The organism is Skermanella aerolata KACC 11604, assembly GCF_000936425.1.
Classification (GTDB): Bacteria; Pseudomonadota; Alphaproteobacteria; order Azospirillales; family Azospirillaceae; genus Skermanella; species Skermanella aerolata.
Map to the genome: position 1 here is coordinate 403701 of NZ_AVFK01000001.1, position 113414 is coordinate 517114.

General features: G+C 63.1%; 110 protein-coding genes and 1 riboswitch (2 of these 111 cut by a window edge). Of the genes, 57 read left to right on the forward strand and 53 right to left on the reverse strand.

The annotated features are described in order from the left end of the window. From N826_RS01780 to mepA, 7 genes are all read right to left on the reverse strand, one after another. Nucleotides 1-376: the start of an ABC transporter permease gene (locus tag N826_RS01780; RefSeq protein ID WP_044425580.1), read on the reverse strand. The gene continues 512 nt to the left of window position 1, outside the view; the window shows 376 of its 888 coding nt (coding positions 1-376); its start codon is at nucleotides 374-376; the stop codon falls past the left edge of the window. Between the two features lie 14 nt (nucleotides 377-390). Next, nucleotides 391-1332 carry an ABC transporter permease gene (locus N826_RS01785; RefSeq protein ID WP_044425581.1) on the reverse strand — a complete coding sequence of 314 codons (942 nt, stop codon included), beginning with the start codon at nucleotides 1330-1332 and terminating at the stop codon, nucleotides 391-393. A gap of 47 nt (nucleotides 1333-1379) precedes the next feature. Then, entirely contained in the window at nucleotides 1380-2897 is a 1518-nt protein-coding gene (locus N826_RS01790; RefSeq protein ID WP_084720410.1) for an ABC transporter substrate-binding protein, read from the reverse strand. A gap of 45 nt (nucleotides 2898-2942) precedes the next feature. Continuing rightward, the gene (locus N826_RS01795; RefSeq protein WP_044425582.1) at nucleotides 2943-4043 is read right to left on the reverse strand and encodes an ABC transporter ATP-binding protein; all 1101 of its coding nucleotides are present in this window, start codon (nucleotides 4041-4043) and stop codon (nucleotides 2943-2945) included. Between the two features lie 16 nt (nucleotides 4044-4059). Then, nucleotides 4060-5106 (reverse strand): ABC transporter ATP-binding protein, encoded by a 1047-nt coding sequence (locus N826_RS01800; protein WP_084720411.1) that lies wholly within the window; start codon nucleotides 5104-5106, stop codon nucleotides 4060-4062. Beyond that, a complete protein-coding gene (locus N826_RS01805) occupies nucleotides 5106-5780 on the reverse strand; it encodes a GntR family transcriptional regulator (protein WP_044425583.1) in 675 nt (224 codons plus the stop codon). The genes N826_RS01800 and N826_RS01805 overlap by 1 nt, the downstream gene beginning before the upstream one ends. Nucleotides 5781-5899: 119 nt before the next feature. Further along, on the reverse strand, nucleotides 5900-6769 hold the full coding sequence (mepA, locus tag N826_RS01810) for a penicillin-insensitive murein endopeptidase (RefSeq protein WP_044425584.1): 870 nt from the start codon (nucleotides 6767-6769) through the stop codon (nucleotides 5900-5902). Nucleotides 6770-6898: 129 nt separating this feature from the next. Between mepA and N826_RS01815 the strand changes: the two genes are divergently transcribed. From N826_RS01815 to N826_RS01840, 6 genes are all read left to right on the forward strand, one after another. Then, nucleotides 6899-7594, forward strand: a complete 696-nt coding sequence (locus N826_RS01815; RefSeq protein ID WP_044425585.1) for a dienelactone hydrolase family protein — start codon at nucleotides 6899-6901, stop codon at nucleotides 7592-7594. Between the two features lie 91 nt (nucleotides 7595-7685). Continuing rightward, nucleotides 7686-8156, forward strand: coding sequence for a peptide-methionine (S)-S-oxide reductase MsrA (gene msrA / locus N826_RS01820; RefSeq protein WP_044425586.1), 471 nt, complete (start codon nucleotides 7686-7688; stop codon nucleotides 8154-8156). Beyond that, a complete protein-coding gene (locus N826_RS01825) occupies nucleotides 8144-8788 on the forward strand; it encodes an rRNA large subunit pseudouridine synthase E (protein ID WP_308518083.1) in 645 nt (214 codons plus the stop codon). The genes msrA and N826_RS01825 overlap by 13 nt, the downstream gene beginning before the upstream one ends. A 92-nt stretch (nucleotides 8789-8880) precedes the next feature. Further along, the gene (locus N826_RS01830; protein ID WP_157599314.1) at nucleotides 8881-9297 is read left to right on the forward strand and encodes a peptidoglycan-binding domain-containing protein; all 417 of its coding nucleotides are present in this window, start codon (nucleotides 8881-8883) and stop codon (nucleotides 9295-9297) included. A gap of 107 nt (nucleotides 9298-9404) precedes the next feature. Then, nucleotides 9405-9950, forward strand: a complete 546-nt coding sequence (locus N826_RS01835; protein WP_044425588.1) for an ankyrin repeat domain-containing protein — start codon at nucleotides 9405-9407, stop codon at nucleotides 9948-9950. 54 nt (nucleotides 9951-10004) lie between these two features. Then, nucleotides 10005-11243, forward strand: coding sequence for a Zn-dependent hydrolase (locus tag N826_RS01840; protein ID WP_044425589.1), 1239 nt, complete (start codon nucleotides 10005-10007; stop codon nucleotides 11241-11243). Nucleotides 11244-11279: 36 nt separating this feature from the next. On the opposite strand, the gene N826_RS01845 is transcribed toward N826_RS01840, so the two are convergent. Beyond that, nucleotides 11280-12698 (reverse strand): SidA/IucD/PvdA family monooxygenase, encoded by a 1419-nt coding sequence (locus N826_RS01845; protein ID WP_244619385.1) that lies wholly within the window; start codon nucleotides 12696-12698, stop codon nucleotides 11280-11282. Nucleotides 12699-12865: 167 nt separating this feature from the next. After that, nucleotides 12866-13792: a glycosyltransferase family 2 protein gene (locus tag N826_RS01850; RefSeq protein ID WP_052830748.1), complete on the reverse strand. Its 927-nt coding sequence runs from the start codon at nucleotides 13790-13792 to the stop codon at nucleotides 12866-12868. Between the two features lie 201 nt (nucleotides 13793-13993). Between N826_RS01850 and N826_RS01855 the strand changes: the two genes are divergently transcribed. Further along, complete coding sequence (locus N826_RS01855) at nucleotides 13994-14425, forward strand: ArsC/Spx/MgsR family protein (RefSeq protein WP_044425591.1); 432 nt, start codon at nucleotides 13994-13996, stop codon at nucleotides 14423-14425. 65 nt (nucleotides 14426-14490) lie between these two features. On the opposite strand, the gene N826_RS01860 is transcribed toward N826_RS01855, so the two are convergent. From N826_RS01860 to glpD, 16 genes are all read right to left on the reverse strand, one after another. Continuing rightward, nucleotides 14491-15417, reverse strand: a complete 927-nt coding sequence (locus N826_RS01860) for a dihydrodipicolinate synthase family protein (RefSeq protein ID WP_044425592.1) — start codon at nucleotides 15415-15417, stop codon at nucleotides 14491-14493. A 66-nt stretch (nucleotides 15418-15483) separates the two neighbouring features. Beyond that, complete coding sequence (locus N826_RS01865; protein WP_044425593.1) at nucleotides 15484-16332, reverse strand: alpha/beta fold hydrolase; 849 nt, start codon at nucleotides 16330-16332, stop codon at nucleotides 15484-15486. Beyond that, nucleotides 16316-16522, reverse strand: a complete 207-nt coding sequence (locus N826_RS01870; protein ID WP_044425594.1) for a hypothetical protein — start codon at nucleotides 16520-16522, stop codon at nucleotides 16316-16318. Before N826_RS01870 ends, N826_RS01865 begins: the two co-directional genes overlap by 17 nt. 68 nt (nucleotides 16523-16590) lie before the next feature. Continuing rightward, complete coding sequence (locus N826_RS01875) at nucleotides 16591-17340, reverse strand: ZIP family metal transporter (protein WP_044425595.1); 750 nt, start codon at nucleotides 17338-17340, stop codon at nucleotides 16591-16593. 10 nt (nucleotides 17341-17350) lie between these two features. Beyond that, nucleotides 17351-20137, reverse strand: a complete 2787-nt coding sequence (locus N826_RS01880) for a sensor histidine kinase (RefSeq protein ID WP_063772179.1) — start codon at nucleotides 20135-20137, stop codon at nucleotides 17351-17353. Beyond that, nucleotides 20137-20376: a hypothetical protein gene (locus tag N826_RS01885; RefSeq protein WP_044425597.1), complete on the reverse strand. Its 240-nt coding sequence runs from the start codon at nucleotides 20374-20376 to the stop codon at nucleotides 20137-20139. The genes N826_RS01880 and N826_RS01885 overlap by 1 nt, the downstream gene beginning before the upstream one ends. After that, a complete protein-coding gene (locus N826_RS01890) occupies nucleotides 20373-22475 on the reverse strand; it encodes a 3'-5' exonuclease (RefSeq protein WP_044425598.1) in 2103 nt (700 codons plus the stop codon). Before N826_RS01890 ends, N826_RS01885 begins: the two co-directional genes overlap by 4 nt. Nucleotides 22476-22499: 24 nt before the next feature. Next, nucleotides 22500-22871, reverse strand: coding sequence for a response regulator transcription factor (locus N826_RS01895; RefSeq protein ID WP_044425599.1), 372 nt, complete (start codon nucleotides 22869-22871; stop codon nucleotides 22500-22502). 133 nt (nucleotides 22872-23004) lie between these two features. After that, nucleotides 23005-24000 (reverse strand): SPOR domain-containing protein, encoded by a 996-nt coding sequence (locus N826_RS41460; protein ID WP_084720414.1) that lies wholly within the window; start codon nucleotides 23998-24000, stop codon nucleotides 23005-23007. Between the two features lie 203 nt (nucleotides 24001-24203). Beyond that, a complete protein-coding gene (gene tatA, locus N826_RS01910) occupies nucleotides 24204-24416 on the reverse strand; it encodes a twin-arginine translocase TatA/TatE family subunit (RefSeq protein ID WP_044425601.1) in 213 nt (70 codons plus the stop codon). Between the two features lie 265 nt (nucleotides 24417-24681). Next, on the reverse strand, nucleotides 24682-24864 hold the full coding sequence (locus tag N826_RS01915) for a hypothetical protein (RefSeq protein ID WP_044425602.1): 183 nt from the start codon (nucleotides 24862-24864) through the stop codon (nucleotides 24682-24684). A 138-nt stretch (nucleotides 24865-25002) separates the two neighbouring features. Beyond that, the gene (locus N826_RS01920) at nucleotides 25003-25797 is read right to left on the reverse strand and encodes an ATP-binding cassette domain-containing protein (RefSeq protein WP_044425603.1); all 795 of its coding nucleotides are present in this window, start codon (nucleotides 25795-25797) and stop codon (nucleotides 25003-25005) included. 123 nt (nucleotides 25798-25920) lie between these two features. Further along, a complete protein-coding gene (locus tag N826_RS01925) occupies nucleotides 25921-27153 on the reverse strand; it encodes a sugar ABC transporter permease (RefSeq protein ID WP_044425604.1) in 1233 nt (410 codons plus the stop codon). Between the two features lie 25 nt (nucleotides 27154-27178). Continuing rightward, a complete protein-coding gene (xylF, locus tag N826_RS01930) occupies nucleotides 27179-28225 on the reverse strand; it encodes a D-xylose ABC transporter substrate-binding protein (protein ID WP_044425605.1) in 1047 nt (348 codons plus the stop codon). 272 nt (nucleotides 28226-28497) lie between these two features. Continuing rightward, complete coding sequence (locus N826_RS01935) at nucleotides 28498-29046, reverse strand: peptidylprolyl isomerase (RefSeq protein WP_084720415.1); 549 nt, start codon at nucleotides 29044-29046, stop codon at nucleotides 28498-28500. Between the two features lie 116 nt (nucleotides 29047-29162). Then, on the reverse strand, nucleotides 29163-30692 hold the full coding sequence (gene glpD / locus N826_RS01940) for a glycerol-3-phosphate dehydrogenase (protein ID WP_044425606.1): 1530 nt from the start codon (nucleotides 30690-30692) through the stop codon (nucleotides 29163-29165). 153 nt (nucleotides 30693-30845) lie between these two features. Here glpD and N826_RS01945 point away from each other — a divergent pair, with 153 nt between their 5' ends. From N826_RS01945 to N826_RS01975, 7 genes are all read left to right on the forward strand, one after another. Beyond that, nucleotides 30846-32690: an intermembrane phospholipid transport YdbH family protein gene (locus N826_RS01945; protein ID WP_044425607.1), complete on the forward strand. Its 1845-nt coding sequence runs from the start codon at nucleotides 30846-30848 to the stop codon at nucleotides 32688-32690. Continuing rightward, a complete protein-coding gene (locus tag N826_RS01950; protein WP_244619384.1) occupies nucleotides 32687-32950 on the forward strand; it encodes a YnbE family lipoprotein in 264 nt (87 codons plus the stop codon). The genes N826_RS01945 and N826_RS01950 overlap by 4 nt, the downstream gene beginning before the upstream one ends. Before the next feature lie 11 nt (nucleotides 32951-32961). After that, nucleotides 32962-33288, forward strand: a complete 327-nt coding sequence (locus tag N826_RS01955) for a YdbL family probable chaperone protein (RefSeq protein ID WP_244619412.1) — start codon at nucleotides 32962-32964, stop codon at nucleotides 33286-33288. A 142-nt stretch (nucleotides 33289-33430) separates the two neighbouring features. Next, nucleotides 33431-34261 (forward strand): hypothetical protein, encoded by an 831-nt coding sequence (locus N826_RS01960; RefSeq protein ID WP_044425609.1) that lies wholly within the window; start codon nucleotides 33431-33433, stop codon nucleotides 34259-34261. A 97-nt stretch (nucleotides 34262-34358) separates the two neighbouring features. Then, on the forward strand, nucleotides 34359-34877 hold the full coding sequence (locus N826_RS01965) for a gamma carbonic anhydrase family protein (protein ID WP_044425610.1): 519 nt from the start codon (nucleotides 34359-34361) through the stop codon (nucleotides 34875-34877). 100 nt (nucleotides 34878-34977) lie between these two features. Then, on the forward strand, nucleotides 34978-36321 hold the full coding sequence (locus tag N826_RS01970) for an efflux RND transporter periplasmic adaptor subunit (protein ID WP_044425611.1): 1344 nt from the start codon (nucleotides 34978-34980) through the stop codon (nucleotides 36319-36321). A gap of 2 nt (nucleotides 36322-36323) precedes the next feature. After that, complete coding sequence (locus N826_RS01975; protein WP_211099187.1) at nucleotides 36324-38513, forward strand: site-2 protease family protein; 2190 nt, start codon at nucleotides 36324-36326, stop codon at nucleotides 38511-38513. Here the strand turns inward: N826_RS01975 and N826_RS39585 are convergent. Next, nucleotides 38510-39352 (reverse strand): SEL1-like repeat protein, encoded by an 843-nt coding sequence (locus tag N826_RS39585; protein ID WP_052830750.1) that lies wholly within the window; start codon nucleotides 39350-39352, stop codon nucleotides 38510-38512. The genes N826_RS01975 and N826_RS39585 overlap by 4 nt on opposite strands. Nucleotides 39353-39518: 166 nt before the next feature. Here N826_RS39585 and N826_RS01985 point away from each other — a divergent pair, with 166 nt between their 5' ends. Both N826_RS01985 and N826_RS01990 read left to right on the forward strand, forming a co-directional pair. Beyond that, a complete protein-coding gene (locus N826_RS01985) occupies nucleotides 39519-39950 on the forward strand; it encodes a PRC-barrel domain-containing protein (protein ID WP_084720417.1) in 432 nt (143 codons plus the stop codon). Nucleotides 39951-40000: 50 nt separating this feature from the next. Continuing rightward, complete coding sequence (locus N826_RS01990; RefSeq protein WP_044425613.1) at nucleotides 40001-40789, forward strand: tellurite resistance TerB family protein; 789 nt, start codon at nucleotides 40001-40003, stop codon at nucleotides 40787-40789. Nucleotides 40790-40828: 39 nt separating this feature from the next. Here the strand turns inward: N826_RS01990 and N826_RS01995 are convergent, their stop codons facing one another. Beyond that, entirely contained in the window at nucleotides 40829-41284 is a 456-nt protein-coding gene (locus tag N826_RS01995; RefSeq protein WP_044425614.1) for a YccF domain-containing protein, read from the reverse strand. Nucleotides 41285-41622: 338 nt separating this feature from the next. Here N826_RS01995 and N826_RS02000 point away from each other — a divergent pair, with 338 nt between their 5' ends. Further along, the gene (locus N826_RS02000) at nucleotides 41623-41841 is read left to right on the forward strand and encodes a hypothetical protein (protein WP_044425615.1); all 219 of its coding nucleotides are present in this window, start codon (nucleotides 41623-41625) and stop codon (nucleotides 41839-41841) included. Between the two features lie 54 nt (nucleotides 41842-41895). Here N826_RS02000 and sugE read toward each other — a convergent pair whose 3' ends face one another. Continuing rightward, a complete protein-coding gene (gene sugE, locus N826_RS02005) occupies nucleotides 41896-42210 on the reverse strand; it encodes a quaternary ammonium compound efflux SMR transporter SugE (protein WP_044425616.1) in 315 nt (104 codons plus the stop codon). A gap of 99 nt (nucleotides 42211-42309) precedes the next feature. Between sugE and mobB the strand changes: the two genes are divergently transcribed. The 3 genes from mobB to N826_RS02020 all read left to right on the forward strand — a co-directional run bounded on the left by mobB (nucleotide 42310) and on the right by N826_RS02020 (nucleotide 45550). Further along, nucleotides 42310-42813 (forward strand): molybdopterin-guanine dinucleotide biosynthesis protein B, encoded by a 504-nt coding sequence (mobB, locus tag N826_RS02010; protein ID WP_044425617.1) that lies wholly within the window; start codon nucleotides 42310-42312, stop codon nucleotides 42811-42813. Nucleotides 42814-42978: 165 nt separating this feature from the next. Further along, a complete protein-coding gene (locus tag N826_RS02015) occupies nucleotides 42979-45135 on the forward strand; it encodes a putative bifunctional diguanylate cyclase/phosphodiesterase (protein WP_044425618.1) in 2157 nt (718 codons plus the stop codon). 19 nt (nucleotides 45136-45154) lie between these two features. Next, the gene (locus N826_RS02020; RefSeq protein ID WP_052830752.1) at nucleotides 45155-45550 is read left to right on the forward strand and encodes a response regulator; all 396 of its coding nucleotides are present in this window, start codon (nucleotides 45155-45157) and stop codon (nucleotides 45548-45550) included. 34 nt (nucleotides 45551-45584) lie between these two features. Here N826_RS02020 and N826_RS02025 read toward each other — a convergent pair whose 3' ends face one another. Together N826_RS02025 and N826_RS02030 are read right to left on the reverse strand one after the other, a co-directional pair. Next, nucleotides 45585-47552, reverse strand: a complete 1968-nt coding sequence (locus N826_RS02025; RefSeq protein WP_044425619.1) for a protein-L-isoaspartate(D-aspartate) O-methyltransferase — start codon at nucleotides 47550-47552, stop codon at nucleotides 45585-45587. Nucleotides 47553-47635: 83 nt separating this feature from the next. Beyond that, on the reverse strand, nucleotides 47636-48370 hold the full coding sequence (locus tag N826_RS02030) for a DUF2161 domain-containing phosphodiesterase (protein ID WP_244619383.1): 735 nt from the start codon (nucleotides 48368-48370) through the stop codon (nucleotides 47636-47638). Nucleotides 48371-48684: 314 nt separating this feature from the next. Between N826_RS02030 and N826_RS02035 the strand changes: the two genes are divergently transcribed. The 10 genes from N826_RS02035 to N826_RS39590 all read left to right on the forward strand — a co-directional run bounded on the left by N826_RS02035 (nucleotide 48685) and on the right by N826_RS39590 (nucleotide 58739). Beyond that, the gene (locus N826_RS02035; RefSeq protein WP_044425621.1) at nucleotides 48685-49476 is read left to right on the forward strand and encodes a response regulator; all 792 of its coding nucleotides are present in this window, start codon (nucleotides 48685-48687) and stop codon (nucleotides 49474-49476) included. Nucleotides 49477-49492: 16 nt separating this feature from the next. Continuing rightward, on the forward strand, nucleotides 49493-50368 hold the full coding sequence (locus N826_RS02040) for an STAS domain-containing protein (RefSeq protein WP_044425622.1): 876 nt from the start codon (nucleotides 49493-49495) through the stop codon (nucleotides 50366-50368). A 15-nt stretch (nucleotides 50369-50383) separates the two neighbouring features. Beyond that, the gene (locus N826_RS02045) at nucleotides 50384-50785 is read left to right on the forward strand and encodes an STAS domain-containing protein (protein ID WP_044425623.1); all 402 of its coding nucleotides are present in this window, start codon (nucleotides 50384-50386) and stop codon (nucleotides 50783-50785) included. After that, a complete protein-coding gene (locus N826_RS02050) occupies nucleotides 50775-51221 on the forward strand; it encodes an ATP-binding protein (protein ID WP_044425874.1) in 447 nt (148 codons plus the stop codon). Before N826_RS02045 ends, N826_RS02050 begins: the two co-directional genes overlap by 11 nt. Continuing rightward, nucleotides 51203-52222 (forward strand): ATP-binding SpoIIE family protein phosphatase, encoded by a 1020-nt coding sequence (locus N826_RS02055; protein ID WP_052830753.1) that lies wholly within the window; start codon nucleotides 51203-51205, stop codon nucleotides 52220-52222. The genes N826_RS02050 and N826_RS02055 overlap by 19 nt, the downstream gene beginning before the upstream one ends. Next, nucleotides 52219-53406 carry a sensor histidine kinase gene (locus N826_RS02060; RefSeq protein WP_052830754.1) on the forward strand — a complete coding sequence of 396 codons (1188 nt, stop codon included), beginning with the start codon at nucleotides 52219-52221 and terminating at the stop codon, nucleotides 53404-53406. The genes N826_RS02055 and N826_RS02060 overlap by 4 nt, the downstream gene beginning before the upstream one ends. Before the next feature lie 108 nt (nucleotides 53407-53514). Continuing rightward, nucleotides 53515-55116, forward strand: a complete 1602-nt coding sequence (locus tag N826_RS02065) for an alkaline phosphatase D family protein (protein ID WP_044425624.1) — start codon at nucleotides 53515-53517, stop codon at nucleotides 55114-55116. Nucleotides 55117-55238: 122 nt separating this feature from the next. Continuing rightward, entirely contained in the window at nucleotides 55239-56885 is a 1647-nt protein-coding gene (locus N826_RS02070) for a putative bifunctional diguanylate cyclase/phosphodiesterase (protein ID WP_147040016.1), read from the forward strand. Nucleotides 56886-56907: 22 nt separating this feature from the next. Continuing rightward, a complete protein-coding gene (locus N826_RS02075) occupies nucleotides 56908-57351 on the forward strand; it encodes a BLUF domain-containing protein (RefSeq protein WP_044425625.1) in 444 nt (147 codons plus the stop codon). 386 nt (nucleotides 57352-57737) lie between these two features. Then, nucleotides 57738-58739 (forward strand): DUF3298 domain-containing protein, encoded by a 1002-nt coding sequence (locus N826_RS39590; protein ID WP_186818054.1) that lies wholly within the window; start codon nucleotides 57738-57740, stop codon nucleotides 58737-58739. A 35-nt stretch (nucleotides 58740-58774) separates the two neighbouring features. On the opposite strand, the gene N826_RS02085 is transcribed toward N826_RS39590, so the two are convergent. Further along, nucleotides 58775-59968 (reverse strand): GNAT family N-acetyltransferase, encoded by a 1194-nt coding sequence (locus N826_RS02085; RefSeq protein WP_084720421.1) that lies wholly within the window; start codon nucleotides 59966-59968, stop codon nucleotides 58775-58777. Between the two features lie 813 nt (nucleotides 59969-60781). Between N826_RS02085 and N826_RS45645 the strand changes: the two genes are divergently transcribed. The 5 genes from N826_RS45645 to N826_RS02110 all read left to right on the forward strand — a co-directional run bounded on the left by N826_RS45645 (nucleotide 60782) and on the right by N826_RS02110 (nucleotide 68268). After that, nucleotides 60782-62269 (forward strand): cellulase family glycosylhydrolase, encoded by a 1488-nt coding sequence (locus tag N826_RS45645; RefSeq protein ID WP_084720422.1) that lies wholly within the window; start codon nucleotides 60782-60784, stop codon nucleotides 62267-62269. A 380-nt stretch (nucleotides 62270-62649) separates the two neighbouring features. Continuing rightward, nucleotides 62650-64107 (forward strand): oligosaccharide flippase family protein, encoded by a 1458-nt coding sequence (locus N826_RS02095; RefSeq protein WP_044425628.1) that lies wholly within the window; start codon nucleotides 62650-62652, stop codon nucleotides 64105-64107. Between the two features lie 381 nt (nucleotides 64108-64488). Continuing rightward, complete coding sequence (locus N826_RS39595; RefSeq protein ID WP_052830757.1) at nucleotides 64489-66144, forward strand: glucosamine inositolphosphorylceramide transferase family protein; 1656 nt, start codon at nucleotides 64489-64491, stop codon at nucleotides 66142-66144. 68 nt (nucleotides 66145-66212) lie between these two features. Further along, on the forward strand, nucleotides 66213-67352 hold the full coding sequence (locus N826_RS02105; protein ID WP_147040013.1) for a glycosyltransferase: 1140 nt from the start codon (nucleotides 66213-66215) through the stop codon (nucleotides 67350-67352). A gap of 202 nt (nucleotides 67353-67554) precedes the next feature. Beyond that, nucleotides 67555-68268, forward strand: coding sequence for a glycosyltransferase family 32 protein (locus N826_RS02110; RefSeq protein ID WP_280178412.1), 714 nt, complete (start codon nucleotides 67555-67557; stop codon nucleotides 68266-68268). Here N826_RS02110 and N826_RS02115 read toward each other — a convergent pair. The 5 genes from N826_RS02115 to N826_RS02135 all read right to left on the reverse strand — a co-directional run bounded on the left by N826_RS02115 (nucleotide 68239) and on the right by N826_RS02135 (nucleotide 75959). Further along, the gene (locus N826_RS02115) at nucleotides 68239-69654 is read right to left on the reverse strand and encodes an O-antigen ligase family protein (RefSeq protein WP_044425631.1); all 1416 of its coding nucleotides are present in this window, start codon (nucleotides 69652-69654) and stop codon (nucleotides 68239-68241) included. The two genes, N826_RS02110 and N826_RS02115, sit on opposite strands and share 30 nt — an antisense overlap. 38 nt (nucleotides 69655-69692) lie before the next feature. Continuing rightward, nucleotides 69693-70490 carry a glycosyltransferase gene (locus N826_RS02120; RefSeq protein WP_044425632.1) on the reverse strand — a complete coding sequence of 266 codons (798 nt, stop codon included), beginning with the start codon at nucleotides 70488-70490 and terminating at the stop codon, nucleotides 69693-69695. 6 nt (nucleotides 70491-70496) lie between these two features. Next, a complete protein-coding gene (locus tag N826_RS02125) occupies nucleotides 70497-72815 on the reverse strand; it encodes a GumC family protein (RefSeq protein WP_044425634.1) in 2319 nt (772 codons plus the stop codon). A gap of 180 nt (nucleotides 72816-72995) precedes the next feature. Further along, the gene (locus tag N826_RS02130) at nucleotides 72996-73703 is read right to left on the reverse strand and encodes a sugar transferase (RefSeq protein WP_052830758.1); all 708 of its coding nucleotides are present in this window, start codon (nucleotides 73701-73703) and stop codon (nucleotides 72996-72998) included. A 630-nt stretch (nucleotides 73704-74333) separates the two neighbouring features. After that, nucleotides 74334-75959, reverse strand: a complete 1626-nt coding sequence (locus tag N826_RS02135; protein ID WP_147040009.1) for a hypothetical protein — start codon at nucleotides 75957-75959, stop codon at nucleotides 74334-74336. Nucleotides 75960-76752: 793 nt separating this feature from the next. On the opposite strand from N826_RS02135, the gene N826_RS45650 reads away from it, so the two are divergent. From N826_RS45650 to N826_RS02150, 3 genes are all read left to right on the forward strand, one after another. Next, nucleotides 76753-78276: a beta-galactosidase gene (locus N826_RS45650; RefSeq protein ID WP_052830759.1), complete on the forward strand. Its 1524-nt coding sequence runs from the start codon at nucleotides 76753-76755 to the stop codon at nucleotides 78274-78276. Nucleotides 78277-78358: 82 nt separating this feature from the next. Beyond that, entirely contained in the window at nucleotides 78359-79276 is a 918-nt protein-coding gene (locus tag N826_RS02145; RefSeq protein ID WP_147040007.1) for a calcium-binding protein, read from the forward strand. A gap of 55 nt (nucleotides 79277-79331) precedes the next feature. Next, nucleotides 79332-80579, forward strand: a complete 1248-nt coding sequence (locus tag N826_RS02150) for a family 1 glycosylhydrolase (RefSeq protein ID WP_044425637.1) — start codon at nucleotides 79332-79334, stop codon at nucleotides 80577-80579. Here N826_RS02150 and N826_RS02155 read toward each other — a convergent pair. Continuing rightward, nucleotides 80557-81099, reverse strand: coding sequence for a TauD/TfdA family dioxygenase (locus N826_RS02155; RefSeq protein ID WP_084720447.1), 543 nt, complete (start codon nucleotides 81097-81099; stop codon nucleotides 80557-80559). The two genes, N826_RS02150 and N826_RS02155, sit on opposite strands and share 23 nt — an antisense overlap. On the opposite strand from N826_RS02155, the gene N826_RS02160 reads away from it, so the two are divergent. The 6 genes from N826_RS02160 to N826_RS02185 all read left to right on the forward strand — a co-directional run bounded on the left by N826_RS02160 (nucleotide 81062) and on the right by N826_RS02185 (nucleotide 86224). Then, complete coding sequence (locus tag N826_RS02160; RefSeq protein ID WP_044425638.1) at nucleotides 81062-82495, forward strand: FAD/NAD(P)-binding protein; 1434 nt, start codon at nucleotides 81062-81064, stop codon at nucleotides 82493-82495. The genes N826_RS02155 and N826_RS02160 overlap by 38 nt on opposite strands. A gap of 132 nt (nucleotides 82496-82627) precedes the next feature. Then, the gene (locus tag N826_RS02165) at nucleotides 82628-83791 is read left to right on the forward strand and encodes a DUF2235 domain-containing protein (RefSeq protein WP_052830761.1); all 1164 of its coding nucleotides are present in this window, start codon (nucleotides 82628-82630) and stop codon (nucleotides 83789-83791) included. Nucleotides 83792-83902: 111 nt separating this feature from the next. Beyond that, nucleotides 83903-84988, forward strand: a complete 1086-nt coding sequence (locus N826_RS02170; RefSeq protein ID WP_044425639.1) for a malate/lactate/ureidoglycolate dehydrogenase — start codon at nucleotides 83903-83905, stop codon at nucleotides 84986-84988. Between the two features lie 157 nt (nucleotides 84989-85145). After that, nucleotides 85146-85424, forward strand: coding sequence for an HU family DNA-binding protein (locus N826_RS02175; RefSeq protein ID WP_044425641.1), 279 nt, complete (start codon nucleotides 85146-85148; stop codon nucleotides 85422-85424). 151 nt (nucleotides 85425-85575) lie between these two features. Further along, the gene (locus N826_RS02180; protein ID WP_044425643.1) at nucleotides 85576-85893 is read left to right on the forward strand and encodes a DUF5335 family protein; all 318 of its coding nucleotides are present in this window, start codon (nucleotides 85576-85578) and stop codon (nucleotides 85891-85893) included. Nucleotides 85894-85963: 70 nt separating this feature from the next. Further along, nucleotides 85964-86224 carry a hypothetical protein gene (locus tag N826_RS02185; protein ID WP_044425644.1) on the forward strand — a complete coding sequence of 87 codons (261 nt, stop codon included), beginning with the start codon at nucleotides 85964-85966 and terminating at the stop codon, nucleotides 86222-86224. 1 nt (nucleotide 86225) lies between these two features. Here N826_RS02185 and N826_RS02190 read toward each other — a convergent pair whose 3' ends face one another. Next, nucleotides 86226-87128 (reverse strand): L,D-transpeptidase family protein, encoded by a 903-nt coding sequence (locus tag N826_RS02190; protein ID WP_052830762.1) that lies wholly within the window; start codon nucleotides 87126-87128, stop codon nucleotides 86226-86228. 12 nt (nucleotides 87129-87140) lie between these two features. Between N826_RS02190 and N826_RS02195 the strand changes: the two genes are divergently transcribed. Continuing rightward, a complete protein-coding gene (locus tag N826_RS02195; RefSeq protein WP_052830763.1) occupies nucleotides 87141-87656 on the forward strand; it encodes a L,D-transpeptidase family protein in 516 nt (171 codons plus the stop codon). Between the two features lie 226 nt (nucleotides 87657-87882). Here N826_RS02195 and N826_RS02200 read toward each other — a convergent pair whose 3' ends face one another. After that, nucleotides 87883-88338 (reverse strand): host attachment protein, encoded by a 456-nt coding sequence (locus tag N826_RS02200; protein WP_052830764.1) that lies wholly within the window; start codon nucleotides 88336-88338, stop codon nucleotides 87883-87885. A gap of 607 nt (nucleotides 88339-88945) precedes the next feature. Between N826_RS02200 and N826_RS02210 the strand changes: the two genes are divergently transcribed. The 4 genes from N826_RS02210 to N826_RS02225 all read left to right on the forward strand — a co-directional run bounded on the left by N826_RS02210 (nucleotide 88946) and on the right by N826_RS02225 (nucleotide 91537). Next, a complete protein-coding gene (locus N826_RS02210) occupies nucleotides 88946-89659 on the forward strand; it encodes a Crp/Fnr family transcriptional regulator (RefSeq protein WP_044425646.1) in 714 nt (237 codons plus the stop codon). A gap of 52 nt (nucleotides 89660-89711) precedes the next feature. Beyond that, the gene (locus tag N826_RS02215) at nucleotides 89712-90050 is read left to right on the forward strand and encodes a cytochrome c family protein (RefSeq protein WP_044425647.1); all 339 of its coding nucleotides are present in this window, start codon (nucleotides 89712-89714) and stop codon (nucleotides 90048-90050) included. Continuing rightward, on the forward strand, nucleotides 90047-90364 hold the full coding sequence (locus tag N826_RS02220) for a c-type cytochrome (RefSeq protein WP_044425648.1): 318 nt from the start codon (nucleotides 90047-90049) through the stop codon (nucleotides 90362-90364). Before N826_RS02215 ends, N826_RS02220 begins: the two co-directional genes overlap by 4 nt. A gap of 108 nt (nucleotides 90365-90472) precedes the next feature. Continuing rightward, on the forward strand, nucleotides 90473-91537 hold the full coding sequence (locus N826_RS02225) for an NAD(P)-dependent alcohol dehydrogenase (RefSeq protein WP_244619382.1): 1065 nt from the start codon (nucleotides 90473-90475) through the stop codon (nucleotides 91535-91537). Between the two features lie 46 nt (nucleotides 91538-91583). Here N826_RS02225 and N826_RS02230 read toward each other — a convergent pair whose 3' ends face one another. Next, on the reverse strand, nucleotides 91584-92402 hold the full coding sequence (locus tag N826_RS02230; RefSeq protein WP_052830765.1) for a universal stress protein: 819 nt from the start codon (nucleotides 92400-92402) through the stop codon (nucleotides 91584-91586). A gap of 234 nt (nucleotides 92403-92636) precedes the next feature. Here N826_RS02230 and rhaS point away from each other — a divergent pair, with 234 nt between their 5' ends. From rhaS to N826_RS02255, 5 genes are read left to right on the forward strand one after another with little or no spacing between them, the layout of a single operon-like run. Beyond that, complete coding sequence (rhaS, locus tag N826_RS02235) at nucleotides 92637-93659, forward strand: rhamnose ABC transporter substrate-binding protein (protein ID WP_044425650.1); 1023 nt, start codon at nucleotides 92637-92639, stop codon at nucleotides 93657-93659. A 3-nt stretch (nucleotides 93660-93662) separates the two neighbouring features. Next, nucleotides 93663-95159, forward strand: coding sequence for a sugar ABC transporter ATP-binding protein (locus N826_RS02240; RefSeq protein WP_044425652.1), 1497 nt, complete (start codon nucleotides 93663-93665; stop codon nucleotides 95157-95159). 4 nt (nucleotides 95160-95163) lie between these two features. Then, nucleotides 95164-96186, forward strand: coding sequence for an ABC transporter permease (locus tag N826_RS02245; protein WP_044425653.1), 1023 nt, complete (start codon nucleotides 95164-95166; stop codon nucleotides 96184-96186). Further along, nucleotides 96183-97169, forward strand: coding sequence for an ABC transporter permease (locus tag N826_RS02250; protein ID WP_044425654.1), 987 nt, complete (start codon nucleotides 96183-96185; stop codon nucleotides 97167-97169). Before N826_RS02245 ends, N826_RS02250 begins: the two co-directional genes overlap by 4 nt. A 27-nt stretch (nucleotides 97170-97196) precedes the next feature. After that, nucleotides 97197-98243, forward strand: coding sequence for an aldo/keto reductase (locus N826_RS02255; RefSeq protein ID WP_044425655.1), 1047 nt, complete (start codon nucleotides 97197-97199; stop codon nucleotides 98241-98243). A gap of 156 nt (nucleotides 98244-98399) precedes the next feature. Here the strand turns inward: N826_RS02255 and N826_RS02260 are convergent, their stop codons facing one another. From N826_RS02260 to N826_RS02285, 6 genes are read right to left on the reverse strand one after another with little or no spacing between them, the layout of a single operon-like run. After that, nucleotides 98400-99143 carry an ABC transporter ATP-binding protein gene (locus N826_RS02260; protein WP_044425656.1) on the reverse strand — a complete coding sequence of 248 codons (744 nt, stop codon included), beginning with the start codon at nucleotides 99141-99143 and terminating at the stop codon, nucleotides 98400-98402. After that, the gene (locus tag N826_RS02265; protein WP_044425657.1) at nucleotides 99140-99964 is read right to left on the reverse strand and encodes an ABC transporter permease; all 825 of its coding nucleotides are present in this window, start codon (nucleotides 99962-99964) and stop codon (nucleotides 99140-99142) included. The genes N826_RS02260 and N826_RS02265 overlap by 4 nt, the downstream gene beginning before the upstream one ends. Nucleotides 99965-99967: 3 nt before the next feature. Further along, the gene (locus tag N826_RS02270) at nucleotides 99968-101041 is read right to left on the reverse strand and encodes a putative urea ABC transporter substrate-binding protein (RefSeq protein ID WP_044425658.1); all 1074 of its coding nucleotides are present in this window, start codon (nucleotides 101039-101041) and stop codon (nucleotides 99968-99970) included. Between the two features lie 48 nt (nucleotides 101042-101089). Next, nucleotides 101090-104701 (reverse strand): urea carboxylase, encoded by a 3612-nt coding sequence (uca, locus tag N826_RS02275; RefSeq protein WP_044425659.1) that lies wholly within the window; start codon nucleotides 104699-104701, stop codon nucleotides 101090-101092. Between the two features lie 14 nt (nucleotides 104702-104715). Further along, nucleotides 104716-105363: an urea amidolyase associated protein UAAP2 gene (locus N826_RS02280; protein ID WP_044425660.1), complete on the reverse strand. Its 648-nt coding sequence runs from the start codon at nucleotides 105361-105363 to the stop codon at nucleotides 104716-104718. 20 nt (nucleotides 105364-105383) lie between these two features. Next, nucleotides 105384-106112 carry an urea amidolyase associated protein UAAP1 gene (locus N826_RS02285; protein WP_044425661.1) on the reverse strand — a complete coding sequence of 243 codons (729 nt, stop codon included), beginning with the start codon at nucleotides 106110-106112 and terminating at the stop codon, nucleotides 105384-105386. A gap of 73 nt (nucleotides 106113-106185) precedes the next feature. Continuing rightward, nucleotides 106186-106310: riboswitch (guanidine-I (ykkC/yxkD leader) on the reverse strand. A gap of 225 nt (nucleotides 106311-106535) precedes the next feature. On the opposite strand from N826_RS02285, the gene N826_RS02290 reads away from it, so the two are divergent. The 3 genes from N826_RS02290 (at nucleotide 106536) to N826_RS02300 (ending at nucleotide 108429) form a co-directional block, all read left to right on the forward strand. Further along, on the forward strand, nucleotides 106536-107210 hold the full coding sequence (locus N826_RS02290) for an energy-coupling factor ABC transporter ATP-binding protein (protein ID WP_044425662.1): 675 nt from the start codon (nucleotides 106536-106538) through the stop codon (nucleotides 107208-107210). Then, nucleotides 107210-107809 carry an energy-coupling factor transporter transmembrane component T family protein gene (locus N826_RS02295; protein WP_044425663.1) on the forward strand — a complete coding sequence of 200 codons (600 nt, stop codon included), beginning with the start codon at nucleotides 107210-107212 and terminating at the stop codon, nucleotides 107807-107809. The genes N826_RS02290 and N826_RS02295 overlap by 1 nt, the downstream gene beginning before the upstream one ends. Nucleotides 107810-107883: 74 nt before the next feature. Then, nucleotides 107884-108429 carry a biotin transporter BioY gene (locus tag N826_RS02300; RefSeq protein ID WP_044425664.1) on the forward strand — a complete coding sequence of 182 codons (546 nt, stop codon included), beginning with the start codon at nucleotides 107884-107886 and terminating at the stop codon, nucleotides 108427-108429. A gap of 6 nt (nucleotides 108430-108435) precedes the next feature. On the opposite strand, the gene N826_RS02305 is transcribed toward N826_RS02300, so the two are convergent. The 7 genes in view from N826_RS02305 to N826_RS02335 are tightly spaced (at most 29 nt apart) and all read right to left on the reverse strand, a layout consistent with a single transcriptional unit that may run on beyond the window. Further along, nucleotides 108436-109047: a DUF1989 domain-containing protein gene (locus N826_RS02305; protein ID WP_044425665.1), complete on the reverse strand. Its 612-nt coding sequence runs from the start codon at nucleotides 109045-109047 to the stop codon at nucleotides 108436-108438. Nucleotides 109048-109052: 5 nt separating this feature from the next. Further along, nucleotides 109053-110015, reverse strand: coding sequence for an agmatinase (speB, locus tag N826_RS02310; protein WP_044425666.1), 963 nt, complete (start codon nucleotides 110013-110015; stop codon nucleotides 109053-109055). Nucleotides 110016-110022: 7 nt separating this feature from the next. Next, complete coding sequence (locus N826_RS02315) at nucleotides 110023-110796, reverse strand: creatininase (protein WP_044425667.1); 774 nt, start codon at nucleotides 110794-110796, stop codon at nucleotides 110023-110025. Between the two features lie 29 nt (nucleotides 110797-110825). After that, nucleotides 110826-111536 (reverse strand): SDR family NAD(P)-dependent oxidoreductase, encoded by a 711-nt coding sequence (locus tag N826_RS02320; RefSeq protein ID WP_044425668.1) that lies wholly within the window; start codon nucleotides 111534-111536, stop codon nucleotides 110826-110828. After that, nucleotides 111530-112291 carry an SDR family NAD(P)-dependent oxidoreductase gene (locus tag N826_RS02325; RefSeq protein ID WP_044425669.1) on the reverse strand — a complete coding sequence of 254 codons (762 nt, stop codon included), beginning with the start codon at nucleotides 112289-112291 and terminating at the stop codon, nucleotides 111530-111532. Before N826_RS02325 ends, N826_RS02320 begins: the two co-directional genes overlap by 7 nt. Continuing rightward, complete coding sequence (locus N826_RS02330) at nucleotides 112288-113064, reverse strand: ABC transporter ATP-binding protein (protein WP_044425670.1); 777 nt, start codon at nucleotides 113062-113064, stop codon at nucleotides 112288-112290. Before N826_RS02330 ends, N826_RS02325 begins: the two co-directional genes overlap by 4 nt. A gap of 10 nt (nucleotides 113065-113074) precedes the next feature. Next, nucleotides 113075-113414, reverse strand: partial view of an ABC transporter permease gene (locus N826_RS02335; RefSeq protein ID WP_044425671.1) — the 3' end only. Its footprint extends 515 nt past the window's final position; only the last 340 of its 855 coding nucleotides appear in the window; its start codon lies off the right edge, out of view; the stop codon is at nucleotides 113075-113077.

Genomic DNA, 113414 nt, shown 5'->3' on the forward strand with positions numbered 1-113414 from the left:
CCAGCCAGCCGCCGTAATATCCGGCCAGGACGCCCAGCGGCACGCCGATCAGCAGGGCGATCGCGACGGAGATGATGCCCGCCGACAGCGAGGCGCGGCTGCCGTGGATCAGACGCGACATGACGTCCCGCCCGACATCGTCGGTGCCCATCCAGTGCGCCGCCGTCGGCGGCTTCCGCACCGTCAGCCAACTGGATACGTTCGGCTCGTACGGCGCCAGCAGCGGCGCCGCGATGGCGATGGCGATGAACAGCAGGACGATCACGCCGCCGGCCAGCGCCGTCGGGTTGCGCCGCAGCCGGCGCCATACCCTCGACTGCGACCAGCCGGTGCGGGCAGGGGCGGGCGCCGTCGCGGCGGCGTTGGATATGCTCATGATGGCATCCTCCCTCAGGCGCGAAGCCGGGGGTTAAGCAGGAAATACAGCATGTCCGCCAGCAGGTTCATCAGGATGAAGGCGGTGCCGGTGAACAGCACGACCCCCTGCACGACGGCGTAGTCGCGGTTGAACACGGCATCGACGATCAGCTTGCCAAAGCCCGGGATCGTGAAGATCTGCTCCGTCAGCACCGCACCGGACAGCAGTTCCCCCAGTTGCAGCGTGCCCAGCGTCACGACGGGGATCAGCGCGTTGCGGAAGGCGTGGCGCAGCACGACGATCCGTTCCGACAGACCCTTGGCCCGCGCCGTCCTGACGTAGTCGGCCTGGAGCGACGACAGCATGGAGCTTCGGGTGTGCCGCATCATGATCGCCGCGATGCCGGTGCCCAGCACGAAGGCGGGCATGATCATGGTCTGGATGTTCCGGACGGGGTCTTCCAGCGGGCTGGTATAGCCAGACGCCGGCAGTAGCCCCCACTGGACCGACACCAGCATGATCAGCATGATGCCGAGCCAGAAGTTCGGGATGGAAATGCCGGACAGCGCCACCACATTGGCCCCGACATCCCAGGCGCTGCCCTTGCGGACCGCCGAGATGATACCGGCCGGAATGCCGATCGCAAGGGCGATGATCATCGCCATGATGCCGAGCTGGAGCGTCACCGGCAGCTTGGTCAGGATCAGCTCCGTCACCGGCATCTGGCTGCGGATGGAGATCCCCATGTCGCCCGACAGGACGCCGGTCAGCCAGTACCAGTACTGGACCACGATCGGGTCGTTCAGATGGTATTTCTCGCGGATGAACGCCAGCATCTCGGGCGTCCGCTCGTCCCCGGCGATGGCGAGCGCCGGGTCGCCGGGAAGCAGGAGCTGAAGCGAGAAGACCAGCAGCGAGATCAGCACCAGGGTCGGGATGCTGACGGCAAGGCGCCTCGCCATAAAGGCCAGCATGGGGGCGGTCCTTCTTCTACGGAGAACGGAGCGTTACCGGGCGGACGTCACTTGGCGACCGACACGCCTTCCAGGCGGATCATGCCGTCCGGATGCGGCTTGAAGCCCGTGACCTTGGACGACAGCGACCAGAACCAGTTCTGATGGTAGAGGTAGATCCGTTCATGGTCGGCCAGGTACAGTTCGGCCGCCTTTTGGTATTCGGCCTTGCGGGCTTCCAGGTCGTTCGTGGTCCGGGCGGCGTTCAGATGGGCGTCCACCTCGGGATTGCAGTACTTGCCGTCGTTCAGCCCGCCCTTGCACGAGATGAAGTTATGGGTGTTGCCGTCAGGGTCGGCCCGGCCGCTCCAACCGATCAGGAACGCCTCGAAGTCGCCTCGGGTCTGGCGGTCCAGTCCGCTGGCGAACTCGGTCGCGTTGACCGAAACGTCGAACCCGGCTTCTCCGGTCAGCGCCTGGATCACCTCGGCGACGCGAAGCTGCTCCGGGTTGTTCGGCGTCATCAGCTCGACCTTGACCCGGCCATGGCCGGCTTCTTCCATCAGCTTTTTGGCCTGCTCCAGGTCGCGCTCCTGCACCGGGACCGTCTTGGCATAGAACGGGTTGTTCGGCGCCACCGGCTGGTTGCCGATGGTGTGCTCGCCCTCGAAACCGACCTGATTGATGATGGTGCGGTCTAGCGCCAGTTCGAAGGCCTGCCGAACCTTGACGTCCTTGGCGAGGACATTGTCCGCACGTGGACCGTTCGCCATGTTGAAGGTGATGCCCTGGTAGCCCAGGCTGGTCGCCTGCTCCAGCTTCAGCGAACTGTCGGAACGCACCGTCGGCAGATCGGCCGGGGCCGTCCGCTCGATGATCTCCAGCCCGCCGGATTGAAGGTTTGCCAGCCGCACCGTCGTATCCGGGATCGGCAGATAGACGACCCGCTGGACCGGGAAGGCGGCGGCATTCCAGTGCTTGTCGAACTTCTCCAGCACGATGCGGTCCTGGGCGATCCGCTCGACGAACTTGTAAGGGCCGGAACAGACGGGAGCGCGGGCGAAGTTGTCCCCGGCGGCCTGGGCGGCCTTGGGCGAGATCATCATGCCGGCCCGGTCGGACAGGGCCGCCAGCAGCGGAGCGGACGGCGCCGACAGGTTCAGGCGTACGGTGTACGGATCGACCACGTCGATCGTCTGAATCGCGACGATCTCGCTGCGCCGGGCGGAGCCGGGCTTGTTGAGCGATCGTTCCAGGTTGAACTTGACCGCCTCGGCGTTGAACGGCTCGCCGTCATGGAAGGTGACGCCCTGGCGCAGCTTCATGGTCAGGGACTTGTTGTCGTCGGACCACGACCATTCGGTGGCGAGCTGCGGAATGATCTTCAGGTCGGGCGCCAGATCGACCAGCTTGTCGCACAGGCCGGTGAAGACGATGCGGCCGACGAAGGCCTTCGCCATCGCAGGATCGAGCATGTCGGGATCTTCCGCCAACCCGATCCGGAGCGTCTGGGCCGAAGCGCCGGTCGCCGCAAGGACCATGATGCCGGCAGCCATCAGGCCGGCCTTCCAAGTTCTGATGCTCATTCGTAAAGCTCCCTGTTTTTCTTCGTGTCCGCAGGCGGGTCGTGCTCAGCCCGCGGCCACCGCGTCATCCTGATTTACGCGCCGCTCCATGTAGAGCGCGCGGCGTCGCTGATAGGCGTCGCTGATCGGCTTGGCCGTGCGGTCGGGTCCCGGCAGCGCCTCGATCTCCCGCCAGAAATGGCAGGCAACACCTGAGTCCAGCAGCGGCTCTTCGGTGCGGCAGCGCTCGCGCACATAGGGGCAGCGGGTGTGGAACCGGCAGCCCGAAGGCGGGTTCAGCGGGCTCGGCACGTCGCCTTCCAGGATCTGCCGGTTGGACCGCGCGGACGGATCGGGCAGGGGAACCGCCGACATCAGCGCCCGTGTATAGGGGTGGCGCGGCGATGCGAACAACTCGGCGGTCGGCGCCAGTTCCACCATCTTGCCCAGATACATCACGCCTACGCGGTCGGACATGTGCCGCACGACGGCGAGGTCGTGGGAGATGATGACCAGCGTCAGCCCCAGCCGGCGCTTCAGGTCTTCCAGCAGGTTGATGACCTGCGCCTGGACCGAGACGTCCAGGGCGGACACCGGCTCGTCCCCGATCACCAGCTCCGGCCCGGCCGCCAGCGCCCGCGCGATGCCGATCCGCTGCCGCTGACCGCCGCTGAACTCGTGCGGGTAGCGGTCAGCGTGTCGGGGCGACAGCCCGACCAGCCCCAGCAGTTCGTTCATCCGCTCGCGCCGCTCCCGGCGGTCGCCCAGCTTATGGACGATCATCGGCTCGGTCAGGATCTCGGCGACGCTCATCCGTGGATTGAGCGAGGCGAAGGGGTCCTGGAAGATCATCTGCATCCGCGCCCGCAACGGGCGCATCTGCCGTTCCGAAAGCTTGGCGATGTCCTGGCCGTGGAACTTGACCGTCCCGTCCGTCAGGTCGGTCAGGCGCAGGATCAGCCGCGCCAGCGTGGACTTGCCGCAGCCGCTCTCTCCAACGATGGCGAGCGTCTCGCCCGTGACCACGGTGAAGCTGACGCCATCGACCGCCTTGACCGTCCGGCCTCCGCCGGGGATCAGCGCCTTCGATGTCGGGAAGTGTTTCTTCAGCCCCTCCACTTCCAGGATGTTGGCTTTCGGGGCATCGATGTTTACGACCTGCGCCATGGCTGGCGTGTCCTTCTCAGGCGGCGTTCTCTTCAAGCGGGGCTTTCCAGCAGGCGACCTTGTGGCCCGTCGCGATCTCGGCCAGCGGCGGTTCCTCCGTTCGGCAGTGATCGTCGGCAAAGGGGCAGCGGGTCGAGAACCTGCATCCCGCCGGCATTTCCGAGGGGGCGGGTACGGAACCGCGGATCGTCGGCAGCGGCCCCAGATCCGCGTCCAGCCGTGGGATCGAGCTGAGAAGTCCCAGCGTGTAGGGGTGCTGCGGGTCGGCGAACAGGTCGGTGACGGCGGCCTGCTCGACGATCCGGCCCGCATACATCACGGCCACGTCGTCGCCGACTTCCGCCACTACGCCAAGGTCGTGGGTAATCAGCAGCACCGCCGTTCCGGTATCGTCCTGAAGCGTGCGGATCAGCTCCAGGATCTGCGCCTGGATCGTCACGTCGAGCGCTGTGGTCGGCTCGTCCGCGATCAACAGGCGAGGATCATTGGCAAGCGCCATCGCGATCATCACCCGCTGCCGCATGCCGCCGGAAAGCTGGTGCGGATAGTCGGTCATGCGTTGCTCGGGCGCCGGGATGCGGACTTTCCGCAGCATTTCGACCGCGCGCTTGTGGGCGTCGGCCCGGCCGACCTGACGGTGGCGCAGGATGCCTTCGGTAATCTGGTCGCCGATCGTGAAGACCGGGTTCAGCGAGGTCATCGGCTCCTGGAAAATCATCGCCATCCGGTCGCCGCGCCGCTCGTTCAGGCCCTTGCGATCCAGCTTCAGGATATCGGTGCCTTCCAGCAGGATTTCGCCGCGTCCTATGTGGGCGGTCGGGGCGAGAAGCCCCATGATCGACAGGGCGGTGACGCTCTTGCCGCAGCCGGATTCTCCGACCAGACACAGGGTGCGCCCGCTCCGCACCGTGAAGGAGACGCCGTCCAGGACATTGAAGCTCCCCTGGTCGGTGCGGAAACCGACCTGGAGGTTCCTGATTTCCGCGACCGCATCAGCCTTGCCGCCGGTTTGCCGGTCGTCCAAATCGTCGATGTCGTTCACTCCGGCCTGTATCGAGGCCATCAGCCCTCCTCGCCGGCAATGCCGGTTTCCAGAACGGTGTTGATGTGATGGGTGATCGCCTGAACAGCCGTGCCGGGATCGCGCGTGCGGAGCGCTTCGATCACGTCCCAGTGGCGGCGGGCTGAAATCAGCAGAGGCCGCGTGCGGCCCGGTTCCGCCAGGGTAACCCGGTGCAGGTGGAGCAGGCAGCGGCTCAGGATCGCATCCAGCGCCGGCAGGCCGGCCTGCCCGAAGATCGCGAGATGGAAATCGCAGTCGAGTTCGGTCAGCGCGTATTCGTCGCTGGCATTCGCCGCCTGCTCCATTTCGACCACGATCCCACTCAGGCGGTCGATCAGGCCGCCATCCATGAAGGCGGCGGCTCGCCCTATGCCCTGGGTCTCCAGGTGCAGGCGGAGGAACTGCATTTCGCGCGCTTCCGCCGGGCTGGTGGTCGAAACTGTCGTGCCGCGATAGCCGCTCCTTACCACCAGACCATCTTCGTGGAGACGCATCAGCGCTTCCCGGACCGTTCCCTGGCTGCACCCGTAATCGCGGGCGACGGTGATCTCCAGCATCGGCTCGCCCGGCTTCAGCGCTCCCTTGACGATCTGGGCACGCAGGTCGTCGTAAAGCACGCTTCCCTTGCGCGCCCTGGTGAACTGCAAGGCCGACTGCTCGCTGAGCCGCGTCATCTTCGCTCCACCCAATATCATTATCGATAATGATATTAAGGGAGAGATCGAAAAATGCGCAAGCTAATTGTTTATGGAAATTTAACGATTACGAATCAGGCGGCGTGCGTTGTTTTTGGTCATCGCATTGCTTGTTGAGGTGGCACGCCGAGGACCGAGAGGCAGGCGAGCGGCATCGCCGGCGGTGACGGCGTGGGTCTCGCGGCCTCCTTGTGCGGCGGACGGGCGGCCGGCGCCGGCTTACTCAGCCATGCATCCAGATCGTCGCCGCAGCCGTCGCCGTGCGGCGGCGGATCCTGTGGTATGCAGGCCGGCTGATCGGCGGGGCAGTTCAACCGGATATGGAAGTGGGCGTCGTGACCGTTCCAAGGCCGGATCAGCCGAAGCCACGACCGGTCGACCCACGGACGCTCGCACAACGCAAGCTTGATCGCCGGATTGACGAAGATGCGCGCGACGCGCGGGTCCAGCGCCGCGAAGCGAAGCAGTTCGGCCTGCTTGTTCGTGAAACGCTTCGGGTCGACCCGGCGCCTCACTGGATCGACCATGCTCGGCAGGTCCAGGTTCTCGCGGGCGATGCGGGGCAGGGGCGGCAGGTCAAGGCGGAACCAGACGTCGGCGTCCAACCCGATCTCGTGGCTGGCATGGCCGAACGCCATCGGCCCACCGCGCGGCTGCGACATGTCGCCGATCAGGGCAATCCCAAGATTGGCGCCCGCGACCCGCCGGCCGAAGTTCAGCAGGTAGTCGACCGTCTCCGGATGACCGAAGTAGCGGTTGCGCGACATGCGCACGACCTGATGCCCCGGACCCTCCGGCGGCAGAGATTGCGCCCCGGCGATGCATCCGTTGGTATATGATCCGAATATCCGAACCGCACCCGGCGCAGGTGCCGCCACCTTGCCCCATTCCGGTTGAGCCCCTGCGGGTGAAGCGGCTGCGCCGGTCAATCCGGCGGCGATCAGCAGCGCCGCCAATCCACGTCTCATCCCAGGGCCACCTTTAGTTGGCTATAGCGTTCGGGAGTCTCCCCACACGCCCCGACGCCATGTACCATCGATATGGTAAACAAGCGGTTTCCCGAATGTACGAGGACCGTAGCTGCTGGGAGAAGACGAATGCCGGATATGGAAGTCGAAGTTCATGACGAGCGGATGCCGGCCTATCTGGCGACGCCCCCCGACCGGCCGCGCGCCGGCGGCGTCGTCCTGATCCACGAGATCTTCGGCCTCAACAAATCCATGCGAACCACTGCCGACCGTTTCGCCGACGCAGGCTTCCTGACGATCTGTCCCAGCCTGACGTGGCGGCTCGGAAAGCTGGAGGAACTGGAACCCGGCACCGACCAGGCGCTGGAGGAGGGCAGGCGCCGAATGGCGCAGTTGAACGATGCCCAGATGCTCGACGACATCAAGGCCACCGTTCTGCACCTGCGCGAGATGGACGGCTGCAACGGACGCGTTGCGACGGTCGGGTTCTGCATGGGGGGACGCCTTGCGTGGCTGATGGGCTGCCGGGGCGACACCCAGGCGAACGTCGCCTACTATGGCACCGGAATCGAACGTCATTTGACCGAATGCGCGATGCTGTCCCGGTCCTTCATGATGCATATCGGTGAGAAGGACCCCTTCATCCCGGCTGAAACGCGTAAACGGATCAAGGAACGTCTCTGCCCCGTTGCGGGCATGTCGATTCACACCTATCCTGAAGTCGGTCACGGCTTCGCTCGGCCCGGTGCTACCGGAGCGGAAGCGCAAGCGGCCGAACTGGCCAATCAGCGTACCGTCGATTTCCTGAACCTCAACCTGCGCTAGCGGCGACAGGGTAAAGCTGGAAAACTCCGTCGGGCCGCGTGACATAACCGGGCAGGCGCGGATAGTGCGCGACGCCCGACGGGAGGTTGATATGGAAAAAGCGACATTCGGAGCCGGCTGTTTCTGGGGTGTCGAAGCGGCGTTCCGCCACGTCGACGGCGTGGCGGATACGGTGGTCGGCTATCTGGGGGGATCGACGGAACGCCCCACCTATGACGATGTCTGTAGCGACGGGACCGGCCACGCCGAGGTCGTCGAAGTGACCTTTGACCCAGCCAAGGTTTCGTTCGCCCAATTGCTCGACGTGTTCTGGCAGATCCACGATCCGACCACTCCCGGCCGGCAGGGGCCGGATGTCGGCAGCCAGTACCGCTCGGCGATATTCACCCATTCCGACGAGCAGGAGGCGACAGCGCGCGCCTCGTTGGCGACCGCTCAGGCATCGGGCCGCTTCAGCCGCCTGATCGTGACGGAGATATCGCCGGCCGCCACGTTCTGGCGCGCGGAGGATTATCACCAGCGATATCTGGAACGCCGGGGCATGGCCTCTTGCCACATCTGAAGTTCGGCAAGAAGCCGCCTACCCGGAAACCGCCCGCTCGGAAGTCGGAGAAACCGCAAGCGGTCGCGTCCGGCCGGCTCATCCTGTTCAACAAGCCCTACGACGTGCTCTCCCAGTTCACCGATCGGGAGCATGGCCGGGCGACGCTGGCCGACTTCATCAAGGTCCCGGACGTCTACGTCGCCGGCCGGCTCGACCGCGACAGCGAGGGGCTGCTCGTGCTGACGGACGACGGCCGGCTGATCTCGCGGATCGCGGATCCGAAGCACAAGCAGCCGAAGACCTATTGGGCACAAGTCGAGGGGATTCCCACCGACGAAGCCCTTGAATCGCTGCGCCGGGGCGTCACCCTCAACGACGGTCCGACGCTGCCCGCAGGCGCCCGGCTGATCGATGGGCCGCCCGGCCTCTGGCCGCGCGACCCGCCGATCCGCTACCGCGCCAGCATCCCGACCTCGTGGGTGGAATTGACGCTGCGGGAGGGCCGGAACCGGCAAGTGCGCCGTATGACCGCCGCCGTCGGATTGCCGACCCTTCGGTTGATCCGCCACGCTGTCGGAGACTGGACGCTGGATGGATTGGAACCGGGCCGGTGGCGCGAGATTCCCTTCAAATCGCCGGCGGGAAGCTGATAAGTTATTATCACTTCCACGTCACCGGCGGCACGGGTGTGCATATGGCAATCGGACTTGCCCGCTTTCATTTTCCTGGGATGGGAAACGGGATGCCTCGTATCGCCATGGCGCCGGCGCTGATCATCGGCCTGCTTACCACCGCGCTGTTCGGCTTGTTCTACATGGCAGCGCTGAACAACCCCATCATCAACCGCCCGCCCCGGCCGGTAGCGTCGGCTCCCGCACCGAAACCGGCTCCCGTCGCCGCTCCAGCTCCCGCACCTGCCGCACCGGTCGTCACGTCCCAGCCTGCCGCCCCGGATCTTTCCCGCGCCCTGACACGTGGCGAGATGCGGGAAGTGCAGACGCTTCTCAAGTCCGCGGGCTACGATCCGGGTCCGGCGGACGGACTGATGGGGCCGAAGACCCGCACCGCTATCATGTCGTTCGGTGAATCGCACGGTGTCGAGTTGACGGCGGAGCCGCAGTTGAGGCTGCTGGAGGCCCTGCGTGCCGCCGCGCGCTGAGCCGCTCTCAAGCCCACTCTCAAGGCCGTCTCAGGATCACCGATAGCCGTGCTGCCGAAGCTCTGTTTGATCTGTTCTTCTCCTCGCAGGCGAAGCGGGAGATTTACATGCAAAATCAGCAACCGAAGATCGACGACGAGACGCTGGCGTTCCTCCAGCAGGTCTTCCAATTGGTACGGGGAGGACAGGCCGAGGAGTTCCGCGAGTATCTGGTCCGAGGACTGCCGGCCAACCTGCGCAACGAGAAAGGCGACAGCCTCCTGATGATCGCCGCCTATAACGGTCACCCCGAAGTCGTTAAGCTGCTGCTGGAATATGGCGCCGATCCCGAGATGGCGAACGACCGCGGCCAGACTCCGCTCGCCGCCGCCGCTTTCAAGGGCGACATCGAGGTCATCGGAATCCTGCTCGACAACGGTGCCGACGTCGATGGCGCGGTCGACGGCGGGCGTACCGCGCTGATGACGGCCGCCATGTTCAACCGGACCGAGATCGTCGATCTGCTGATCGAGCGCGGCGCCGACATCGACAAGCAGGACGCCTCCGGCCACACTGCGCTGATGGCGGCGCGGATCATGAATGCGGCGGATACGCCGGCTCAGCTTGCCCAGGCGTCCGAACGCGGGCATCCGCCGGCTCCGCCGCAGGACTGACCGTTCCGTCGAACCGGTTTTCCATCCTCGACTTCACTTCAAGGCCGACCGACCATGACCACCCTCATTCCCATCGATCAGGGCCGCCTTTGGAAGCGCCACATGGCCATGGCCCAGATCGGCGCCCTGCCGAATGGCGGTGTCAATCGTCCCGCCCTTTCCCAAGGCGACGCGCAGTCGCGCAGCCTTCTGGCGCGCTGGGCGGAGGAACTCGGGTTCTCGGTAGAGACCGATCCCATCGGGAACCTGTTCATCCATCGTCCCGGCACCGACGAGACCCTGCCTCCCGTCATGGCCGGTTCCCATCTGGACACCCAGCCGACCGGCGGCAAGTTCGACGGCGCCTTCGGCGTGCTGGCCGCCTTCGAAGCGCTTCAGGCTATCCACGAGGCCGGCATCGCCACCCGCCACCCGATCGAGGTCGTGTCCTGGACCAACGAGGAAGGCTCGCGCTTCCAGCCCGGATGTTCCGGCTCCTCCGCGTTCACGGGCGCAGTTCCCCTGGAACAGCATCTTGAAGCGGTGGACCGCGACGGCATCACCGCGCGCGATGCGCTGGCGGCCGTCCTGTCGACCGAGCGCGGCATGCCGATGCGCCCCCTGGGCTTCCCGGTCGCCGCTTTCCTCGAATGCCATATCGAGCAGGGGCCGAAACTGGAGGAGGCCGGCGTACCGGTCGGCATCGTGACCGGCATCCAGGGGTCGCGCTGGTTCGCGATCGAAGTACAGGGTGACGAGGCGCATGCCGGGACCACCCCGCGCCGGAATCGCCGCGACGCCCTGTCGGCAGCCATCAGCATGGTCGCGGCACTGGAGCGCCTGATGTTCGACGAAGAAGACCGGGTGCGCTTCACCGTCGGCCGGTTCGAGGTTTCGCCAGGATCGCCCAACACGATCCCCGGCCGGGTCTTCTTCACCATCGATTTCCGCCATCCGGAGGCATCCACCCTGAAGCGGCTGGGTGATCAGGTGGATGCCGTCTGCCGCGCCCATGTCGGACCCTGCTCGGTCACGATAACGGAAACTTTCCATAGCCTGCCCGCCGACTTCGACGCCAATGTCATCGCGGCGATGAGGAAGGCGGCCGATCTGGTCGGTGTCCGCACCCTGGATCTTCCCTCCGGCGCCCTGCACGACGCCAAGTTCCTTCAGGAGGTCTGCCCCAGCGGCATGATATTCGTGCCCTGCGAAAAGGGCATCAGCCATAACGAGGCCGAGAACGCCAAGCCCGAAGACCTGGCGTCCGGTGCCCGCGTGCTGGCGGAAGCGCTGGCCATTCTCGCCAATTCCTGAAGCGCTGGCGCCTCGAGCATTGATGCCCTGGGAGGCTCACGATGCCCAGGGATCGTCCACCAGTTCCCGGACGTCGTAGGCGGCAAGGCTGGCCTGATGGAGGGCCGCGTCGGCGCGGAAAAGGTCGCGTGTGATGCCCTGCACCAGCCGGGGCACACCGAACTTCATCCCACTGATCGAAGCTCCCGACAGCCCCATGGACGGTGTCGCCCCAAACGTGAAGTTATGCAGGTTCTTCAGGAACGGCGCGGTTCCCGGCACCTTCTCGATGAACTGGAAGGCGGAACCCAGATAGGGGTGCGCCGTCAGTTTCGGGTGCGCCAGTTCGGGCGGTGGCGTGTAGCGGTCGCGCCACAACGCTATGTGCTGGCTGAATCCGGCAAGTTCCGGACGGCGCGCCAGATCGACTTCGGTCCCGGTGCAGACGAGCACGAAGTCGAACTCGTGGCGGCCATCCGGAGTCTTCGCCCACACCCGCCCCGCCTCCATTCCCGCCTCGATCCAGGGCGATCCCAGGTGCAGGCGGAAATTGGGGAAGCGGCGAACCCGGTCGAGCGTGTCGCGCGGCGGCGGCTGGTTGAACGAGTAGACCTTGACCATCGCTTCCCAGCGCTGGACGTCGTTGAGGTCGGCAAAGTGATGCAGGAAGCCGCTGAACTCCATCCAGCGGAAAGGATTGATCGCCGGGATCGACTGGCGCCGGGCGAACAGCGAGACCTCGGTCGCCCCATGCTCCAGGGCCGTGGCGGCATTGTCGAAGGCCGACGCGCCGGCTCCCAGCACACCGATCTTCTTGCCTGCCAGGTCGTTGAAATCGAGTGGTTGGGCCGTGTGGGCATAGCGGTCGCGCGGCAGTTTTTCCTCGACCAGCGGCGGGATCGACCAGCGCCCGCTGCCTTCCGTACCGGTCGCAAGCACCACCTTCCGGGCATAGCGGGTTTCTTCGCCACCGCCGTCCGTCGGCATCAGCGTGACCTCGAACAGGTCGTCGACCGGGACGATCCGGGTCAGCCGGATCTCGTTCCGGACCGGCAGTTTGAGCACGCTCCGGTACCACCCGATGTAGTCGTGCCATGTTTCCCGCGGTATCTTGTCCAGCCTGTCCCAGGCTTCGGCGCCGTATTTTGCCTCATACCACGCCCGAGGCGTCAGACTGGGAATCCCAAGATCCGGACCCGTCAGATATTTGGGAGTCCTCAAGGTCATCATGCGGGCGAAGTTGGTCCAGGGACCTTCCTCGCCTTGCTTCCGCTGATCGATCAGCATGATGTTGCCGACACTCTCGCGCAGCAGGTGAAAGGTTACGGCCAGCCCTCCCTGGCCGGCGCCGACGATCAGGACATCGAGTACCGGCTCGTCCCGGTATCGGCGTGCGGGGACCCAGGAGCGGGCCGGATAGTCGGTAATGGACAAGTCACGTGCGATGCGCGTCTCCAGATCGCGAAGGCTGCTCAAAATCAATGCTCCGGCAAATATTATAAATCTTATCGTTCCCCAGCAAAATTATGAGATATCTTACTCCAGTCAATTGGTCGAACCGCCGCACAGAGACCGAACATCCTGGTATATGAACATAGGTTCGGCAGATGCTCTTAAGTGCGCCACGGTGAAAGCCGGCCTGATCAGTTCGATATCATACGGTTCCTGGTCCGGTTCAGGACGTGCAGCGGATTGCAGGCTATCGCCATTCCCGCGGCAATCGTCGCCTTGACGTATCGCCGTTCCGCAAGATGCACGGCGGTGCTCCGGTAGCTGTTTCTGCCGAGTCCGCCAAGGCCCCGCGCAAGACGCCGCAGGACCGGCTGCTCGTTCAGGGATCGCTGGTATTCGTCGATCGTCAGGTCGCGGCCTTGCAGTCGCGCCTGGTTCCGCGCCGAAAGGAAAGCGAATACCCGCTCCTGCAATCCGTATCGGGTCGAGCTGATGCTGCTGCCATGGACCCGGTACAGGGCCAAGTCGTGCGAAATGGTCCGGACGGGACCACGTTCCGCCAAGCCGTTCATCAGCTCGACATCGTCAGCCCCGTCCATGGACGGGCTGTAGCCGCCCAGTTGCAGTGCCAGATCGCGGCGGAACAGGCAGGTCGGGCTGATGACATAGATGACCTTGCCCCTTGCGCGGAAGTCCCGGAACTCCTCCGCCGACTGCGGGCCGCTCTGGATGCGGTGCATCGGACGGCCCCGGCGGTCAATCGTGATCGCCCGGCCTCCCCACAGCAGCACGTCAGGGTTCTCGCGCGCCGCGGCGATGAGCCGGGCTAACCGATCGGGAAGTGAAATGTCGTCGGCGTCCATACGGGCGACCCAAGGGCGAGTCGCTGCCCGCAGGCAGCGGTTGCCGTTCTCCGGTGCACCGACGTTCTCACCGGACAACACGCGGATACGCCCGTCTCGTGCCGCGTAGAAGCGTGCGATCCCCAGGGTGCCGTCGCTCGAACCGTCGTCCGAGATGATAAGCTCGAAATCGGAGAAAGTCTGGCCGAGCACGCTCTCTATGGCGGCAGCGATGAAGTCTTCCGAATTGTAGGCCGGCATTATGACGCTGATCATGGGGAACCTCGATGCATCGGATGTCGATACGCGTTGGTCGTCCCTGTCAGCAATGGCCGTGCCGCACTGAGCTACAGGCGCTTTTTTGTCTCCGTCCCGGCGTTCGCATCGATGGACGAGGTGCGACGCATGGTCCGGGGGCGGACCGGCATCCCGCAGTGCAAAATAATGCGGCGTCATTCACGCCCGGAGATCCGCCCCATGGCCGAAGTTCTGTTCTTTCAAAAGTTCAACGATCCTGCCAACTCGAAGCAGAAGGCCCAGCTCGTAGCCGCAGGCCACACCGTCGTCGCCCGCGACCTGCTATCGGAACCGTGGACGCCGGAAACCCTGCGCCCCTGGTTCGAGGACCGCCCGGTCGAAGACTGGTTCAACCGCTTCGCTCCCGCCGTGCGCGGCAAGACCATCTTCCCGGGCGAACTGGACGAGACGGCGGCCCTGGCCGCCATGATCGCCGATCCCGAACTGATCCGGCGTCCGCTGATCCAGGTCGGGAACAAGCGCGCCGTCGGGTTCGATCCGACCAGCCTGAACTCCTGGATCAACCTCGTTCCGGTTTCCGACGGCCTGTCCTGCGAGGACAAGCACGCCCAGGGCCGGTGCGACCATGGCCACGGCCATCATCACCACTGACGCTTGCGAGCCGGCTCCCGGATCGGCGCTCGCCGGCATGGCGAAGCCGGTCCGGGCCTGTCGCATCAGCGCCGCAGGCGCGCATCCAGGCGAGCCATCAAGCCGTCAAGCTCGACATGGTCGTCGCGGTTCAGCTTCGGCCCCGGTGCCCGCACCGTCGCCGACCCGATGACTCCGCGCCGGCGCAGGATTTCCTTGCGGATCGCGAGACCGATGCCGGCCTGCTGTTCGTGCCGGACGACCGGCAGGTAGACGTCGAACAGGTCTTCCGCTCCCTCGGCATCGCCGTCGAAGAAGCGCCGGCAGACTTCCACCAGCATCTCCGGATAGGCGAAGCCGGTCATGGCGCCGTCGGCGCCGCGACGGAGTTCCTGCGGTAGGTGCAAGCCGCCGTTGCTGACAAGGATGCTGATGCGCCGGCCGCCCTGGTCCGGCCACGCCCGGATCTGGGTCAGCTTCCGAAGGCCCGGCGCCTCTTCGTGCTTCAGCATCACGATCTGCGGGTGGTCGTCGAATACCCGTCGCAGCGTTGGTACCGATACCGGCACCCCGGTAACCTGCGGATAGTCCTGGAACACGACAGGCACGTCGGGGCCGAGAATGCGCAATGTCTCCGCGAAGTAGTTGACGACCTGCTCTTCGGTCTTCAGACCGCCGAGCGGGGCGATCATGACGCCGGCGGCGCCGGCATCCATGGCCGAATGAGCGAAGGCCGCGAGGTTGTTGGTGCCGGGATTGCTGACGCCGACGATGACCGGGATCTTGCCGGCTGTCCTGGCGAACACCCGTTTCATGAAGCTCTGCTGTTCGTCAGGGGTCAGCTTTGGAGCCTCCCCCATGATGCCCAGGATCGTCATGCCGTTGACGCCGGACTCCAGGTAGAAGTCAACCATGCGGTCGGTGCTCGCCAGATCCAGCGCGCCGTCGTCCTCGAACGGCGTCGCGGCGATGATGTAGACGCCGCGGACGTGCTCGTTAAGCTTCTCGGTCATGATTATTCCTCCGGTCCCTCTCGTTTGGGCCGCAGCTTAGGCATCGCCGGGCGGTCGCGAAAGTCCTTAGAGTGGAGAGGATGACAGGAATGCCCGGAGCAGATGGTTGACGTCCTCCGGCTCCTCGTGCTGCAACCAATGGGTGGCATTGGGGAAACGGAACAGCCGACCCTGGTCGCATCTCCGCAGCGCCGCCAGGGCAAGCGGAAATTCCAGCGCCGTGTCGCGCTCTCCCCACAGGATCATCGTCGGCACCCGCACCCGCTCCGACCGCAGCTTGCGGCGTTTTCGCAGCGCCCGGTACCAGTTGATCATGGCGGTCAAGGCACCCGGTCGCGACCACGCCTCCTGGTAATGATCCAGGTCGTGCCTGCTGAAGGCGTCGCCCCGGCTGGTTCCGGTCAGCAGACGCCGCGCCATGCGGTAACCGCCGGCCCGAAGCAGCGCTTCCGGCAAGCCGGGTATCTGGAAGAACAGGATGTACCAGCTCCGCAGCATCTGGGTCGGATGGGTCATGGCATAGCGGGTCATGGTGGCCGGGTGCGGCGCATTGAGGATCGCCAGCCGCTCGATCCGGTCGGGATCGCGCAGCGCCAGCCACCATGCGACGATGCCGCCCCAGTCGTGCCCGACCAGCGAGAAGGTGCGATACCCCGCCGATTCGGCCAGCCGCAGGACGTCGTCGGCCAGCGCGTCGATATCGTAGTTCTCCAGCCCGACGGGCTTGTCGCTCAGGTTGTAGCCGAGCTGGTCCGGCACCAGGACGCGCCAACCGTCATCTGCCAGCGGACCGACCTGGTTACGCCAGGCATATGAGAATTCGGGAAAGCCATGGAGCAGGATGACGAGAGGACCGTCCACCGGTCCTTCATCGATTGCCGCCAGACGGCGGCCGCTGTTACCGCTTCTGATCATCGTCCGACCGGCTGGTGTTGTCGGGCTTGCTGTCGGAAGGCCTGCTATCGGGGGTGCCGCCCTCGCCGGTCCAGTCGTCGGTGATCATGGACTGCGCTTCGCTGATTTCCTCCAACTCCTCGCGGGAAGGCGGACGGGGGATACGCGGCGTCTTCGGGGTGTCGGCAGCCGGGCTGTCATTCTCGGGCATCGGTGTTCCTCCATCTGGTTCACCCAGGAGAAACACCGTTCAGCCCGGATTGTCCCCGGCCTCGTTCCTCAACTCAGCGATACGTCCAGGTACAGCATGATGACGAAACCCAGCATGAGGCCGACACTGGCCGCTTTCTCTAGCCCTGCGCGGTGCGTTTCCGGGATGATCTCGTTGCTGACGACGAAGATCATGGCTCCGGCCGCGAAGGCAAGTCCCCACGGCAGCAGCGGTGCGGCCATCGAAACGGCGATGACGCCGACCAGGGCGCCCAGCGGTTCGACCAGCCCGGTCGCCAGTGCGATGCCCACCGCCTTGGGGCGGCTGTAGCCCACGCCGTACAAAGCCACCGCCACGGCCAGTCCCTCCGGCATGTTCTGGAGTCCGATGCCGAAGGCGAGGGGATAGCCGGTAGCGGTGTCGCCCGTCCCGAACCCGACTCCGACCGCCAGTCCTTCGGGAATGTTGTGCAGCGTGATGGCGATGACGAACAGCCAGATCCGGCGCAGGCTGTCCGCCTGCGGTCCCCGGCGGCCATTTTCGAAATGTTCGTGCGGCATCAGCAGGTCCAGCGCCCATAGGCAGGTAGCACCCAACAGGATGCCGGCTCCGACCACCGCCGGCCCGGCGCCCGTCTCAAGCGCCGGAAGGATCAGGGAAAAGAAGGAGGCGGCCAGCATCACCCCGGCAGCAAAGCCGAGCAGAGCGTTCTGTATGCGTTTGGAAACGCTGCGCACCAGCAGCAGGGGAACGGCACCAAGGCCGGTTGCGGCACCAGCCGCGAGGCTGGCTAAAAAGCCGGTAAGCAGTATCGACACGCGTTATCCGTCATTGGTCGGCGTTGGCCGGGAGGTAAGCACCGTTCGGTGTGGTGGCGGGACTGGATATGGTGCTGTCGGCGGGAATGACGAAGGCGAATGTGGCGCCGTGGCCGATAGAGCTTTCGACCCAGATCCTGCCCCCCAGATGCTCTACGATGCGCTTGCAGATCGCCAGGCCCAGGCCGGTTCCCTGCGGCTTGTCCGTCATCGTGTTGCCGACCTGACGGAACTTGTCGAACACGATCTCCGCATCATTGGGCGTTAGGCCGGGGCCGTTGTCGCTGACTGCTACCTTCACGCCATCGCCTGAATGCTCGACGCTGACGACCACGCGCCCTGATCCGCCAGGGGTGAACTTGGCCGCATTGGATAGAAGGTTCATCGCGACCTGTGTAAGCCTGTCATGATCACCCCGCACTCCTGGCACCGTATCGGGGATATGCGCTTCCAGCGCGATCCCCTTGTCCTTGAACACCTGCGCGGTGGTCGCGGTTGCTTCACGGACGATTTCTCCCAGATCGACCGTTTCGATGTTCCAGTCGATCTCGCCCGCCTCGATCTTCGCCATGTCCAGGACCTGATTGATCAGCCGGGTCAGGCGCTCGCTCTCCTTGATGATTAGGTGAAGGAACTCCCGCGCCTGATCCGGCTCGATATCGGGATTGTCGTGCAGGATTTCCGCGAAAGCGCGGATAGAGGTCAGCGGCGTCCGCAGCTCGTGCGTCACGGTCGACAGGAAGTCGTCCTTCAGCCGGTCCAGCTCCAGTAGCTTCTCGTTGGCCGCGCGCAGCGCGACCGAGGTGCGCTCCAGTTCGGCCGACTTCTGCTCGAGCTGGCGGCTGTATTCGAGTACCTGGCTGGTCTCGTCCAGCATCCTCAGCAGTTCGGGCATGGTGACTTCGCCGCCCCTGACGGCCGAGGCGAGCGCCACCCGCGCCGATGCCGCGCCGATGGCGCCCGCCATCAGCCGCTCGCCGAAGCGTACCAGTTCCGCGCTGGCCTGGCGGTCGCGCCGCAGATCCACCGAGCCGCCGCGCGCCAGCCCGGCAAAGGCCTGTTCCGCCCGCTGAGGCCCCAGGAAACGGCCGACCAGCGCAATAAGCTCACCGACCGTCGTGCTGCCGCGCCATGACGACGAGGCCGCGGTCGCCCGCTCCGTCATCCGAAACACGTCGACGAAGGCATTGGCCTGGACCCGCTCGCCGACGCTGGGGCGGTCGAACAGCGATACCGCGACATAGAGCCCGACATTCAGCGCCATGCTCCAGAACAGCGCGTGCGACAGCGGGTCCAGGCCTTGCAGGCCGAACAGCGCATAGGGTCGCAGCAGCTCCATTCCGCCGGGGCCGTCGGACAGGAAGCCGGGATCGAGCCAGCCGGAGCGGGCGAACGACGGCAGCAGGAGCGTATAGGTCCAGGCCGATATCCCCGCGATCAACCCGGATAGGGCGCCCCGCCGCGTTCCGCCGCTCCAGAAGATGCCGCCGATCAGGGCGGGCGCGAACTGCGCCACGGCGGCGAAGGAGATCAGGCCGATGGCGCCCAGGGCATAGGCGCTGCCGGCGAACCGGAAATAGCCGTAGCCCATCAGCAGGATAGTCAGGATGGCGGTCCGCCGGATCGTCAGCAGGAGCCGGGTCAGGTCGGGGTGGCGGTCCAGCTTCAGCAGGTTGAGACGCAGCAGCGCCGGGATGACCAGATCGTTCGAGACCATCGTGCTCAGCGCAACCGTCTCGACGATGATCATGCTGGTCGCCGCCGAAAGCCCGCCGATGAAGGCGAACAGCGCCAGGGCCTTCCAGCCCTGCGACAGCGGCAACGCCAGGACGAACATATCAGGGTCGACGGAGCCGGCGGGGAAGAGCATCAGGCCAGCGACTGCGACCGGCAGCACGAACAGGTTGATCAGCAGCATGTAGAGCGGAAACAGCCACAGCGCCCGGCGCAGATGCGACTCGCGGACGTTCTCCACTATCATCAGCTGGAACTGGCGGGGCAGGCAGACGATGGCCGCCATCGACAGCAGCGTCACGGTGATCCAGCTTCCGTCGCCCAGCGCCGGTTCGGCCGTCAGCAGTCGGGCGACGGCGGGGTTGGAAGCCGTGCGTTCGAACAGGTCCCCGAAGCCGTCATGGATGCCCCAGACCACCATGACCCCGACCGCCAGGAACGACAGCAGCTTGACGACGCTTTCGAACGCGACGGCGGCAACCATGCCCTGGTGGTGCTCGGCGGCATCGATGCTGCGCGTGCCGAAGACGATGGCGAAGGCCGCCATCAGCAAGGCCACGTAGAACGCCTTATCTCCGAGGATCGCCGCGTGCGGTCCCGTTCCCAGCCCGGTCGGGTCGGTCCCGGCCAGCAGGTCGAAGCTGATGGATACCGCCTTCAACTGAAGCGCTATATAGGGCGTCACGCCGAACACCGCGATCGCGGCGACCATGCCGCCCAGTAGTTGGCTCTTGCCGTAGCGCGCGGCGATGAAGTCGGCGATGGATGTGCTGCGCTGGCGTTTGGCGATCCGCAGGATCTTGGCGATCACGAGATAGCCCAGCGTCATGACCAGCGTCGGTCCGAGATAGACCGGAAGGAAGCCGATCCCCAGCGTCGATGCCCGCCCGACGCTGCCATAGAAGGTCCAGGTGGTGCAGAATACGCCCAGCGACAGCGCATAGACATAGGGTGTCGCGATCACGCTCCGTCCCCGGTCGGCCAGCCGGTCGGCCCCCCAGGCGATGGCGAACAGCAGGAACAGGTAGGCGAAGGACGTGGCGGCGACGAGCGATGCGGGCATCAGCCTTGTCCTTCGTCGGCGGGCCGCTCGTCACCCGGCTGACGCTCGACCGCCAGGGCCAGCAGGGCGATGACGGCCAGCCAGACGCCGAAGATGTAGAGCATCAGCGCCGGCCAGCCGAACAGGAAACCGGGTGCGCCGAAGGCCTGGAGCAGCGGCGGATTGAACAATACCAGGGCAAGCAGGAACAGCGCGATCAGACGGTCGCCGCGAGGCGGTCTGTCGCGCCGCCCGGTCAAAACGCCCGTTCCCGCGCGTGAAGTTCGACAAGGATGTTGGCGCTGCAGATGGCATCGTCCAGCGTGACGAAGCCCTGGTCGCGCAGCATGTCGACGAAGCGCAGGAAGATCGCCGCCGTGAGCAGGCTGTCGCCGAGGGCGGTATGGCGATCGACCACCTGTATGCCAAGCCGCTTCGCGATGCCGTCCAGCGTATGGTCGGCGTTTTCGCCCTGAAGCTGCCGCGACAGCAGCATCGTATCGAGCACCGGGTTGTCGAACTTAACGCCGCTGATCTTCTCCTTCATCTTCAGGAACTTGAGATCGAAAGCCGCATTGTGGGCGACCAGTACAGATCCGGTGACGAAGGAGTGGAACAGCGGCAGCACGACCGATGCCTTGGGCTTGTCCCGCACCATGTCGTCGGTGACGCCGTGGAACTGGATGGACTCCGGCGGTATCGGGCGCCCCGGATCGACGAGCTGGCTGAAGGTCTCGCCCGTCAGGATTCGCCCGTTGACGATCCGGACGCCGGCGATCTGGATGATCTCGTCGCCGTCCGACGGACGCAACCCAGTGGTTTCGGTGTCGAACACGACGAAACTCAGGCGGTCGAGCGGCGTCTGGCCGAGTTCGGCCGTGGCGATCGGCTGGTGCAGCAGGGAAAAGTCGAAGAAGTCAGGGCGCGCCGAAGGAGCGATGTGGTCGGTATGCCCGTGGAGCTGTTCGGAAGGCGGCACCGGCACCCGCATCCGGGCATGGCCCGGCCGGGTCGTCTCGCACCATAGCTCGCTGCGGTGATGCTGGAGCACGTCGCTGACGGTCAGGCCGCCGAGTGCGTCCGGCAAAGGCTGCTCCATCCACTTGTCGATGACGGAAGACGCGACCGGCGAGCCCTCCCAGGAGATATCGACATAGACCCAGGGATCGCTCGCCTCCGCTGACATGTCGAAGCTCCGAACGCCCGTGACTTCGCCCAGGCGCTGTACCAGATGGTCGAGCATCACGACGAGGCTGTAGCTGTCGGCGTGCAGCCACTGCGGCAGCCCGGTCAGGATGACCTTCGGTCCGCCGCTCGTGTTCGTCCTGGTGATAACCAGGTTGATCAGGTTGCCGCTGTGGATATCGTTCATCGGCCACGCGCCGGTGATGATGCTGCGGTAGTCTTCTGTGATCCGTTCGAGCCTTTGGGAAAGACCGCCGCACTCGTTTAGGATCACTTGTTCGAATGCCTGGCGGGAATCATTGTCCAGATCGGGGTTGTCGGTCAGCGTCTCCACGGCGGCGCGGAGGTTGGCGATCGGCTGGCGGAAGCCTTCCGTGGCGGCGCGCAGGACGGCGTCGCGCTTGCCGAGCACGGCCAGTTCCGCCGTTATGTCCTCGAACGTCACGACGTAGCCGTTGATGCCGTCATCCTCCTGCAGGATCAGGTTCATCCGGCCTTCCAGCAGGTAACGGCCGTCGGTCGTAGCACCCACGAACTGGGCAGCCGTGCCGTGCGGGTGGGTGAGGTGCCGGCCTTCCTTGACGCGCAGCGTCAGGCGTTCCAGCGTGTGCAGGACGGGCGCCTTGGTGATCACCTGAAGCAGGCTGCGCCCGATGCCAAGCTCGCCGGTCAGGTGCAGCAGGGTCAGCGCCGCCTGATTGTACAGCAGGATCTGATGATGCTGGTTGCAGACCAGAACACCTTCGTGCAGATCGCGCAACAGCGTCGAAAGACGGCTTTTCTGTTCCTCTACCTCGGCGGTGGAGGATGCGACCGCCCGGGCGATATCCGACTTCGCCAACGCCAGCTTCTCTCCCAGTTCGTTGATGGCCTGGGGCAGGGGAGTCAGTGCGCCATAGCGTTCAATCGGCACCCGCGCTGTCTCGGTGCCGTGCGCGATCACGCGCGTCTCTCCGGCCAGCGCATTCAATCCCCTCAGCAGGGAGCGGTCGACCAGCTGCCATAGGGCGAAGATGGCGGCGGCTACGATCGCCGTCGCCAATACGGCATAGGTCACCAGCGGATTGCCGGCTGTTCCGGCATTGCTCAGCAGCACGGCCAGCGCTGCGACCGCGAGTGCAGCAACGCCGCCAATCGATAGGAAAAGCGAGCCCAGCTTGCGGCGTGCGTCCATCTTGTCTCGTCTCCGCTTCCGGCGTCAGGAAACGGTCAGGTGCTTGCGCACGGTCGCGACCAGATCTCGGGTGGAAAAAGGTTTGGTGACGTAATCGGTGGCGCCGAGCGCCATCCCCTTCTGCCGCTCGACGTCCCGGCTCTTGGCTGTCAGCATGATGATCGGCAGGCTCGTCCAGCGAGGGTCTGCACGGATCGTCTGGCAGACGTCGTAACCGTCGCGGTGCGGCATCATGGCGTCGAGCAGCAGCAGATCCGGGGCGGACTGCTCGACCGCTTGCAACACTTCCTCGCCGTTATGGGCGAGACGAACTTCGAACCCGGCTTTCTGCAATAGGAACTGCAACGATAACAGGATGCTGGGTTCGTCGTCGGCAACCAGAATGGATTGAGTCATGGGGCAGGATTCCTCCGGCGTCCAACCCTCCCGGTAGAGGGTTGTTTATTTTTAGTTGTGCTCTACACCGATGGAATTGAATGTAACTGCCGCCCCATGTCACGATCAACATAAACCACAAGAAAATTATGATTTATCGGACCTTTATGACATTACCGCGAAGATTTGCCGCACTCATCAGTTCGGTCGAAGCAGTCACCGCCTGTGCTTCCGTCTGATAGCGCCCGACGCGGACAACCTTCCAGACTTGTCCGCTGCCGTTGGTCCAGTCGACCACGAAGGCTTCCCAACCCTTGGTCCCGAGACTCCGTTGAAGGCTCGCCGCATTGGCTGGGTCCTGGAAGCTGCCGACCTGGATCGTGAAGTAGGGGCCGGAGACGATCGGTGCCGCTGGCGGAACGGATTCCGCCATCCTGTCGGACGGGAGAGGTGCCGCATCATGCGGAGGCGCAGGGAGCGACGCGGACGGCGCTGGAGCCGAAGGTGCTCGGGTCACCAGGGCGCTGAGCGCGGCAATCCCGGGGTCGATGTCTTCCTCGGCGGGCTTGTCCAATGGAGGGGTCAGTGGAATCGCGGGTACCGCCGGTGCAGGCGGTTCTGGTTCCCGTATCATTTCCGCGACGGGAGCGGCGACGGGGGGCGAAGCTTCCGCCAGGGCCGGAGGAGCCTCCGGTATGGCCGGCAGTGACTCCACCACGGGCGGCGGCGCGGGAGGAGACGGAGGAGGCGCTTCGGAAGCCGGTGGCGGAGTATCGGGCTGCTGCTCGGCCTGTCCCGCCGTCGGCGGCTGTGCCGGTTCCGGTTCCGCCGCAGCTGCCACGGGCGGCTCTGCCGACGGCGGAGAAACGCTTGGTGGCGCTGGCGATGGTGACGGTGGTGTTGCAGCGGGCGGTGTTGCGGCCGGCGTCTGCGGCAGCGGCGGAAGGGGCGGCAGGATGGACTCGGAAGCCGGCAACTCCGGCAGGGTGGTCGCCTGCCGCGTCGATGCAGGCGGCTGCACCTGGGCCGGAGTCTGTGCCGCTTCCCGGATCGGCCTTTGCGGAGGAGCCAGCATGATGGTGCTGAGCCAGGCGCCGGCTGCAAAGGTCAGGACCAGGCCGGTGGCCATGGCTACGGACTTCAGGTTCATTTTTCTTGTCCGGGCTTCAGCGACAGACCTTCCAAGCCGGTTCCGTCTGGCTGGGTATGCCTGATGCAGATAGACACGCAGGTCTTAAGGTTGCGTGAATACAAACAGACTTACCGGGCGGCGCAGGGTGCGCCGCCCGGTGATCCCTGTCGCTTCGATGTCCCGCCAGTCCGCCGCGTGAACGCACGCGGCGGAGTCGAGATTCAGGCGCGGTGAACGGTATCGCGCGGCAGCTCGGCCGGCTTGACCACCGGCGTCGCCTGGACTTCCGGGGTATCCTCCTCCCGCAGGCCGTTGCGGAACTGCTTCATCCCGCGGGCGATGTCGCCCATCGCCTGGGGGATGCGCTTGGTGCCGAACAGCAGAACGACAGCTGCCAGGACGATGATCCAGTGGAAAAGGCTGAACGAACCCATATGCTTGTCTCCAGTCCGTGACGACGTTGGCGCCGGCGCCCGGTTGCGCTTTTGATGATGTGGTAAGCCGCAGCGGATACGGAAAGGGTTGAAGGCTCCACATCGGCAACACGCCGTGTCATGGCCCGACCCCTCATCCCAGACAACCTCCCTCCCGCTGCAAACAGGACTTGCGGCGGGCACTATAAGATGACTCGAGGTTCGGTGATAGGGGTAGGATGGATCGGAGGCTAATGAAATTGTCAGGGGTTGGACCCGGCAGGAACTACTTGGATGGAATGTTCCTTGCCGTCCGATCCGAAACAAGCTGATCCAGCACGTAGGCCATTCCCATCGCCACCGAGAACGTCGGGTCCTCGTAGGTGATCCTCGCGCCGACCTCACGGCAGATGATGCGGCTGTTGTGGACCGCGGTATAGATGCTGGCGGATTGGTTCTTGCCGTTCATTCGTGACTTTCCCCTGGTCGTTCGTTCTTCCATCGCCCGAATGCGGGGCGGCTGGCAAAACGATAGGGGCATAGGACAAGTCATGAAAAGCAAAAAGGATTTGACGAAACGTCAAGGGATCCCTTGACGATCAATCCGTCAATGCATGCTCTCCAGCTCCTGGCGGCTCTGCTCGCCGGGCAGCTTGCCCAGGATGATCATCCCCAGGACCTCGTCCTTGGTGACGTCGGATGTATTGCAGGTGCCGACCAGCTTGCCGTTCTTCATGACGCTGACCCGGTCCGACAGGTCAAAGACGTCGTGCAGGTCGTGGCTGATCAGGAAGATACCGATACCTTCCTTCTTCAACTGCTTGATCAGCTCGGCGACCTGACGGGTTTCCTGCGGTCCCAGCGCCGCAGTCGGCTCGTCCATGATGAGGATCTTCGCGTTGAAGTGCAGGGCGCGGGCGATCGCGACCGACTGCCGCTGGCCGCCCGACAGGTTCTTGACCGGCTCCTTGATCTTGCGGAAGTTGGGGTTGAGCCTGCCCATGACATCGCGGGTCGCGCGCTCCATCGCGTCGTCGTCCAGCGTCCCGTAGGGCGTCATCAACTCCCGGCCAAGGAACAGGTTGCCCGGTGCGTCGATGTTGTCGGCTAGCGCCAGCGTCTGGTAGATGGTCTCGATCCCCAGCGCCTTGGCGTCGCGCGGGCTGCGGATATCCACCTTCTCGCCGTTGATCAGGATGTCGCCGGAATTCGCCTGATAGGCGCCGGACAGGATCTTGATGAGGGTCGATTTGCCGGCGCCGTTGTGTCCGAGCAGTCCGACGACCTCGCCGGGATGAAGATCGATGGTCACGCCGTCCACCGCCTTGACACCGCCGAACTGGATGGAAATGTCCCGCATCTCCACGAGCGGAACGCCCTTGGACGGATTGCTTGCCGACATCGGTCTTCTCCCCGGTAGCTTGTCATATTGGCCTAGCCTGGCTCCAGGGCAGGCCCATAGTGTCCATCGAATTCTTGGAGGTTTCGCCAAGGGCGCTCCGCACTGGAGCGTGGCGTTCCGCCGTCAGCGCCGCCGCCGTTGATAGACGGTATCCAGCCAGACCGCCGATATCAGCACCAGCCCGATCACGACCGGCTGCATCGGGGTCGAGATGTTCAGCAGGATCATGCCGCTTTGCAGGCTCTGCATGATCAGGGCGCCCAGGATGGCGCCGGCGATCGTGCCGACCCCGCCCGACAGCGAAGTTCCGCCGATCACGGCCGCCGCGATGACGGACAGCTCCAGCAGCGACCCGGTGGAGTTGAGGCCCGCGTTCAGCCGAGCGGTCTGGATCGCGCCGGCTATGGCCGACAGCACCCCCATCATCACGAAGATCATCACGGTGACCTTGCGGACATTGATGCCTCCAAGTTCCGCCGCCTCCGGGTTGCCACCGATCGCGAAGACGTATCGGCCGAACTTCGTCACCTTGGTCAGGGCCGACATGCCGACCGCGACGACGATCAGGATCAGCACCGGGATCGGGATTCCCTGCGGGATCTGGGTGCGCGGCCGGTAGTACGAGTTCATCACCTGGACGAAGCCGACGATCACCGCGACCGAGACGACCAAGACCAGCGCCTCCGCCCAAAGCGGACGGACCGGGAAGTTGTAGCGGTTGCGCCGCTGGCGGGTCCGGAACGCCTTGATCACGACGGCGGCGATGAACAGGACCCCGACCACCCAGCTCCAGAACTCGCCGATCGATCCGTCCAGGCCGCCGCCCAGGAGCTGGAAGTTTGGGTCCATCGGAGCGACAGTACGTCCCTCCGTGATCCACCAAGCCAATCCCCGGAAGATCAGCAGCCCGCCCAGCGTCACGATGAAGGCGGGGACCGCCCGATAGGCCACCCACCAGCCCTGGAAAGCTCCGATCGCCGCTCCCAGAACCAGCCCCAGGACCAGCGACAGCAGCCAGTTCCAGGACGTCCCGATCGGCAGGATCTCGACCTGGAGCACGGCCATCGCCATGCCGACGAACCCCAGCACGGAGCCGACCGACAGGTCGATGTGGCGAGCCACGATCACCAGCACCATGCCGGTCGCCATGATGCCGACGACGCTGGTCTGGACCGACAGGTTCCAGAGATTGCGCGCGGTCAGGAAGATGCCGCCGGTCAGCAGGTCCAGCCCGACCCAGATCACCACCAGCGCCGCCGCCATCGCAAGCAGCCGTGTGTCGATCTCGAGCGCGTCGATCAGGCCGCGGGCGCCCTGCGGTCGCGCGGCGCCCGGCGTTTCAACGGCAGTCGTCATTCTCGCGACTCCTTCGGCGAGCTTTCTACTGGCAGGCCTTGGGGGCCTTGGCCTTGTCGACGCCCTGGCAGACCACGTCCTTCTTCACCCAGCCGGCATCGACGACGAGGTTCAGGTTGTCCTGCGTGATCGGGACTGGCGTCAGGAAGATGGCGTCGAGCGGGACGCGCTTGGCGCCTTCGGACCACTTGGTCGCGCCCTTGATCTTGGCCGGCTCCGTTCCCTTGGCCATCTCCACGGCGATTTCCGCCGCGTTCTTGCCCAGTTCCCGCGCGTCCTTCCAGACGCTGACGGTTTGAAGTCCGCGCGCCACCCGGTTGAGCGCGGCTTGGTCGGCGTCCTGGCCGGAAACTGGAATGCCCTGAAGTCCTTGTGCGGAAAGCGCCGCGATGGCGCCGCCGGCGGTGCCGTCGTTGGAGGCGACGACCGCATCGACCTTGTTGTTGTTGGCGGTCAGGATCTGTTCCATGTTCCGCTGGGCGTTCTCGGGCAGCCAGCCGTCGGTGTACTGCTCGCCTACCACCTTGATGTCGCCCTTGTCGATCGAGGGCTTCAGCACTTCGACCTGTCCGGCATGGAGGAAATCGGCGTTGGGGTCGGCGGCGCTCCCCTTGATGAAGACGTAGTTGCCCTTGGGCTGGACCTTGAGGATCTGGCGGGCCTGGATGCGGCCGACTTCCTTGTTGTCGAAGGTCAGGTAGAAGACGCCGGGCGCTTCGATCAGGCGGTCGTAGCCGACGACCGGGATGCCCTCGGCGGTCGCCTTGGCGATGGCCGGCATGATCGCGTTGTTGTCCTGCGCCAGCACGATCAGCGCCGTCGCCCCGCGTGAGATCAGGCTTTCCACGTCGGCAAGCTGCTTGGACGGCGAGCTTTGGGCATCGGCGCTGATGTAGTCGGCGCCCAATTCGGTCAAGCGCGCTTTGATCGCGGCCTCGTCGGTCTTCCAGCGCTCTTCCTGGAAATTGGACCAGCTTACTCCGACGACGGTTTTCTGTGCCATGGCGCTGGTCGCGACAGTCATGGCCAGCACGGCGCCCAGGCCTGCCAGGGCATGCTTGATGGGAATCATTGAGTTCCGCCTCCCCAAAGGTTCATTCTTGTTGGCCCGGCTTGTGCCTGGGCATGTTTCCTGAAGCGCCTTGAGACTTCGCCCGGGCCTCCAGACGATGCGGCAAACCAGCATTGCTTCGAATTGCCGCAGCGGAACGATGCCACGGCCCATCGGCCAAATCAATTGAGCTGACCGGAGTGTTTGGCCTTAATTTGACATTCTAACGAAAAACGCCCTCTCCCGCGGTAACGGGAGAGGGCGTGCCGGCCGGAAAGAACCGGGTCGGGGCCTTACTTGGCGTCCGCGGCGACCTGCATCTTGATGATGCGGTCGGGCTCTGTTACCGAACCGTTGCGGGACGGCGATCCCTTCTTGATCATGTCGACGAAGTCCATGCCTTCGACGACCTGACCCCAGACGGTGTACTGACGGTCGAGGTGCGGCGCCGGGGCGAACATGATGTAGAACTGGCTGTCGGCGCTGTTCGGGTCCTGCGCGCGCGCCATCGAGGTGGTGCCCCGGACGTGCTTGTAGTTGGAGAACTCGGCCTTCAGCTTCTGGCCGGAGCCGCCCATGCCGGTACCCTGCGGGTCGCCGGTCTGGGCCATGAAGCCGTCGATCACGCGGTGGAACACGAGACCATCGTAGAAGCCCTGACGGGTCAGTTCCTTGATCCGCGCCACGTGGTTGGGGGCCAGATCGGGCTTCAGCTCGATCACGACTCGACCGTCTTTCAGGTCGAGATACAGGGTGTTTTCAAGATCCAAGGCAGAAGCCTCCCCACTCCAGAGAAAAGCGCCCATCAGGGTCGCCATGATCAAAGTCTTCAACCAACGCATCGTTGCTTCCATACAGCAGGTCGGTGAAGCGGCGACCATAGTGGATGCGGTGCCGGGTTTAAAGCGCGGGCGAACGGGCGGGCATTATCTTTCCGGTGGAACCGCACGTCGAAAGGTCAGCTTGCCCGCGCCAGCGTGCGGGATCCGGCCAGCCATTCCGCCAGTTTCGATGCCCCCTCCGGCGGTACGTGAAGACCGAGCTTGGTCCGGCGCCACAGGATATCGTCGGCGGTGTTCGCCCATTCCTCGCGGACCAGCCAGTCGACTTCCCGTTCGTAAAGCCCGCCGCCGAAATCGATGCCCATGTCGGAAAGCTTGGTGGATGGCCCCACGATCCGCTCCGCCAGGGTTCCGTAGAGCCGGCATAGCCGCTGGGCGACGTCTTCGGGCAGCCATGGGTGGCGCGCCTTGAAGGCGGCGGCGAAGGGCTCGAACCGGTGGCTCGCCATGTCGCCGCCCGGCAGCGCCGCGTCGGCGGTCCAAGATGGTTTCAGGTCCGGAACGAAGCGTTTCAGCTTGTCCATCGCGTGCTCGGCAAGCCGGCGGTAGGTCGTGATCTTGCCGCCATAGATCGACAGCAGCGGCGCTTCGCCCGGGTTCCCCGCAAGGTCGAAGACATAGTCGCGGGTCACCGCCGACGGGTTGGCCGCACTGTCGTCGTCATAGAGCGGCCGCACGCCGGAGTAGCTGCGGACGACATCGGCCGGTCCGATCTGCTTCGCAAAGTACCGGTTGACCGCATCGCACAGGTAGTCGGTCTCCTCCGGCGTGATCCTGACGTCGGTGGCGTCGCCCTCGAAGGGAATGTCGGTCGTACCGATCAGCGTGAAGCGATGCTCGTAGGGAATCGCGAAGATCACGCGGCGGTCGGTGTTCTGGAGGATATAGGCGTGGTCCCCGTCGAACAGGCGGGGAACGACGATGTGGCTTCCCTTGACCAGCCGCATGTGGGCGGAGCCGGATTGCCCGGCTACGCCGTGAAGCACCCGCTCGACCCACGGGCCGGCGGCATTGACTAGGATTCGAGCCCTCACGACCCGCTCGGCGCCGGTGGCGAGATCCTTCAGCTTGGCAGTCCAGCGATCGCCTTCCCGTCGGGCTTCGGTGCAGCGGGTTCTCAGCAGGATTTCCGCGCCGCGAACCCGTGCGTCCATCGCGTTCAGTACGACAAGCCGCGAGTCCTCGACCCAGCAGTCGGAATAGGCGAAGCCCCGGGTAAGCTCCGGCTTGAGCGGAGCGCCTTCCACCCAGTCGGTCCGGAAGCTCAAGCTCTTGGTGCCGGGCAGGCTGCGCTTGCCGCCGATATGGTCGTACAGGAACAACCCCAGGCGGATCATCCAGGCCGGCCGGAGGAGCTTGTTGTGGGGGAGCACGAACCGCATCGGCCAGATGATGTGCGGCGCATTGCGCAGAAGCACCTCGCGCTCGGCCAGCGCTTCCCGCACCAGCCGGAACTCGTACTGCTCCAGGTAGCGCAATCCACCGTGGATCAGCTTGCTGCTGGAGGAAGACGTGGCGCTGGCAAGGTCGGCCTGTTCGCACAGGACGACGGAGAGTCCCCGGCCGGCCGCATCGCGCGCGATCCCGGCACCGTTGATGCCGCCGCCGATCACCAGCATATCCACCGTTCCATCCTCCGCGGACATCCCCACCTCCAAGCCATGATATGTTCGAATACGAACATAATATCGCTTCCGCATTTTCGCAAACGAACATTCCGAAATGTCCTTTTTCTGCCACGAGAAGGTGGAAGGGTGGTTCGATCGACGGTTATCCTTGAGATGGAGGTAGGAGCAGCTATGGCGCGCCGCTGGGTATGGGGTCTTCTGATAGCGACAGGTGCCGGACTCGCCGGCATCGCCATCCTTCCGGCCATCATCGAGTGGCAGGGAACGAGGCTGATCCGCGAGTCGCTTTCGCCGACCGCGCACCTCGACGTCGTCCATCTCGGGCTGGGCGGCAGTACGTTCAGCATCGGCGAGGAGGGACCAGAGGGACGCCGGATCGGTCGGATCGACCTTGCCTATTCCATCGGACAGGGCGTTTCCGCGCGGCTGGACCTCGATATCCCGGTCGCCGGCCTGTTGCCGGACGGCGTCGACGCTCCCGATGCCGTTCTGAAAACGGCAGGCGCGGTCGAGCCACTGGAAGGATGGCGCTGGCGCTTCGTTCCCGACGACTGCGTGACTTTGACTGCCAGGCGTATCGTGCTGGGGAACGCCACGGTTACCCGTCCCGAGTCGCTCTGTTTGAAGCCCGTTCCGAGTCGCGACTTCCTGGTGTTCGACCTCGCCGAGGGATGGCATACGGCCTTTCAGGCGCGGAGCGTCACGCTCGCTGCAGAGATGCCTGACTTGAAGATCGTCGGCAGTCTGCCCGAAGCGACCGTCGAAGCGACGTTCACCATCGGCGGCGACTTGACCGCGCTGGACGCCGGCTGGCGCAAAGCCAAGGTCAACCTTCCCGGCCGGGAGATCGCCGGCGACGGCTTCAGTGGAAACCTGTCGATTGATGGGGCGGTCGACCGGCCCCTGAAAGCTGATTACGCTATCGCAACGATCGCCAGCGGACATGATCCCGCCTTCTTTGCTCCGATGAAGCTGAGCGGGACTGCCGATGGGTCCCTCGACAGGGAGATCGCCTTCGATGCGCTTCTGACGGACCGCTCCGGAAAGGTGTCGATGGCGCTCAAGGGTCGGCACGACCTGTCCACCGGGGCCGGGCAGGCGGGACTTCGATTGAAGCCGACGCTGTTCGGCGCGGAAGCAGCCCAGTTCGCGGCGTTGTTTCCCGTAACCAGGCAATGGATCGGCGAATTCGCCGGCACGGTCGGCATCAGGGCACGGACCGCTTGGGGGCAGGGGGCGGGCCCTGGAAAAGCTGAAATCCTGCTGAAGGACCTCGCCATCGACGCTGGGGCGGTGACCGCCCAGGGCATCAACGCGGTGGTGACGGCGGACAGGCTGTCGCCCCTTCGCCTACCGGACGGCCAGACGATCTCCGTTGCCCTGATGGATGCCGGCGTCCCGCTGACCGATGGCGAGATCCGGTTCGGCGTCCGGGGCGACCGGCTTTCCGTTGCGAAGGCGGAATGGAACTGGGCGGGCGGGAAACTGAGAGCCGCTCCTTTCGAAGTTGGAATGGGTGACGACGACCGGACCATCGTGCTGGAAGCGCAGGACGTCGATCTGCGCCAGCTCCTTTCCCTCGCGGCGGTGGACGGTCTCTCCGCGTCCGGCACCCTTCGCGGCAGCCTGCCCGTGCATCTGTCGCCGGATGCGGTTTCGATCGAGAACGGCCGCCTGGAAACGACCGGACCCGGCATCTTGCGCTACGATCCGGACGATCCCCCATCCTTCCTTGCCGGCGATCCCGGCAGCAGCACCGACATGCTGCTCCAGGCGCTGACCGACTTCCGGTATGAGGGAATCTCCCTCTCGGTCGATGGTCAGGCCGGAGGCGAAATGACTCTGTCCTTCGCCATACGAGGCTCTAATCCGTCATTCTACGATGGTCATCCGGTCGCCCTTAATCTAAACGTCGGCGGCGCGCTCGATACGATCCTTCGGCGCGGAATAGCCACCTACCGGATTCCCTCGGCCGTTCGCCAACGGATGATGGAGTTCCAGGACCAGGACAAATGACCGGAACCATCCCCGCGCACAGGGGCGCATCGCCGAGAACCGCCACGGGGCGCCTGAACCTGATCTCGATCTTTATGGTGGCCCTCCCGATCGTCGCATGCAGCCCGACCGTGAAGGTCGAGGCTCCCGACAAGCCGATCGAGATCAACCTGAACATCAAGATCGAGCAGGAAGTCCGGATCAGGGTCGAGCGCGATCTGGAAAAGGTCTTCGCCGAAGACCCCGAACTGTTCGGAACCGCCGGAGGCCCTAGGAAATGACACGCTTGTCGATGGTTTTGGCCCTGGCGCTCGGGATCTGCCTGTCGGCTCCGGCGCCGTCCTATGCCCAGGCATCCCTTGACGCCGCCAAGCAGTCCGGTCTGATCGGTGAACGTCCCGACGGCCTCGTCGGTTTCGTTGCCGATACGGTTCCTGCCGCCCTCCGCGCCCAGGTCGAGCAGGTCAACGCCCAACGGATGCAGCGCTACGATCAGGTGGCCCGGTCCAACGGCGCACCTGTCGATGGCGTCCAGGCGATGGCGGGCCGCCAGCTGATCGACCGGACGCCAGCCGGGCAGTACGTGCTGTCGCCCTCGGGCCGCTGGGTGAAGAAGTAGCTCGGCCCCGGATCCATGAAGGCGGTTTCGATGGACCGTTGTTCTTTGCCATCGGACTGTGATAATCTTTTGGGGTAGATATCCTCCGTTGGGCTGATCCTTGCGCCGGTGGAGGGCTTCGCTCCAGAAGGGAGTTCCTGCCGTGGTCGCGATCACCAGTTTCCAGTCGATGTTCCAGACGACCAGTACGGCCAAGGCCGCTACGACGTCCGCTGCTTCGTCCACATCGACCGCCGCGTCGAGTTCCACTGCCGTCGCACCGACGCAGCGGGCGGCCGGTGCGTCCGGCGCGATCAAGCTGGAGTTCACTGCCGGCCAGCCCCGAACGGCGGACAGCGTACGCGATCAGTTGCGCGGCAAGATCGATCAGGCTCTCGGCGGCATCTATAAGGACAAGGACCAGCGGGCAAAGGCGACGGACGAGTCGATGAAGTCGCTGGCTCCGCAGATCGAGAAGGCCGCCGCGTCCAAGGACGTGTCCGGCATCGAGATCCGAGCGACCACGGTCGAGCAGACCGTAGGATCGGCCACCAATATCCGCGGGCTCGGCGTCGAAGTCGGCCTCGTCCGCGACAAGAAGGTGTCCTCCGCCGATACCACCGTCCTCGACTATCAGGGCAAGTCTGCAGGGCTCACCGGTGCCGAAACGGCCAAGGGGCTCGCCAAGGGCACTTACAGCCACCAGGGCGAAGCGTCGTCCGCCAGTGCGACCGAAGCCGGCTCGGCGGCCTTGTCCAAGGCGCGCAATGCGCTCTCCAAGGTCCAGCAGACGACGGACGCCCTCCGGGCCTACCGCAATGGCGACACGTCTCAGCTCGATGCCCTGCGGGCGCAGATGCAGGGCGGCGGATCCGCCACTCAGACGCAGCCGTCCACGATGGACCCGACATCCGCCCTGATGAGCAAGGACGCCAATGTCCGCAAGGCGGCGCTCAGCCAGATGACGCAGGTCTACAAGGTGAACTACCGCTAGGCGGCAACTCCGCCTCTGGTCAGTTCCATCGCCGATGGCTATGTCTCGCGTTCGTCGCAGCACGGGTGCGACGCACAGCCATCAGCCGGGGATCTTCATGACCGCTCTGATTCTGCCGCATCACGGCAAGTCGCCCATCATCCATGACAGCGCCTTCATAGCGGACACCGCCGTCGTCATCGGCGACGTGGAGATCGGCGCCGACTCCAGCATCTGGTTCGGCACGGTCGTCAGGGGCGATGTCAACGTCGTCCGGATCGGAGCCAGGACCAACATCCAGGATGGCGTCGTGATCCACGTGGCATCGCGCGGGCAGGGGACGTTCATCGGCGACGACATCACGATCGGGCACATGGCCCTGCTGCACGCCTGCACGCTGGAGAGCGGCTGCTTCGTCGGCATGAAGGCCTGCCTGATGGATGGCGCCTATGTAGAATCCGGCGCCATGGTCGCGGCCGGTGCCCTCGTCACGCCCGGAAAGCGCGTCAGACGTGGTGAGCTTTGGGCCGGAACGCCAGCTCGCCCGATGCGCGGTTTGACCACGGAAGAGATAGGGTTCTTTCCCCGCTCCGCAGCCCAGTATGTCGAGTTGGCCGCGACATATCGGGCTCCCTGAAGCCCTATCCCGTCTCAATCCCTCTCCAACCATGGTAATAAACTTTTTAACCGAATAGGCCTAATCCTTCGTGTCCGCGCATCTGCGTTGAACGGACACGATGAACGACATTCTGAACCGCCAGCTTCTCAGCATCACCGGTCTCGTCCAGCTCGAGAAGCGCATCCGGCATGCCGCCACGCTGGAGGAGTTCGGCTTTCTCGTCGTCAACGAGACGCACGCCCTGATGCGCTACCGTCAGGCCGTCCTGTGGCGCCGCACCGCTTCATCGGGCGAAGGCAAAGTCGTCGCGATTTCCGGCATCGCCCTGCCGGATGCCGACGCACCTTTCCTGGTCTGGCTGCGCAAGGTGCTGAAAGCCGTCGGCGACAGCCGCGAGATCGAGCCGGTCGATGCGCATGGGATACCGCCCGGCCTGGCGGCCGAATGGGTGGATTGGCTGCCGCCCCATGCTCTTTGGGTTCCCCTCGACCGGTCGGACGAGGAGCGCCTGGGCGGCATGCTCCTTGTCCGGGACGAGCCGTGGACGGACCACGACCGACATCTCATCAGCTATCTCGGCGACGCTTATGCTCATTCCTGGTCGGCGCTTCGCGGCGGCCGCCGTGACCGTGCGAGCTGGCTGTTCAAGCGCAGGGGAAGACTTGGCTTCCTGGTGCTGGCGCTGCTGGCGGGTCTTGCCTGGCTGCCGATCCGCCAGTCCGTACTGGCGCCCGCCGAGGTCATTCCGAAGCAGCCCGTGCTGATCCGCGCCCCCATCGACGGGGTCGTCGACCGGGTCGAGGTTCTGCCCAACCAGCTCGTGACGGAAGGGCAGCTGCTGCTGACGCTCGATCCCGCCCGGCTTCCGAACCGCCTGGATGTCGCCCGCAAGGCGTTCGAGGTCGGCGAGGCGGAGTACCGTCAGGCGGCACAGCAGGCCCTGTTTGACCCGCGCAGCAAGGCGCAGCTCGCGATCCTCCAGGGGCGAATGGAACAGAGTGCCGCAGAAGTGACGTATCTGGAGGGGCTTCTTGCCCGGATCGAAGTCAGGTCGCCGCGCAACGGCATCGTCATCTTCGATGACGTCAACGACTGGATCGGAAAGCCGGTCTCCATCGGCGAACGCATCCTTATCGTCGCGGACCCGCGCGAAGCGGAAATGGAGATCCACGTCGCCGTCAGCGACGCGATCGCCGTAGCGGAAGGGAACGACGTCAGCCTGTTCCTCAACGTCGATCCCCAGAACCCGGTCACCGGCAAGCTCAGCTACGCCAGCTATCAGGCGAATCCCACTCCCGACGGATCGCTCGCCTATCGGTTGAAAGCCGATTTCGGAGACGAGGCGGCACCAGTCCGGATAGGCCTGAAAGGGGTCGCCAAGGTTTATGGCGAGCCGGCGACACTGTTCTATTACGTCATGCGCCGGCCCCTGGCCGGCCTCCGGCAGCGGCTGGGCCTCTAGCCGTGACTTCGATCCCCTTACCGGCGCCGGGAGCGGCGGCGGCGGGAGTCCGGACCATCGGGGTCGGCCAGCCGCCACCCGCGATGCGGCTCCTGCCGCTACGGGACGAACTGACGCTGCATGAAGGCCCGCGGACGCGCGACGGTGCGCCGACCTGGACGTTGCACGATCCCGTCACCAACCGCTTCTATCGCATCGGCTGGCTGGAGTTCGAGATCCTTTCCCGCTGGGACCTCGGCGAGATCGAACTGATCGCCGCCGACATCGCGGCACGGACCACCATCGCGGCGACCGCCGCCCAGGTCGAAGCCTTCGCGCGCTTCCTGATGGCGGGCAACCTGATCCAGGCGCGCGGCCCCGATGCGATCGAACGCTTCAGGCGTCAGGTGGCGGCGACCCGCAAGACGCCGGCGATGTGGCTGCTCAAGAACTATCTGTTCTTCCGGATACCGTTGGTCCGGCCCGACCGGTTCCTCAAGGCGGTGGTTCCCCTGATCGGCTGGGTCTTCACGCGCTGGTTTTTGGTGCTGGTGCTGCTGGCGGCGCTGGTCGGCGGTGCGCTGGTGGTGAGGCAATGGGACGGCTTCACCGGCACCTTCCTGCATTTCTTCACGCCGGAAGGCGCGGTTCTCGCCGCCGTGGCACTGTTCTCATCCAAACTTCTGCATGAGTTCGGCCACGCCTTCACGGCGCGCCGCTACGGCTGCCGGGTGCCGACGATGGGCGCCGCTTTCCTGGTGATGTGGCCGGTGCTCTACACCGATACCAGCGAAGCCTGGAAGCTGCCGTCGAAACGCCAGAGGCTCGCAATCGGCGTCGCCGGCATGTCGGCGGAACTGGCGCTGGCGGCGTTCGCCACGCTCGCCTGGAGCTTCCTGCCGGACGGGCCGCTCCGCAGCGCCGCCTTTCTCCAGGCGACCAGCACCTGGATCATAACGCTGTCGATCAACCTCAGCCCGTTCATGCGGTTCGACGGCTACTACCTGCTGTCCGACTACCTCGACATCGCCAACCTCCAGGATCGCTCATTCGCGCTCGCCCGCTGGTGGCTGCGTGAAAAGCTGTTCGGCTTCGGCGATCCGCCACCGGAGCATTTTCCGGCAAGGACCCGCCGGATCCTGATGTTCTACGCTTACGGGACCTGGATCTACCGGTTCTTCCTGTTCCTGACGATAGCGCTGCTGGTCTACCACCTGTTCTTCAAGCTGCTGGGCATTTTCCTGATGGGGGTCGAGTTGGTCTGGTTCATCGCCCGTCCGATCTGGGGTGAGTTGGCGGACTGGGCAACCCGCCGCGACCGCGTGCGGATCAACCGCAACAGCATTGCGACACTGATCGGGTTCGCGGGACTGATCGCGTTGCTTCTGGTCCCCTGGCGGGGATCGGTCCCGGCGCCGGCAGTGCTCAGGGCTGAGCAGCAGACCCGCCTGTTCGTGCCCAAGGCTGCCATGCTGGCGGAGTCGCTCGCATACCCCGGCAAGGAGGTGACCGCTGGCGACGTGCTGTTCCGTTTTACCTCTCCCGACCTGGAACACGCGCTCCAGCAGGCGCAGCGCAAGGCCCAGGTATTGCGCTGGCAGGTGCAGTTCCAGGGCATGAACCGCGACCTGCTCGAACGCAATCAGGTATCGTGGCGGGAGCTCGAAGCGGCGCAGGCGGAGTCCGCCGGTTTCCGGAGCGAACTCGACCGGCTGGTGGTCACGGCTCCGATCTCCGGCAGAATCGTGGAATTGGCCGACCCCCTGCGGCCGGGTGAGTGGCTGAAGGAGAGCACGCCCCTCGCCATGCTGATCGATCCGGCCTCCGGCATCGTGGAGGCCTATATCGGTGAGGACGATCTGAGACGCGTCGCCATCGGTACCGACGGGGTCTTCCATCCCGACGACCTTGGCGAAACCTCGATCCCGCTGAAGATCGTCGCCATCGACGACGGCAGCAGCCGGACCCTGGCGGAGCAATCGCTGGCATCGGTCAATGGCGGCGACATCGCTGTCAGGCAGGATGCCGCCGGTGACCGCGCCCTGGTTCCGGAAAGCCCGATCTATCGCGTCCTGTTGAAGGCGGAAACCGCGCTGGCCGCTCCCGGCCGCGTCCAGCGCGGCAAAGTCCTTCTGGAAGGGCAGCGCGAGAGCATCGCGGGGCGCACCCTGCGGGTGGCGCTTGGCGTGCTGGTCCGGGAGAGCGGCTTCTAGCGCTTCGGCTTGACCGGAGGAACGGGTGTGTGGACCAGCGGCACGACGGCCGAGACCGAGGCGGCATCCTTCGGGCGCGGCTTGTGGGGCGGAGGAGCGACCAGCGCCACGGGGACGGCTGCCTCCGGTGCCGCGGGCGATGCGGCGGCAGGCGCCTGGACTGCCGGCAGGAGTGCCGACGGAGCGGCAACGGCCGACATGAGCTGAGGCGATAGCGGTTTCGATGCGGAAGACCTGATGACGGCGGCCGGTGCCGGAACCGACGCCGCGACCGGCACGGTGACCGCAGCCGGCGAGGGTACTGCGGCAGGTGCTGGGACCGCGGCAGCGGGAGCGGTCGGAGCCGGGGCGGCGAGGAATCCGGCGGCTTCCAGGTTGGTCATCCAGCTTCGCTGGGTGGCTGGCCGCCGAACCGGGCCGATGCCGATGCCCGCCAACTCGGCATCGGTGAAGAAGTGGGCAAGCACGGCCTCCGCCCGCCGCTGACTGACCGGCGGCATGACGCGCCACAGTCGGGACGCTTCGCGCTTCGCGCTGTTGCTGCCGCTGATCGCCGCCGTCGTATACCAGCGCAACGCGCTTGGCGGGTCCCATTTGACGCCGATGCCGCGGTCGTACAGCCGTGCCGCGACTTCCGCCGCTTCGGCATCGCCCGCACCCGCGCGGGTCAGCAAGGCTTCTACGGCCGATCGTGAGACGGCCCCGGTGTCGATGGTTTCCAGGACTGCCGCCGTCTCGGGAGCGCGGGCCAGGGCCGGTCCGGCCGTCAGTGCGGCGGCGGCGGAAAACAGCAGGGGAAGCACGACGGAAATCGAACGCCAGCGCGAACAGATCGGCATCTTCAGTATCCAAGCGTGCGTGGAAGGATTGTGGTGACGCTAGGGTATGCCAACTGTTTTGAGAGTTGGTTAATGGCAGGAAAATGGCATTCCCCTGCACTCAGGAACCTATGGAGCCGCACGGGGTTGGGTCTCCGACAGTTCTAACAACCATCGCAGGCCCACCATGCGTATCGCAGTCTCCGCCGTAACCGCCCTCGTACTAGCATTGGCCGTTCCGGCGGTGGCCCAGCAAGCCACCAATCCGATGACGCACGACTCGATGCCGAAGGTCGAAGGGCCGGCGGCGACGCCGGCTCAGGTCGACAGGCTGATCGGAACGGATGCCGTGGCAGCGGATGGCCGAAAGGTCGGCAAGATCGAAAACCTGCTGGTGGCCCCCGATGGCCGGGTCGACTACGTGGTGCTGGAATGGGGCGGCGTCCTGGGTCTCGGCGAGCGGCAGGTCGCCGTTCCGTGGAAGGATGTCAAGCTGAACCCCGAGAGCACGGTCGCCACGATCGATATGACGCGGGAGCAGCTCGAGCAGGCCCAGCGCTACGACCCGGACGTGCCGGCCGCTGCCGGTATCGATTCAAACATCAAGCCGTTGCGCTGATCGGCACACCGGCTGCCGTTATCAATCGATTTTAAGGGAGCGGACGACCCATGGCCAATCTTCAGAACATCCTTGGAACGATGCTTGCGACCGGCATGGCCGGCCGCAGCCGGCGCGGTCCATCCTTCGCGGCCGGTAACGTCTCCGGCGGCGGCTTCCGCAATGCCGCCGGTCTCGCGTCCCTCGGCTATCTTGCCTACAAGGCTTGGCAGGAGCGTCAGCAGAACATGGGACCGGCCTCCGGCCAGCAGCAGCCCGGCAGTGGTTCGACCGGCGGAGCTTCGGCCGGCGGCATCTTCGGCAGCGGCGGACTGGCGGGGATCGGCGAGTCGATCTTCGGCGGCGGCAGCGGCACGACGCAGGGTGCGGGCTCCGGTACCGCCGCTCCTGCTTCCACCACTCCGCGGACCGGCTCGAGACCGTCACTCGGCGAGCGTCTGGTCGAATCCCTTAAGCCGCATGAGCAGCCGGAAGCAAGGGCCGCCGCCGAGACGATGGGAGATCAGAAGGCGCTGCTGCTGATCCGGGCCATGATCGCGGCGGCCAATGCCGATGGCCAGATCAGCGCAGTCGAGCGGCAGCGTATCCTTGGCAAGCTGGACGAAGCCGGTGCGGACGCGGATGACCGGCGCACCGTCGAGCAGGAACTCCAGCAGCCTCGTTCGCTCGACGCCTTGCTGCGCGACGTGACCGATCCGGAAACGGCGGAGCAGGTTTATCTCGCTTCCGAAATGGCGATCGACACCGGCTCGCCGGCGGAAAAGTCCTATCTTCAATATCTGGCGGCCCGCCTCAACCTGCCGGACGATCGGGTTCAGGAACTGAACCGGATCGTCTGACAGAGGGACGCGGCTCCGCCGCCGGAAAGGGCAGGGCTCCTAATGGGAGCCCTGGATCCGGTAGCCGGCGCGGGCACGTTCTTCCAGTTCCTCGTTCGACACTATCCGCTTGCCGATGGGCCAGAGCGAAATCACCGCCAGCTTCAGGTGCGCCCAGGCGAACGGTATGCCGACGATCGTCAGGGCGAGCGCCACGGCCGTCAGCAGATGGCCCAGGGCCAGCCACCAGCCGGCTAGAACGAACCAGATCACGTTGCCGATCATGCCCAGCGGGCTGGTCCCGAAGTCGGTCCTGCCGTCCCACTCCTCGCGCGACACGGCAGTCCGTCCGAAGGGGGCGAGAGTGTAGCTGGCGATGTTCACCGCGGAGCGTGCCCAGGGCAAACCGATGATGGTGATGGCCATGACGATGGCCGCCAGCAGCCATCCCGCCGCCATCCAGATTCCGCCGGTGATGATCCACAGGATGTTCAGGATCAGGCTTATCAGGCTCATATAAATCTCTCCTTCGACTGCGATATGGGGAGATTTTTTCTTTCTTCCAAGGTCTTGCAGAGGCGGCCGCGCCACCCGTTCGGCCATTTCGCCACAGCCTGTAGCATCCGGAACATACTTCTAAAGTTTGGATGGAAAAAAGCGGGAACCCGGTTGCCTCCGTGAACAAATCGGCCTATGTCTCGTTCATCCGTGCAGCGACGTCCGGCCTCGGCCGTATCGTCCGCACTCAACCTTGGAGTTTCGCGTGAGCGACAACGGTCCGTCTAGCTAGGCGGCCGGACGTTATTCTCATCGTCCGTCCGCCTCTGAAAAGAGATATAGAGAAGGATGAGACGATGACGCGCAATCTCGCTGTCGAGTTCCGTATTGCGGCCAACACCCTGCGCCGCCTGACCGGCAACCCCGATCCCCGCAAAGCCGCCCGTGCCCAGGAGATCCTGGGCGACAAGGCGCTCTTCCGTGAATTCGTCGACCAGCGGCACCGTGCCTTGCGCACCCGCACCGATGCCGTCTCGGAGGGCGACAGTAACGGCTTGGCCGATTTGGCTGCCTGATCATCGGCTGCCTGAACATCGGCGGCGGGAGCAAGGCCGGTCCTTGGCCGGCCTTCATCCCACAAGCTTCAGTCCTATGATGCCGGCGACGATCAGCCCCAGGGAGACCAAGCGGGCCGCAGTCGCCGGCTCACCGAACAGGACGATGCCGAGGATCGCGGTCCCGCAGGCGCCGATCCCGGTCCAGACCGCATAGGCTGTGCCTATCGGCAGGCTCTTGAGCGCGTAGCTCAGCATCACGAGGCTGAGCACCATCGCGGCGATCGTCCACACGCTCGGCCACAGCTTCGATAATCCTTCGGTATATTTGAGTCCTACAGCCCATCCGGTTTCCAGCAACCCGGCTGCGAACAAGATTAACCACGCCATAGTCAATTCACCACAAGCTCTTCATCGCGAGTTCTTCACCGTAGCGGATCGCTTTTCGCTGGCTTAATGTTGCGGCCTGTTTGAAATGATGGGTAAGAGATGAAGATATTCGGGATCGCCGGGTGGAGCGGCAGCGGCAAGACGAACCTGATGGTCCGCCTCTTGCCGGAATTGACGGGCATGGGGCTCCGGGTGTCGACCATGAAGCATGCCCATCACGCCTTCGATGTCGATCAGCCCGGCAAGGACAGCTACAACCATCGTCAATCCGGCGCTACGGAAGTCATGATCACCTCGGCCAACCGCTGGGCGCTGATGCACGAGAACCGGGGCGAGGCCGAACCGTCGATCGACGAGCTTGTCCGGCATATGACACCGGTCGACCTCCTGCTGATCGAAGGATTCAAACGGTCTCCTCACCCGAAACTGGAGGTTTTCCGCCGGGCCACCGGCAAGCCCCTGCTGGCATTGGAAGACGAGCATGTGGTGGCCGTCGCCTGCGACGAAGCCGTTCCGGAAGTGACGGTTCCCGTGCTTGATCTCAACCGGGCGGAGGCAATTGCCCGCTTCGTAGTGACGCACTGCGGCATAGCCATCCCATAAATCCAAGCTTTTCCGCCGGAAACGAGAATACTTCTGTCTGTGTCCTGTATCGAAAATTATTGACCTCGTTTTCAGCACTCGTATCATGATCGGGTAGCGTCTGAGTCTACCGCCGGCTGGTTGTCGCAATGGCGATCGCGAGCAAGCGGGCGCGAGGAGAATGGTATGATTGTCCTGTCTGGCGTCGGGATGGAGGATCACTCCCACTTACCGGCGGTGGATGGTGCGGATGCGATGGCAGGGGTGAGGACCGCATTGGTATTCGGTGGTTCCAGCGTGTCGAATCCGTTGTTCGAGATCCTCGATCTCGCGGGAGATGCCTTTGTCGTCATGGATGGCGCCTTTCGCATCGTCCTGTTTAACCGTGCCGCCGAGCAGGTCTTCCAATATTCCGCGTCCGATGTGATCGGGCATTCGGTGCAGTCCTTGCTGCCGGAGCGCTTCCGGCATGGCCACGGCAAGCAGATGACCGATTTCCGCGATCACACCAAAGGCTCGCGCTTGATGGGTGAGCGCCGCCAGATCGTCGGACTGCGCCGCGACGGGGCCGAGTTCCCGGCGGAGGCCTCCATCGCCTGCGTGTCGCTCGACGGCGAGACAGCCTATGTGGTGGTGCTCCGGGACATAACCGAACGTACATTGGCGGAGCAGCAGACGGCGCGTCTCGGCCGGATCATCGAGCAATCCATCAACGAGATCTACGTCTTCAACGCGGAGTCGCGGCGTTTCATACTCGTCAACCGGGGGGCTCGCGAGAACCTGGGCTACTCGGCGGAAGAAATGCTCCGCATGACGCCGATGGACCTGAAGACGGACTATTCCGAGGATGACTTTGCCGAACTAGTGCGGCCGCTTCAGGACGGTTCCATGGATGAGATCTGTTACGAGACTCTCCATCACCGCCGCGACGGTTCCACCTACGAGGTCGAGATCCGGCTTCAACTGCTCCGTCACGAGACGCCGCCGGTATTCGTCGCGATCGCCCGCGACATTACGGAGCGTTCCCATTTCGAAACCCTTATCCGGCGGCAGTCCCTCTACGATGCCGTGACCCTGCTGCCAAACCGCACCCTGTTCGGCGAACGCCTTGGCATGGCGCTGGAAGACGATCAGGTGTCCAAGGTATCCGGCGGCATGATGCTGATCGACCTGATCGACTTCCGGCTCGTCACGGACAGCATGGGCAGGGCCATAGGCGACCGTGCCATCCAGGAGGCGGCAAGGCGCTTGGCCGGCTGCCTTCGCTCGACGGACACGCTGGCCCGGCTGGAAGGGTCGGAGTTCGCGGTCCTCGCCCCCAATCTCGATCACGCCGGCCGTATGGGCATGCTGGCCGACCGGGCGCTTGCGGCCTTCGAATCGCCGGTCGACCTGGACGGGTTCGAGATCAGGCTCAATCCCGTCATCGGCATGGTCACCTTTCCCGCCGACGGAACCGATCCGGACGTCCTGCTGCGCAATGCCAATGCGGCGCTTTGGAGCGCCAGGGAAAGTGACGGACCGCCCAGGCGCTTTTATACTCCCGATCTCGACACGGTGGTAAACAACCGGATCGCCATGAGGTCCGGGTTGTCGCGGGCGCTGGAGCGCGGGGAGTTCTCGCTGGTCTACCAGCCGAAGGTCGATCTGAAGACCTGGACGGTCTGCGGGTGCGAGGCGCTCCTGCGGTGGCGCAGTCCGGATCTCGGCAACGTTTCTCCTGCGGATTTCGTCCCGGAACTGGAAGAAACGGGGCTGATCAACGCCATAGGCGAATGGGTGCTGGAAACGGCCTGCCGTAAGCGCCGCCTGCTGATCGACCGGGGGCATTCCAAGGTCCGCATGGCGGTCAACCTGTCGGTCCGCCAGATTCGTCCCGCCTTCATTCCGGCACTGATCGCGATCCTCAAGCGTACCGGGCTAGAGCCGAACGACATCGAACTGGAGATCACCGAAAGCGTGCTGATGAAGGACAGCGGCGAAATTGTCCTGCTGTTGCAGCAATTGGCCGATTTGGGCGTCCATCTGGCTCTCGACGACTTCGGTACGGGGTATTCTTCCCTGGCGTATATCAAGATGATGCCGCTCGATACGATCAAGATCGACAGGTCGCTGATCACGGACATTGCGACGGGCGCCGAAGATGCGGAAATCGTTCGCGCTGTTATCGACATGGGCCATTCCATGTCGCGCCGCATCGTGGCGGAAGGGGTGGAAACCGAACAGCAGGTGGCTCACCTGCGCCGCCTGGGCTGCGACGAGATCCAAGGCTATCTGTTCAGCCGGCCCATACCTGGTCCCGAGCTGCTGAAACTGTTGGCCGGCCTCGCTTCGCCGTCTTGAATGACATGAGAACGCGGCCATGACGCACTCCGCTTCAAAAGGTCCGATCCGGGTTCTCTGCGTAGACGACCATGTCATCATCGGCATGGCGATGCGCGCCACCATCGACGCATCCCCGGACATGTGCTGCGTCGGATGCATCGACCGCGCCGACATGCTGACGGAAACCGTCGCGGAGTTGCGGCCCGACGCCGTGCTGCTGGATCTCCACATGCCGGGCAAGGAACCGCTGGCGGCGATGCGCGACCTGATCGGCGAGCACCCTGGTGTCGCGATCATCGCGTTCAGCGGCTCCGACGACAGCGAGACGCGGCGGATGGCCCTGGAGTCCGGCGCATGGTGCTACCAGCTCAAGGGACATAGCGGGCAGAAGATCCTGGATGCCATACGCGCGGCAGTCCATCGGAAGAGATGACGGCCGTCGCGGCGCCGGTTCGTGTTCCCGCAGATCACAGCCCCGAAGGCCATGTTTCCGCCTGATCGCGCCGCTCGGCGCCGGCAAGCGGCGTTACCGCCGTCGTTTCCGCGAACCAGACCCAGTGGTCGAACTGATCGGGCAGGTTGGCGTGGAAGTAGTGGCTCTGCCGTTCGTTTTCGGGACGATAGATCACGCCGATGGCGCGCTCCAGGCGTTGGCGCTTCAGGCCGGTTATCAGCGCCCCGTCCCGATCCAGGGTAAGATCCAGCAGGAATTCCGGTATCCCTGCCTCGGCGCACAGCCGTTCGTAGCTACCGTCGATCGACGGGCGGACCTGCTTAACCTCCACCGGCCCATCCCATCCGGATGCCGCCGCAACCGTGCCTCGGTCGGTGCCGAAACCGACCAGCGCCACATCCTCGCCGAACGCCTCGCGGCAGAGTTGACCGATGTTCAGTTCGCCGTACCGGCCCATCTCCGTCGCGGAGGCATCGCCGATATGCGAGTTGTGCGCCCAAACGACGGCCTTGGACCGCGGCCCGCGCGCCGCCAGTATCGACTGGAGCGTCTCGAACATATGGCGGTCGCGCAGGTTCCAGCTACTGGTCGAACCGTAGTACAGCGTCCGGTAATATTCCTCCGCAGCCGCGATAAGCCGGGCGTTCTGCTGGACGTCCAGCCACTCCGCTTCATCCTGGTTCAGATAGGCCAGTCGCTTCTTCAGCAGGTCCTGAAGCACGCCGACGACGGCTTTCTCGCAGGCCTTGAATCCTGCTTCCAGTGCCGCCTCGCCATAGCTGGTCGGGTCGCGCTGCCACGGCGACAGGCAGCCGTATCGCTCGCGCGCCATTCCGGCCGTTTCCGGGTCGATCCGGTCCAGATATTCCAGGACGGCCGCGATCGAGGATCTCAGGTTATACAGGTCCAGGCCATAGAAGCCGACCCGGTCCTGTCGGTCCGGGATCGTCCCGTTATGCCGCCGCAGCCAGTCGATGAAGCCTTCCACTTCAACGTTCCGCCACATCCAAGTCGGGAAGCAGGAGAAGGCCGGCTCGTCCGGGCTGCCCGGCGGCCTGTGGCGGATGAAGCGGTCCACATGCGCCGCATCGGGCCAATCGGCCTCGACCGCGACGATGGTGAAGCCATGACGAGAGATCAGCCGTTCCGTTATCTTGCCGCGCGCCCGGTAGAATTCCGAGGTGCCGTGGCTCGATTCTCCCAGCAGCACGACGCGCTTGTCTGCAATCCTGTCGAACATTTCCCCGAACCGGGGGTCATCCAGGTCGGGCAGGGGCTCGGCCGCCTGCCGGATCAAGTCGACAATGCCGACGGCGCCCGTTTCCTTCGTTTTCCAGCCATGCGTCCCGATCAGCGGCACGAAGGCAACGGAGCCCAGATCCTCGTCGTCGAAACTATCCTCTCCCGTCCGCTGACGGACCATCAGTCTTTGAAACCGCTCCTGCTCGCCGACCGGGATCACCAGCCGCCCGCCGGGCTTCAACTGGCGCGACAGCGTGTCCGGTATTCCCGGACCGCCCGCCGTTACTATCACCGCGTCGAACGGGCTTTCCTCCGGCCAGCCCAGCGTGCCGTCGCCGCTCTTCAGGCCGATCCCCTTGTACCCCAGGCGCCGAAGCCGCATCGCCGCCGATCGGACCAGTGCCGCGTGCCGGTCCATCGTAAAGACCTTGCAGCCGAGTTCCGCCAGCACCGCGGCCGAGTAACCGGACCCTGTGCCGATTTCGAGGACCCGGTCGCCAGCTTTCACGCCGGCGAGTTGCATCATCATCGCGACGATGTAAGGCTGGGAGATCGTCTGTCCCCCGCCGATGGGCAGCGGTGAATCGTCGTAGGCGTATTCCAGCAGTCCGTCGGGTACGAAGGCTTCCCTCGGGACCTTGCCCATGGCCGCGAGAACCCCTCCATCGGTAATGCCGCGTCCCGCGATATCGCGGTCCACCATCCTGCGGCGGTTCTCGGCGAAATCGGTGCTGGCCATCGCCCAATGTCTCCCATCGTCGGGGTTCGTCCTTCAGCGGTGTCCTCTCGGCCGCTCTTCCTCTCGGCCGCTCAACAGGCCCCTCACGCCGAAATCTCGTCGGCAGGAAGTTCGACGGCAGCTTCGGGGTCGAACCTTTCCAGCCCCAGAACACCCTCCGCCGTCAGTCCGTAGACGCCCCGGCTGACCCGCTCGAACCAGCCATAGACGTTCTTCTGAAGGATGCCGGCCGCACTGGGCGCATCGCCGTCGCGCCGCAGGTCCGCAACCTTCATCGGTCCCCTGTCCTTCAGCAGCCGGGCGCATCGCAGCGCTTCCTGACGGTATGCGGTGACGATCTTCACCTTGTTCGATCCGCCGCGGTTCGGATCGCCGATCCGCCGCTCGTGTTCCTTCAGCAGCAGTTTCGCCCGCTTGGCGTTCAGTCTGGTCCGGTAAGGTGTCGGTTCCACCACCAGTTCGACGCGGTTCCCCGCTTTGGCGCCCGGATCGACCGTCAGCAGCCCCAGCCCCAGCATCCGGCACAGCTTGCGAACGGTTGAATCGTTCGCATTGGGACCGGCTACCCGGCGTCCGGACGGCTTCGGCACAGCCAGATAGACCCGGTCGGACAATGCCAGCCGGTCGATTCCCTGAAGGACCAGCGACAACGAGAACCGGAGCTTCAGCTCGACCAGCACGGGCGGCTCACCAGGGCGCACGGCGACCAGATCGCAGCTCCGCACTTCCCCTTTCACATCGTATCCCTGTGCTTCCAGAAAGGCTTTTACCGGATCGTACAGCTCCACCTCGGAGGTCACGGGGGAGGTAACGGGCAAGGCGGCTCCTTCAAACTGATCGATGAATTACTGGCTGCCCGACGTTTGCGCCGCATCGCCTTCCGTGTCAATCGGCCGGTGCCGGCGCGTCGGCATCGCTTCGCCCGGTCATCAAATCACGATACCTCTGCAACCTTTCAGCGCTTCGCCCGTTGCCGCAGCGACCGCAGTTTCGGTCGCGTCGCTTAAAGGGGCTTAGCCAAATACCCCGATCCACGGCCCGAGTTATCGTGGTATGTGGAATGTCCGATTGTTCTTCCCGCTGACGATAAGGCGGGGTTTAGACAGCGTCATGATGAACCGTTGAGATCAGAATGCCGGAATCTTCCGCAGAGATTGTAAAATTCCTCCCATACCTCCGGCGCTACGCCCGCGCCCTGCTGGGGTCACAGGACCGGGGCGACGAATACGTTCGGGTATGCCTGGAGGCCTATCTCGCCGAACCGGACCGCATCGATCCTTCCAGCAATATCCGGCTCGAACTCTTCGCCCTATTCCATGAAGTCTGGTCGCTGGTGGACGAGACATTCCCGGAGGCGGTCCCCGACTTCGGCGACAGCAAGGTGCTCCAGGGCGTCGGCCGGCTGCCGCCGCGCCAGCGGCAGGTGCTGCTGCTGGTATCGCTGGAAGGCTTCTCGTTCGACGAGGTCAGCCGCATTCTCAACGCCTCGCCGGACGATATACGCGCGGAGCTGGAAGCCGCCCGCGCCGAGCTTGCGACCCAGACATCCGTCCGCGTCCTCATCATCGAGGACGAGCCCCTGATCGCCGAGGATATCGCCGGCCTCGTCACCGACATGGGCCACAAGGTCTGCGGCCAAGCCGCGCGCGAGGAAGAAGCGCTGCGAATCGCGGCCGAGACCCTGCCCGAACTGATCCTTGCCGATATCCAGCTCAAGGGCGGCGACAGCGGCATCAAGGCGGTGCAGAAGATCCTGCGCTCGACCAATCTTCCGGTGATCTTCATTACCGGCTTCCCCGAACGCCTGCTGACCGGCGAGCAGCTCGAGCCCGCCTTCCTCATCAGCAAGCCGTTCCAGCCCGAGGTCCTTCGGACCGCGATCGGGCAAGCCCTGGCGGTCCATCCGCCCCAGAAAATGAACTGACGAGAAGACCTTCAGAATGCCCGACTCCACCGGCAGCAACCTGCCCGGCCTGCTCAGCCGGTACCAGGATCGCATCCTCACGGACTGGATCGCCGCCCAGTCGGAGGTCGGCGTCCTTCGCGCCGACCTGATGCGGGAAGCGGAACTCCGCCGCCAGTCGCGCAGCTTCCTTAGCCACCTGATCGCCGCGACGAAGAACGGGCTGAATTTCGACATCGAAAGCGAGCAGTGGCAGGATGTCCGGGACATGCTGACCGAGGTGACCAATTTCCGGGTCGATCACGGCTTCACCCCGACGGAGACGGCAACCTTCATCCTGGCGCTCAAGCAGCCGATCTTCGAATGCCTGCGTGACCAGTACAAGGACGACCCGGCGACGCTGGTCAACGAGGCATGGTCCGCGACCGTGCTGCTCGACAAGCTGGGGCTCTACACCAACGACATCTATCTGCGCGGCCGGGAAGACATCATCCAGCGCCAGCAGCAGGAAATGCTGGAACTGAGCACCCCAGTCGTCCAGCTTTGGGACCGGATCGTCGCGCTTCCGCTGATCGGCACGCTCGATAGCGCTCGGGCCCAGATTGTCATGGAAAACCTGCTGGAAGCGGTGGTCGAGAGCAAGGCGGAGATCGTCATCATCGACATCACCGGCGTTCCGACCGTCGATACGCTGGTCGCCCAGCATTTGCTGAAGACGGCGGCTGCGGCCAAGCTGATGGGGGCGGAATGCATCATAAGCGGCATCCGTCCGCAGATCGCCCAGACCATCGTCCATCTCGGGGTCGAACTGCCGCAGGTCGCCACCAAGGCTGACCTGCAAAGCGCGTTCGCCCATGCGCTCAAGCGTACGGGCGTCACCTTCTCCGCCACCAAGCCCGCCCACACGCGCTGACCGGCAGTCCCATTCATGACCCACTTCCTTGAACCCAACCGCATCCCGATCTTCCAGATCGGCGATTGCCTGCTCCTGACCATCCAGGTCGACCTTGAAGACCGGATGATCATGACGCTGAAGGACGATCTGGCGGAACGGATCGCCAAGACGCATGCCAAGGGAGTGCTGATCGACATCTCCGCGCTGGACGTCGTGGACAGCTTCATCGGCCGCATGCTGGCCAACATCTCCGCCATCGCCCGTATCCTGGATGCGGCGACGGTGATCGTCGGCATGCGTCCCGCCGTCGCCATAACGCTGGTCGAACTCGGCATGTCTCTCCAGGGCGTGCGAACGGCGCTCGATGTCGACCGCGGCATGGAACTGATCCGCCGGGAATCCAGCGAGGGGGCCGAGCGCCTCCATGAGGCCTGAAGCGGGGAGGCCTGAAGCGGGGCGGGGAGAGAATTCCGCCGAAACCATTCCGATCCGGACGGGTGCCGACGTCAGCCGGGTCCGCCGGTCGGTCGCAACCGCGATGGCCGTGATCGGCGCGTCGCGGATCGAGACCACCCGGATGGTGACGGCGGCCAGCGAACTGGCGCGCAACACGCTCGACTACGGCGGCGGGGGAGAGGTCCTGATCGCGGTCGTCGGACGCATGACGCGCCGAAAGGTTGAATTGGTCTTCACCGATCACGGTCCGGGAATTTCGGACATGTCCAAGGCGTTGACCGATGGATACAGCACGGGTGGCGGGCTCGGCCTTGGCCTCAGCGGTGCCAGGCGCCTGTGCAAGGAGTTCGAGATCCGGTCCGTACCGGGCGAGGGCACAGTAGTGAAAGTCGCATCATGGACGGAACGGCCGTAATCCCGGTACCGATCCGGGAACAGAGTCAGATAGCCGAGGCCCGCCGCAAGGCGATCCAGCTTGCATCCATCGCCAGCTTCAGCGAGCAGGATAGCGGGCGGCTCGCGATCGTCGTGACGGAGGCCGCCACCAACATCCTCCGCCATGGCGGCGGCGGTGAAATCGTGCTGGATGCCCGCTCCCACGACCACGGGGGTGAGGTCAACATCCTGGCACTCGACAGCGGTCCCGGCATGGCGAACGTCCAGGACTGCCTGCGCGACGGAGTCAGCACGGCGGACAGTACCGGCACCGGCCTGGGAGCCATCCAGCGCCAGTCCGACCATTTCGACATCTATTCCAAGCCCAACCTGGGAACGGCCATCGTCTGCGGCGTCCGCACCGCGGGCTACCAGCAGCGCCCCCCGTTCCCCGGCCTGGAAGTCGGCGCGGTCTGCCTGCCCCGCATCGGCGAGGCCGTCAGCGGAGATGGCTGGGCTGCGCGCGTGACCGAAAGAGGCGCCACGCTGTTATTGGTATGTGACGGTCTCGGGCATGGATTGGGAGCGGCGGAAGCCGCGGAAGCCGCCCGCAGCGAGTTCCTGCGTTCGAAGGAAAGGCTGCCCGAGCCGCTGCTCGAAGGTCTGCATAAGGCATTGCGCGGGACGCGGGGCGCGGTTGTCGGCGTGGTCAGGATCGAGCCGAACGACCGGCGCGTGCGATTCGCCGGGGTCGGCAATATTTCCGGCTTCATCCGTTGGCGCGACGGGCAAACCCGGACAGTATCGCAGAACGGCGTTGTCGGGCATAATGTGGCGAAAGTGAAGGAATATGAGTATGCGTATGGCGGCGATCTGCTGGCGGTTTTCCATTCGGACGGTCTGAGCACCAAATGGGATATCGACAGTTATCCGGGCCTGGCGACAAGACACCCGATGATGATCGCGGCCGTGCTTTACCGCGATTTCAAACGGGTCCGGGACGACAATCTGATCGTCGTGGTGAAGACCAGCGAAACTTGACCTGGCCGCTCTTCACTGTCCATATCCGCCATGACCGCGACATCGTGCATGCTCGCCAGCGTGCCCGTCTCGTCGCGGCACGCCTGGGCTTCGAGGTACAGGACCAAACCCGGATCGCGACGGCGGTGTCGGAGGTTTGCCGCAACGCCTATGCCTATGCCGCCGGCGGCAAGGCGGATTTCCGGATCGAGGAGTCCGGCGGCCGCGTCTCCATGGTGATCGAAGTCAGCGATGCCGGTCCCGGCATCGCCGAGCTGGACGACATCCTGGCCGGACGCTACCGCTCCAGCACCGGCATGGGCCTCGGCCTGCTCGGTTCCCAGCGGCTGATGGACCGGCTTGAAGTCAAGACGTCCGAGTCCGGCACCTCCGTCGTGCTTGGCCGCAATGTGCAGCGCTCGCTCGACCGTCCGGTTCCGGAGTTCATCAACAAGCTGATGGACGAACTGACCCGCCAGCAGCCGATGGATCCTGTCGAGGAAGTCCAGCGCCAGAACCAGGAGCTTCTGAGCAGCCTCAGCGACCTTCGCCAGCGGGAGGAGGAGCTGCTGCAAGCCAATGCCGCGCTCCGTGCCAGCGTCGTCGAAAAGGAAGTGCTGCTGAAGGAGGTTTACCACCGGGTCAAGAACAACCTCCAGATCATCTCCAGCCTCGTCAGCCTCAAGGCCCGGAAGTCCACCAGTCCGCTCGTCCGGCAGGAGCTCGACGACGTCCGCAGCCGCATCCACTCGCTCAGCATCATCCACGAGAAGCTCTACCAGTCGGAAGACCTCGCCCGTGTGGATCTTGCCGGTTATGTCCGCGACCTCTGCGCCCATCTCCGGATGTCCTTCACCGCGTCGGGCGCCGGTCCCGAACTGACGGTCGAAACCGACCGGGTCGTCCTCGGTCTCGACATGGCGATCCAGTTGGGGCTCCTGATCAACGAGGTCGTGACCAACGCCTTCAAGCACGCCTTTCCCAATGGCGAGCGCGGCCAGATCCATGTCTCGCTGATGGTCATGCCGGCGGAGCGGCTGAAGCTGGAGGTGTCCGACAACGGCGCCGGCATGCCGGAAGACGCGACCGACAGCCTCGGCATGAACCTGATCCGTGCGCTGGCCGCTCGGGTCGAAGGCGATCTCGTGATCGACGGCAGCAACGGGACGACCGTTTCCGTGACGATGCCGCTCCACGGCGATTGATCGCCGCACCGGGAGACTGTCGACATGTCACAAACATGCACGGAAAAGTGTCATATGCCCTGACTACCATCGGCCCGACAAACAATCGGGACATGGAGCAGTCAGCAGATGTCGAAGGATGGATCAGCGCAGCGTTGGGTTTCCCGCCGCTCGTTCCTGTATAACACCGCCGCGGCAGGCGGCAGCCTGATCGCCGTCGCGACGCCTCTGGGACGCGCGTTGGCCCAGGCCCCGGCGATCGTCACGGCCGACGGCCGCCGGATCGCGATGCCCTACGGCGTTCAGGCGGGCGATCTTTCCGGCGACCGTGCCATCGTCTGGAGCCGCGCCGACCGGCCGGCCCGCATGATGGTGGAGGTCTCGACCACCGAGAGCTTCCGCAATGCCCGGCGGATCTCCGGTCCGCTGGCGCTGGCCGATACCGACTACACCGCCCATCTGGACCTCTCGGACCTGCCCTCTGCCCAGCGCGTCTTCTACCGCGTCAGCTTCCAGGACCTGTCCGACCTGAAAAGCGTCAGCGAACCGGTCACCGGCCAGTTCCGCACGGCCTCGTCCGGCGGCGCCGTCCGCTTCGTCTGGTCCGGCGATACGGTGGGGCAGGGCTACGGCATCAATCCCGACCTGGGCGGCATGAAGATCTATGAATCGATGCGCCGCACCGAGCCGAACTTCTTCATTCACTCCGGCGACACGATCTACGCCGACGGCCCGCTGTCGGAAACCAAGGAACTGCCCGGCGGAGGCGTTTGGAAGAACATCGTGACACCGGCCAAGGCTCATGTCGCCGAGACGCTGGACGACTTCCGGGGCAACCACGCCTATAACCTGCTGGACGACAACCTGCGCCGGTTCAATGCCGAAGTGCCGATGTTCGCTCAGTGGGACGACCACGAAGCGACCAACAACTGGTACTGGGAAAAGCGGATGGACGCTGACCAGCGCTATAAGGAGAAGAGCGTCGCCGTCCTCGCCGCCAACGGCACGCGCGCCTTCCTCGAATACATGCCGGTCCGCCGGGACCCCAGCAACCGTGACCGGATCTACAACAAGTTTTCCTACGGCCGGCATCTCGATGTCTTCCGGATCGACATGCGCAGCTATCGCGGACCGAACACCGCCAACACCCAGAGCGAACCCGATCCCGACACCCGCTTCCTCGGGGCTGAGCAGATCCGCTGGCTGAAGCAGGCCCTCCTGGCATCCGACGCGACCTGGAAAGTGATTGCCGCCGACATGCCGATCGGCGTGATCGTCTACGACAACGGCGCCGCCAAGACCGGATCCGAAGCCATCGCCCAAGGCGACGGCCCGGCACTGGGGCGTGAGCTGGAGATCGCCGACCTGCTGAATTTCATCCGCCGCAACGGCATCCGCAATACGGTCTGGCTGACCGCGGACGTTCACTATACCGCCGCCCACTACTACGACCCGAACAAGGCGCAGTTCCAGGACTTCGATCCGTTCTGGGAATTCGTGTCCGGCCCGCTCAACGCCGGAACCTTCGGTCCCAACGGGCTGGACAACACTTTCGGTCCCCAGCTGATGTTCGTCAAAGCCCCGCCCGACGGGCAATCCAACCTGCCGCCGAGCGCCGGTTACCAGTTCTTCGGTCAGGTGGACATCGATGGGGAAGGCGTCATGCTGGTCAGCCTGAAGGACCTGGAAGGACAAACGCTCTATACGAAAGAACTGTTGCCGGCTGCGTAATACCAAGCGCCATTACTCTATGTCCGAATAGAATAGGCGCAAGGTTCTACCAGAAAATACACGATCTCTTCACTAAAACGCACCCATAACTGCTAGCGATTGCAGTTATGGGTGTAAGTGTCATGCAAGATCTGACAGAGAGTTTCCCGGACAGAGACCCCGCCGTCGGGCATGATACGCCTACCGTCCACCCGCCTCTTCCTCCCCATGATGCCTTGATGGAAGTCTGCGACCGGCTTCCCTGCGCCTTCGCCATCCTTGAACCCGATGGCCTCGTCTCCTTCGCCAATGCCGCGTTCCGGACCCTTTTCAACCTGTCCAGCCATCCGGGCCTGGGCGGTCCCGACCTTTCCCGCGTCGCTTCGGGCGCCGTGCGATCCCTCAAGTCGCTCGACGGCCGGATCCTGCCGGTCAACCCGGTGACGTTCGGCGGCGGGCGCACCCTCGTCCTGGTCGAGGACAAGTCGTCAAGTTCCCCGGCCGAGATGACCGAGCGGCGGGATGCCCTGACCGGTCTGGCGAACAGGGTGGTCCTGAAGGAGCAGATCGTCACGGCGCTGACCGGCCCCGAGCCTGACGGCACCGAAACCGCCCTCCTCCTGCTCGACCTCGACCGCTTCAAGGCCGTCAACGACACGCTCGGACATCCGATCGGCGACAAGCTGCTGTGCCGAGTGGTGGATCGCCTGCGCGCGACCGTCCGCAAGACGGATCTCGTGGCCCGTCTCGGCGGCGACGAGTTCGCCATCCTCCAGCGCTCCCCGAAACAGCCGGAGGCCGCGAAGGCGCTCGCCCAGCGGCTGGTCGATCTGATCGGCCGGACCTACCTCGTCGACGACCATATCCTGAACATCGGCGTCAGCATCGGCGTCGCCTTTCCGCCCAACGACGGCAACGATCCCGATCGCCTCCTGAAGAGCGCCGACCTTGCCCTGTACCGCGCCAAGGAAGAGGGAAGGGGCCGCTTCCGCTTCTTCGAACAGGAGATGGACGCCCGCGCCCAAGCTCGGCGCACGCTCGAACTCGACCTCCGCCGAGCCTTCGCGCTCCGCCAGTTTGAGGTCTACTACCAGGCGCAGATGAGCCTTCACGACAAACAGGTCGTGGGGTTCGAAGCGCTGGCCCGCTGGCGCCATCCGCAGCGCGGCATGGTCTCCCCGGCCGCATTCATTCCGGTCGCCGAAGAGATCGGCCTGATCTCGCAGATCGGCGAGTGGGTCCTCCTGACCGCCTGCCGCGAAGCGGCAAGCTGGCCCGGCAATCAGCGGATCGCGGTCAACCTGTCGCCCATGCAGTTCGGCAAGGCCGGCTTGGTGGAAACGGTTGCGGCGGCGCTCGCCACCTCCGGACTGCCGCCGGAGCGGCTGGAACTGGAGATCACCGAAAGCGTCCTCCTGGATGACACCGCCGGAACGCTTGCGATCCTGCACCAGCTTCGGAGCCTCGGCATTCGGATCGCGATGGACGATTTCGGTACCGGCTATTCCAGCCTCGGCTATCTGCGCTCCTTCCCGTTCGACAAGGTGAAGATCGACCAGTCGTTCATCCGCGACATGCCGACCGACGGCGACAGCGCCGCCATCGTGAAGGCGATCATCGGCTTGGGCATCAGCCTCGGCATTTCCACAACAGCCGAAGGTGTCGAGACCGAGGAGCAGTTGAACCGCCTGCGGGCGGAAGGCTGCACCGACATCCAGGGGTACCTTCTCAGCAAACCCGTCCCCGCGTCCGATCTGGCCGCAATCTTCAACCGCAGCACCCATCCGTAAACTCCGACAGGTTACTACTCCCATGTCCGAACAGGTCCATCGTCTCGTCTACTTCAGCCGCAACGCCATGCCTGGTACCAGCGACGAAATCGTCGAAGGCGTTCATCAGATCCTGAAAAGCTCCCGCCGCAACAATGCCAGGGCCGGCGTCACCGGAGCGCTGCTGTTCAACAGCGGCTGCTTCGCCCAAGTCCTGGAAGGCCCGTCCTCGGCAGTGTCCGAAACCTTCGAGCGCATCCAGTGGGACGAGCGGCACAGCGAAGTGCTGGTCCTGGATTATGCTCCGGTAGACGGTCGCGTCTTCCCCGACTGGTCGATGTCGTTCGTCGGCGCTTCCCAGTCCGGCCAACACCTGTTCGGTGATGTCTCGGCGGCCAGCGGCTTCAATCCGATCCACCTGAAAGCCGCCCAGGTCCTCACGACCCTGCACCGGCTGGTGATGGACGAAGAAAAGCAAACCGCCTGAACGGCGCTGGAACCGCATCCCTCCCGTCATGGTTCCAAAGGGCCCATGGCGGGAGCCTTCCCCGCCCTGTGGCGGTTCAGCCGCCGCGCTATCGCATCGGACGCCTGGGTGGAACGGTGCAGCATAGGGTATTGCCCTTGTAGACTGATCGGAGTCTAGCGGCTCGCTTCATCGGGGCGGAATCGTAGTTTCAGAATTTGCCATATTGTCAAGGGAGTCGCCGTTGCAGGGAATGAAAACTATGTCGACAAAGACTAGTCGTCGAACCCGCACCTCAAGGGCACATCCTTCCAGTTTGGCGCATTAGACGATAAGATCATCGAGGTCTCCCTAATAAGCTGGTAGCAGCCATGCGAATTTGCCTCCTGCTTGCTGCATCTGCGGGCTTGCTCGCGCAGACCTCGATGCCTCGAGCTGCCAGCTTCGATTGCGCCAAAGCAAGCCAGCCAGCCGAGCGCCTGATCTGCGGCGACGCCGCATTGTCGAGCCTGGATGAAACCATGGCTGCCGAATACCGAAGATCCCGGGCGGCGGTGTCGGAAGAGGGCCGCCGACAACTGCGTGACAACCAGCGAAGCTGGCTAAAATTTGTTTCATCGACATGCACCACGCTCAAGCAGTCGGCAGATGCGGTTCAGTGCATGCGCGATGCCTACCGGGAGCGCCATGACTTCCTGAAGACCGTCCCCATGACATCTGGGCACCTCACCTTTATTCCGGTCGAAAGTTTCGGCTTCAGGAAGGCCCCTGGCGACGACGACTGGGGCCTTGTGCCGGGGTGGAGCGTCACGCTCCTCCGCTACCCGCAGATCGATGCCCCCGGCATGGCCGAAACGCGGAACTGGAATGCCGTCCTTGCCAGCAGGAATGCTGCAGGCGATGAGGAACTGGAGCGCCCCCGCACGGAGACCGCCGAAGGAGACGATACCGAGATCGATGAACAGGAAAGTTTCACGATTCACTTCGCGTCACCGGATCTGATAAGTTTGTCGAGCGAAGGCTATGTCTATCCGCACGGTGCCGCCCATGGCACGGAAGGTGCGCAGACCTCCAACTACCTTCTGCGTCACCAGCGTGAACTATCGCCTGCCGATCTGTTCGATCCCGGCCGAGACTGGCTGACCTTTCTGACGGCACAGAGCTTCGTTGATTTGGCAGCCCAGGCTGAGCGCGATCAATGGACCCTTGATGCGGCGACTCCGGCAGTGCTGGCGAATACGGTCGGCAATCCTCAGAACTGGGAAATAACCGAGAAGGCCTTGACTGTCCGCTTTCCAGTCTATGAAGTCGGTCCGTATTCCGCCAGCATGCCCAAAGTAGAAATCCGATGGGTCGACCTGGAGCCCTACCTCGCCTCGCGGCCGACTCTCCAAATCCCGCCACGCTGAAGCGACTGCCCGCAGACCACTTGGCATCCCCAGATCTACCTTTTCAGGCCCCTGAGCTTCGCTTTTGCCTTCTTGAACGTCTCCAGGAGTTGAGGGTTCTTCTTGAGGACTTCCTTGAGGTGCAAATATCCGGCCTGATGCGCCATGACGACCTTTCCCACGGGCGTCAATCCCTGATCGTAGCGGTAAAGCGGCGTCATATCGTCCGTCCAGTCCACCTTGTACGCTTCGCTGCCAAGGCTGAAGTCCAGAGTATGATCACCCCGCTCGCAGGACTGCCTGATGACCTCGAGGATGAGCAGCCCGCCCGGCGAATGTGTGCCGAAGTTCTCATAATCGCTTGCCTGCAGCAGGCCGCAGAACGTGTTGCCGAACACGAGGCCCAGATGAGCCGCAACGAACCGACCTCCGGCTGTCAGGCTCCCAACGCTGATGATCCCCCCAAGTTCGCGTCGGCACAGCATCCGGTAGAACTCCGCATAGCCCGGATCGGTATCGAAGATGTTATCGGCTCCGGTGGCCTGCGATCGAATGGATTTCAAGGCGAGCATCTTGTCTAGGATCGCCAGCGCTTCGTTCGGGCTGGCAGCCTCGGTCAACTCGACCTTTCCCAGCTTTTCCAGATTACGGCCGTTTCGCCGCAGATTGCGCATGAACTTGGTCGACCTGCGCCCGGTGAAGCCATCGAAACCACCAGCGAGGGATGCCTGAAAAGTCGAAGCGTGCTGCCGTACGCCAAGTTGAAGAAAAGGATTCTCCGCATCGCCGATCAGCGGCGGCATCTTTTCGAGACGCACTGCGTCGACTGGGCCGGCTTGGGCAAGTATTTGCGTCCAGAGTTTTCGAAAGCCGCTATGGCCAAGTTCGCGGATCAGTGCGTGGCGTATCAGCGGCGCGTTGTAGTCACAGAGCTCATAATCGATGAACTCCAGCACGCGCAGTCCATTACGGCGCCGCTCCGCAAGCGGGATCAGCATCATCGGCTTCCCGGCGTTGTCTGATACCAGAACAATCACGGGTCGGATGGAGCGGGTATGGCCTACGGTTTCCCATACGGCGGAGAGCCAGTTGAACTGCTGGAATCCCAGGCTGTACGCGTCTTCCTGCAAATCGATCCAAGCATCCCGGACAAGCTCGAAGGAGCTGAAGACCTGAACATCGTAGTCGACACCCAGATCTGCAACGTCGTCTGGATCCATGGATGTCAGTTGAGCTGTAAGTTGCGTCATCGGATGGATCCGGCTCGTGTTTAGAAAATTTTCCGTTGCTGGTCTGGAGCCCAATGCTGGCTCAGCTCGGACAGTTAAGTTCTTGTTCAAGGCCTTGAATGAAGTTAGATGATCTCTGTGCAGTTTTCATAGAAAAATCCGTGAGATTGTACAGGAAAATCTATGTTCTGCTACGGTTTCATTGTCATGAAGCACGGTAACAGACCTATTTGAGAAAGGGCAAGATTGCAGGAGACGTGTATTCCAATGGTCCGTTTCGTTGTCCGAGGTTAATTCGTAAGGGTAGAGCGCGAGTCATTAGTGAAGGTGACAACCCACATTCCTCGCCGATTTTAGCCCTAAAATCCGTATGGAATTACCTCATAGCGTGAGAAGCGACCGTTTGAAGGTATGGCGGATCCACAGTTCAAAATCTGTGCCCGAGATACAGATTAATCCAATGCTTGAGAGACGGTTGGAAGCTGATCCCAACATGGTCATCACCGAACCGAAGTCAGAGCTCACTAAAATCCGGAAAAAGTCCATCAGAATTACCAATTATGTCTGATTTGCGCCTCAGGGTGCGGAGTCAACTCTATGTGATAAATGTAAGATTGAAAATTATATTATTGTCTCTGGTTTAGCCTTTATGGATCGAGTTATAGATCTGCCGCCGACACCAGGTGAAAACAGGAGATTCAATGCAATAAGGATCAACAGAGATTATAATTACTTTATAGAAAGGTAATTCAATGAGTTTTTGCAAGATAAATTAGTTTGTCTATAAACAAGATATACGCATCTTGCCTATTAACCTGAAAGCCGGAGACTTAGATGGCAACCTATGCATCCCCTGGACAACTTGGAATGGCGACTCCGTTCGGCGAATTGCTTGGAAAATCCGACGCGGAAATGAACGCGGAGTTTGCCGACTACGCCAAGCTTGGTGTCGATTGGGTCCGTACCGACATCCACTGGGGGTTGGTGAAGCCGACTTCGGGTGGCGCCTACAATTGGTCGCTACCGGACAAGGTCGTCGACGCCGCATCAAAACATGGTATCAAGGTCGTCGCTGCCATCACCGACATTCCCGGCTGGGTCGACAAGAGCCTGTCGTCGAGTTCCTCTCAGCAGGCTCTTGCAAAGTTCGCTTCCGATGCCGCTCAGCACTTCTCCGGCAAGATCGGCCATTGGGAAATTCTCAACGAACAGAACATGACGGGGATCACCCCAGCGAACTACACCAAGGCTCTCCAGGGTGCCTATAGCGGTATCAAGGCGGCCGATGCGTCCACGACAGTGATTACAGGCGGCACCGCCGCGGTTCCGAATACCGGAAACGGTCTTTATGGAGCGACTGACTACCTTAAGCAGATGTATGCCGCCGGTGCCAAAGGCTACTTCGATGCTGTCGGTTATCATCCCTATTCATATCCACTGATGCCCAACGACCCGGCTGCCTGGAACGGCTGGGAGATCATGGAAAAAGGAATGCGTGATACGATGATCGCCAACGGCGATTCTGGCAAGCAGATCTGGATGACCGAATTCGGCGCTCCGACCAGTGGCGGCGGCGCTGCCATTTCACAGACGCAACAAGCTACGATGATCCAGCAGGCCACTGATCTGGCCCATGCCACGTCTTGGAGCGGCCCCATTATGTGGTACTCGTACAAGGATCGCGGCGGCAGCACGAGCAACACCGAAAACTGGTTCGGCCTGGTGGGTCCCAACGGGGAACACAAGGCTGCGTATAACACCTTTATGAACATCGCCACGAAGGATGGCGGAACGAGCACGGCGCCCTCCACCGGAGGCAGCACCCCTTCTCCCACGACCGGCGAGCAGCCAACCTTCTCGGGAACCAGCTTTACCGGCGATCAGGCATCCAACACAATCATCGGCAACAGCCTGAACAACACTATCAACGGTGCGGGCGGAAACGACACGATCAAGGGCGGTGCCGGCAATGACGTATTGAACGGCGGAAGCGGGAACGACAAGCTTACAGGAGGGACTGGAACCGACACCTTCCATTTCACCGATATCGCCTCAATGGGACGTGACACCATCCTGGATTTCCAGGCGGGCGACAAGATCAACCTGAGCGGCATTGATGCCAACAGCGGCGTGTCCGGCGACCAGTCCTTCAAGTTCATCGGTTCGAGCTGGCTGTCGAAAGCCGGGGATCTCGGGTTCTATCAGGACAAGGCTGCTAACCTGACCTATGTCGAGGGCGACACCAACGGCGACGGCAACTATGACTTTGCCATCACCGTACAGGGCGTTCACGCCTTCGCGGGGAGCGACTTCGTGCTCTAAGGCAGAGGCCGCCGTCGGGTCAGCCGTTTTTTTGGTGACGCGGTTACTCTTAGGGCGCGGTGCAGGTTCTGACGAACCGGCACCGCGCCCTAGCTTATGCTTGGTGTGTCCGTCACAGAAATTCTCGATAGACTACGCGCGCCGGTGTTAAGTCGCTCGTGACGTATCCGCTATGCCCGTGGGATGACGCGGGGTTCAGGCAAATGTGCTAAGCAACTCCCGTCCTGCCCTGATGTATGCAGGATCGGTTCATGATGGCTGGTTGATGCCAGGCAGCAGGCGAACCCGCCGGCGACGATCGCGCCTGCGGTGACTCCCCGAGATGTCGCCCGATATAATCTTGAACCGGTTTCAGGAAAGCATCCGACAAGAGTGGTGGCATGATCTCATCGAAACACCTCGCGGCAGGTATCCTATCCTCGACCGCGTCGGCGTGGCTTCGTCAATTCGCAACACTGGTCCTGTACACCATAGCCGCAAGACTGCTCGAACCTGAGCAAATCGGCGTCTTCGCTCTTGCCAGTACCGTCCTGCTGCTGTTCGAATATGGTGTCTTCGATTCCATCTCTGAGACGATGGTCCAACGCGCCGATCTCGAAGGCGGGCATGTCGGCGCCGCTCTCGTCATGGGACTGTGCGCGGCACTCTGCGTTGTAGGCTCCGCTACGCTCCTCGCTGGAACCATCGCCCGGACCTTCGATTTTCCCGATGTGCAGAAAGTGCTGCCCTGGATGGCCGGCGGGGTGGCGCTGATCTGCATCTCCGCGGTTCATAGCGGTATCCTGCGCCGCCAGGCTCGGTTCCACCTGATCTCGATGATCTCCGCCATTGCCGGCGTAATCGCGTGCGGTACCGGCGTGGCGCTGATGTTCATGGGGGCGGGCGTGTGGTCACTGGTAGCCTACTTCATGGTCGAGAAGCTTGTCTTGGCAGGCGGAACGATCGCAGCGGCCTTGAGTCACCCAGCCTCGCGCTTCGCCGGACGCCACGTCAGGGAAATTTCCTCTTACGCCTCGGCGATCGCCGGCCAGCGGGCTGCTTTCTTTCTGCGCAACCAAATCGACCGGTTCCTGATAGCCGGCCTGTGGGGACCCGAAGTGCTGGGCGCCTATCAACTCGCGGGCCGGGTCTTCGAATCCCTGCTGGCCGTTCTGCTTGCTCCAGCTTCCAAGATGTTCTTCGTCAGCTACGCCCGTCTACAAGGTACCGGCACGAAGCTGCGCTCCACTTTCCTGAATAGCCTGGAAGCCGTCACCTTCGTGATCTTTCCGGCATGCTTGGGTCTGTCCGCCGTCGGCCCGGAGGTGATCCGCATCCTGTTCGGAGAAGGCTGGGAGACGAGCCAGCTGATCCTGCAGCTGGTGGCGCTTGGCGGAGCCCCCTTGGTGGTGAACGTGATGTCCGGAGCACTGATTTCGGCGGCCGGCTTCGCTCGGACATTCCTGCTGGTCGAGGTTTCGTCGGCAATCCTCGGGGCCGTCATGCTCGCAAGCATGTCGCATTTCGGCATCGTGGGCGTGGCCGCGGCCATCATCGTCCGTGAATCCGTAGCCGTCATGATCTACAGCAGCGTGATCAGATCGTCGTTCTCAATCGACAGGAGAGCCTATTTCGGTACTTTCGGGTATCCGCTGGCGATGTCCATGGCGATGCTGGCCTGTGCCGAGATCGCTCGGAAGGCTTTGGAAAACAACCTTTCCACTCCAGCAATGCTCGTCTTCCTCGTTGTCTTCGGTGCCGTTTTCTATATTACTGCCATGGCCGTAGTCAGGATGCCGCTGCTCGAGCGCGCGATGGCGCTCGTAAGGGGTGGACTATCGAAGTCGACTGATCCCTGACACAGCCGACTCCCTTACCGACACCGGAATCCGCACTCTGCGGGCGCCGGCTTTGAGGGTTGGAATAAGTCTTCTGGAATGTCGGCGAAATCGAACAGGGAATTTGCTGCCCGCAGTATGCTGCTTAAGCACAGGTGGCATGTCCACCGACATTCTCCTGATAATCTGATCTAACACCAACCATCGATGATCGATCTCCAATAGAACTGTTCGGTATCTGATATTTATTGAAGTTCATGTTAAGTGGTTTCGGTATAATGGAAAAACTCTGTTTTCCTGATCAAGGCTGTGTAGAATTTTTGGCCAGGAGAAGCGAGTCTGTACATTTAGATTATATCGGCCGTTTCATCGGCTGGTTTTTACTAGCTTGAGAGCGCTTCAATGTTCGAAACTGAAGGTGTCTCCGGGCACGGGATAGTGGCTGCTGAAGCGGTTCGGACCGGGCATCATGACGACTCCCAGGAGCGGGTTCTTCATCTGGCGATTCTGTGCGACCGGGAGACGATCGCCAGCTGGCAGGAGCAAAGCCTTGACCGGTTGATCGGATCGGGGTGCCGGATAACGCTCCTGCGCTTTCCCAATGCGTGGGAGCCGGAAGAGGACAGGACTTTTTCCGGAAGCTTGATCCGCCGATTGAAGAACCGGGCTTCGACGCTTCGGCAGAGGGCCTTTCCCCCGATGCTTCGCCGTAACACCGTCGATCTGACCGACGCAACGGAGCTCGATAAGGCTGCTATCGACATCATGCTCGACTTCCGGAGCAGGATGACACCGCTGAAACTCGATCGACTGCCCCGGTATGGCATCTGGACGATGACAATCGATCATGCAGCAGGCGATGCCGCCTTGCTCGCCGTGCTCGACGGTTTCGCAACAGGAAGAAGGGTGTTCGAGGTCGCCTTGGTTTCGACAGCCGATGCGGTATCCGATCCCAGGGTGCTGCGCAAGGGGACGATCGGGTCCGAGGAAACCTTGGAAAGGACCTTGAACGACATCTACGACGCCGTTTCCGGATGGCCATTCCTGGCATTGCGGCTGATCCAGCAGGGCCAAGGACCGATCGAAACCGATCGGGCACCGGCGCTTCTCCGTGCCAACAAGCCGGCGGCAGGGATTCTATCGGGGATGTTGCGGTCGGAGCTTCGCCGGGCGACCAACTTGATGAAGCGCTGGTTCCTATTCGAAACATGGAATATCGGCATCTGCGACGTTCCGATCGAAGCTTTCCTCGATCCCGCCGTCGATCCTGATCCGGTGTGGCTCAAGCCGCCGCGCAAGTATTCGTACTATGCCGATCCCTTTCCGGTTCCCGATCGTGATGGTGAACTGCTTTGCGAATTTCTGGACGCGACGACGGACTACAAGGGCAGGATCGTCAGGATAGGCTGGGATGGTTCGGGGAACGACCCCAAAGTATCGGATGCGATCGACAGGGCTTACCATCTCTCCTATCCTTACCAGTTTACCGACGGCGGACAGACATTCTGCCTACCGGAAGCCTACCAGAGCGGGCGCCTGGATCTTCTGACGGCGGATGCCGAGGGGGGAGCGTTGCACGAGGTGGCGACTCTTCTGGAAGTTCCCGCGGTCGACCCCGTCATCCTCCGGCACGCGGATCGCTGGTGGCTGTTCTGCACCCTGATCGAGCATCAGAACTCCGACCTTCATATCTGGTACGCAACCAGCTTGACGGGACCATGGACGCCCCATGCCAACAACCCGGTCAAGACCGACGTTGCTTCAGCTCGGCCGGGTGGCACGCCTTTCGTTTCGGGTGGGCGCCTTTACCGGCCGGCGCAGGACTGTTCAATGACCTACGGCGGCGCCCTCAGCCTCATGGAAATCATCCAACTCGATGAAAAACACTTCTCCGAACGGTTGGTCCGCCGGATAGTACCGCCGAAGGGACCTTACCGGGATGGGACCCATACGCTGTCAGCCTGCGGTGCCCGGACGCTGATCGATGCCAAGCGATACCACTTTGCCGGGACGCTATTCCTGAGAAAAGTGGTCGCCAGGGTACGCGGGATCCGCTGATCCGCATAATCCTTCCTTGATCGAAGACAAAACAACCTTAAGTTGAAAACAAGCAGGAGAGACTTGCCGTGTCTGCGACACTTGAGTATGCGTCATCTCTGCGGATGCCGACCAAGCGCCGCGTGCTCATGGTCATCACATCGGGAATTATAGGAGGTGGTCAGCAGCACGTCGTCGATATTTGCACGCAGCTGCGTCACGATCACGAAATTCTCGTAGCCTGCGGCGAGGGTGACTACCTCGCGGATGCACTCAACCTTCTGGGCATAGAGCGGCAGGTCGTTCCCGATTTCGTGCGCCCGATCGACCCGAAACGCGATTGGCGAGCCTTGAAGACATTGCTCGCCGTAATCCGCAGGTTTAGGCCCGATGTCATTCACGCTCATACCTCCAAGGCCGGTGCGCTGGTCCGGCTTATTCGGCCGCTTCTCGGACTCGGCGTCCGGATCATCTATACACCGCATAACTGGGCTTTCAACAATCCGAACAATGCCGGCAACGCGCGGATGAACCTCTGGATTGAGCGAGGTCTTTCCGCGTTAACATATGCCACCGTTCTTGTTTCGGAGTCGGAAATGAAGCTGGCGCTCCGGAACGGTGTCGGAAAGCCGTCGCGGATGCACGTGATCTACTCCGGCCGCAAAATCCCTGAGCAACTGACAGCCAAGGAGCGTGCACCCAGGGACGTATTTCGCCTGACCTGGGTCGGACGCTTGGAAGGACACAAGGACCCCGACACCGTAATCGCTGCAGTGCGCCTGCTCCCTCCCGATCTTATGAAGCGCTTCGAATTGGTCGTCGTCGGTGGCGGCAGCGAGGCGGCGCGGATCGGACAGATAGCAGCGGATCTGCCAGTAAGGATGGTCGGCGCGCAAGACAACAGAACGGCGCTCGCTTGGATGGCGAGTGGCGACGCCTTCGTTCTGTCGAGCCGCTACGAACCCTTCGGACTGGTCGTGCTCGAAGCGATGGGCCTGGGCATTCCGGTCGTCGCCAGCGCCGAAGGTGGACCGAGCGAGATCATCAAGGACGGAGAGAACGGCCTGCTCTTTCCACAGGGCGATGCGCGGGCTCTTCGCGATGCCATCCTGCAGCTCATGTCCGACTCCGAACTGCTGGATCGCTTGAAGATCAACGGCCTTCGACGCTTCCAAGATTTTCCGACCGAACGGATGGGAGAGTGCCTGAGAAAGCTCTATGCAGCGTGACGGCCGGGTTCCGTTTGCCATGTCATATTTTCTTCCATGGAGCATGTACGGAAGAGACAGTCATGTATAGCCATCCGATAGCCAATGGCATCGTCGCCATACCCAAATGGCTGGGTTACAATGAAAAGAGTCGAACGAGCTCTATTGTTTCAAAACATGCGTGATGCCGATGGCGTCAGACGCTTCGAGAATGGAACTTGCCATGGGAAATGCTGAAAAAATTCCGCGAGTTCTTCATTACTGCTGGTTCGGGCGATCTCCGATGACCGAGCTTGGACAGAGATGTTTACAGACGTGGCAGGATGTAATGCCTGACTATTCTATAGTCCGGTGGGATGAAGAAAAGATACATTCCACCAGTCTCTATGTGAAAGCCGCCTATCAGCAGAAAAGATACGCGTTCGTCGCAGACTATATGCGGCTTTGGGCTCTGCATAACGAAGGTGGAATCTACATGGATACCGATGTCGAAGTGATTAGGCCCTTCGACGATCTACTGGTGAAGCCTTTCTTCCTTGGGCGTGAATCGCCGACCAGCGTCGGTGTTGGCATCATCGGGGCGACGAAGGGGCATCCCTTCCTCAAGCTTGTTCTGGATAAGCTGGATGGCGAAGCGAACACCGGCAGGATAACCTTCCAACCGCTGCCGGAACTCGTCTATACCCTGCTTCAAACACAAGAGGCCAAGGACATAACCATTTTACCTGAAGAGTGCTGCTATCCCTACAACCCTTACAGCAGCGAGGTCATCCGGCGGAAACCGCTGTTGTCCAACATGTCGGAAAAGACCTACTGCGTCCACCACTGGGAAGGGAGCTGGCTCGGCGACATGTCGTTGAAGATCATGCTCAAGCTCCGTTTCCGGTACGCCATCAACAAGGCGAAATCAAGGATCGGGGCGCTGTCTTTTCGCTGAAGGCTGCGGACGGGCGCCGGGGGGCCGCAGATTTCGGTCCCCGGCGAAGCCGAGCGCCAGACCGGCCGCGATCCACCCTCCGAAGAAGCGGAAACTGTCGATGCTTGCTCCCAGGATCAGCAGCCCGAATAGGGTCATTGCCGTCGCGAGATGAAGCGGCGCCGTGTCGGGACCGGACCTCAGCGTATTGCTGCATGATCTCGCGAAAAGCGAGAAAATGAACACCAGCCAGATCAGGTAGCCAAATAAACCGGTCTCCGCCAGCAAGCGCGCGTGGATGGAATAGATCGGCGGCCACGGCGTCGTCTCGTCGTCCAGGATATATGCCCGGACTTCGTAACTCCTGAAATCGTCTGCTTGAAGATGGTGGCGATACAGGAATCCGAACTGCCCCAGCCCAACCCCCAGCAGCGGCTGGTCGGTGAACATCGAAAAGGCACTCTTGATCGCTGCGGTCCGCGTCACGTTGGAGACATTCTCCTCCTGATCCAGGTCGGCATCCTGCCCCACCGCCATCTCGGTGATCGCATCGGCCATTTTCCGGTAAGCCGTAGGCTCCGCTGCAAGAAGGAAGGCGCCGATGACGGCCCCCGTCAGCGCCAGGACGAGGAGGTCGACGCGGTGACGGGCGTAGTACCAGCCCAGCAATAGGGCTTGAAAGCCGAAGACGAGCAGCGCCGTCCTCGATTGGGCAAGAATTACCAGGATCGCAACCAGCCCCGTATAGGCCACCGTCTCCAGTCTTCGGCCCTTGAGACTTACCGCACCGAATGGAAAGAAGAAGGTCAGCATGACCCCGGCCCAGGAAACCTCGAAAGCCGTCATCCTGAGCCGGGTAACATATACCGTCGATGTCTCGCCGGCGGAGTGGATTACCGACGAGAGCACTTCGTGCATTGGCGTCAGTACCGGCACGTTCACCCAGGAGGCACATTCAAGAACCCCGACGGCGGCCATGATGAGAAGCGCGGCCTTGGCGCCCCTGACGATATGGACCGTCATGCCGCGCCGGCCGAGGTTGTAGGCCAATACCGTGATGACGATACCAAGTGCGAAGGTCATGCCCTGCGTGACCACACGCTCCATGCCGGTGCGGCCCTTGAACTGGTATGTCGCGATGTCATCGTAATTGACCACGATGCCGGCGAGAACGACCGCCGTGAAGGCCGCCGTGAACCACAGGAGCATCGTCGGCACTTCGATGTCGCCGGACGACCGCAGCAGGAAGAGCGTCAATATGGGAAGCGCGTAGATGAAGGCATCCTGGGAGATCTCGCCGATCGGAAGCAAGGCTGGCAAATCGTTGAAGGCCAGCGACACGATAGAAATGACGACTATCCACGGCAGCGCACGGTCGGCATCTCCAACGCGCGCGATCCCGTTCATCCCACGGCCAGCCGGTGGCCCGGCCTGCTTGGAGTGCGCTATTGCCATAGACGGCGCTTGACGGCGATAAGAAGACCGAAGGGAATGCCCATGAACAGGATGGTCCTTGCCACTCCGAGATAGGCATGAGGATCGGCCCAGGAAAAATAGTCTCGCTGTATGCGCAGCCGGGAGACCAGGTTCCTTCGACGTTTGGCGATCGTCGTTCCCGCATTGCTGACGATGTATTCGGTCAGGACGGCTGGGATGTTCGCCAGCCGGTACTTATGTCCAAGCCGGACGAACAGATCATAATCCTCGGCGGTTTTGTACCTGTCGGAATAGAGCCCGATTTCGCGGATGGCGTCGGCGCGGATCATCACGGTCGGATGCAGCATGGCCGGAACGTAACGCTGTTTCCTCAGAATTTCTTTGTGTCCGGTAGGAAATCGAAGGGTGAACAGATGCTTGCCGCCGTCATCGACGCATTTGGCCCAGGTGCCGACCGCGCCGACATCGGCGTTCCGGTCCAAAAATTCGGCTTGGCGGGCGATGCGGCCTTCCATCGGGGTATCGTCGGCGTCCAGGCGTGCGATATAGCGGTACTCGCGGCTCAGCAGGCGCTGAAGGCCGGCGTTGAGCGCGTGCTCGATGCCTCGGTTGCTGTCCAGTCTCAACAGCGTAACCTGGTGTATGCCGGCCTGCCCAGGGCATTGGATCGGCTTTGGGCTCCCGTCGTCGACGACGACTACATCATAGGGGAAGGGATCGCGCGCGATCGCCTCCAGCGTCTTCGAGATACCGCCCTGATCCCGGAAGACCGGTATCAAGGCGCAGACGGTCGGAAGGTCGTCCATGGCTGCTCAACCCTTGCGGGCGCTGAACGGGTTGCCGGGCAGCCCGACAGGAAAACTGCGGGCGGCAAGTCGGGGTCTCGCCTCCTGCACCCGGGGCCGAGCGTCGAGCGCGGGCCGGTAGCGGCCCAGGGGACCGGAGGCCACTTCGACCTGATTGATCACCAAGGCAACCACTTCTATGCCCAGGGCTCGGAAATCGCTCACCGCGGCACTGACCATCTCGGGCGGAGTGTCGCGCCATTTGGTTACCAGAATGCACTCGCCGGCACAGGCTCCGGCGAACAGGGCGTCCGAGGCGACCGATAGGGGCGGGGTGTCCAGCAGGACATACTCGTAGCTTGACGACAGGGTTTCGAGCAGCGCCCTGAAATTGAGCGAAGAGAAAACCGCATGGGGGTTCAAGGTGTCGGAATGGAAACGCACTACGTTCGGATGGCCGCGTTCCCCATGGTACAGCGTCGCGCCCAGATCGGCATAACCGACCAACGGCTGCCCGCGCGAAAGATCGATGTGGAGTTGTGTCGGCTTCGGCCTACGAAGATCGCAATCGACGACGACGACGGTTTCATTGGCCAGTGCCATGGCACCGGCGAAAGCTAGGCAGAAGGCGCTCTTGCCTTCGGCCGGCCTTGGCGAAGTGACGGCGATGGTCCGCTTGCGCCGGCTGTCCGGACGGACCTGAAGTGCGGCCCTGATGCGGTGAAGCGCTTCGGTGAAGGCCGACGAAGGATTGTGGGCAACGTAGTGCGACGGCGCCGATCGCAGGTGACGGACCCGCGGGATCATCCCGACGTCGAGCGCGTTCAAGCGTGCCTGCTCCACCAGCAATTCCGGATCGGTCCTTTTCTCCCGCTGTGTCCGCATGATCGCCACCGACATTCCGGCGAGAGCTCCGGCGATCGACCCCAGCGCGAGCATGAGGCTTTTGCTTGGACCGTTCGGCCGTTGCGGAACCTCGGCAGGCGACAGCACGCGGACATCCGGTTCCAGGAAGTCCTGACGCCCCGACAACTCGCGCTGACGCGACAGGAACTGTTCGTAGACGGTCGCCAGGGCCTGCGCCTCCCGCTCTGCCCGCCGCAGTTTAGGATACGCTTCGGCACTTTGCGCGATCGCCTGTTCCTGCGCGCGCAGCGTCGAAACGATCCCTTCCTCCTGCGCCTTCGCCGCGGTCGCATCGGCTTCCAGGCTCGCCACGACCTTGCTGATCTCGATCGAGATCCCGCGGTTCAACTCGGCCCTCTGAGCCCGGATGGTGCGGCTGTCGGGATGGTTCGGCCCGAGCGTTTCGAGGAGCTGCGCTTCCCGGCGCCGGAGTTCGGCCTCCTGTTGGCGCAGTTGCTGGATCAACTGTGATGAGAGAACTTCTGACGCGGCCGATCCGTCCCGGCCCAGACCCGTCCTCGCCGCCTGAATGCGCGCTTCCGCCTGAGTTCGCCTGATTCGCGCGGCGACCAGTTCCGACATCAGGGTATTCGCCTGCTGTTCCGTCAGTGTGCCCGATCGGAGTTCTTGAAGCCGGACCTGTTCGCGCAGGGTCTGGGACGTCTGCTCCGCTTTCTGAAGGTCGGCACTCAGCGACGCCAGCTTGTTCTTCAGGGTATCGACAGCCTGGGCATTGCTCTCTTTCCGTTGCTCCACCCTGAGCGCGATGAACTGCTGCGCGATGGCGTTGGTGACCGCCGTCGCCAAGCCAGGGTCGGTGGCGGTGTAGCGCACCTGAATCACGTATGACCGCCCGCCGTTCTTTATCTCAAGGCTGCGAGTGATGTGTTCCGCGATCAGTCTCGACTCTGCATCGGCTCCGTCGATCTGCTCGTCGCCGGCTTTCGGCGACGTCATCCACCGGCACGCCGATTCCAGGTAGGTGCGGATCGTTCCGGCAAAGGACCCGTCGGAGATCCCGGCATCGTCAGCCGGACAGAAGGAGCGGAGCGCGCCTGATTTCGGAGCCGCCGCATCGGCAAGCACCGCGCGCATGTCGGCTGGGAGTTGATTGACGGCTCTGACGAGTACCGGCATCGATGCGACCGTTTCGACCACCGTGCGGGTGGCGGCCGGATCGACGGGCCTGAGCGGGTCCTCGGGACCCAGCACTCCATCGACCCGACTCGACGGCGGTTCGGCGACCAGCACTGCCTCTGCCGAGAACCGGGGTGCGATTTGCAGGGAAATGCCATAGCCTCCCACGATCCCGATGACGGCGCCGAGGATGATGACGCTCTTGTTCCGCCGGATGGCAGTCACGAGATCGCTGAGTCTGAACAACCCGGTGGATCGTGCGGGGCTGGCTTCCTGCAGGTGGTAGTCTGGCAGCAGCATCATGCGGGTTGACCTGTGCGGGGCACTCTGGCTGCTCCGATGATCGAATGGAGGTGCGGTGTCGTCTTCATGGCCGGGAGCGCTCCGGAATTGAGAGGGATGGGTGGCATGGCCGGTATCGAAGGGCGGAAGGTTGAAAGCGCGCTCGGTTGCGGGCGCCGGACACTGCCTGAAACGTTCAATTCAGCAAGCACCTTTCCGGCCTAGCACGACGCCTACCGTCTTCAGCAGAATCTTCAGGTCGAGCATCAATGTCCAGGACCTGACGTAATGGCTGTCAAGACTGACCCTCTCGTCATAGCTCAGATCGCTGCGGCCGCTGACTTGCCATAGTCCGGTGATGCCTGGCCGGCAGCTCAAGTAGTCGCCGACATTCTTGTCGTACAGAGTCAGTTCGTGAGGAGTGACTGGCCTCGGTCCAACGATACTCATGTCACCTTTCAGTACATTCCAGATCTGTGGGAGTTCGTCGATGCTGGTGACTCGCATCAGCCGCCCGATCCCGGTGACGCGCGGGTCGTTCACCAGCTTGAAATCCTTGTTCCAGGCGTCGCGGGCAACGGCATCGTTCTTGAGGAGGTTGGCAAGGACGTCGTCCGCATCCACCACCATGGTGCGGAACTTCCAGCACCGAAAAATCTTATTCCGGTATCCTACCCGGCGGTGACCGAAAAACACCGGACCTCCGTCCAACTTGATGAGCATGCTAACGATCAACATCAAGGGAAACGTTATAAAGAGGAGTGATGCCGCGATCAGGATGTCAGCGGCCCTTTTAATTTTACTTGCGTAGATCCTTTGACCGTTAGAATCTTGTTCAGAATTCTGGTTTTTTGGTATAAAATTGCTCAAGACAATATTGTCGTCGATATTGGCTTTTGCGAGCGGCATAAAAGAGATCCTTGGGGTTTTACGAAGCCGGCGCGGCAGGATTGAATGTGTTGCAGCGCAGTGTATTCTTGATCGAAGCAGACTGGTGTATGAGAATCTGGTTATCTATCCAACGGTGATCAACTTGTCTCCCAATCGATGGTAGCTCTCACACAACCAGTAGGATTTTTCTTCGGTTTCTCCGGTCAGAAGTGGAAGATGCAAGATTACTACCGATGTTAAATCTTTTGGTCATGATCCGATCGAGCCAAGTAATATTCCGGGCGAACATATCTCCACTAGACCTCGGTTACATGTTCCGATGACCGCTTTTTTAAAGCTTTCGGATGACCCCCCTTATTCGGAATGAGGATTGCACAGAATTCGGTATCACTGGCATAGTGGGGTTTGGACTATGTGCTCCTGCATCTTCCCCAATTTCAGCTTCTATGCCGAGGTTATCGATCTTGGACTTGGATCGGAATTCAGCTGTGAGATAAGCCCTTGATATCGCATATAGAAGTGACTGAGAGGCGTCGGTGAAATAAAAAGAGCGCACGTGTCAGGTGCACTCTTGTCGATAGCCAGGATTTTCAGTCACCGGAAGATTTTGTGGAAGAATTTACTTTCTATGCCGATGTCTCCGAGGAATCAATGGCAATCTAAACGCCAGACATAGATGTAATTGTCGCCAACGTCGCTCCTGGAGTTATCGTACAGGGCCAGGTTCACATAACGGCCAACCTCATCTTCCTTGCTGAACGGAATCTTAGGACCTTTGAAGCTCGTAAGTTTAGCTTTGAATATATCAACTGAGTGGCCACCGTAATCTCCAAGATCACGGTCGTAATCTACAACGAATTTAACATCATGCCGGCAGAGGTATTCCGTGGCATCGCTGGCGGTTCGGAGCATCTCGGAATAGGCCTTGTCGTTGACCAATCCTTCGAGTTGTAAGACGTGCCCTCCATTATAGTAGGCGAAGGACCCGGCTCGGTCGCCCATCGCCACCAGCGAACTGCCGAAGACGCTTCGGTACTGATATGCAACCTCCTCATTTACATCATAGAAATTCATTTTCTGGTTGTATGCTAGGGCACGGGCAGTCCTATAAGCTGGCCAGATGACACCCATCATGACGGCAATACCGAGCAGCGCCAAATTAAGTCCGTGGAACTTACTGCGTTCAGGAGTGCCGCTTCGCCACTGCGAATTCCGCTGTCTCAGAAGATCTTGCCCGGCGATCAAAGCCGGAACGACGATCAGATAGATCGGAAACCGATACCATTCCCAGACCCGCCACGATGAGAAGAATGCCAGTTTGACGATAAATACCAGTAGTCCTAACTCAAGTCCGACAATTATTAATTTGGTCTGCTTATTCACAAAACTCGAGAGAAGAAATGCTAGTGAAGATATGTAAAATACGACGACCGTCGCATAGTTTCCAGTCAGAATACCCTTAAAACCTTCCGACCTTAACTGTTCTATAAACAATTCATTGACGTGGAAGCCGCCGAAGGATTTTATTTCTCCCGATATGGGTGCAGGTGTGCCGAATACGACTTGGTTTGCGACGGCGTAGCCGATGCCTGCCGCTCCGATCATTGCCAAACCGTAGATCCGATCCTTGTTCGACGGCAGGGTAAGGATCAGAACGGGAATGACGAAAACAGCAGCTTCGATCTGGGCAGCTATGCACAGCACAGCGGCTGCTCCGGCTACCAGTCCACGGTTGTCGGCGATGAAATGCGTATAGCTGCTCAGGACAACGATCAGCGCGGTATAAGCTAAGAACAGAATAGTCGTTTCCATTCCCATGTAGCTCGTCGCGTTAACCGCATAATAAAAAAAGCCGAACGCAATGGCCTGGCTCAGGATGTTGGCTGGCTGGATCAGTCGGATCAGGTAGTAGAGCGATATTGATAGAATGAGTGCTTCCAGAAATTTGATCGGAATAATGGCATCCCCAAAAAAATATATCCACGCAGCTAGTATGGCGGTCCACAGCGGATGATACCCGTTGGTCAACATGGCACCATCAAATGTACTGAGGCTTGTTTCAGCAATATTCTTGGCTATGACGATGTAGTAGAATGCATCGTCTTCTATATCAGGCATGCCAAAACGTATGTTTAAGATAAACGTCTTTGTCAGAAGTGCAATGAATAAAACCAATGGAAAAGCAAATGGGTTTCGAGCGAATGCGTTTGAAATTCTCAGCAGTAGACTTCTTCCATGAGCGGAAGCTTTGAGGGATGCGTTGATGTTTTCCATAAATGATCTGTCCCTCACTGAGTATTCGAAAGAACTCGATTTTCAAGAATTCTGAAACGTCGAAGAGGTCCGGCTTCACTCATGCCGGCTTAAGCTTAATGCTGCTAACCGGCCATCGCTATCGTTTTGATGAATGGTTGTCGACACTATGCCGATTAACGCAAATTCGCCGAACCGCTAAGAGCCTTAGTCTGTCCAGGAGGATAGATCCAAACAGGATAGATGGAATTTTAGCCTAATGGCATGGTGCTGAACAATCAGGTATGAACGTTAGGGCGCCGCTCCTGTACTTCGGGTATTGTCCATACATTATGGAAGCGTTGAACACGATTTTGAAAAGCTGCGATCGGCTGCGATGGTCCAGCAGACTTCTTGGGTGTTTATGATCTCGCAGCGACCGGAGTTGCCGAATGCAAGGTTCCCCAGGCGCTTTGCACGCGCCTGTAGTCATTGATATCATAGTGTTAGTGGCTGTTTCCGACTCCTGTGGCCCGAATTTTGTTCGACTCAAGCCCGATAAATATCACGTGTCTGCAATTTTAGTTGGGACATTGCTGGTGCGCTGCTTTGGAAAGAAAAAAGCTTCGATTTTTCAATCATATACAATCCACTCCAAGCGATGCGTGGCCCGAAGTTTGTCTCACTATCCTCCCGAATTATATAACTCCTTCGATCGGTCGTTTTCGGGTCTGTGGAGGCGCTGAGTAATAGTTCATCAACTTTTTCACTCCTAAAACAGGCAACGGGACAAGCAAGAAATTTGCTACGTCAATTGCTATTTGGGAGATTTCTCTTGGCTACAACGGTTATTTCCGGTCAGCTGGGCATGGCCACGCCCTTCGGTGAACTCCTGGGTTTATCCGACACGCAGATGAAGGCGGAATTCGCTGATTATGCGAAGTTGGGTGTCGACTGGGTCCGCACGGATTTCTGGTGGAGTCAGGTCCAGCCGACCGCCGGCGGCGCCTACAACTGGACGCAGATCGACAAGGTCGTCGATACGGCCGCACAGTACGGCATCAAGGTAATCGGGCTGTTGAACGGCAAGCCGGGCTGGGTCGGCAGCGCTATGTCCACTGCCAGCGACCAGCAAGCCTTCGGCAAGTTCGCGGGGGCCGCCGCTCAGCATTTCGGCGCCAAGGTCGATCACTGGGAAATCCTCAACGAACAGAACATGTCCGGGATCAATCCCGCCAACTACACCAAGGTACTCCAGGCCGCCTATACGGCGATCAAGGCCGTGGACAGCACCGACACGGTGATCACGGGCGGAACGGCTGCCGTGCCCAGCACGGCGAATGGCTTGTGGGGCGCAGTTGATTATCTTCAGCAGATGTATGCCAATGGCGCCAAGGGTTACTTCGACGCTGTGGGATACCACCCCTACACTTATCCGCTTCTCCCGAACAATCCGGCGTCCTACAACGGCTGGCAGATCATGGAAGACGGCATGCGCCAGACCATGGTTGCCAATGGCGACAGCGCCAAGCAGATCTGGATAACCGAACTCGGGGCTCCTACCGCAGGCGGCGGGGCAGCGATGACCCAGGCCGAACAGGCGCAGGTAATCCAGCAGGCGACAGACATGGCGCACAGCTATGCCTGGACCGGCCCCTTGATGTGGTACTCCTACCAGGACCGTGGCGGCAGCACGAGCGACACTGAAAACTGGTTCGGCTTGGTCGGCCCCAACGGCGAGCACAAACTGGCCTATGCCACCTATCAAAACATTGCCACTCACGACAACGGCACTGCCACCCCGACACCTACACCTACACCTACACCTACACCCACGCCCACGCCCACTCCGACGCCTGTTCCGACTCCGGCGCCGGGAGAAAGTCCGACGTTCACCGGCACCAGCTTTTCCGGTACCTCTGGAGACGATGTCATCATCGGCAACGGTTTGAACAACGTCATCAACGGCAATGCCGGCAACGACACGCTCAAGGGCGGTGTGGGCAACGACTTCCTGAGCGGACATTTGGGTAACGACAAGCTTTGGGGCGGTGCCGGCAACGATGTCTTCGACTTCAACGACGCCAAGTCGATGGGCCGTGACACGATCATGGATTTCGCCAAGGGCGACAGGATCGACGTTTCCGGCATCGACGCCAACTCGGCCCTGTCCGGCAACCAAGCATTCAAGTTCATCGGCTCGAAGTGGCTGGCGAAAGCGGGAGACCTCGGTTTCTACCAGGACAAAGCCAACAGCGTCACCCACGTTCAGGGTGACGTTAACGGCGACGGCAAGTTCGATTTCAGCATTACGGTCCAGGGTATCCACACCTTCGCCGCCACCGATTTCGTACTTTAGGCCCCCTACTGCAAGCTGTATAGCTTTAGAGTGATTGCTATCTTTGACCCCCACGGTGAACGCTTGGCAAGCAGGCATCATCATGGGGGCCGAGATGGGCGATATCACCGGGACAGCCAAAGCGGACAGACTGTCCGGGAGTAGTGGCGACGATACGATAAGGGGATTGGCCGGCAACGACCGTATCCACGGAAAAGGTGGCCTGGACACCATCTATGGCGGCGCCGGCAACGACATCATGGACGGCGGCGTCGGCGACGATTCCCTATATGGGGAAAAGGGCAATGATCGCCTCTATGGCGGGGCCGGCTCCGATTATCTGGCCGGGGGAGAGGGAAACGACATCCTTGCCCCCGGTGCCGGCAAGAACGTCGCTTCCGGCGGCGCCGGAAACGACACCTTTTATTTCAATCAGGACGAGTCGCTGCAATCCAGTGAATTTTATGGCGAAGAAGGAAGAAACACCTTCGTATTCACGGAAGACTCTCCCGCTGAAGTCATCGGCATGCCTTGGGGTTTCCACTACGCCAACAACCTCGTTTTCGTCAGCGGCATCCAGGTTTTCGACGCCTCAGCCGCAAGCTCGCTTGCGTATTCCGGCGGAAGATTTCTGAACACGAAAGTCATCGGCACCAAAAACGATGACACGTTCTATGGCAACAGCGGAAACGAAGTGCTGGTCGGCGGCAGAGGCGACGATATCTTCGATCCCAGATCCGGGACCGATACCGTAACCAGTTCCAGGCATGACAGCGATCTTGTCCAGTACGACACCTCCGCAGACACGGGCGCCGACATCATGACCGGCTTCAACGGCGCGGGACGATCGGGCGGCGACATGATCGAGTTCAATCAGGTCTTGTCCCCCGGCAGCGACCCTCATCCCGTAACCGTGTCGGTGCAGGACGGGCATACATTATTCGACTGGGAGATCGGCAGCTTGCTCGTCGATACGGTCGGTCTGGTCAAGGACGTGGATTACTTCGTTTATCTAGCTTGAATCACGGCAGGCATCAGGCACACGTAACGTTATCGACCGCTCGCCGGAGAAGCTGATGCCGCCGCGCGCAATCCCCGGCCAACTCGGAATAGCCACACCGTTCGAGGAACTCGTCGGTCGTTCCGAAACCGAGATGAATGCTGAATTCGCCGACTACGCCAAGCTGGGTGTGGACTGGCTCCGTACCGACTTCCGCTGGCACTATGCCCAGCCAGACGGAGCCGGCGGCTACACGTGGGCACCGTTCGAAAAGCTGGTCGATGCCGCTGTCCGGTATGATATCAAGGTCGTAGCTATCCTTCACGATCCGCCCGACTGGATCGGCGACAGGGGCGGCATGAACTCCCCTGCCAATGTGGATGCTTTTGGCAAATTCGCCGAGGCGGCCGCAGTGCGATTCAAGGGTAAGGTCCAGCACTGGGAAATCGGCAACGAGCAGAACCTCTACAATTCGCAAAGCCTTCCCGACGTCGCTGCCTACACCCAGTCGCTGAAATCGGCTTATCGGGCAATCAAAAGCGTCGATCCCCAATCTATCGTGATATCTGGCGGCTTGTCGCCCGTCCCGAAGTCTTCGGGAGGCAATGTGAGTGCCGTCGAGTTCCTTCAGAAAATGTATGCCAGCGGCGCTGGCGCATATTTCGATGCGCTGGGTTACCACCCGTATTCATGGCCATTGCAGCCCGATGATCCAGCCTCCTGGAACGGCTGGAAAATGATGAAATTGGCTATCCGGGAAACCATGGTCGAAAACGGTGACGCAGCCAAACAGATATGGATCACGGAAATGGGCGCTCCGACCAAGGGGGGCGCCAAAGCCGTTTCCGAACAAGCGCAAGCCTATATGCTCCAGAAGGCAGCCGATCTGGCTCATAGCTATTCCTGGGCAGGTCCATTGATGTGGTACTCGTACAAGGACCGCGGCGGCGACCGGCGCGATACCGAGAACTGGTTCGGCCTGATCCGCCCGGATGGCACACACAAGCCGATATACAAGGTATTCCAGGACATTGCGAAGCATGAAACCGCCGATCCTTCTGCTCACCCGATACCGCCGCGAAAGCCGAAATACTCCCCGGTCGGCGATACCGGCGAACTGAACCTTCGCGACGGCGGCACGGTCATCGCGTGCTCACACGTTCAGCAATTCGTCACCGAGTCGGCCTGGGTCTTGGAGGGCAGGGACCTCGTACCCCGTCGGGGAAAGGACAGCGGCGCGACTTGCATCCAGGGGATCGCCTCCGCCGGTCCCCTGGACCCCGTCGCCTTCGATCCAGCGGCTATCGGCGATCCCGGATCATAGCCGAACGCCCGCCGGAACGTCGCCGCGTAGGGTCGTCCGGTACAACGTCCGGCGCAGATGGGGCGGTCAGTTCGGGCCGCAACGCGCTGGCGGCCTGCTGCTTGCGGTTCCGGGAACCGTAGTCATGGACGGCCTGCAACCCGTCGATCCGGTCGCGAAGGTCCTCCGGCAGGCTATCGTAGGCGCCGAACATCGTGGCGAACAAGGTATCGCCTTCCTGTTCCGGCAGCTCCTGGGCATGCAGCAGCGATCCCAGGCTGGGCTCGCGAAGATAAGACAGGTCGGAATGCCCGTAGCGGCTGGCATCGGCAAGGCCGATTGGCTTGCCTTCCTGAAGCACAAATACACGACTAAACTGATCGTGATAATGTAGTTGATTGACGCTGCGCGGGGCGGCACCATCTACGGCACCGGTTCCACGGACTTCAGGTCCGTGCCGAGCCGGCGCGGTGAACCGGCAGTCTGGGAGCAGGGAAGCGCCTATGGGAACAATCCAGCGGGAACACCGCATCGGCATCATCGGGGCCGGTTTCACCGGGACCCTGCTTGCCGTCCATCTCTTGCGGCAGGCGGAGACGCCGACGCACCTTTTCCTGGTCGAGCGGCGAGGAGACTTCGGGCGGGGCGTCGCCTACTCGACCGGCAACGACGCTCACCTGTTGAACGTCCGGGCCTTCAACATGAGCGCCTATCCCGACGATCCCCGGCATTTCCTGAAATGGCTTTGGGCACGGGACGACCCCAGGAGCCCCGCCAACGCGATCCCGCCTAGCGGTCACGCCTTCGTGTCGCGCGGCCTCTACGGCACATACATCCAGGAACAGTTCGCAACTGCCGTTCGCGAAGCGGCGGGCCACGTCACCTGCTCTACGCTGGGCGACGATGTCGTGGACCTGCGCCGCCGACCCGAAGGCGGCTTCGTCCTCCGTCTCGCCTGCTCCACCGAGATAGAGGTCGATACCGTGGCCCTCTGCATCGGCAATTTCCCGCCGGCGCTGCCGGGCGGCGTGTGCCCGGAGGGGGCAAGAAGCCCATTCTACATCGGCGATCCCTGGAATGCCCCCGAGATCGCCGGGATTCCGCCGGATGCGCCGGTGCTGGTGCTCGGCACCAGCCTGACCACTGCCGACCTCGTGATCTCGCTCCAGCGGAACGGCCATCGCGGGCCGATCACGGCGCTGTCCCGCCGGGGATTGCTGCCGACGACCCATAAGGAAGCGCGCTCCTATCCCGGTTACGTCGACGACTTCCTGGCGGACGACGCACCGCCGTTGCGCGTGCTCGACCTGCTCCGCCGTGTCCGGCGCGAAGTCATCGTCGGTGCCCACGCCGGTTACGACTGGCGCAGCGTGCTCGATGCCCTGCGCCCGAATCTGCGCCGCTTGTGGCGCCGTCTGCCCGACGCGCAACGCCGCCGATTCCTGCGCCATCTCAGGCCCTACTGGGACATCCACCGCCATCGCATGGCGCCGGAGGTGGCAAGCCTCCTGGACAAGCTCCAGCTGGAAGGGCGGCTGACATTCCAGCGCGGTCGGCTGCGGACCCTGCGCCCGACCCCCGGCGGACTGGTTCCCGTCGTGACGCCGCACGGGGCTTCGGAGGAGACCGAACTTGCGGCGGGCTGGGTCATCAATTGTTCCGGCCCGGCCTGCGACTACGCCCGCATCGGTCATCCCCTAGTCCGCAGCCTGCTGGACGGTGGCCTCGCCCGGCCGGATGCACTCGGGCTCGGCCTCGACGTGACCGACCATTCCGTCGTCATCGGAGCCGATGGGAGCCCGACGGAGGGACTCTATGCATTGGGGCCGGTCACTCGCGGGGCCTTCTGGGAAATCACCGCCGTTCCCGAACTGCGCGTCCAGTGCGCGGAGATCGCACGCCGGCTTCACCCAGCCTATCCGGAGCTGGAGACCTGAAACGGCTGCACCGACCAACGGTTCATGCCCATCCGTGGGGTGCCGTGATGACGGAATGGCAATTCACGCTAATTTAAAACGAATGGTAGAGTGTGGCCAATTCGATTTCCTGTCATCCCAGGGAACATCGTCATGGCCAAGAACATCTGCATCTTCTCGGACGGCACCGGACAGGGCGGAACCGCCAAGGGCGCCGACAACACCAATGTCTACCGGCTGTATCAGGCCTGCTGCTGCGACGATCCTTCCACCCAGGTCTGCTTCTACGATGCCGGCTTGGGCGCGCGGGCGGACGGCGCGGGGAAGTGGATGCGCTGGATCCACGACACCCTGTCCCAGGCTACCGGACTGGGCATCTCGCAGAACATAAAGGACTGCTACGATGCGGTGATCCAGCATTACGAGCCGGGCGACCGCATCTTCCTGTTCGGCTTTTCCAGGGGCGGCTACACTGTCCGCAGCCTGGGCGGCGTCCTGAAGCTGTGCGGCGTTCCCGGAACGGATGCCGGCGGCCGGCAGGCCCGCACGTCGAAGGACGTTCGCCGGGAACTGGTCGAGGAAGCGGTCGAGAAGGTCTACAAGTCTTACGGATCGACCGACGAGCAGCGCCAGAAGCGGATATCCCTCGGCGCCGCGTTCCGTGCCCGCTATGCATCGGCCGAGGTCTCGCCCTACTTCATCGGGGTATGGGATACCGTCCGTGCTCTCGGACTGCCGGGATCAAGCAGCCTGTTCGGCTGGAGGCATGCTTTCCACGACGCTTCGCTGGACCCGCGGGTAAACTTCGCCCGGCAGGCTCTTTCGGTCGATGAAAACCGGGAAGTCTTCGAGCCGGTCATCTGGGAGGTAACGTCCGACGATCTGGCCACCAACCGCGTCAAGCAAGTCTGGTTCGCGGGCGTACACTCCGATGTCGGCGGCGGCTATTCCGACGATCGCGGCCTCGGCGACCTTTCGCTGGCCTGGATGATAAACGAAGCGACCTCGGTCGCACTGCCGCACAGGCTCGCCGTCGATCTGGGCAAACTCACGCCGGCGATGCGGCCCAGTCATCTGGGGCTCCAGCATGACGAGACCTTCAAGCCGGTGAGCTTATGGAGCAGGAAGACCCGCGAGGCTTTCCACAACGATCCGTTCGTCGAATGGGCGACCATCGACGATCCCAGCGTCAAGGATCGCTTCGAGATGAAAAGCGTACGGTGCGTCAGGGGCGAGGGCCCTTATCGCCCGCAAGCCCTTTCGGTACGCCCTCCCTGGAAAGAAAGTTACGAGAAAGCCGTTCAAGCCAAGCCTTGACCAATCCGGCAACCCAGTTTCGTCAGCTTTTCTGCCCAAAACCGGTAGAACTCCCGTGGCCATCCTACGTCAGGATGTGTTTGATGGGGCGGAAGCTGACGAGGAAAGAGAATGACTGAGACCACTACTTACGTGACCATCAGCGCCAACCCCCTCAAAGCGGTGACGCGGGCGATCGTAACAGCCGCCGGATCGAGCGCTCGGGAGGCCGATCTGGTAGCGGACCATCTTATCGAAGCCAACCTGACCGGCCATGACTCCCACGGCGTCGGCATGCTGCCGCGCTACATCGAAGTGTTCGTGGCCGGCGATCTGAAGGTCAACGAGCATGTGACGGTGGTCAACGACACCGGCGCGCTCCTGACGCTCGACGGCAATGCCGGCTTCGGCCAAGTCATGGGCTACGAAGCGATGGAGCATGGGATCGAGCGGGCCGCCCGGCACGGCGTCGCCGTCGTCGGGCTGTCCAACAGCCATCACATCGGCCGCATCGGGCATTGGGCCGAGCAGTGCATCAAGGCCGGTTACGTCTCGATGCACTATGTCAACGTCATCAGCGAACCGGTCGTGGCGCCGTTCGGTGGGCGCGACGCCCGCTTCGTGACCAACCCCTTCTGCGTCGGTATCCCGCGGCCGGGCGGCGAGCCGGTCCTGCTCGACTTCGCGACCAGCAGGATCGCCATGGGCAAGGTGCGCGTCGCCATGAACAAGGGCGAAAGGGTCAAGCCGGACACGCTGCTGGATCATCGCGGTGAAGCGACCGACGATCCCAGCGTGCTGTTCAAGGAGCCCTTGGGTGCTCTCCTACCGTTCGGCGAGCACAAGGGGTTCGGCATGGCCGTCGTCTGCGAACTTCTGGGAGGGGCCCTGTCCGGCGGCAGGACGCTGCACCGGAAACCCACCAGCCGGGCCATCATCAACAACATGCTGTCGATCATCATCGATCCGAACCGGCTGGGCACTGCCGCTAACCTGTCGGCGGAGACGGCGGAGTTCGTCCAGTGGGTCAAGCAGTCGCCGGTGGCCCAAGGCGTCGAACGCATTCGAATCGCCGGAGAGCCGGAGCGGGACAGCCGGGACCGGCGCGGTACGGAAGGCATTCCCGTCGATACGACCACCTGGAACGAGATCGTCGCGGCCGGCGAACAGTTGGGTCTGAAGCGGCCCGACATGGAGAGGCTGGCGCAGATCGCCTGATCGCACGGCGAAAATAGGGCTTCGCCGTGACATCGGCGGGGGAAATCGCTTCATCCCGGGCGGCGACAAGCGCCTTTGTCTTGCTCCCCGCCCAAACGAATGGCAATGGAATAGTCCGCTGCCATCCAAGGCAGACGCTTCAAAAAGGATTACAGTCATGAACCAGACAGACCTGATCGCGGCCGTCGCGGAGCGCGCCGGCCTGAGCAAGGCTGACGCAGGCAAGGCCCTGGAAGCGCTGGTCGGCACGATCACCGATTCGCTGAAGCAGGGTGACGAAGTTCGCATCTCCGGTTTCGGCACCTTCGGCGTTTCCGAGCGCGGCGAGCGCCAGGGCCGAAATCCCCAGACCGGTGAGCCGATCACCATCGGCGCATCCAAATCGGCCAAGTTCACGGCCGGCAAGGCCGTCAAGGAAGCGCTTAACGGCGATTGAGTCCGGGCTGCTGATCCTGACACTATCCGGCGGGCGCCGCAGTCCTGCTCGCCGGTTCCGGCTTAACCTGCATTAACGCACCGCTCCTCCTTAGCCACTACGATGCCCTGACGTTCCGCATGTCGATTCATGCATGACCGGAGGAGGGGCCATGGCTACGAAAAGGCTGGATGAGGAGGAGTGGGGCAGGTACTTCGACCAAGCCGCCGCGGCGCTTCGGGGCCGGAAGGCGACGGTCGAGGTCGTGGCGCCCGACATCGGCGCCCAGTTCGCGGCGGCAGGGCTGGATGTCGTCGGCATCACCTACGATCCCAAGGACAGGCTGCTCGAGATCGCTCTCGACGGCATGGATCACCTCATCCGCGATCCGCAGGAAATCTATGTGAAAGAAACCCCGCGCGGTCTGGACGTGGTCGAAGCGACCGACGCCGGTGGGCGAAAGCACATCATCCAGATCGCCGGCCCCTGAGCACGTAGGGTCGATCGACGCCGTTTTCTTCAACCGGATTGATGCCAGGATAGTGAGGGAGTAGAACGCCATGTTCATCAGGAAGATTTCAGGTCTCGCCACGGGAATGTTCGCGCTTTCCCTGCTCGCCGCCTGCGCCGGCAGCGAAACAAGCCGCGATGCGCAAGCTGACGACGCTTCGATGCTTCAGGTCACGAACGCGGCTGACCGCGCCACATCCGCTTCCGACCGGGCGGCAACCGCGGCCACGCGGGCGGAGCAGGCGGCCCAGCGGGCGGAAGCCGCCGCGAGCCGTGCCGACCAGTCGTTCCGGACGGGGCTGAGGAAGTAATCTAGCGCGTCACCGGGACCGGATAACCCAGACGCTGGACGCCGGCGGTACGCACCGCTTCCCAATCGACCACCGCCGCGCGTCCCCTTGTGGCATCCCGTACCCGCGCCTCCAGATCCTCCGGGATCTCCGAATCGAATACGCCTCGCTCTTCAAGCTGGTCCTGCTGCGCTCCGGTCGGATGGACCTCGACGAATAGGTCGCCGTCAATCCAGGCGAGCTTCACCGGCTGGTTCACCACGCGGACCGTCGTTCCGGGCCGGACAAGGTCGAACAGGGTCTCGACATCCCAGGGATACATCCTGATGCAGCCGCTGCTGGTCCGGCGCCCCACGCCATAAGGCTTGTCGGTTCCGTGGATCAGGTATCGCGGCCACCCCAAATATATCGCCCTGCTGCCCAGCGGGTTGTCGGGTCCGGCCGCCACCCTGACCGGCAGCCATGGTTTCTCTCGCCTGATCGAGGCCGGTGGGTACCAGCTCGGGTCCTTGGTCTTCCGGACGGCGCTGGTCCGGCCGACCGGCGTAGCCCGCCCCTCGCGCCCGATCCCAATCGGCCAGCTCAGGACCTCTCCACGCCCCGGCACGGCATCGAACAGGTACAGGCGCATATCGGCCAGATTGATGACGATGCCGGTTTCCGGCGCGTCGGGCAGCAGATGCCTTCGGGGAAGATAGATCCGTGTCCCCGCTCCCGGCGCCCAGACGTCCACGCCGGGATTCGCACCCAGAAGTTCCAGGAACCCCAATCCCTTGTCGATAGCGATGTCCACCAGCGTATCGGCCTCGTCCGCTACGTGGATGCCCGTCGTCCCGATCGCGCCCCCGGCGAAAGCCGGCTGCCGGATCAGAGGCAACATTGCCAAAGCGGCAATGGCCGCTATCATCGGCACCGTCAGGCGCATGGATCTTCGGTCATGATGACGTCAAGGGCGGTCAACTTCTTCGCCTCGCTCCTCGTTCTGGTCTTCCTCGTCCCGTCGCTCCCGGCCTCATACGCCGCGGAGCGCAAGGCGGACCTGATCGTCGTCCACAAGCAGCAGCGGATCATGAGGCTGCTCAGCGGCGGCGACCTGATCCGGCAGTATCCGATCGCCCTCGGCTTCGATCCGCACGGCCCTAAACGGCGGGAGGGCGACGGCCGCACCCCGGAAGGCGCCTATAGGATCGACTGGCGCAATCCCGACAGCGCCTTTCATCTGTCGCTGCACATCGATTACCCCCAGCCCTCCGACGTAACGGCTGCCGGAACTTCCGTCGATCCCGGCCGCGACATCATGATACACGGTCTGCCGAACGGCTTCACCGCCGATCGGATCGGCCACCCCGCCAACGATTGGACCAACGGCTGCATCGCGGTAACGGACAGCGAGATCGAAGAGATATGGCGTCTGGTGGACGACGGCACCACCATACTCATTCTAAGCCGTTAACGCCTATCCGGTCCCGTAGGCTTTACCCGTTGTTAAGATTGTATTCCTGAACATCGTTCGATACTGTGTGCTGCGCAACCCGCCGGGATCTTCGAAACCGTGAATCAACGCACCTTGGAAACGCAATGCCCGTCATTCCGAAAATAGTGACCTTCACCCGTGAGATAGTGACCTTTTGGGCGATATAGTGACCTTTGATGACGAACCGGCGAAATTCCGGTGATCGTCATCTTCTCAGCAGGGAGGTCAGACGTTTGATCAGCATCTGTTCGGGGAGACCGAGGAGGTCCTTGCCTTCCTCTACGATCAGCCGTTCCCTGGCCTGGGCACTCAGCGCCTGCCGGATATCGCCCAACACGCGAGGCGGCGCCACAAGTACCAGAGTATCGAACAGTCCCTGTGCAGCGGCCCGGTTGACCAGTTCGGCAATCGCAACCTCGAACCGTAGCTTCGCTGCCTCGTGGGGATCGGCTTTCCCATCTACGGCATGCCGGGACGGGGAAGCGCTCTCATAACTCCGGCCGGGCCGGTCGCTGACAAGGTCGTGGCCGGGCGTTTGTACTTCGGCTGACTTCTCGTCGATGACGACTTCAAAATGACGGTGATCCGAGGATCGGCGCTGGAGAATGCGGGTCCTGCCGCCATCGGCCAGGACGAACCAGATCGTACCGCGCTTGTTCATGTCTGCTCCCTGCTGCCGACACCCTGGATTCCCCGGCGATTGCACAGCTTCCTCCTCTCCTCGGCATTAACCTGGATCAGGGTTACCTCCAGCGGAGGCGGGGCCGATCATTGGGCTGGTTTTGATACGAAGCAATGACCGCTCGGCCATCGGTCCTTCAGCCTATAGGCGGATCGAGACAGTTCATGGCAATGAGAAACGAAAGGTGATTATCCCTATGACGGTGATGATAAAATCTCTGTGTTTTCAATGATTTGTTATTGCTTTCTCTTGGACTATCCCCTTTGAATAATAGACGCGTACTGCACAAAAAACATAAAATTATTTTAAGGAAGAACGAGAGAACTTATAAGTTCCTGTTAAAGAAAAGAGAGATGATGAAATCTCTGTTCGAATCACCAAGGACGTCTTTCAGTACTTCCAAACATGACCTGCGGGATCGTCAAAAATCTTGTTCTTCCATGTATGGTTTTATCCGCATGGGCAGGAGGCCATCATGAACGGCAATTCCGCAGGGATATCGTCGGGTGCAGGACCGGTGCGCCACGCCATGGTGTCATGTTCCCGCCGCCCGCCCGCCGGACGGGGGCCGTATTGCAGGACTTGCTTGGCCTGGGATCAAAGCCTGTGCCGTCAGATAGCCGGGAGCGACTTCGACCGGCTGTTTCCCAACGGCATACGCTACCAGACGCGCGAGGCGGGCGTAGCGCTGTTCCATCAGGGGCAGCCTTTCGATCAGGTGCTGATCATCCGGAGCGGCTGGGTGCTGACCTACAAGGTGTTCCAGGACGGTCAGCGCCAGATCATCCGTTTCGCGCTGCCGGGCGACCTGATCGGTTTCGAAGGCGATGACACCTCCGGAATGGCCTACACGGCCGAGGCCCTCTCGGACGTCACCCTGTGCAGCTTCAAGCGCTCGTTGTTCTACGGCGTCTGCTCCAGTTCGCCTCAAATGGCGATGAACTTCGCGGCGGCAGTCACCCGCGAGGCTCTGGCCGCCTGGAACCACGTCGGAGCGCTGGGGCAGCAGTCGGCGATGGGCCGGGTCGCGAACCTGCTGCTCGACCTGCATCGCCGGGCAGTAGCCCAGTGCGGAGCGGATGGCCCGGCGGTCCGGCTCCCGATCAATCAGATCCATATCGCCGACGCCACGGGGCTTACCTCGGTCCACGTTTGCCGCACTCTGAAGCAGATGAAGCTGGAACGCCTGCTGGAGTTCGGCAAGGGACAACTCGTCCTGCTCGACCCGGAACGCCTTGCCGAGATCGCCCAGCTCGATCCGGAAGTAGAGCTGTACCAGCCACCCCTGGCAGTGGCTTGAGGGAAGCGACGGCAAGGACCGGCAATGGAGGTTGCGGCAATGGAGGTTGCGAATGCGCAGGATTCTTCTGGTGGCAGCTCTGCCGGTTATGATGGCGATGCTCGGCACGGCCGCGCTGGCCGCCACCGATGGGCCGGGGCAGCCGGGCTATGGACGCGGCTTGGCCGGGGATCTTTGCGGCGATTGTCACATCGTCTCTCCCGACCAGCACTATGACGGACAGATCGGACCCAACCTGATCGAGCGCGTGCGGGAGCCCGAGATCACCGAACTGGCCCTCCGCAGCTACTTGCAGACCACCCATCCCGTCATGCCGAACATCATGCTGACACGGGAACAGGCCGACGACGTCATCGCCTACCTGCTGACCTTCAAGGGCAAACCCAAATGACCGCTCCGTTCCTGAAGGCGGTACCGTTCCTCCTGGCGATGGCCATCGCCGGCAGTAGCCCGGCATGGGCGGCCGATCCGGCCGAAGGCCGCAGGATCGCCGAGAGCTGGTGCTCCTCCTGCCACGTGGCGGCCGATCGTGGACCCGGGACCGACGCCGTTCCCACCCTGCAACGCATCGCCGCCGATCCGCGCCGCGATCCCGGATGGCTTCGCCAATGGCTGAACGATCCGCATCCGCCGATGCCCGACCTAAACCTTTCGCATGCGGAGATCGAGAACGTCGTCGCCTATCTGCAAACGCTCGCCCGCTGAACGTCCCGCCCTTAACTTGTATCAACCGCCTTAGACGACGGCTTGTTAGTATTTCCCCAAGTGCCCGATCAAGGGCGCGCACCAGAATACGGGGGAAACATGCCGCAGATGAAAGCCGCCATCTTCGTCGAGCCCGGACGGATCGTGCTCGAGCAGAAACCTGTCCCGGACGTCGGTCCGATGGATGCCCTGGTCCGCATCACGACGACCACCATCTGCGGCACCGACGTCCATATCCTCAAGGGCGAGTATCCCGTAGCACGCGGATTGACGGTCGGGCACGAACCGGTCGGCGTGATCGAGAAGCTGGGATCGGCCGTCCAGGGCTACGCCGAGGGCCAGCGCGTCATCGCAGGCGCCATCTGCCCCAGCGGCCACAGCCACGCCTCGCTGTGCGGTTTCCACTCGCAAGACGGTGCCGGGACCCGGCACGGCTGGAAGCCGCTCGGCGGCTGGCGTTTCGGCAACACCATCGACGGCTGCCAGGCCGAGTACGTGCTGGTGCCGGACGCCATGGTCAACTTAGCCCCGGTCCCGGACGGCCTGACCGACGAGGAAGTCCTGATGTGCCCGGACATCATGTCCACCGGCTTCGCGGGCGCCGAACGGGCAGGGATCAAGATCGGCGACACCGTCGCGGTATTCGCCCAAGGACCCATCGGCCTGTGCGCCACGGCAGGGGCCAAGCTGTGCGGCGCCACGACCGTGATCGGGGTCGATACCGTGCAGGCCCGCATGGAAGCGTCCCGCCGCATGGGAGCCGACATAACGGTCGACTTCAAGGCGGGCGATCCGGTCGATCAGATCATGCGGATCACCGACGGACGCGGCGTCGATGTCGCGATCGAGGCGCTTGGCACCCAGGCCACCTTCGAAGCCTGTCTGCGCGTGCTGCGCCCCGGCGGCACCCTCTCCAGCCTCGGCGTCTATTCCAGCGACCTCAAAATCCCGCTCGGACCCTTCGCCGCCGGGCTGGGCGACCACACGATCGTCACGTCCCTGTGCCCCGGCGGCAAGGAGCGGATGCGCCGCCTCCTGAACGTCGTCGCCTCCCACCGCGTGGATCTCCGCCCGATGGTCACCCACCGCTTCAAGCTGGACGACATCGAGGCCGCCTACGACCTGTTCTCGCACCAGCGCGACGGCGTGCTCAAGGTCGCCATCACTCCCTGAGCACACGACCCGCAGCACGCCGCCCCGCCAGCACCCGCACCGAAGCTTAATGCGCCATCAAAACCGGCACATCCATATAGTCGAGCACGGTGCGGGTCGCCCCGCCAAGCACCCACTCCCGCAGGCGTGACCGCCCGTAGGCACCCATCACGACAAGGTCCGCCTTGCTTGCCCGCGCCGCCTCCAGAATCGCCGTCCCCGCGTCGCTCCCGGCGGCGTCGGTCTTCCGGATTTCCGCCTCGACACCGTGGCGTTTCAGATACGCCCCGATGTCGAGCAGCGGCCCGGACGCTGCCGGGACCTTCTCGCGCTGCTCGCTGCCTATCAGCACCACGACATGATCGGCCTCGGCGATCAGCGGCATCGCGCCCATCACGGCGTCTGCTGCCTGGGCGCTGCCATTCCAGGCGATCAGGATGCGCCGCCCAGGGTCGAGGAAGGGGCCGGTGGACGGAACGGCCAGGATCGGACGCCCGCCCGGCATGGTCACCATCCGCTCGACCACGCCCCAGCCCTCGTCCGGTTCGGTCTTGCCGACGACGACGATGTCCTGAAGCCGGCTCGCCATGGCGATCAGGTCGGCCGCTTCACCCTCGCAGGTCACCCAGTCGAACTGGACGCCCTCGCGCTGCGCCAGCGCGCGGATACGTTCTTGCGCCTGAGCCGCTGCGGCATAATCACGCTCGACCAAGCCTTGCAGCGGAGCCGATTTCTCGGTAAGGATCTGCTTGAAGCGCGCGACATCCTCCAGCGCGTAGAGGCATGTTACCCGCGCGTCGAAACGCCCGCCAAGCCGCAAGGCGACTTCGACAGGTTCGATGGAACCGTACGGCCGGACATGTACGAGAATGTCTTGGTAGGTCATCGCCGCCACTCCCTCTCGAATTTTTAGTTTTGAATCGCGACGCTTCGCGATCTGGATGACCGATGGTCTGCCCGCATACTTCGTTATGCATTGACCTGGATCATGTATTTGTCCCTCGACCAAAGAATTGGTCAGGGGAACAATCCAATGCGCAATCGCCAGCGTGTTCGGCCTCGGTTACCATGACACGGTAAGACGCAAAACAAGAACAGTTCAAACGGGAGGAATCGAGCCATGAGGAGACTGTCATCGGCTGTCTTCAGGGTAGCCGCGGCCTTTCTGGTCGCGACGATTACTGTGTGCGGCGCAGCATCAATTTCGCAGGCGCAAGATAAGGTCCGTATCGCCTTCCTGGTCAAGAACCTCGGCAACCGCTTCTTCGACGCGGTGCGCGACGGCGGGACGGAAGCGGCCAAGGAACTGGGCAACGTCGAGATCATCTATGTCGGCCCGACCTCCGCCACCGCCGAGGGGCAGATCGAGATCATCAACTCCCTGATGGCGCAGCGGGTCAACGCCATCGCCATCTCCGCCAACGACACCAACGCCCTGATTCCCGCCACCAAGCGGGCGATGGACCGGGGCATCAAGGTCGTCTCCTTCGACAGCGCGATCGCGTCCGAAGGCCGCATCATCCAGGTCGATCCGTCCGAGACCAAGCTGATCGGCGCCAAGCAGGTCCAGATGATGGCCGACGCCATGGGCGGGGAGGGCGAGTTCGCCATCCTCAGCGCTGCATCCACCATGACGAACCAGAACAACTGGATCGCCGCCATGAAAGAGGAACTGAAGGACCCGAAATACGCCAAGATGAAGCTGGTCACCACCGCCTATGGCGACGACCAGTCGGACAAGAGCTACCGCGAGACTTTGGGCCTGTTCAAATCCTACCCAAACCTCAAGGGCATCATCTCGCCGACCTCCATCGGCATCGTTGCCGCCGCCAAGGCCGTGACCGACCAAAACCTCGTCGGCAAGGTGTACGTAACGGGCTTGGGCCTGCCGTCGGAAATGAAGGCCGCCGTCGAGGCCGGGGCCACCAAGTCCTTCGCGATCTGGAACCCGATCGACCTTGGCTACACCACGACGCAGATCGCCTACAACCTGATCAAGGGCACCGTGAAGGGCGTTCCCGGCGATGAAGTTCCAGCCGGACGCATGGGCAAGGTCAAGGTCGGTCCCGACGGCGTCGTCGTCATGGCCGAGCCCTTCACCTTCGACAAGTCGAACGTCGCCGAATACGCCAAGGTGTTCTAAAGCATGGAGATCCTCGCGCTGTCCGGGGTTTCCAAAAGCTTCCCCGGCGTCAAGGCGCTCGACGACGTCCGGCTCAGCCTGCGGGCCGGAGAAGTCATGGCGCTGGTTGGAGAGAACGGCGCCGGCAAGTCCACCCTCGTCAAGATCCTGACCGGGATCGAAAAGCCGGACGCCGGGGAGATCCTGATCGACGGCGCTCCGGTCGATTTCGGCTCGCCCTTTGACGCATGGCGGGCCGGGATCACCGCTATCCACCAGGAAACCGTGATGTTCGACGACCTGACCGTCGCCGAGAACATTCACATGGGCCATCACCCCACGCTGGGGCGCGGCCCTTTCCGGCGGTTCGTGGACTGGCGGGCCATGAGGGCGCACACGAGCGCCGTCCTGGCTCGGCTGGAGGTCAACATCTCGCCCGATACCGTGCTCCGCGAACTGACAGTGGCGCAGAAGCACATCGTCGGCATCGCCAAGGCGCTGTCGCACGATTCGCGCATCGTCATCATGGACGAGCCGACGGCCGCCCTGTCCCAGCACGAGATCGGCGAGCTTTACAAGATCGTCGCCCAGCTCAAGGCGGCTGGTAAGGCTGTTCTCTTCATCAGCCACAAGTTCGACGAGCTCTTCGCCATCGCCGACCGCTGGACCGTGCTGCGCGACGGCCGCTTCATCGGAGCGGGCACGATCGGCGACGTCACGCGCGACGAATTGGTGACGATGATGGTCGGGCGCAGGCTGGACCAGGTGTTCCCCAAGGTCACCGTCCCCATAGGGGAAACAGTTCTTGAAGTCGAAGACCTATCCCACCCGACCGAGTTCGACGGCATCAGCTTCAAGCTTGGCAGGGGCGAGATCCTGGGCTTCTACGGGCTGGTCGGCGCCGGGCGGAGCGAGGCGATGCAGGCCCTGTTCGGCATCACCCGCCCCAGTCGGGGTCGGGTCAGGATCGCAGGGCGGGAGATCACCGTCCGAAACCCCTCGGACGCGATCCGCGCCGGCATCGCCTATGTGCCGGAAGACCGGCAGATCCAGGGCGCCATCCTGCCCATGAGCATCACCGAGAACATCACGCTGCCGATGGTCGACCGCGTCAACGGCGGTCCCGTGCTGCGGCCGAAGCGGGAACGGGCATTGGCCCGCCGCTTCGGCGAGCGGTTGGCAGTCAAGGCGACCCACTGGGACCAGCCGGTCGCCAACCTGTCCGGCGGCAACCAGCAGAAGGTGCTGATCGCCAAATGGCTGGCGACCGACCCGGCGGTCATCATCCTGGACGAGCCGACCAAGGGGATCGACGTCGGCTCCAAGGCCGCCGTCCACGAGTTCATGGGTGAACTGGTGAAGAGCGGTCTGGCGGTGATCCTTGTATCGTCGGAACTGCCGGAGATCCTGGGGATGTCCGACAACATCATCGTTATGCATGAAGGCCGCATCCGCCGGCGCTTCCGACGGGCCGAAGCAACGGCGGAAGCCGTCGTCACCGCCGCCACGGGAGGGGCCTGACTTTATGGACCTGACCGCTCTGGCACGCCGCCGCGAGGTCGTGCTGCTTGTCCTGATCGCTTTGCTGCTGGCGGCGGTCGGGGCGCGGGCTCCCGTCTTCCTCACTCCCGCCAGCCTGGGCGACGTGCTGACCGACACCGCCATCCTGCTGATGCTGGCCTGCGGCCAGATGGCGGTGATCCTGACGCGGGGCATCGACCTGTCGGTGGCAAGCAACATGGCGTTCACCGGCATGTGTACCGCCCTGCTGTCGAAGTACCATCCGGAACTGCCCATCGCCGTAACCCTGGCGCTGGCTCCGCTGATCGGCTTCTGCCTGGGCGCCGTCAACGGCGCGCTGATAGCCTGGGTCAAGATCCCGCCCATCGTCGTGACGCTGGGCACGCTGAGCGCCTATCGCGGCATGATCTTCATCCTGAGCGGCGGCGCCTCCGTCGTGACGCACGAGTTCAGCCGGCCCTACCTGGACTTCCCGCGCCAGAGCCTGTTCGGTGTCTCGGCCCTGCTCTGGATCGCGTTGGTGGTCTGCGCCGGGATGGCAGTGTTCCTGAACTTTAGCCGGACCGGACGGTCGCTCTATGCGGTCGGCGGCAACCCGCTGGCGGCCCGCTATGTCGGCATCGGGATCGAGCGCTGCCAGTTCCTGGTCTACTGCCTGTCCGGGGCCATCGCCGGGCTGTGCGGCTACCTCTGGGTTTCCCGCTACGCCATCGCCTTCACCGAAGTGGCATTCGGCTACGAACTGACGGTGATCGCCGCCTGCGTGATCGGCGGCGTCAGCGTCGCGGGCGGCATCGGGTCGGTGTCCGGCTGCCTGCTGGGCGGGCTGTTCCTGGGGATCATCGGCAATGCGCTGCCGGTCATCCAGGTCTCGCCGTTCTGGCAGATGGCGATTTCCGGCTTCGTCATCCTGTGCGCCGTCATCGTCAATTCCCGTAGCGAAGCCCGCAAGGGCAAGCTGATCCTACGCGAAACCGAGCCGCCGGTTCCCGCACCCCTTCAAGTCCGTCCGGAGACACCTTCATGACGTCACTTCGCTACGAGGTCGCCGACCGCCGCAAGGCGGCCGCCGCCGATTTCTGGCTCCGCTGGGAAGTGCTGCTGCTGGTGCTCTTGGGCATCGTGATGCTGGTGAACAGCCGGCTGTCACCGTGGTTTCTCGACTACTACAACCTGCTGGATTCGACCTTCAACTTCAGTGAGAAGGCGATCATGGCCCTGTCCATGACGCTGATCATCGTGACGCGGGACATCGACCTGTCGGTCGCCTCGATCATCGCGTTGGCGTCCGTGTTCATGGGGCTGGCGGCCCAGGCGGGTGCGGGAGTGCCGCTGCTGGTGCTGATCGGGCTCGCGACCGGGTTGCTGGCGGGCTTCGCCAACGGTGCGATCATCACCCGGTTCCAGATCCCCGCCATCGTCGTGACCATCGGCACCATGTCGCTGTTCCGGGGCATCGCCTATGTCGTGCTCGGAGACACCGCGATTACGTCGTACCCGGCCGGGTTCTCCTGGTTCGGACAGAGCTATCTGGTGTGGTCGATCCCGTTCGAGTTCGTCTTGTTCCTGGTGCTCGCCGCCGTATTCGGCTTCGTGCTGCACTTCACGACGACGGGCCGGCGGATCTACGCCATCGGCAACAACCCGGTCGCGGCGCGCTTCTCCGGCATTCCCGTGGACCGCTACCGGCTGGTGCTGTTCACCCTCAACGGCCTGATGGCGGGCTTGGCCGCCGTGCTGCTGACGTCGAGGATCGGCAGCACGCGACCGAACATCGCGGCGGGTTGGGAATTGGAAGTGATAACCATGGTGGTGCTCGGCGGCGTCAGCATCATGGGCGGTTCCGGCACGATCTCCGGCGTCTTCATTGCCGTGTTCGTGCTGGGGATGATGACGTTCGGCCTGTCGCTGATGAACGTGCCCGGCATCGTGATGAGCGTTTTCGTCGGCGTATTGCTGATCGCCTCGATCGCGGTGCCGATCCTGATCCGCCGGATGCTGCGGCGATAACCATAAGAAACGAGAGAGGTTAGCATCATGAACCCGATTGCAAAGCGGCGGCTGGGCCGCACCGATGTCCACGTGACCCAGTTCGGCTTCGGCGCCGCCCCGCTGGGCGACCTGTTCACGCGGGTCCCCGACGAGCAGGCCATGGCCGTGCAGCAGGCGGCCTGGGACGCGGGCGTCCGCTACTTCGACACGGCGCCTTGGTACGGCAGGGGCCAGAGCGAACATAGGACCGGGCGGTTCCTCTACACCAAGCCGCGTGACGAGTTCGTGCTGTCCACCAAGGTCGGCAGGGTCCTGAAGGCGCCGCGCCGGGCAGGCGCGTTCGACACCGGCTTCTGGGCGGGCGGGCTCTATTTCGACCATGTGTTCGACTACAGCTACGACGGCGTCATGCGCTCGTTCGAGGACAGCCTGCAACGCCTGGGGATGAACCGGATCGACCTCGCCATCATCCACGACCTGGACTTCCGCCACCATATCCATGCCGAGAAGGTATCCGCCTACATGGCGCAACTCGCCACCGGCGGTTGGCGGGCGCTGGAGGAGTTGCGGGACGCCGGTGTGATCAGGGGCATCGGTTGCGGCATCAACGAACTGGGTATGATCCCCCGGTTCCTCGACCTGTTCGACCTCGACTTCTTCCTGATAGCGTTGCGCTATACCCTGGCCGAACAGGACACGCTGACCCGCGAGCTGCCCTATTGCAGCGAGCGCAATGTCGGCGTCGTGATCGGCGGCGTCTTCAATTCAGGCATCCTCGCGAGCGGAGCGGTTCCCGGCGCCAAATACAATTACGAGGACGCGACTCCGGAGCAGATGGAATTGGTCCGCCGGCTGGATACCGTCTGCCGCCGCCATGGCGTGACGATGGCCGCCGCGGCGCTCCAATTTCCTCTGGGGCACGATTGCGTCGCGTCAGTGATCCCCGGTGCCGTGGCGCCCGAGCAGATAGCCGCCAACCTCCGGCACTTCAGCCACCCTATTCCGGACGACTTGTGGGCTGAGCTGAAACACGAGAAGCTGCTGCGCGAGGATGCGCCGCTTCGGTTCTCGGACGGTAGTCATCCGGGTTGAACAGCCACGGATGCAGGGCATGGGCGCGGACGCTCATCAGGTGCTGCAATGCCGTGGCGATCTGTCGAAGCCGGGTCTGCCATGGGTAATCCAAGCCTGCTCTCCTGTGCTGGGTTGCGCTTGAGAATCCATGCAAGGCACGTTCCATGATTACGATCAGGCGACTGCCATCGCTGCGATCTTGTCTTCCAGCGGCAGGTTGTAGGTCACCGTCGCTCCATAGGCTCCCGGAGCCTGCGGATCGATGCGGACCTTGTCGAAGGCGAGCACCCGCGTCGCCAGGGTAAAGCCTTCCTTCAGGTCATGCGTGACCATGAAGATGCTCATTTTGTATTCAGCCCAGAGACGCAGCAGCAGCTCGTACATCTGGCTCTTGGTGCCGGCGTCGAGCGCCCCGAACGGCTCGTCCAGCAGCAGCACCTTCGGCTTCCGGATCAATGCCTGGGAGATGGCGAGCCGCTGCTGCATGCCGCCGGAAAGCTCGGCCGGGTACTTGGCGCGATGGGCGGACAGGCCGACCTCGTTTAATACCTCCTCCGCCTCCTCCTCGGCGGCGCGGCGCTTGGCGCCGAACAGCTTGCCCAGGAACGGCGACCGTTCGAACTCCCGCCCGATGATCACGTTCTGGAGCACCGTCAAGTGCGGGAAGACGGAATAGCGCTGGAACACGACGCCACGGTCCGGACCGGGCTCCGCCACCAGCGGCTTGCCGTCCAGTTCGATGGTGCCACGGGTCGGGCTTTCCTCGCCCAGCAGCATGCGGAGGAACGTGGTCTTGCCGCAGCCCGACGGACCGACCAGCGCGCAGAACTCGCCCGACGCGATCTCCAGCGACAGGCGTTCCAGCACGACCTGACCAGGATATTCCTTCCAGACGTTCCTGACCGATAACCGGCTCATGACTGTCCCTTTCCCGCCTGGAGCCAGGGGAAGAAGCGGGCATTGATCCAGCGGAGACCCGCGTCGGACAGGAAGGCCAGCAGCGTGATCCAGGCGACGTAGGGCAGGATCACGTCCATCGCCATGTAGCGGCGGACCAGGAAGATCCTGTAGCCCAATCCTTCCGTCGCGGCGATGGCTTCGGCGGAGATCAGGAACAGCCATGCCGGTCCCAACGACAGGCGTACCGCGTCTATCAGCCGGGGCAGCATCTGCGGCAGCACGACGCGGACCACGATCTGCCACGTCGAGGCTCCGAGAGTCTGCGCCTTGATAAGCTGCTCCCGTGGCATGTCGCCGACCTTGATCGCCAGATCGCGCACCAGGAACGGCGCCACGCCGAACACGATCAGCACCACCTTGGACAATTCGTCCAGCCCAAACACGATGAACAGGACGGGCAGCACCGCCATCGGCGGGATCATGGAGATCACGCCGATGATGGGCGACAGCCCCGCCCGGATGTACGGGATCAACCCGACCGCCACGCCTAGCACAAGCGCCAGCGCCGTCGACACCGCCAGCCCGAGGCCCAGCCGCTCCAGGCTGGCGAGCGTGTCCACCCACATCAGGTAGTCGCCGGTCCGGGGATCGGGATTGAGCGCCAACCTCGCGATGGCGGCGACGAACGACTCGAAATGGGGCAGCAGCTTGTCGTTCGGGTTCGCCGCCAGCCGGGTCGACGAGGCGACCGCATAGGCGATGGCGGCCATCAGGAACGGCAGCGCACCCCACAGCACGATGCCGCCCCGGCCGGGGCGCAGGTTGATGATCCGGCGCATCGCTCAGAGCTTCCCTTCGGCGGCCATCTTCATGGTTTCGGCATCGAAGCGCAGCTTGACGTTCCCAGCGTCGCCCAGCACCGTACCGCCGGGAAACGCGATCCCAACCGCATCGACGGTCCGGGCACCTTCGCCCAGCAGCCCGTGGTCGAACGAGAAGGTGCGGACCAGATCCATGCCCTTGACCAGCTCGGGACTGGTCGCAAAGGCGACCGCCTCGGCGGGCGTATAGAACATCTTCGTCGTGGCGAGCTGAGACTTGTAGCCTTCCAGATCGGTGCCGGACGCGGTCGCCATCGCGGTCAGCGCCTCGGTTCCCTTCGGACCGCCGTCCTTCATCAGCGCCAGCGTCTCGTACCACGCACCGACCAGCGCTTTGCCAAGATTGGGATTTTGCTTGAGGGTATCGGTATTGACGACCATCAGGTCGATGATCTCGCCGGGGACCTTGCTGCTGTCGAACACCATGGCCGCACCCTCGGCCTTACGCACTTCGCTGAGCTGCGGGTTCCAGGTCACCGTCGCAGTGACGTCAGGCGAGACGAAGGCGGAGACGATGTCGGCATCGGCAGTATTGACGACGCGGACGTCGCGCTCCGACATCCCGACGGTGTCCAGCGCACGGGCGAGCAGATAGTGGGAGACCGATAGCTCGACCAGATTGACGTTCTGGCCCTTGATGTCTTTCAGGCTCTTGCCGCCCTTTAGCACCACGCCGTCGTTGCCGTCGGAATAGTCGCCCGAGATCAGCGCCGTTGAATCCACGCCGCCGGCTGCCGGGATGGTCAGCGCGTCCATGTTGGTCATGACGCAGCCGTCGAAGGCCCCGGCTGTGTACTGGTTGATCGATTCGACGTAGTCGTTGATCTGCACGATCTCGACCGAGATGCCGTACTTGTCGGCCCACTTCTTCATGATGCCGCTGTCGGAGGCATAGCCCCAGGGCATCCATCCCGCATAGATCGACCACGCGATCCGGAAGGATTTCTTCTCCGCCGCGATGGCGGGGGACTGTGCGGCCACAAGGGCCAGCGCCAGGGTCAGGCCGACGATCGCTCGCTTGAACAGGGTCCGCATACGGGAAGCTCCTCTGGTTCTGTTGGCGTTTATGGGTGCGTTGGAAACTCAGGCCGCCGTGGGGATGAAGACGGCAAGCGGCTGCCCGAGAGAGACCGCCTGACCTTCGGCACAGCGGATCTCGATCAGCGTCCCGTCCGATGGGGCGGAGACGGCGATTTCCATCTTCATGGATTCGACGATCACCAGGACGTCGCCCGCCTTGACCGCTCCTCCCGCCGCTCCGGCAATCTTCCAGATGCTCCCGGAGACCGGGCTGGAAATCGCCTCGCCGCCGTCCGGCAGGTCGGTCGCCGCGTCGAAGCCGGCATCGGCCGCCGGTTCAATAGAAGCGGCGATGTTCTGGCCGGATGCCTCCCAGCGGGCGCGTTCCGCCTCGAAGGCGGCCTGCTGGGTGGCCTTGAAGGCTTCGATGGAGGCGCGGTTGTCTTCCAGGAAGCGGTGGTAGTCGCGCAGCCGGAAGGTGGATTCCTCGATCTTCAGCGAGGCCCGGCCCTGGAGGAAATCCGCCCGGAAAGCCAGCAGCTCGTCATGGGAGACGGGATGGAAACGGATCTGGTCGAAGTGGCGCAGCAGCCAGGTTTGGCCGGGCGGAAACTCCGCCGTGTCCCGATAGGTGTTCCACATCTGGCAGGTACGCCCGACGAACTGGTAACCGCCCGGTCCTTCCATCCCATAGACGCAGAGATAAGCGCCGCCGATGCCGACCGCGTTCTCCGGCGTCCAGGTGCGGGCGGGGTTGTACTTGGTCGTGACCAGCCGGTGACGAGGATCGACCGGGGTTGCGACGGGAGCGCCCAGATAGACGTCGCCCAGGCCCATCACCAGATAGCTGGCGCTGAACAGGATCTCCTTGACGGCTTCGATATCGTCCAGGCCGTTGATGCGGCGGATGAACTCGATATTGCTCGGGCACCAGGGAGCGTCCGCCCGAACCGACTGCATGTATTTGGCAATGGCGAGCCGGGTCGCCTCGTCGTCCCACGACAGCGGCAGGTGGACGATGCGGGTCGGCACTTCCAGATCGTCGATGGCGGGCAGGGCGTGCTCCGCGGCGATCAGGTGATCGAGCAGGTCCGTCAGCGCCAGTTCCCGGCTGTCGTAGTGGATCTGGAGCGAACGGATGCCGGGCGTCAGGTCCAGGATGCCGGGCAGGGCGGCAGCCTTGAGGTGCTGCTGAAGAGCGTGGACCCGGAAGCGCAGGTTCAGGTCCAGCACCAGCGGACCGTACTCCACCAGCAGATAGCGGTCGCCGGAACGCCGGTAGACGACATCCTCTCCGCCCGGAACCGCCGGGAGCCGGTGCAGGACCGCATCGTCGGGACCGGTGCCGCGACGGGGCGGCAGGCTGGCGGGATCGGCCGGGCGAAGCGTCGCGATGGCGGCGTCCTGGGCGTCTTCCAGACGTGCCGCTTCGGCAGCGGTCAGGCGGCGGAAGCGGACCCGGTCGCCAGGGCGCAATTGGCCGATCTTCCAAAGCTCAGCCTGCACGATGGTCGCTGGGCAGACGAAGCCGCCCAGGCTCGGCCCGTCCGGTCCCAGGATGACTGGCATGTCGCCGGTGAAGTCGATTGTGCCGATGGCGTAGGCGTTGTCGTGGATGTTGGACGGGTGCAGACCCGCTTCTTCGCCGTCCTTGCGTGCCCATTCCGGCTTGGGACCGATCAGCCGGACGCCCGTACGGCTGGAGTTGTAGTGGACTTCCCAGTCCGAGGCGAAGAACGTGGCGATGTCGGCTTCGGTAAAGAAATCGGGCGCTCCGTGGGGACCGTAAAGGACGCCGATCTCCCAGGCATGGCCGTATTCCGGGACAAGGGTTGCCGACAGCGGCAGTGCTTCTCCGGCAGGCTCGTTACCGATATGCAGGATGTCGCCGGGCATCAGCGCCCGGCCGCCATGACCGCCGAACTTGCCCAGCGTGAAGGTGGACCGGCTGCCGAGATATTCGGGTACGTCAATGCCGCCCTGGACCAGAAGATAGGCGCGGCACCCCGCTCCGGTCGCGGCACCTATGCGGAGCGTCGCACCGGCGGAGACGGCAACCGGCTGCCAGAACGGCACCGCTTCGCCGTCGAGAGAGGCCGGCATCCCGGCCCCTGCCAGACAGAACACGGCATCGCGGTTGAACTTCAGCGTCGGTCCGGAAACGGTCATTTCCAAACCGGCTGTGCCGTCAGGATTGCCCAGCAGCCTGTTGCCCAGCCGGAAGGCCAATGGGTCCATTGGACCCGACGGCGGCACGCCGACTTCCCAGTAGCCGACGCGTCCCGGATAGTCCTGCACGCTGGTAAGGGTGCCGGGTGTGACGACTTCTATCGACTGCGCCTTGTAGGTCACGGTGTCGAGATAGCGCGTCGTGAAACCGCCCTCGGCGAACAGCGGGTCGGCGGCAAGCTGGCGCAGGTAGCCGAGATTGGTTTCGATCCCGTCGAGCCGGCAACCGTCCAGTGCCGCCCGCAGCTTGGCGATGGCGTCGGCGCGGTCGGTGCCGCGCACGATGATCTTGGCCAGCAGCGGATCATAGAACGGCGTTACCTCCGTCCCGCGCTCGACCCAGGTTTCCACCCGTGCGTCCGGGGGGAAGACCGCTTCGGTCAGGATGCCGGCGGAGGGCCGGAACGCGCGGCCGGGGTCCTCGGCATAGACGCGGACCTGGATCGAAGCACCTGCGGCGCGTTGGGAGTGCGCCGCCAGCGGAAGGGTCTCTCCGGCGGCCTGGACGATCATCCATTCCACCAGATCGACGCCGGTCACCTCCTCGGTGACGCCGTGCTCGACCTGAAGCCGGGTGTTGACCTCCAGGAAATAGAACTCGCCGACTGATGTGTCGTAGATGAACTCCACCGTACCGGCGGACTGGTATCCGACGGCGCGGCCCAGCCGCTCCGCCGCGTCGAACAGCGCTTGCCGCTGATCGCCGGACAGGGCAGGGGCGGGGGTTTCCTCGATCACCTTCTGATTGCGCCGCTGTGCCGAGCAGTCCCGCTCGCCCAATGCCACCACGCTGCCACGCCCGTCACCGAAGATTTGCACCTCGATATGGCGCGCATGCTCGACGAACTTCTCCAGATAGACGCCGGATTCCTTGAAGTTGTTGCGCGACAGCCGGGACACCGCCTCGAACATGGAGCCGAGTTGCGCCGGATCGCGGCAAAGTTGCATGCCGATGCCGCCGCCTCCGGCTGTGCTCTTGATCATCACCGGATAGCCGACGCTGTCTGCTGCCCGCACCGCCTCCTCGGCGTCGGCCAGCAAGCCGCTGCCGGGAGACAGCGGCACGCCGCTGTCCTGGGCGATCTGACGCGCGGTGTGCTTCAGGCCGAATGCCCGCATCTGGTCGGGCGTCGGACCGATGAAGACGATGCCGGTCTCGGCGCAAGCCTCGGCGAAGCCGGGGTTTTCCGACAGGAAACCGTAGCCGGGGTGGATCGCCTCAGCTCCGGTGGACAGTGCCGCTTCCAGGATGCGGTCGGCGTTGAGGTAGCTTTCCGAAACGGTGGCCGGCCCGATGCAGACGGCTTCGCCGGCCATGGCTACATGCAGCGAATGCCGGTCGGCTTCGGAATAGACTGCTACGGAGGCGATCCCCATCCGGTCCAGCGTTCGGATCACGCGGCAGGCTATCTCGCCGCGATTGGCGATCAGGACTTTTCTGAACATGACGGTTTTCCCCTCTACGCCGACGCGTCCCAGATCACCACTTCGATGGGTGTCGGGTTGTAGGCGTTGCAGGGGTTGTTGAGCTGCGGGCAGTTGGAGATAAGGACGATCACGTCCATCTCAGCCCGCATCTCGACATACTCGCCCGGTCCGCTGACGCCGTCGGCGAAGGTCAGGCCGCCGTCGGGAGTCACGGGCACGTTCATGAAGAAGTTGATGTTGTGGGTGATATCGCGCTTGGTCAGGCCGAATTCCTCGTGCTCGGCCACCGCCAGCAGATAGCTGTCGCGGCAGGCGTGCATGCACTTCTTCTCCAGCGCATAGCGGACGGTGTTGCTCTCGGTCGAGCAGGCGCCGCCCAGGGTGTCGTGCCGGCCCACGGTGTCGGCGACGATCTCCAGCATGGGATTCCCCGCCGTGGACATCAGCCTGGTCCCGACGCTGAGATAGACGTTGCGCTGTTCGCGGATGGTATCGACCGCGCTGTAGCGCTCGGCCGGATCGGCGGCGCTGTAGAAGAGGGTGTCGGCGGCCTGATTGCCTTCCAGATCGACGATGCGGAAGATCTGGCCGGCACGGACCTTGTGAATCCAGTAATCACCAGCGGGAACGACCTTGCGGTAGCCGGCGGTATCGGGTGACAGAGTGCTTTTCCTGGTCATCGTTTCGGTTCCCGATCCGCTCAGCCGCACAGGTGGTAAAGGTGATTGTTGGCGAAGCCGCGCCCGTTCTCGGGCCGGCTGTTGAGGCATGGATCGTCCTCCGCCACCGGTTCACCCCGGTAGAGTTCAACCGCGATGCCCTTGCGCGGGTACTCCGTGGCAGGGTTCATCGGATGCGGGCAGGTGTGGAACAGGACCAGCGTGTCCATCTCGAACCGAAGATCGACATGGGCACCCGCCTTGGCTTGCGAGCCGTCGAACACCAGCGAGCCGTCCTCTTCAGTGCGGACCCTGCTGAACCAGTTGACGTTGGCCGCCAGATCGCGCCGGCCCATGCCATACTTGGCCGCTTCGACCAGAAAGCTGTCATGGCCGTTTTGGGTCCAGTCGTTACGGTATTCCTGATAGCTCTTGCGGCCCCACTTCGAGGATACCTGGGCCTTGGTGGAATTGCCGCAGACGGTGTCATGCCAGCCGGCGGTGTCTTCGACGATCGAGCAGAAGATCCGCCCCATGTCCGAATACAGGCAGTGCCCTGCCGTCAGTTTGAAGGTGTGCTGACACTTCAGCGTGTCGGGGGCGTTATAGCGCTCCAGCAGGTTGCTTGGATTGTAGAACAGCATGCCGACATTGGCGCCGCCGTCGCGGTCGATCAGGCGCAGGATCGTTCCACGCTTCAGCGTGAACGACCAATGCTTGCCGCCGTCGAATTGATCTTGATATAGCAGGTCGGGGCGAACGGTTGCCATGGCCACACCTCAGGCATAGGAGGAGTGCCGGGCAATGGGACGTCCCATCGGAGCAACATCCTCCGTGTTTGAGACCTCCCGGGCTTTTGTCCCGCCGTGTGCCCGTTCGCTGTTTACCGAACGGGTCGCTGCTCTCGGACCAGTAACACCGGACGGGTGTGTCAAACCTGTCCAGCCGGAACCCTAGCTGCTGAGGATAAGAGTAGCTGCAAGGGAAATGCCAAATTTGGAAAGCGCTGAAATCCAGGGCGTAAGGTAAGATTATGCATGCATTCAGCAGATTTCTGCCTACCTCCGCACCATGACTGGCGTCATTTTGAGCAGTTAGACGTCGTGGTTTTTCAAACCCCTTGATTTTCAACAATTCTCCGTGGCAGTAGCGGCCTAAAGTTTCAGCCGGCCGAGGATTGGGCGTATTCTCCGATGATCGAACTCATACAGGTGAGCCACAGGTACGGCGATCATCCCGTGCTGCGTGACGTATCGCTGTCGATCACCGAACGGCGGGTGGCCGTGGTCGGAGCCAACGGCTCTGGCAAGAGCACCTTCGCGCGTCTGCTGAACGGGCTTGTCATCCCGGACGAGGGGACGGTGACGGTCGATGGCCTTGACACCCGGACAGACGGCAAGGCGGTGCGCCGGAAAGTCGGCTTCGTGTTCCAGGACCCGGACACGCAGATCGTATATCCCACGGTGGAAGAGGACATCGCCTTCGGTCTCAAGAACCTGAAGCTGGACAAGGCTGAGATCGCGCGCCGGGTGGCAGGCGTCCTCGACCGCTACGGCCTGACCGAACACCGGACGCGCTCGGCGCATCTGCTGAGTGGCGGACAGAAGCAGCTTCTGGCGATCTGCTCCGTCCTGGTGATGGAGCCGGCCTATGTCGTCTTCGACGAGCCGACGACGCTGCTCGACCTGCGCAACAAGCGGAAGATCGTAGAGATCGTCGCGGGGCTGCCGCAGACCGCCATCTTCATTTCCCATGACCTGGACCTGCTCGGCGGCTTCGATCGCGTGCTGGTCTTCGACGGCGGCCGCGTCGTCGCCGACGACTGCCCCGGACCCGCCATCGCCCGCTACATCGAGCTGATGAACTGATGCTGGGTCTCTACATCGACCGGAACTCCGCCATCCACGCGCTTGCTCCCGGCGTCAAGATGCTGGCGCTGGCGCTATCGGCGCTGGCCCTGATCGCGGTGGACAATTGGCGGGTGCTTGCCGCTGTCCTCACTGCCGTATTGGGCCTGTTCGCCGTTGCGCGCCTGCCGGCCCGCGAGGTCGTGGCCCAGCTTCGTCCGGTGCTGTTCCTGGCGCTGTTCTTCTTCGCGGTCCATGCGCTGCTGGTAAGCTGGCAGAGCGGTTTGGTGACGGTGCTGCGCTTCACCATCCTGGTATCCTTGGCGGTCGGCATCACGCTGACGACCCGCGTGTCGCATATGGTCGATGCGCTGGAAAGCGGACTTCGGCCCCTGCGGTTCATCGGGGTCAATCCCGCCAAGATCAGCCTGATGATCTCGCTGGCGATCCGCTTCGTCCCGCTGCTGGTCGATCTAGTGCGGGAAATCCGGGCGGCCCAGCAGGCGCGTGGGCTGGAGCGCAGCGTTACCGCCGTCGCCGTGCCGCTGATCGTCAAGACCTTGCGCATGGCAAGCGTGCTGACCGACGCCATCGAGGCGCGCGGCTACGATCCGGATTGAGTTTTCCGAAGCCGAAGCCCAAAACCTCTTCCGCATCTAAGCAGATTTACTCGAAGAAACCGGATTCAACTGAAATGCTCAGCACTCGCGATATTGTTCACATTGCCCTGTTCGCCGCCATTATGGCGGCCCTTGGGCTGATGCCGCCCGTTCCGGTCGGCTTCGTTCCCGTGCCGATCACGGCGCAGTCGATGGGCGTCATGCTCGCGGGAGCCATCCTGGGCGCGAAACGCGGCGCGTTGGCGATCGTGCTGTTCCTGGCGCTGGTCGCGATCGGACTGCCACTACTGTCGGGCGGACGCGGCGGACTTGGGGTCTTCTTCGGTCCGACGGCCGGTTTCCTGGTGTCCTGGCCGATCGGAGCCTTCGTGACCGGCTGGCTGACCGAGCGCTTCTGGAAGCGCCTGAACTTCGGCTATCTGCTGGCCGCCTGCGCCGCCGGCGGCATCTTCGTCGTCTATGTCATCGGCATCATCGGCCTGAGCCTGATCGCGGGGCTGCCGCTGGAAAAGGCGGCGGCGGGATCGATCACCTTCATCCCCGGCGACCTGATCAAGGTCGTCATCGCCGCCTTCGTCGCAAAAACGGTCAACCGGAGCTACCCGGTCATCCGTGCCTGATAATCGTCACGCATCATAGACGCTGAAATGCGCGTCGGTCGGCTGGCAGGCCGTACCATTGATCGGCAGTATGTCCTGCGGGCAGGCCGAGAACGCGATCACTAGGTCCATCTCGGCCCGGAGGACGACGTACCCGCCCTTGACCGGGGCGGGTGGGGCCTCGAACGACAGGGTGTTGTCGGGGGCGACCGGGATGTTCATGAACAGGTTCAGCGGGCTGGGCGTTTCCGGCGGGGTCAACCCCAGGTCAGCCAGTCCCTGAGCCAGGTTGTCGGTGCAGTTGTCATGGTGCCCTTCGCAGCCCAGCAGCTCGTAGCGGTACCGGTCGCAGGCGGCGATCAACGTGTCGTGGACGCCGCCAGAGGTGTCCTCCAGCAACGTCAGGATCGGGCGGCGGTGGTTGGTCAGCAGCGCGTCGCCGGTCTTGGGAATGATTTTCAGGATATGGGCACGGGTATGCTCGTTCGACATGAACTCCGTCATGTCGTCGCGCCGGAAGGCCCAGGTATCGACGACCTGTTCGCCGTGGGTGTTGATGATCTTGACCAGTTGGCCCTTGGCGACGAAGGCGGCCTTTCCTTTGCGAGCGGGGATCGTCACGAGCTGTTCGGCGGACATTATGGTCAATTCCTCTTCTTCTTCCGGTCGGAAATGCTTTGTGCCATGACACAGAGCAACTCGAACATGATCGTCGCCGCCGTCAATGCCGTGGCGCCGGAGGGGTCGAAGGGCGGCGATACCTCGACAAGGTCCGCCCCGACGATGTCCAGGCCGCCGAGCAGCCGGAGCATCTTCTGAGCTTCACGCGTCGTGATGCCGCCGATTTCCGGCGTGCCGGTCCCCGGCGCAATCGACGGATCGAGGACATCGATGTCGAAGGACACATAGGTCGGCAGGTCACCGACGATGGCCCGGGCCTCGGCCATGACGTCTTTCGCCCCGCGCTCGTCGAACTCTTCGATGAAGATCAGGCGAATGCCGTGCTCTCTGGCGTAGTCGAAGTTCGCCGCGTCCGAGATCGCGCCGCGCAACCCGATCTGGACGGTGCGCTTTGGGTCGAGCAAACCTTCCTCGACCGCGCGCCTGAACGGCGTCGCATGATTGTACCGGCTGCCGAAGAAGCTGTCGAACGTGTCGGAATGGGCGTCGAAGTGGATGAGCCCGACCGGCCCCTTGTCCACTAGGCCGCGCAGGATCGGCAGCGAGATCAGGTGGTCGCCCCCGACTGTCAGCGGAACCGCCCCGGCCTGCCGAACGCCGCTATAGTACCTGGTGATGCTCTCCATGCTCGCGGCTAGGTCAAGCGGGTTTATCGGCGTGTCGCCGCAATCGCCCACACGTACCAGATCGTAAGGCGAGATGCCGGTGACGTGGTGGACGCGGCGGGTCAGGCTGGACTGGTTGCGGATTTCACGGGGACCGTGGCGGGTACCGGGCCGGTTGGTCGTTCCGCCGTCGAACGGGACGCCGATCAACGCCACATCCACATCCTGCGGGGTTGCGACCGGCAGGCGCATGAAGGTCGGCATACCGGCAAAACGCGGCACGACGCCGCTGTCGAGAGGCTCGAAAACCTTGTCGTTCATATCGCTGTCAAACTCCAAACTCTTTCCGGACGGCTTGCGTGATCCGCTCGACATGATCGTTCATGAGAAGCTCGCCCTTTTCGGCGGTGGAGCCTTGGGCACGGGCAAGAACGCCGGAAGCAGGGCCGAAACCTTCGGGGACGGGATAGCGGTCATATGTGGGGAACTGGGCCGGACCGTCGGACGGCACCTTGCTCATATCGACCAGATCGGGCCGCAGCAGGAGCATCAGCGACGTTTCCAGCAGGCTGGCATGCTCAAGCTCGGTTCCGGGGAAACCCTCGGGAAACAGCTTGTCCAACGTGTCGCGGCCGACGAAGTCCCAGTATTCCAGCCGCATCACCTGCATGTCGGCGATGCCGTCGCGCCGCAATTCGCGCAGCCCCAGATCGACGCCCTCGACTGCCGGCCAGCAGTTCTCGAAATGGCCGTTGACGACGACCAGCCGCCGGATGCCGTCTGTGCCGAGGCTGCGGATCACGTCGCGCACGACCAGCGAGAAGGTGTTGGCGTCGAGGCTCGTGGTGCCTGGAAACGCCTCGCCGCCGCCCGACCTCGGCTGCGACTTGTAGCCGTAGGGGATGGTTGGGGCGACGATGCCGCCGACGTTGCGCGCTACCCGCTCGCAGACCGCCGTCGGCAGCACGACATCCACGTTCATCGCCATGTGGGGGCCATGCTGCTCGGTAGTTCCCAGTGGCAGGAAGACGGTGACGCCCTCTGCCACCTTGGCGGCGAACTCCGGCCAGCTCAGCTCGGCCATGAAGACGCTCTCGACCATGGAAACGGTTCCTTCGGTTCAGTCGGAAATCAGTGCATCGCCGCGCCGCCATCGACGCTGATGCATTGTCCCGTGGTGAAGCTGGCGGCAGGAGATGCCAGGAAGAGGATGGCGGCGGCCACTTCTTCCGGACGCCCGATCCTGCCCATGGGGTTGGCGGATTCCAGGGCCTTCTGAGCCTCCGTCATCCGGTCGAAGCCCAGCAGCGGCGTGTCGATCGGGCCGGGAGCCACCGCGTTGACGAGGATATCCGGGGCAAGTTCCCGCGCCCACGCCCGGGTCAGCGAGATCATCGCACCCTTGGTGGCACAATAGCCGGACGCGTTCTGCCGTCCGAGGTATGCCAGTTCCGACGCAATGTTGATGATGCGGGCGCCGGGCTTCATCGACTTCAAGGCTTCGCGGGCGACGATGACCGGACCCCGGAGATTGACTGCGTACATCCTGTCCATATCGGCAATGTCGATGCCCCGGAGCGGCGCTTCGATCTCGATCCCGGCGCAGTTGACCAGGATGTCCAGGCCGCCGAGACGGCCCACGGCGTCGGCGACCGCATTAATGACCTGACGTTCGTCGGTCAGGTCGGCGACGACCCAATCCGCGTCACCCTCGCTCCCCGGAGCGCGGTCCAGGCCGATTACCCGCACCCCGGCATCGCGAAGCGCCGCACGGGCGGCGCGGCCGATGCCGCTGGCGGCGCCGGTCACCAGCGCCCGCTTTCCGTCCAATCCCATCACCATGGTACTTCTCCCCGATCTGCCCCGAGGCTCTGGCCGGTGATGTTGGCAGCGAGGCCGGAGGCGAGAAAAAGATAGGTCCCCGCCATGTCGGGCGGTTCCATCAAACCTGGAAGCGCCTGTCCGGCGATGATGTCGCCCAGCAACTCCGGCTCTGGTCGGTTCGCCCGCTCCGCCATCCTGCCGAGCGACCGCATGGAGGCTTCGGTCCGCACCCATCCGGGACACACCGCGTTGACCCGGATGCCCCTGGGGCCAAGCTCCTTCGCCCAGGTCTTGGTCAATCCGATGACCGCATGCTTGGACGCGACATAGGCGGAGAACAGCGGCTCCGCGACGCGGCCCCAGACCGAAGCCGTATTGACGATGGCGCCGCCGGCGCGCATTCCCGGCGCCACGGCGCGGGTGACCAGGAATGTCCCGAGGATGTTGATCTCGATGATCCGCCGGAACGCCGCTTCGTTCTCGGCGCTGGTATCGTCCAGGGGAGTCATCAGCTCCAATCCGGCGTTGTTGATCAGCACATCGACGGCGCCGATCCGCGCCGCCATGGCCGCGACCTCGTCGTTTTGGGTGATATCTACCCGATGCGCCGTGGCGCCCAGTTCTCCGGCGGCGGCGACGATGCCCTCGTTCTCCGCCGCGATATGAAGGTCCGCTCCAGCGGCGGCGAACCCCTGGGCTATGCCGAAGCCGATGCCCCGGCTCGCTCCGGTGATCAGGACGGTGCGTCCCTTGAAGTTCGGAAAGTCGGTCATTCCTCGTCTCCCGCCGCTTCGCGCAGCAGACGCAGGACAGCATTCCGAAGCTGGAAGAACTCCGGACTGTCGCGCAGTTCGAGCGGACGCTCGGCGCCTAAGCGTTCGGTGATGTCGATATCGGCCATGACGCGGGCGGGGCGCTTGGAAAAGACGATGACCCGGTCCGCCAGGAACACCGCTTCTTCGACATCGTGGGTCACGAAGACGATGGTCTTGGCGTCGCGCCGCTGGATCGCCCGAAGCTCCACTTGCAAGCGTTCCCGCCGCTGGGCGTCCAGCGCTCCGAATGGCTCGTCCATCAGCATCACGTCGGAGCCGGCCGCCAGTGTGCGGGCGATGGCCACCCGCTGGCGCATGCCGCCCGACACCTTGTTGGGATAGGCGTCGGAGAAGTCGTACAGTCCGACCAGTTCCAGGTAGTTGTCGCGGCGGGCAAGCTTCTGCTGCTCCGTCAGGTCCTTGCGGTAGCGCATGCCGAACAGGACGTTCTCGGCGACCGTCAGCCACGGAAACGACGAATAGGACTGGAACACCATGCCGCGCCGATGGTCCGGGCCGCCGACCGGCAGGCCTTCCAGGCAGATCGCACCGGAGGATGGCGTCTCCAGCCCGCCTATCATCCGCATTAGCGTGGTCTTGCCGCATCCCGAAGGTCCCAGGAAGACGACGAACTCGTTGCGGGCTACCGAGATGCTGAACGGCTGCGCCACCACGTCCAAGTCGCCGAACCGCTTGGTGACGCCATGGAAGGCCAGATAGGGCTCGATCATTTCTGCAAGCTCACAGGTAGCGGAATGCGCGGCGGTGGAGGGCGCGGAGAAGCTGGTCGGTGACCAGACCGATCACGCCGATCACGACGACGCCGGCCATCACCTCTGGCGTCTTCATGTACCGGCGGGCGGTCCAGATGACGAAGCCGATGCCACTGTCGGCGGCTACGATCTCGGCGATGATCAGGTAGGTCCAGCACCAGCCCAGCGTGATCCGCAGGTTGTCGACCAGTCCCGGCAGCATGGCGCGGAACGCCACGTCGCGGAGCGTCTGTCGTGTGTTGGCCCCTAGGGTATGGGCGATCTCGATATACTCGTGCGGCACGCGCCGCATGTCGTCGGCGACCAGC

Excerpts from the sequence above, each read along its gene's own strand:
- N826_RS01785 (WP_044425581.1), bottom strand. The coding sequence starts at position 1,332 with ATGCTGGCCTTTATGGCGAGGCGCCTTGCCGTCAGCATCCCGACCCTG.
- N826_RS01790 (WP_084720410.1), bottom strand. The coding sequence starts at position 2,897 with ATGAGCATCAGAACTTGGAAGGCCGGCCTGATGGCTGCCGGCATCATG.
- N826_RS01795 (WP_044425582.1), bottom strand. The coding sequence starts at position 4,043 with ATGGCGCAGGTCGTAAACATCGATGCCCCGAAAGCCAACATCCTGGAA.
- N826_RS01800 (WP_084720411.1), bottom strand. The coding sequence starts at position 5,106 with ATGGCCTCGATACAGGCCGGAGTGAACGACATCGACGATTTGGACGAC.
- N826_RS01805 (WP_044425583.1), bottom strand. The coding sequence starts at position 5,780 with ATGACGCGGCTCAGCGAGCAGTCGGCCTTGCAGTTCACCAGGGCGCGC.
- mepA (WP_044425584.1), bottom strand. The coding sequence starts at position 6,769 with ATGAGACGTGGATTGGCGGCGCTGCTGATCGCCGCCGGATTGACCGGC.
- N826_RS01815 (WP_044425585.1), top strand. The coding sequence starts at position 6,899 with ATGCCGGATATGGAAGTCGAAGTTCATGACGAGCGGATGCCGGCCTAT.
- msrA (WP_044425586.1), top strand. The coding sequence starts at position 7,686 with ATGGAAAAAGCGACATTCGGAGCCGGCTGTTTCTGGGGTGTCGAAGCG.
- N826_RS01830 (WP_157599314.1), top strand. The coding sequence starts at position 8,881 with ATGCCTCGTATCGCCATGGCGCCGGCGCTGATCATCGGCCTGCTTACC.
- N826_RS01835 (WP_044425588.1), top strand. The coding sequence starts at position 9,405 with ATGCAAAATCAGCAACCGAAGATCGACGACGAGACGCTGGCGTTCCTC.
- N826_RS01840 (WP_044425589.1), top strand. The coding sequence starts at position 10,005 with ATGACCACCCTCATTCCCATCGATCAGGGCCGCCTTTGGAAGCGCCAC.
- N826_RS01850 (WP_052830748.1), bottom strand. The coding sequence starts at position 13,792 with ATGATCAGCGTCATAATGCCGGCCTACAATTCGGAAGACTTCATCGCT.
- N826_RS01855 (WP_044425591.1), top strand. The coding sequence starts at position 13,994 with ATGGCCGAAGTTCTGTTCTTTCAAAAGTTCAACGATCCTGCCAACTCG.
- N826_RS01860 (WP_044425592.1), bottom strand. The coding sequence starts at position 15,417 with ATGACCGAGAAGCTTAACGAGCACGTCCGCGGCGTCTACATCATCGCC.
- N826_RS01865 (WP_044425593.1), bottom strand. The coding sequence starts at position 16,332 with ATGATCAGAAGCGGTAACAGCGGCCGCCGTCTGGCGGCAATCGATGAA.
- N826_RS01870 (WP_044425594.1), bottom strand. The coding sequence starts at position 16,522 with ATGCCCGAGAATGACAGCCCGGCTGCCGACACCCCGAAGACGCCGCGT.
- N826_RS01880 (WP_063772179.1), bottom strand. The coding sequence starts at position 20,137 with ATGCCCGCATCGCTCGTCGCCGCCACGTCCTTCGCCTACCTGTTCCTG.
- N826_RS01890 (WP_044425598.1), bottom strand. The coding sequence starts at position 22,475 with ATGGACGCACGCCGCAAGCTGGGCTCGCTTTTCCTATCGATTGGCGGC.
- N826_RS01895 (WP_044425599.1), bottom strand. The coding sequence starts at position 22,871 with ATGACTCAATCCATTCTGGTTGCCGACGACGAACCCAGCATCCTGTTA.
- N826_RS41460 (WP_084720414.1), bottom strand. The coding sequence starts at position 24,000 with ATGAACCTGAAGTCCGTAGCCATGGCCACCGGCCTGGTCCTGACCTTT.
- tatA (WP_044425601.1), bottom strand. The coding sequence starts at position 24,416 with ATGGGTTCGTTCAGCCTTTTCCACTGGATCATCGTCCTGGCAGCTGTC.
- N826_RS01915 (WP_044425602.1), bottom strand. The coding sequence starts at position 24,864 with ATGAACGGCAAGAACCAATCCGCCAGCATCTATACCGCGGTCCACAAC.
- N826_RS01920 (WP_044425603.1), bottom strand. The coding sequence starts at position 25,797 with ATGTCGGCAAGCAATCCGTCCAAGGGCGTTCCGCTCGTGGAGATGCGG.
- N826_RS01925 (WP_044425604.1), bottom strand. The coding sequence starts at position 27,153 with ATGACGACTGCCGTTGAAACGCCGGGCGCCGCGCGACCGCAGGGCGCC.
- xylF (WP_044425605.1), bottom strand. The coding sequence starts at position 28,225 with ATGATTCCCATCAAGCATGCCCTGGCAGGCCTGGGCGCCGTGCTGGCC.
- N826_RS01935 (WP_084720415.1), bottom strand. The coding sequence starts at position 29,046 with ATGCGTTGGTTGAAGACTTTGATCATGGCGACCCTGATGGGCGCTTTT.
- glpD (WP_044425606.1), bottom strand. The coding sequence starts at position 30,692 with ATGTCCGCGGAGGATGGAACGGTGGATATGCTGGTGATCGGCGGCGGC.
- N826_RS01945 (WP_044425607.1), top strand. The coding sequence starts at position 30,846 with ATGGCGCGCCGCTGGGTATGGGGTCTTCTGATAGCGACAGGTGCCGGA.
- N826_RS01950 (WP_244619384.1), top strand. The coding sequence starts at position 32,687 with ATGACCGGAACCATCCCCGCGCACAGGGGCGCATCGCCGAGAACCGCC.
- N826_RS01955 (WP_244619412.1), top strand. The coding sequence starts at position 32,962 with ATGGTTTTGGCCCTGGCGCTCGGGATCTGCCTGTCGGCTCCGGCGCCG.
- N826_RS01965 (WP_044425610.1), top strand. The coding sequence starts at position 34,359 with ATGACCGCTCTGATTCTGCCGCATCACGGCAAGTCGCCCATCATCCAT.
- N826_RS01970 (WP_044425611.1), top strand. The coding sequence starts at position 34,978 with ATGAACGACATTCTGAACCGCCAGCTTCTCAGCATCACCGGTCTCGTC.
- N826_RS39585 (WP_052830750.1), bottom strand. The coding sequence starts at position 39,352 with ATGCCGATCTGTTCGCGCTGGCGTTCGATTTCCGTCGTGCTTCCCCTG.
- N826_RS01985 (WP_084720417.1), top strand. The coding sequence starts at position 39,519 with ATGCGTATCGCAGTCTCCGCCGTAACCGCCCTCGTACTAGCATTGGCC.
- N826_RS01990 (WP_044425613.1), top strand. The coding sequence starts at position 40,001 with ATGGCCAATCTTCAGAACATCCTTGGAACGATGCTTGCGACCGGCATG.
- N826_RS01995 (WP_044425614.1), bottom strand. The coding sequence starts at position 41,284 with ATGAGCCTGATAAGCCTGATCCTGAACATCCTGTGGATCATCACCGGC.
- N826_RS02000 (WP_044425615.1), top strand. The coding sequence starts at position 41,623 with ATGACGCGCAATCTCGCTGTCGAGTTCCGTATTGCGGCCAACACCCTG.
- sugE (WP_044425616.1), bottom strand. The coding sequence starts at position 42,210 with ATGGCGTGGTTAATCTTGTTCGCAGCCGGGTTGCTGGAAACCGGATGG.
- mobB (WP_044425617.1), top strand. The coding sequence starts at position 42,310 with ATGAAGATATTCGGGATCGCCGGGTGGAGCGGCAGCGGCAAGACGAAC.
- N826_RS02015 (WP_044425618.1), top strand. The coding sequence starts at position 42,979 with ATGATTGTCCTGTCTGGCGTCGGGATGGAGGATCACTCCCACTTACCG.
- N826_RS02020 (WP_052830752.1), top strand. The coding sequence starts at position 45,155 with ATGACGCACTCCGCTTCAAAAGGTCCGATCCGGGTTCTCTGCGTAGAC.
- N826_RS02025 (WP_044425619.1), bottom strand. The coding sequence starts at position 47,552 with ATGGCCAGCACCGATTTCGCCGAGAACCGCCGCAGGATGGTGGACCGC.
- N826_RS02035 (WP_044425621.1), top strand. The coding sequence starts at position 48,685 with ATGCCGGAATCTTCCGCAGAGATTGTAAAATTCCTCCCATACCTCCGG.
- N826_RS02040 (WP_044425622.1), top strand. The coding sequence starts at position 49,493 with ATGCCCGACTCCACCGGCAGCAACCTGCCCGGCCTGCTCAGCCGGTAC.
- N826_RS02045 (WP_044425623.1), top strand. The coding sequence starts at position 50,384 with ATGACCCACTTCCTTGAACCCAACCGCATCCCGATCTTCCAGATCGGC.
- N826_RS02050 (WP_044425874.1), top strand. The coding sequence starts at position 50,775 with ATGAGGCCTGAAGCGGGGAGGCCTGAAGCGGGGCGGGGAGAGAATTCC.
- N826_RS02055 (WP_052830753.1), top strand. The coding sequence starts at position 51,203 with ATGGACGGAACGGCCGTAATCCCGGTACCGATCCGGGAACAGAGTCAG.
- N826_RS02065 (WP_044425624.1), top strand. The coding sequence starts at position 53,515 with ATGTCGAAGGATGGATCAGCGCAGCGTTGGGTTTCCCGCCGCTCGTTC.
- N826_RS02070 (WP_147040016.1), top strand. The coding sequence starts at position 55,239 with ATGCAAGATCTGACAGAGAGTTTCCCGGACAGAGACCCCGCCGTCGGG.
- N826_RS02075 (WP_044425625.1), top strand. The coding sequence starts at position 56,908 with ATGTCCGAACAGGTCCATCGTCTCGTCTACTTCAGCCGCAACGCCATG.
- N826_RS02085 (WP_084720421.1), bottom strand. The coding sequence starts at position 59,968 with ATGACGCAACTTACAGCTCAACTGACATCCATGGATCCAGACGACGTT.
- N826_RS45645 (WP_084720422.1), top strand. The coding sequence starts at position 60,782 with ATGGCAACCTATGCATCCCCTGGACAACTTGGAATGGCGACTCCGTTC.
- N826_RS02095 (WP_044425628.1), top strand. The coding sequence starts at position 62,650 with ATGATCTCATCGAAACACCTCGCGGCAGGTATCCTATCCTCGACCGCG.
- N826_RS39595 (WP_052830757.1), top strand. The coding sequence starts at position 64,489 with ATGTTCGAAACTGAAGGTGTCTCCGGGCACGGGATAGTGGCTGCTGAA.
- N826_RS02110 (WP_280178412.1), top strand. The coding sequence starts at position 67,555 with ATGGGAAATGCTGAAAAAATTCCGCGAGTTCTTCATTACTGCTGGTTC.
- N826_RS02115 (WP_044425631.1), bottom strand. The coding sequence starts at position 69,654 with ATGAACGGGATCGCGCGCGTTGGAGATGCCGACCGTGCGCTGCCGTGG.
- N826_RS02120 (WP_044425632.1), bottom strand. The coding sequence starts at position 70,490 with ATGGACGACCTTCCGACCGTCTGCGCCTTGATACCGGTCTTCCGGGAT.
- N826_RS02125 (WP_044425634.1), bottom strand. The coding sequence starts at position 72,815 with ATGATGCTGCTGCCAGACTACCACCTGCAGGAAGCCAGCCCCGCACGA.
- N826_RS02130 (WP_052830758.1), bottom strand. The coding sequence starts at position 73,703 with ATGCCGCTCGCAAAAGCCAATATCGACGACAATATTGTCTTGAGCAAT.
- N826_RS02135 (WP_147040009.1), bottom strand. The coding sequence starts at position 75,959 with ATGGAAAACATCAACGCATCCCTCAAAGCTTCCGCTCATGGAAGAAGT.
- N826_RS02145 (WP_147040007.1), top strand. The coding sequence starts at position 78,359 with ATGGGGGCCGAGATGGGCGATATCACCGGGACAGCCAAAGCGGACAGA.
- N826_RS02150 (WP_044425637.1), top strand. The coding sequence starts at position 79,332 with ATGCCGCCGCGCGCAATCCCCGGCCAACTCGGAATAGCCACACCGTTC.
- N826_RS02160 (WP_044425638.1), top strand. The coding sequence starts at position 81,062 with ATGGGAACAATCCAGCGGGAACACCGCATCGGCATCATCGGGGCCGGT.
- N826_RS02155 (WP_084720447.1), bottom strand. The coding sequence starts at position 81,099 with ATGATGCCGATGCGGTGTTCCCGCTGGATTGTTCCCATAGGCGCTTCC.
- N826_RS02165 (WP_052830761.1), top strand. The coding sequence starts at position 82,628 with ATGGCCAAGAACATCTGCATCTTCTCGGACGGCACCGGACAGGGCGGA.
- N826_RS02170 (WP_044425639.1), top strand. The coding sequence starts at position 83,903 with ATGACTGAGACCACTACTTACGTGACCATCAGCGCCAACCCCCTCAAA.
- N826_RS02175 (WP_044425641.1), top strand. The coding sequence starts at position 85,146 with ATGAACCAGACAGACCTGATCGCGGCCGTCGCGGAGCGCGCCGGCCTG.
- N826_RS02180 (WP_044425643.1), top strand. The coding sequence starts at position 85,576 with ATGGCTACGAAAAGGCTGGATGAGGAGGAGTGGGGCAGGTACTTCGAC.
- N826_RS02185 (WP_044425644.1), top strand. The coding sequence starts at position 85,964 with ATGTTCATCAGGAAGATTTCAGGTCTCGCCACGGGAATGTTCGCGCTT.
- N826_RS02190 (WP_052830762.1), bottom strand. The coding sequence starts at position 87,128 with ATGCGCCTGACGGTGCCGATGATAGCGGCCATTGCCGCTTTGGCAATG.
- N826_RS02195 (WP_052830763.1), top strand. The coding sequence starts at position 87,141 with ATGATGACGTCAAGGGCGGTCAACTTCTTCGCCTCGCTCCTCGTTCTG.
- N826_RS02200 (WP_052830764.1), bottom strand. The coding sequence starts at position 88,338 with ATGAACAAGCGCGGTACGATCTGGTTCGTCCTGGCCGATGGCGGCAGG.
- N826_RS02215 (WP_044425647.1), top strand. The coding sequence starts at position 89,712 with ATGCGCAGGATTCTTCTGGTGGCAGCTCTGCCGGTTATGATGGCGATG.
- N826_RS02220 (WP_044425648.1), top strand. The coding sequence starts at position 90,047 with ATGACCGCTCCGTTCCTGAAGGCGGTACCGTTCCTCCTGGCGATGGCC.
- N826_RS02225 (WP_244619382.1), top strand. The coding sequence starts at position 90,473 with ATGAAAGCCGCCATCTTCGTCGAGCCCGGACGGATCGTGCTCGAGCAG.
- N826_RS02230 (WP_052830765.1), bottom strand. The coding sequence starts at position 92,402 with ATGACCTACCAAGACATTCTCGTACATGTCCGGCCGTACGGTTCCATC.
- rhaS (WP_044425650.1), top strand. The coding sequence starts at position 92,637 with ATGAGGAGACTGTCATCGGCTGTCTTCAGGGTAGCCGCGGCCTTTCTG.
- N826_RS02240 (WP_044425652.1), top strand. The coding sequence starts at position 93,663 with ATGGAGATCCTCGCGCTGTCCGGGGTTTCCAAAAGCTTCCCCGGCGTC.
- N826_RS02245 (WP_044425653.1), top strand. The coding sequence starts at position 95,164 with ATGGACCTGACCGCTCTGGCACGCCGCCGCGAGGTCGTGCTGCTTGTC.
- N826_RS02250 (WP_044425654.1), top strand. The coding sequence starts at position 96,183 with ATGACGTCACTTCGCTACGAGGTCGCCGACCGCCGCAAGGCGGCCGCC.
- N826_RS02255 (WP_044425655.1), top strand. The coding sequence starts at position 97,197 with ATGAACCCGATTGCAAAGCGGCGGCTGGGCCGCACCGATGTCCACGTG.
- N826_RS02260 (WP_044425656.1), bottom strand. The coding sequence starts at position 99,143 with ATGAGCCGGTTATCGGTCAGGAACGTCTGGAAGGAATATCCTGGTCAG.
- N826_RS02265 (WP_044425657.1), bottom strand. The coding sequence starts at position 99,964 with ATGCGCCGGATCATCAACCTGCGCCCCGGCCGGGGCGGCATCGTGCTG.
- N826_RS02270 (WP_044425658.1), bottom strand. The coding sequence starts at position 101,041 with ATGCGGACCCTGTTCAAGCGAGCGATCGTCGGCCTGACCCTGGCGCTG.
- uca (WP_044425659.1), bottom strand. The coding sequence starts at position 104,701 with ATGTTCAGAAAAGTCCTGATCGCCAATCGCGGCGAGATAGCCTGCCGC.
- N826_RS02280 (WP_044425660.1), bottom strand. The coding sequence starts at position 105,363 with ATGACCAGGAAAAGCACTCTGTCACCCGATACCGCCGGCTACCGCAAG.
- N826_RS02285 (WP_044425661.1), bottom strand. The coding sequence starts at position 106,112 with ATGGCAACCGTTCGCCCCGACCTGCTATATCAAGATCAATTCGACGGC.
- N826_RS02290 (WP_044425662.1), top strand. The coding sequence starts at position 106,536 with ATGATCGAACTCATACAGGTGAGCCACAGGTACGGCGATCATCCCGTG.
- N826_RS02295 (WP_044425663.1), top strand. The coding sequence starts at position 107,210 with ATGCTGGGTCTCTACATCGACCGGAACTCCGCCATCCACGCGCTTGCT.
- N826_RS02300 (WP_044425664.1), top strand. The coding sequence starts at position 107,884 with ATGCTCAGCACTCGCGATATTGTTCACATTGCCCTGTTCGCCGCCATT.
- N826_RS02305 (WP_044425665.1), bottom strand. The coding sequence starts at position 109,047 with ATGTCCGCCGAACAGCTCGTGACGATCCCCGCTCGCAAAGGAAAGGCC.
- speB (WP_044425666.1), bottom strand. The coding sequence starts at position 110,015 with ATGAACGACAAGGTTTTCGAGCCTCTCGACAGCGGCGTCGTGCCGCGT.
- N826_RS02315 (WP_044425667.1), bottom strand. The coding sequence starts at position 110,796 with ATGGTCGAGAGCGTCTTCATGGCCGAGCTGAGCTGGCCGGAGTTCGCC.
- N826_RS02320 (WP_044425668.1), bottom strand. The coding sequence starts at position 111,536 with ATGGTGATGGGATTGGACGGAAAGCGGGCGCTGGTGACCGGCGCCGCC.
- N826_RS02325 (WP_044425669.1), bottom strand. The coding sequence starts at position 112,291 with ATGACCGACTTTCCGAACTTCAAGGGACGCACCGTCCTGATCACCGGA.
- N826_RS02330 (WP_044425670.1), bottom strand. The coding sequence starts at position 113,064 with ATGATCGAGCCCTATCTGGCCTTCCATGGCGTCACCAAGCGGTTCGGC.